Source organism: Amycolatopsis sp. lyj-346 (genome assembly GCF_046548975.1).
Taxonomy (GTDB): Bacteria; Actinomycetota; Actinomycetes; order Mycobacteriales; family Pseudonocardiaceae; genus Amycolatopsis.
This window is the reverse complement of sequence record NZ_JAJPWT010000012.1, coordinates 225,225-318,375: the sequence shown is the minus strand read 5'-3', so window position 1 is coordinate 318,375 and position 93,151 is coordinate 225,225. Positions and strand designations below refer to the sequence as shown.

At 72.1% G+C, this 93,151-nt stretch carries 90 protein-coding genes and 1 pseudogene (1 of these 91 running past the window's edge); 48 read left to right on the top strand and 43 right to left on the bottom strand.

Translation table 11 applies throughout. The annotated features are described in order from the left end of the window. Positions 1-364 precede the first annotated feature (364 nt). From ACLJQE_RS31485 to ACLJQE_RS31460, 6 genes are all read right to left on the bottom strand, one after another. Entirely contained in the window at positions 365-1,576 is a 1,212-nt protein-coding gene (locus tag ACLJQE_RS31485) for a L,D-transpeptidase (RefSeq protein WP_410643144.1), read from the bottom strand. Positions 1,577-1,679: 103 nt separating this feature from the next. After that, positions 1,680-2,549 carry a patatin-like phospholipase family protein gene (locus ACLJQE_RS31480; RefSeq protein ID WP_410643143.1) on the bottom strand — a complete coding sequence of 290 codons (870 nt, stop codon included), beginning with the start codon at positions 2,547-2,549 and terminating at the stop codon, positions 1,680-1,682. A gap of 27 nt (positions 2,550-2,576) precedes the next feature. Beyond that, positions 2,577-3,233 carry a DedA family protein gene (locus tag ACLJQE_RS31475; RefSeq protein WP_410643142.1) on the bottom strand — a complete coding sequence of 219 codons (657 nt, stop codon included), beginning with the start codon at positions 3,231-3,233 and terminating at the stop codon, positions 2,577-2,579. Between the two features lie 44 nt (positions 3,234-3,277). Beyond that, positions 3,278-4,279: a lipoyl synthase gene (gene lipA / locus ACLJQE_RS31470; protein ID WP_410643141.1), complete on the bottom strand. Its 1,002-nt coding sequence runs from the start codon at positions 4,277-4,279 to the stop codon at positions 3,278-3,280. A gap of 25 nt (positions 4,280-4,304) precedes the next feature. Then, positions 4,305-5,255, bottom strand: coding sequence for an oxidoreductase (locus ACLJQE_RS31465; protein ID WP_410643140.1), 951 nt, complete (start codon positions 5,253-5,255; stop codon positions 4,305-4,307). 18 nt (positions 5,256-5,273) lie between these two features. Further along, entirely contained in the window at positions 5,274-5,795 is a 522-nt protein-coding gene (locus tag ACLJQE_RS31460) for a hypothetical protein (RefSeq protein WP_410643139.1), read from the bottom strand. 130 nt (positions 5,796-5,925) lie between these two features. Here ACLJQE_RS31460 and ACLJQE_RS31455 point away from each other — a divergent pair, with 130 nt between their 5' ends. Beyond that, positions 5,926-6,537, top strand: coding sequence for a TetR/AcrR family transcriptional regulator (locus ACLJQE_RS31455; protein ID WP_410643138.1), 612 nt, complete (start codon positions 5,926-5,928; stop codon positions 6,535-6,537). Positions 6,538-6,542: 5 nt separating this feature from the next. Next, the gene (locus ACLJQE_RS31450) at positions 6,543-7,478 is read left to right on the top strand and encodes an LLM class F420-dependent oxidoreductase (RefSeq protein ID WP_410643137.1); all 936 of its coding nucleotides are present in this window, start codon (positions 6,543-6,545) and stop codon (positions 7,476-7,478) included. A gap of 58 nt (positions 7,479-7,536) precedes the next feature. Here ACLJQE_RS31450 and lipB read toward each other — a convergent pair whose 3' ends face one another. The 6 genes from lipB to lpdA form a co-directional block, all read right to left on the bottom strand. After that, the gene (lipB, locus tag ACLJQE_RS31445; RefSeq protein ID WP_410643136.1) at positions 7,537-8,280 is read right to left on the bottom strand and encodes a lipoyl(octanoyl) transferase LipB; all 744 of its coding nucleotides are present in this window, start codon (positions 8,278-8,280) and stop codon (positions 7,537-7,539) included. Beyond that, complete coding sequence (locus ACLJQE_RS31440; protein ID WP_410643135.1) at positions 8,277-8,900, bottom strand: phosphatase PAP2 family protein; 624 nt, start codon at positions 8,898-8,900, stop codon at positions 8,277-8,279. Before ACLJQE_RS31440 ends, lipB begins: the two co-directional genes overlap by 4 nt. Next, complete coding sequence (locus tag ACLJQE_RS31435; RefSeq protein WP_410643134.1) at positions 8,897-9,772, bottom strand: TIGR01777 family oxidoreductase; 876 nt, start codon at positions 9,770-9,772, stop codon at positions 8,897-8,899. The genes ACLJQE_RS31440 and ACLJQE_RS31435 overlap by 4 nt, the downstream gene beginning before the upstream one ends. A 17-nt stretch (positions 9,773-9,789) precedes the next feature. Then, positions 9,790-10,677, bottom strand: coding sequence for a serine hydrolase (locus ACLJQE_RS31430; protein ID WP_410643133.1), 888 nt, complete (start codon positions 10,675-10,677; stop codon positions 9,790-9,792). Positions 10,678-10,751: 74 nt separating this feature from the next. Continuing rightward, positions 10,752-12,512: a 2-oxoglutarate dehydrogenase, E2 component, dihydrolipoamide succinyltransferase gene (gene sucB, locus ACLJQE_RS31425; RefSeq protein ID WP_410643132.1), complete on the bottom strand. Its 1,761-nt coding sequence runs from the start codon at positions 12,510-12,512 to the stop codon at positions 10,752-10,754. Positions 12,513-12,567: 55 nt separating this feature from the next. Next, entirely contained in the window at positions 12,568-13,941 is a 1,374-nt protein-coding gene (lpdA, locus tag ACLJQE_RS31420; protein WP_410643131.1) for a dihydrolipoyl dehydrogenase, read from the bottom strand. A 182-nt stretch (positions 13,942-14,123) separates the two neighbouring features. Here lpdA and ACLJQE_RS31415 point away from each other — a divergent pair, with 182 nt between their 5' ends. Beyond that, on the top strand, positions 14,124-14,468 hold the full coding sequence (locus ACLJQE_RS31415; protein WP_410643130.1) for an oxidoreductase: 345 nt from the start codon (positions 14,124-14,126) through the stop codon (positions 14,466-14,468). Here ACLJQE_RS31415 and ACLJQE_RS31410 read toward each other — a convergent pair. The 5 genes from ACLJQE_RS31410 to ACLJQE_RS31390 form a co-directional block, all read right to left on the bottom strand. Next, entirely contained in the window at positions 14,465-14,917 is a 453-nt protein-coding gene (locus ACLJQE_RS31410) for a GNAT family N-acetyltransferase (protein ID WP_410643129.1), read from the bottom strand. The two genes, ACLJQE_RS31415 and ACLJQE_RS31410, sit on opposite strands and share 4 nt — an antisense overlap. Positions 14,918-14,927: 10 nt before the next feature. Next, the gene (locus tag ACLJQE_RS31405; protein WP_410643128.1) at positions 14,928-15,893 is read right to left on the bottom strand and encodes an SMI1/KNR4 family protein; all 966 of its coding nucleotides are present in this window, start codon (positions 15,891-15,893) and stop codon (positions 14,928-14,930) included. 9 nt (positions 15,894-15,902) lie between these two features. Next, complete coding sequence (locus ACLJQE_RS31400) at positions 15,903-16,877, bottom strand: TAXI family TRAP transporter solute-binding subunit (protein ID WP_410643127.1); 975 nt, start codon at positions 16,875-16,877, stop codon at positions 15,903-15,905. After that, complete coding sequence (locus tag ACLJQE_RS31395; protein WP_410643126.1) at positions 16,874-18,838, bottom strand: TRAP transporter permease; 1,965 nt, start codon at positions 18,836-18,838, stop codon at positions 16,874-16,876. Before ACLJQE_RS31395 ends, ACLJQE_RS31400 begins: the two co-directional genes overlap by 4 nt. 164 nt (positions 18,839-19,002) lie before the next feature. Next, positions 19,003-20,502, bottom strand: a complete 1,500-nt coding sequence (locus ACLJQE_RS31390; protein ID WP_410643125.1) for a leucyl aminopeptidase — start codon at positions 20,500-20,502, stop codon at positions 19,003-19,005. Between the two features lie 109 nt (positions 20,503-20,611). Here ACLJQE_RS31390 and ACLJQE_RS31385 point away from each other — a divergent pair, with 109 nt between their 5' ends. Further along, complete coding sequence (locus tag ACLJQE_RS31385) at positions 20,612-21,457, top strand: hypothetical protein (RefSeq protein WP_410643124.1); 846 nt, start codon at positions 20,612-20,614, stop codon at positions 21,455-21,457. Between the two features lie 93 nt (positions 21,458-21,550). Further along, positions 21,551-22,213, top strand: a complete 663-nt coding sequence (locus ACLJQE_RS31380) for a DUF402 domain-containing protein (protein ID WP_410643123.1) — start codon at positions 21,551-21,553, stop codon at positions 22,211-22,213. Here ACLJQE_RS31380 and ACLJQE_RS31375 read toward each other — a convergent pair. Then, positions 22,170-22,472, bottom strand: a complete 303-nt coding sequence (locus ACLJQE_RS31375) for a hypothetical protein (protein ID WP_410643122.1) — start codon at positions 22,470-22,472, stop codon at positions 22,170-22,172. The genes ACLJQE_RS31380 and ACLJQE_RS31375 overlap by 44 nt on opposite strands. A gap of 96 nt (positions 22,473-22,568) precedes the next feature. Here ACLJQE_RS31375 and ACLJQE_RS31370 point away from each other — a divergent pair, with 96 nt between their 5' ends. Next, positions 22,569-23,672 (top strand): branched-chain amino acid aminotransferase, encoded by a 1,104-nt coding sequence (locus tag ACLJQE_RS31370; RefSeq protein WP_410643121.1) that lies wholly within the window; start codon positions 22,569-22,571, stop codon positions 23,670-23,672. Between the two features lie 53 nt (positions 23,673-23,725). Here ACLJQE_RS31370 and cobT read toward each other — a convergent pair whose 3' ends face one another. Then, entirely contained in the window at positions 23,726-24,802 is a 1,077-nt protein-coding gene (cobT, locus tag ACLJQE_RS31365) for a nicotinate-nucleotide--dimethylbenzimidazole phosphoribosyltransferase (RefSeq protein WP_410643120.1), read from the bottom strand. 104 nt (positions 24,803-24,906) lie between these two features. On the opposite strand from cobT, the gene ACLJQE_RS31360 reads away from it, so the two are divergent. After that, positions 24,907-25,584 carry a 2-C-methyl-D-erythritol 4-phosphate cytidylyltransferase gene (locus ACLJQE_RS31360; RefSeq protein ID WP_410643119.1) on the top strand — a complete coding sequence of 226 codons (678 nt, stop codon included), beginning with the start codon at positions 24,907-24,909 and terminating at the stop codon, positions 25,582-25,584. Here ACLJQE_RS31360 and ACLJQE_RS31355 read toward each other — a convergent pair. Then, entirely contained in the window at positions 25,581-26,030 is a 450-nt protein-coding gene (locus ACLJQE_RS31355) for a hypothetical protein (protein WP_410643118.1), read from the bottom strand. The genes ACLJQE_RS31360 and ACLJQE_RS31355 overlap by 4 nt on opposite strands. Positions 26,031-26,168: 138 nt before the next feature. On the opposite strand from ACLJQE_RS31355, the gene ACLJQE_RS31350 reads away from it, so the two are divergent. The 3 genes from ACLJQE_RS31350 to ACLJQE_RS31340 are packed head-to-tail and all read left to right on the top strand — an operon-like array spanning position 26,169 to position 27,962. After that, positions 26,169-26,918: a GntR family transcriptional regulator gene (locus tag ACLJQE_RS31350; protein WP_410643117.1), complete on the top strand. Its 750-nt coding sequence runs from the start codon at positions 26,169-26,171 to the stop codon at positions 26,916-26,918. Beyond that, positions 26,915-27,757 (top strand): phosphoribosylaminoimidazolesuccinocarboxamide synthase, encoded by an 843-nt coding sequence (locus ACLJQE_RS31345; protein ID WP_410643116.1) that lies wholly within the window; start codon positions 26,915-26,917, stop codon positions 27,755-27,757. Before ACLJQE_RS31350 ends, ACLJQE_RS31345 begins: the two co-directional genes overlap by 4 nt. Beyond that, on the top strand, positions 27,750-27,962 hold the full coding sequence (locus ACLJQE_RS31340; RefSeq protein ID WP_410643115.1) for a hypothetical protein: 213 nt from the start codon (positions 27,750-27,752) through the stop codon (positions 27,960-27,962). The genes ACLJQE_RS31345 and ACLJQE_RS31340 overlap by 8 nt, the downstream gene beginning before the upstream one ends. 12 nt (positions 27,963-27,974) lie before the next feature. Here the strand turns inward: ACLJQE_RS31340 and ACLJQE_RS31335 are convergent, their stop codons facing one another. Together ACLJQE_RS31335 and ACLJQE_RS31330 are read right to left on the bottom strand one after the other, a co-directional pair. After that, complete coding sequence (locus tag ACLJQE_RS31335; RefSeq protein ID WP_410643114.1) at positions 27,975-28,964, bottom strand: aldo/keto reductase family protein; 990 nt, start codon at positions 28,962-28,964, stop codon at positions 27,975-27,977. Between the two features lie 170 nt (positions 28,965-29,134). Continuing rightward, a complete protein-coding gene (locus ACLJQE_RS31330) occupies positions 29,135-29,782 on the bottom strand; it encodes a DUF3043 domain-containing protein (protein WP_410643113.1) in 648 nt (215 codons plus the stop codon). 148 nt (positions 29,783-29,930) lie between these two features. On the opposite strand from ACLJQE_RS31330, the gene ACLJQE_RS31325 reads away from it, so the two are divergent. After that, on the top strand, positions 29,931-30,308 hold the full coding sequence (locus ACLJQE_RS31325; protein ID WP_004562664.1) for a HesB/IscA family protein: 378 nt from the start codon (positions 29,931-29,933) through the stop codon (positions 30,306-30,308). 85 nt (positions 30,309-30,393) lie between these two features. On the opposite strand, the gene ACLJQE_RS31320 is transcribed toward ACLJQE_RS31325, so the two are convergent. Then, a complete protein-coding gene (locus ACLJQE_RS31320; protein ID WP_410643112.1) occupies positions 30,394-30,564 on the bottom strand; it encodes a hypothetical protein in 171 nt (56 codons plus the stop codon). 147 nt (positions 30,565-30,711) lie between these two features. Here ACLJQE_RS31320 and ACLJQE_RS31315 point away from each other — a divergent pair, with 147 nt between their 5' ends. Next, positions 30,712-31,704: a carbohydrate kinase family protein gene (locus tag ACLJQE_RS31315; protein ID WP_410643111.1), complete on the top strand. Its 993-nt coding sequence runs from the start codon at positions 30,712-30,714 to the stop codon at positions 31,702-31,704. 58 nt (positions 31,705-31,762) lie between these two features. Here the strand turns inward: ACLJQE_RS31315 and asnB are convergent, their stop codons facing one another. Then, positions 31,763-33,697: an asparagine synthase (glutamine-hydrolyzing) gene (asnB, locus tag ACLJQE_RS31310; RefSeq protein ID WP_410643110.1), complete on the bottom strand. Its 1,935-nt coding sequence runs from the start codon at positions 33,695-33,697 to the stop codon at positions 31,763-31,765. 184 nt (positions 33,698-33,881) lie between these two features. Between asnB and coxB the strand changes: the two genes are divergently transcribed. Both coxB and ACLJQE_RS31300 read left to right on the top strand, forming a co-directional pair. Beyond that, positions 33,882-34,826, top strand: coding sequence for a cytochrome c oxidase subunit II (gene coxB, locus ACLJQE_RS31305; protein WP_410643109.1), 945 nt, complete (start codon positions 33,882-33,884; stop codon positions 34,824-34,826). A gap of 88 nt (positions 34,827-34,914) precedes the next feature. Next, on the top strand, positions 34,915-35,334 hold the full coding sequence (locus ACLJQE_RS31300) for a cytochrome c oxidase subunit 4 (protein WP_410643108.1): 420 nt from the start codon (positions 34,915-34,917) through the stop codon (positions 35,332-35,334). Between the two features lie 52 nt (positions 35,335-35,386). On the opposite strand, the gene ACLJQE_RS31295 is transcribed toward ACLJQE_RS31300, so the two are convergent. After that, positions 35,387-36,346 (bottom strand): GlxA family transcriptional regulator, encoded by a 960-nt coding sequence (locus tag ACLJQE_RS31295; protein WP_410643107.1) that lies wholly within the window; start codon positions 36,344-36,346, stop codon positions 35,387-35,389. An 83-nt stretch (positions 36,347-36,429) separates the two neighbouring features. On the opposite strand from ACLJQE_RS31295, the gene ACLJQE_RS31290 reads away from it, so the two are divergent. Then, on the top strand, positions 36,430-37,341 hold the full coding sequence (locus ACLJQE_RS31290) for a DMT family transporter (protein ID WP_410643106.1): 912 nt from the start codon (positions 36,430-36,432) through the stop codon (positions 37,339-37,341). Here the strand turns inward: ACLJQE_RS31290 and trpD are convergent. The 3 genes from trpD to ACLJQE_RS31275 all read right to left on the bottom strand — a co-directional run bounded on the left by trpD (position 37,334) and on the right by ACLJQE_RS31275 (position 39,262). After that, the gene (gene trpD, locus ACLJQE_RS31285) at positions 37,334-38,368 is read right to left on the bottom strand and encodes an anthranilate phosphoribosyltransferase (protein ID WP_410643105.1); all 1,035 of its coding nucleotides are present in this window, start codon (positions 38,366-38,368) and stop codon (positions 37,334-37,336) included. The genes ACLJQE_RS31290 and trpD overlap by 8 nt on opposite strands. A gap of 5 nt (positions 38,369-38,373) precedes the next feature. Next, positions 38,374-38,784, bottom strand: coding sequence for a hypothetical protein (locus ACLJQE_RS31280; RefSeq protein ID WP_410643104.1), 411 nt, complete (start codon positions 38,782-38,784; stop codon positions 38,374-38,376). Between the two features lie 64 nt (positions 38,785-38,848). After that, complete coding sequence (locus tag ACLJQE_RS31275; protein WP_410643103.1) at positions 38,849-39,262, bottom strand: hypothetical protein; 414 nt, start codon at positions 39,260-39,262, stop codon at positions 38,849-38,851. Between the two features lie 95 nt (positions 39,263-39,357). Here ACLJQE_RS31275 and ACLJQE_RS31270 point away from each other — a divergent pair, with 95 nt between their 5' ends. The 4 genes from ACLJQE_RS31270 (at position 39,358) to ACLJQE_RS31255 (ending at position 43,700) form a co-directional block, all read left to right on the top strand. Next, positions 39,358-39,981, top strand: coding sequence for a heme-copper oxidase subunit III (locus ACLJQE_RS31270; protein WP_410643102.1), 624 nt, complete (start codon positions 39,358-39,360; stop codon positions 39,979-39,981). Between the two features lie 61 nt (positions 39,982-40,042). Continuing rightward, positions 40,043-40,861 (top strand): c-type cytochrome, encoded by an 819-nt coding sequence (locus ACLJQE_RS31265; protein WP_410643101.1) that lies wholly within the window; start codon positions 40,043-40,045, stop codon positions 40,859-40,861. Next, complete coding sequence (locus tag ACLJQE_RS31260) at positions 40,858-42,024, top strand: ubiquinol-cytochrome c reductase iron-sulfur subunit (protein ID WP_410643100.1); 1,167 nt, start codon at positions 40,858-40,860, stop codon at positions 42,022-42,024. Before ACLJQE_RS31265 ends, ACLJQE_RS31260 begins: the two co-directional genes overlap by 4 nt. Next, positions 42,021-43,700 (top strand): cytochrome b, encoded by a 1,680-nt coding sequence (locus tag ACLJQE_RS31255; protein ID WP_410643099.1) that lies wholly within the window; start codon positions 42,021-42,023, stop codon positions 43,698-43,700. Before ACLJQE_RS31260 ends, ACLJQE_RS31255 begins: the two co-directional genes overlap by 4 nt. Positions 43,701-43,885: 185 nt before the next feature. Here the strand turns inward: ACLJQE_RS31255 and ACLJQE_RS31250 are convergent, their stop codons facing one another. Continuing rightward, a complete protein-coding gene (locus ACLJQE_RS31250) occupies positions 43,886-44,167 on the bottom strand; it encodes an Lrp/AsnC family transcriptional regulator (protein ID WP_410643098.1) in 282 nt (93 codons plus the stop codon). Positions 44,168-44,218: 51 nt separating this feature from the next. Next, positions 44,219-44,956 (bottom strand): maleylpyruvate isomerase family mycothiol-dependent enzyme, encoded by a 738-nt coding sequence (locus ACLJQE_RS31245; RefSeq protein WP_410643097.1) that lies wholly within the window; start codon positions 44,954-44,956, stop codon positions 44,219-44,221. A 44-nt stretch (positions 44,957-45,000) separates the two neighbouring features. On the opposite strand from ACLJQE_RS31245, the gene ACLJQE_RS31240 reads away from it, so the two are divergent. Next, entirely contained in the window at positions 45,001-45,906 is a 906-nt protein-coding gene (locus tag ACLJQE_RS31240) for a MerR family transcriptional regulator (RefSeq protein WP_410643096.1), read from the top strand. Between the two features lie 448 nt (positions 45,907-46,354). Here ACLJQE_RS31240 and ACLJQE_RS31235 read toward each other — a convergent pair whose 3' ends face one another. Then, positions 46,355-48,058, bottom strand: coding sequence for a DEDD exonuclease domain-containing protein (locus ACLJQE_RS31235; protein WP_410643095.1), 1,704 nt, complete (start codon positions 48,056-48,058; stop codon positions 46,355-46,357). A gap of 140 nt (positions 48,059-48,198) precedes the next feature. Between ACLJQE_RS31235 and ACLJQE_RS31230 the strand changes: the two genes are divergently transcribed. The 4 genes from ACLJQE_RS31230 to ACLJQE_RS31215 all read left to right on the top strand — a co-directional run bounded on the left by ACLJQE_RS31230 (position 48,199) and on the right by ACLJQE_RS31215 (position 52,659). Further along, a complete protein-coding gene (locus tag ACLJQE_RS31230; protein ID WP_410643094.1) occupies positions 48,199-49,596 on the top strand; it encodes an NYN domain-containing protein in 1,398 nt (465 codons plus the stop codon). A gap of 66 nt (positions 49,597-49,662) precedes the next feature. Further along, positions 49,663-49,920, top strand: a complete 258-nt coding sequence (locus tag ACLJQE_RS31225; protein ID WP_410643093.1) for a hypothetical protein — start codon at positions 49,663-49,665, stop codon at positions 49,918-49,920. Between the two features lie 443 nt (positions 49,921-50,363). Then, on the top strand, positions 50,364-51,419 hold the full coding sequence (locus tag ACLJQE_RS31220; protein WP_410643092.1) for a C40 family peptidase: 1,056 nt from the start codon (positions 50,364-50,366) through the stop codon (positions 51,417-51,419). Between the two features lie 82 nt (positions 51,420-51,501). Next, positions 51,502-52,659, top strand: a complete 1,158-nt coding sequence (locus ACLJQE_RS31215; protein WP_410643091.1) for a glycosyltransferase family 4 protein — start codon at positions 51,502-51,504, stop codon at positions 52,657-52,659. 2 nt (positions 52,660-52,661) lie between these two features. On the opposite strand, the pseudogene ACLJQE_RS31210 reads toward ACLJQE_RS31215, so the two are convergent. Continuing rightward, positions 52,662-53,277: pseudogene (locus ACLJQE_RS31210) on the bottom strand (uridine kinase). A 64-nt stretch (positions 53,278-53,341) separates the two neighbouring features. On the opposite strand from ACLJQE_RS31210, the gene ACLJQE_RS31205 reads away from it, so the two are divergent. The 10 genes from ACLJQE_RS31205 (at position 53,342) to ACLJQE_RS31160 (ending at position 65,481) form a co-directional block, all read left to right on the top strand. Next, complete coding sequence (locus tag ACLJQE_RS31205) at positions 53,342-53,776, top strand: SRPBCC family protein (RefSeq protein WP_410643090.1); 435 nt, start codon at positions 53,342-53,344, stop codon at positions 53,774-53,776. A 1-nt stretch (position 53,777) separates the two neighbouring features. Further along, complete coding sequence (locus tag ACLJQE_RS31200) at positions 53,778-54,989, top strand: cytochrome P450 family protein (protein WP_410643089.1); 1,212 nt, start codon at positions 53,778-53,780, stop codon at positions 54,987-54,989. Between the two features lie 98 nt (positions 54,990-55,087). Next, the gene (locus ACLJQE_RS31195) at positions 55,088-56,368 is read left to right on the top strand and encodes an adenosylmethionine--8-amino-7-oxononanoate transaminase (RefSeq protein WP_410643088.1); all 1,281 of its coding nucleotides are present in this window, start codon (positions 55,088-55,090) and stop codon (positions 56,366-56,368) included. Between the two features lie 207 nt (positions 56,369-56,575). Then, a complete protein-coding gene (locus ACLJQE_RS31190) occupies positions 56,576-58,807 on the top strand; it encodes a bifunctional SulP family inorganic anion transporter/carbonic anhydrase (RefSeq protein WP_410643087.1) in 2,232 nt (743 codons plus the stop codon). Between the two features lie 336 nt (positions 58,808-59,143). Beyond that, entirely contained in the window at positions 59,144-61,327 is a 2,184-nt protein-coding gene (locus tag ACLJQE_RS31185) for a SulP family inorganic anion transporter (protein ID WP_410643086.1), read from the top strand. Positions 61,328-61,550: 223 nt separating this feature from the next. Next, a complete protein-coding gene (gene bioD, locus ACLJQE_RS31180; RefSeq protein WP_410643155.1) occupies positions 61,551-62,270 on the top strand; it encodes a dethiobiotin synthase in 720 nt (239 codons plus the stop codon). A 165-nt stretch (positions 62,271-62,435) separates the two neighbouring features. Beyond that, on the top strand, positions 62,436-63,425 hold the full coding sequence (bioB, locus tag ACLJQE_RS31175; RefSeq protein ID WP_410643154.1) for a biotin synthase BioB: 990 nt from the start codon (positions 62,436-62,438) through the stop codon (positions 63,423-63,425). Further along, on the top strand, positions 63,412-63,618 hold the full coding sequence (locus ACLJQE_RS31170) for a hypothetical protein (protein WP_410643085.1): 207 nt from the start codon (positions 63,412-63,414) through the stop codon (positions 63,616-63,618). The genes bioB and ACLJQE_RS31170 overlap by 14 nt, the downstream gene beginning before the upstream one ends. Before the next feature lie 177 nt (positions 63,619-63,795). Further along, positions 63,796-64,392 carry a DUF2567 domain-containing protein gene (locus tag ACLJQE_RS31165; protein ID WP_410643084.1) on the top strand — a complete coding sequence of 199 codons (597 nt, stop codon included), beginning with the start codon at positions 63,796-63,798 and terminating at the stop codon, positions 64,390-64,392. A gap of 54 nt (positions 64,393-64,446) precedes the next feature. Further along, positions 64,447-65,481, top strand: a complete 1,035-nt coding sequence (locus ACLJQE_RS31160) for a M48 family metallopeptidase (RefSeq protein ID WP_410643083.1) — start codon at positions 64,447-64,449, stop codon at positions 65,479-65,481. Between the two features lie 253 nt (positions 65,482-65,734). Here the strand turns inward: ACLJQE_RS31160 and ACLJQE_RS31155 are convergent, their stop codons facing one another. Both ACLJQE_RS31155 and ACLJQE_RS31150 read right to left on the bottom strand, forming a co-directional pair. Then, complete coding sequence (locus ACLJQE_RS31155; RefSeq protein ID WP_410643082.1) at positions 65,735-66,451, bottom strand: LON peptidase substrate-binding domain-containing protein; 717 nt, start codon at positions 66,449-66,451, stop codon at positions 65,735-65,737. Between the two features lie 50 nt (positions 66,452-66,501). Continuing rightward, on the bottom strand, positions 66,502-67,134 hold the full coding sequence (locus ACLJQE_RS31150; protein WP_410643081.1) for an NUDIX hydrolase: 633 nt from the start codon (positions 67,132-67,134) through the stop codon (positions 66,502-66,504). 112 nt (positions 67,135-67,246) lie between these two features. Between ACLJQE_RS31150 and nadA the strand changes: the two genes are divergently transcribed. The 4 genes from nadA to ACLJQE_RS31130 all read left to right on the top strand — a co-directional run bounded on the left by nadA (position 67,247) and on the right by ACLJQE_RS31130 (position 72,024). After that, the gene (gene nadA, locus ACLJQE_RS31145; protein ID WP_410643080.1) at positions 67,247-68,257 is read left to right on the top strand and encodes a quinolinate synthase NadA; all 1,011 of its coding nucleotides are present in this window, start codon (positions 67,247-67,249) and stop codon (positions 68,255-68,257) included. Next, the gene (locus ACLJQE_RS31140; protein ID WP_410643079.1) at positions 68,254-69,897 is read left to right on the top strand and encodes an L-aspartate oxidase; all 1,644 of its coding nucleotides are present in this window, start codon (positions 68,254-68,256) and stop codon (positions 69,895-69,897) included. The genes nadA and ACLJQE_RS31140 overlap by 4 nt, the downstream gene beginning before the upstream one ends. Then, positions 69,894-70,787, top strand: a complete 894-nt coding sequence (gene nadC / locus ACLJQE_RS31135) for a carboxylating nicotinate-nucleotide diphosphorylase (RefSeq protein WP_410643078.1) — start codon at positions 69,894-69,896, stop codon at positions 70,785-70,787. The genes ACLJQE_RS31140 and nadC overlap by 4 nt, the downstream gene beginning before the upstream one ends. Before the next feature lie 76 nt (positions 70,788-70,863). Next, entirely contained in the window at positions 70,864-72,024 is a 1,161-nt protein-coding gene (locus ACLJQE_RS31130) for a S8 family serine peptidase (RefSeq protein WP_410643077.1), read from the top strand. 259 nt (positions 72,025-72,283) lie between these two features. Here the strand turns inward: ACLJQE_RS31130 and ACLJQE_RS31125 are convergent, their stop codons facing one another. The 6 genes from ACLJQE_RS31125 to ACLJQE_RS31100 form a co-directional block, all read right to left on the bottom strand. After that, positions 72,284-72,637, bottom strand: coding sequence for a hypothetical protein (locus tag ACLJQE_RS31125; protein WP_410643076.1), 354 nt, complete (start codon positions 72,635-72,637; stop codon positions 72,284-72,286). Beyond that, positions 72,634-73,899, bottom strand: coding sequence for an alpha/beta hydrolase (locus ACLJQE_RS31120; protein WP_410643075.1), 1,266 nt, complete (start codon positions 73,897-73,899; stop codon positions 72,634-72,636). Before ACLJQE_RS31120 ends, ACLJQE_RS31125 begins: the two co-directional genes overlap by 4 nt. A 3-nt stretch (positions 73,900-73,902) precedes the next feature. After that, the gene (locus ACLJQE_RS31115) at positions 73,903-75,213 is read right to left on the bottom strand and encodes a WXG100 family type VII secretion target (RefSeq protein WP_410643074.1); all 1,311 of its coding nucleotides are present in this window, start codon (positions 75,211-75,213) and stop codon (positions 73,903-73,905) included. Continuing rightward, entirely contained in the window at positions 75,210-75,596 is a 387-nt protein-coding gene (locus ACLJQE_RS31110; protein ID WP_410643073.1) for a hypothetical protein, read from the bottom strand. The genes ACLJQE_RS31115 and ACLJQE_RS31110 overlap by 4 nt, the downstream gene beginning before the upstream one ends. Positions 75,597-75,699: 103 nt before the next feature. Beyond that, positions 75,700-76,002 (bottom strand): hypothetical protein, encoded by a 303-nt coding sequence (locus ACLJQE_RS31105; protein WP_020644701.1) that lies wholly within the window; start codon positions 76,000-76,002, stop codon positions 75,700-75,702. An 18-nt stretch (positions 76,003-76,020) separates the two neighbouring features. After that, complete coding sequence (locus tag ACLJQE_RS31100) at positions 76,021-76,365, bottom strand: WXG100 family type VII secretion target (RefSeq protein ID WP_086856673.1); 345 nt, start codon at positions 76,363-76,365, stop codon at positions 76,021-76,023. 218 nt (positions 76,366-76,583) lie between these two features. Between ACLJQE_RS31100 and ACLJQE_RS31095 the strand changes: the two genes are divergently transcribed. Together ACLJQE_RS31095 and ACLJQE_RS31090 are read left to right on the top strand one after the other, a co-directional pair. After that, positions 76,584-77,567 carry a hypothetical protein gene (locus tag ACLJQE_RS31095; protein WP_410643072.1) on the top strand — a complete coding sequence of 328 codons (984 nt, stop codon included), beginning with the start codon at positions 76,584-76,586 and terminating at the stop codon, positions 77,565-77,567. Positions 77,568-77,598: 31 nt separating this feature from the next. Next, on the top strand, positions 77,599-79,005 hold the full coding sequence (locus tag ACLJQE_RS31090; protein WP_410643071.1) for a class I adenylate-forming enzyme family protein: 1,407 nt from the start codon (positions 77,599-77,601) through the stop codon (positions 79,003-79,005). Positions 79,006-79,056: 51 nt separating this feature from the next. Here ACLJQE_RS31090 and ACLJQE_RS31085 read toward each other — a convergent pair whose 3' ends face one another. Both ACLJQE_RS31085 and eccCa read right to left on the bottom strand, forming a co-directional pair. Then, on the bottom strand, positions 79,057-79,761 hold the full coding sequence (locus ACLJQE_RS31085) for a S1 family peptidase (protein WP_410643070.1): 705 nt from the start codon (positions 79,759-79,761) through the stop codon (positions 79,057-79,059). 146 nt (positions 79,762-79,907) lie between these two features. Beyond that, positions 79,908-83,834 carry a type VII secretion protein EccCa gene (gene eccCa / locus ACLJQE_RS31080; RefSeq protein ID WP_410643069.1) on the bottom strand — a complete coding sequence of 1,309 codons (3,927 nt, stop codon included), beginning with the start codon at positions 83,832-83,834 and terminating at the stop codon, positions 79,908-79,910. Positions 83,835-83,975: 141 nt separating this feature from the next. On the opposite strand from eccCa, the gene ACLJQE_RS31075 reads away from it, so the two are divergent. The 7 genes from ACLJQE_RS31075 to ACLJQE_RS31045 all read left to right on the top strand — a co-directional run bounded on the left by ACLJQE_RS31075 (position 83,976) and on the right by ACLJQE_RS31045 (position 90,710). Next, the gene (locus ACLJQE_RS31075; RefSeq protein ID WP_410643068.1) at positions 83,976-84,746 is read left to right on the top strand and encodes a WXG100 family type VII secretion target; all 771 of its coding nucleotides are present in this window, start codon (positions 83,976-83,978) and stop codon (positions 84,744-84,746) included. Positions 84,747-84,778: 32 nt separating this feature from the next. Then, entirely contained in the window at positions 84,779-85,807 is a 1,029-nt protein-coding gene (locus ACLJQE_RS31070) for a WXG100 family type VII secretion target (RefSeq protein ID WP_410643067.1), read from the top strand. 3 nt (positions 85,808-85,810) lie between these two features. After that, a complete protein-coding gene (locus ACLJQE_RS31065; protein ID WP_410643066.1) occupies positions 85,811-87,172 on the top strand; it encodes a WXG100 family type VII secretion target in 1,362 nt (453 codons plus the stop codon). Then, entirely contained in the window at positions 87,172-87,642 is a 471-nt protein-coding gene (locus ACLJQE_RS31060) for a hypothetical protein (RefSeq protein ID WP_410643065.1), read from the top strand. Before ACLJQE_RS31065 ends, ACLJQE_RS31060 begins: the two co-directional genes overlap by 1 nt. Further along, positions 87,639-87,959 carry a YbaB/EbfC family nucleoid-associated protein gene (locus tag ACLJQE_RS31055; RefSeq protein ID WP_410643064.1) on the top strand — a complete coding sequence of 107 codons (321 nt, stop codon included), beginning with the start codon at positions 87,639-87,641 and terminating at the stop codon, positions 87,957-87,959. The genes ACLJQE_RS31060 and ACLJQE_RS31055 overlap by 4 nt, the downstream gene beginning before the upstream one ends. After that, on the top strand, positions 87,959-89,332 hold the full coding sequence (eccD, locus tag ACLJQE_RS31050) for a type VII secretion integral membrane protein EccD (RefSeq protein WP_410643063.1): 1,374 nt from the start codon (positions 87,959-87,961) through the stop codon (positions 89,330-89,332). Before ACLJQE_RS31055 ends, eccD begins: the two co-directional genes overlap by 1 nt. Positions 89,333-89,441: 109 nt before the next feature. Beyond that, positions 89,442-90,710, top strand: a complete 1,269-nt coding sequence (locus ACLJQE_RS31045) for a glucuronoxylanase (protein WP_410643062.1) — start codon at positions 89,442-89,444, stop codon at positions 90,708-90,710. 5 nt (positions 90,711-90,715) lie between these two features. Here ACLJQE_RS31045 and ACLJQE_RS31040 read toward each other — a convergent pair whose 3' ends face one another. Next, positions 90,716-91,759 carry a type VII secretion protein EccE gene (locus tag ACLJQE_RS31040; RefSeq protein WP_410643061.1) on the bottom strand — a complete coding sequence of 348 codons (1,044 nt, stop codon included), beginning with the start codon at positions 91,757-91,759 and terminating at the stop codon, positions 90,716-90,718. A 141-nt stretch (positions 91,760-91,900) separates the two neighbouring features. Here ACLJQE_RS31040 and eccB point away from each other — a divergent pair, with 141 nt between their 5' ends. After that, positions 91,901-93,151, top strand: partial view of a type VII secretion protein EccB gene (eccB, locus tag ACLJQE_RS31035; protein ID WP_410643060.1) — the 5' portion only. The gene runs 171 nt beyond the window's last position; only the first 1,251 of its 1,422 coding nucleotides appear in the window; the start codon lies at positions 91,901-91,903; its stop codon lies off the right edge, out of view.

Sequence of the window (93,151 nt, the reverse complement as noted above, 5' to 3'; positions counted from 1 at the left end):
CTGATCTGCCTGGCCCGCCGCCGCTGCGACGTCCTCTACGCGATGCTCCGCAACGGCACCCACTACCGCCACCCCGAACCAGCTCCCGTCCCAGCCGCGGCTTGACAACCACATAGGGACACCCCCCCGCCGCCCGCCCCCGGCGTGAGCAGGCACTGAACTCACGTGATCAAACCCGGAACTCGCGTGATTGAAGACGGAACTCGCGTGTTTGAAGGGTCGACTCGCGTGATTGGAAGGTCGACTCGCGTGACTGGAGGGTCGACTCGCGTACCTGGAGGGTCGGGTGGCGTACCGGGAGGGTCGGGGGATGAAGAAGGGGGTCAGGAGCGGAGCTCCTGACCCCCCGGCGGAAGGTGGGTGGTTACTTGATGGCCGAGCCGGCCTGCCAGTCGGCCCAGGACTTGGACCAGTCGCCGTAGAGGTCCCAGACCGGGAGCTGGGGGCCGCCGGAATTGGTGACCTCCACGACGTCGCCCAGGCCCATGTTCTGGAAGAACCACTGGGCGTTCGCGTCGTTGAGGTTGATGCACCCGTGCGACACGTTCGAGCTGCCCTGCTGGCCGACGCTGTTCGGGTTCTCGTGGACGAACTCGCCGTCGTTGGAAATGCGCAACGACCACTTCTCGTTCGAGCGGTACGCCTTCGGGTCCGGCGGGCAGACGCCGTACGTGCACGAGTCCATCGTGTAATTGGCCTGCTTGTCCGAAATGACGTGCGCGCCCAAATGCGTCGGCGTGGCGTCCTTGCCCATCGAAATCGGCATCGACTTGACCATGGCGCCGTTGTGGAAGATCTGCATCTGCTCGCTGTTCCCGTCCGCCTTCGCGATCCAGGAATCGTGCACCTTGTACGTTTCCGTACGATCCTCCGCGCCGAACACCCCGCCGCCGAAATCGACGCCGTAGATGTTCGCCGTCACCTTCAGGGTCGTGCCGGCCTGCCAGTACTCCTTCGGCCGGTAGTGGACGTTCGAGTCGTCGATCCAGTACCAGCCGCCGTCCTGCTTCGGGGTCGACTCGACCGTCAACGCCTTCTCGACCGCCGCCTTGTTCTTGACGGCGACCTTGCCGAAGCTGAACACGATCGGCTGGCCGACGCCGACGCCCGTGCTCGCCACCGCGGACGGTGCCGGGATCAGGTTGGCGTTCGCCTGCTTCTTCGGCGACAGCGTCGTGATCTGGTTGTCCTGCTCGACCGGCTTCCCGTTACTGCTCTGGGCGTGCGCGACGATCTTGTACGTCGTGCCGTAGCCGAGCGGCTCGCTGGACGTCCAGCTCGACCCGTCGGCCGCGAGCCGGCCGGCGACCGTCTTCCCCTTGGCCGGGTTGGTCACCGTGACGTCGAGGAGCTTCCCGTTGGCCGCTTTGACGACGATCGGCGTCGCCGGGTTCACCGCCGTGCCACCCGCGGGCTCGAACGTCACCGCGACCGAGGTGTCGGACGGCGCGGTGGAGCCCGGTTCCGGCGTCCCGCCGGCGGGCGAACCGCCGTCGTCACCGGACGAGCACGCGGAAATCAGCAGTGCTCCGGCGAGGATTCCGGCCACCGAAAGTAAAATCTTCTTGGGGAGCATATTGTCTCTTTTTGGGAATTGGGATCGGCGGGCATTCGTCATCAAAACTACGCGATAGCGATGACGTTCTTGCCGTCGGATCGGTGCATCGGCGTGACGTGGATCACGTGATGACGAGTCCCGGTGCGCCGTAAAGCCCCGGCCCGCTCACCGAAAGCTCGCCGAGGTACTCGCACGCCGCCGCGTACGCCTGGTCCGCCAGCAGTTCCGTGTGCCCGAAATCCAGCGGGTTCACCCGTACCGGCGCGGGGCCCGGCAGGTACAGCACCGGCACCTGCGCGGCCGCCACCGGCGCCTCCAGCACGGCCTGGTTCCGCATGCTGATCATCGCGGTGAACATCATCACCTCGGCGAACGTCCGCGGCGCGCCCGGCAGCTTCCCGGGGAACGCGCAGTCCAGCACCACCAGGGACTGCGCCCCCATCGCGAGGGCCTGCCGCATCGGCACGTTCGCGACGAGCCCGCCGTCGTAGAGCAGCTGCCCGTCGTGCTCCACCGGCGGGAAGATGCCGGGGATCGCGCAGCTCGCCAGGAGCGGCTCGAGCAGGCGCCCGGAGCGGATCAGCAGCGGCTCGGCGGTGTCGACCTGCGTCGTGACGACGCCGAGCGGCAGCGCGAGGTCCTCGAAGCGGGTCTCGGCGCCGAGGTGGTCGGCGATGATGCCGGCCAGGCCGGTGTTGGGGAACAGGTGCGTCTTGCTCTGCGTCAGCGTCCGGACGCGGCTCAGCACGCCGCCGGGGAACGCCTCGGCCCGCGTCATGTGCGCCCAGATGTCGTGCAGCCGCGGGAGCGCGTCTTCCCCGGAACGGGCCAGGACGGCGGCGTTGAGCGAGCCGACCGACGTGCCGGCCACGACGTCCGGCGTGAGCCCGGCTTCGCTCAGGGCACGCAGCATGCCGACCTGCATGGCGCCGAGGCTGCCGCCACCGCCGAGCACGAAACCGACCGGCCGGGGAAGATCCGCGAGACTCATACCGCCGAATGTAGTAAACCCGGGTGGTCAGGGCACGTGTTCCGGCTCCGGCTCCGGCTTGGGCTCGGCGGCCAGTGCCTTGCGCTTCTTCAGCCGCAGCAGGAAGAACACGGCGACCCCGGCGAGCACGCCGACCACGATCAAACCGCCCGTGTTCAACGCTCCTTCGATGCGCTTCGCGGCTTCGCCCAGCGCCGCACCGATGCTGATGTGGACCAGCGACCAGCAGAACGCGCCCGCCGCGGCGGCCGGCAGGAACTTGCGGAACGGCAGCCCGGACGTCCCGGCGGCCGCCGGCGTCAACGTCCGGATCACCGGCAGGAACCGGGCGAAGAAGACCGCCCAGGCGCCCCGGCGTTCGAGGACGGCGGTGGCCTTGTCCCAGCCTTCCTGGCCGTACTTGCGGATCAGCTTCGTCTCGCGCAGGCGCGGTCCGAAGCGGCGGCCGATGCCGTAGCCGAGTGCGTCACCCGCCGTCGCGCAGAGGGTGACGACGAGCCAGAGCACCAGGAACCGGGGGACGGTGTTCGCCGTCGTCGCGGCGACGAGCAGCCCGGATTCGCCCGGGGCCACGAAACCCAGCCCGATCGTGCACTCGGCGAACACCAGGCCGCCGGTCGCGGCGACGAGCCCCGGTTCCGGCAGTCCTTGCAACCAGTTGAGGAGGTCCGAAACGAGGGCCATTCCGCCACTTTACCGATCCTTTAAGGATGGTGGGGTGACGTACGTCACCTTGCGAGGAGCGACGCGGCTTCCTGGGCTGCGGGACCTTCGGCCGTCAGGTGCTGCAGGTTCTCCGGCAAAACCTCGCCGCGGTGGGCCTTCGTCTGGGCGTAGAGGCGTCCGGCGCGGTACGACGAACGCACCAACGGCCCGGCCATCACCCCGGCGAAGCCCATCGCCTCCGCAGCCTTGGAGTGCTCGACGAACTCCTCCGGCTTCACCCACCGATCGACCGGGTGATGCCGCGCAGAAGGCCGCAGGTACTGCGTGATCGTCAGGATCTCGCACCCGGCGTCGACCAGGTCCTGCATCGCCGGAGCCACCTCGTCCGGCGTCTCGCCCATGCCCAAGATCAGGTTGGACTTCGTCACCAGACCCGCTTCGCGTGCGGCCGTGATGACTTCCAAAGACCGCGCGTAGCGGAAGCCGGGGCGGATCCGCTTGAAGATCCGTGGCACCGTCTCCACGTTGTGCGCAAGAACCTCCGGCCGCGAGCCGAACACTTCGGCCAGTTGCGCGGGGTCGGCGTTGAAGTCCGGAATCAACAGTTCGACGCCGGTACCGGGGTTGAGCGCGTGAATCTGCCGGACAGTCTCCGCATACAGCCACGCACCACCGTCGGGCAGGTCATCCCGGGCGACACCGGTCACCGTCGAATACCGCAACCCCATCGCCTGCACCGACTCCGCCACCTTCCGCGGCTCGGAAGTGTCCAACGCAGCAGGCTTACCCGTATCGATCTGACAGAAATCACACCGCCGCGTGCACTGATCCCCACCGATCAAGAACGTGGCCTCACGGTCCTCCCAGCACTCGTAAATGTTGGGACAACCGGCCTCCTCGCACACCGTGTGCAAACCCTCACGCCGCACCAAACCCTTGAGCTCCGTGAACTCCGGACCCATCCGCACCCGCGTCTTGATCCACGACGGCTTCTTCTCGATCGGCGTCTCACTGTTGCGAACCTCGAGACGCAACAGCTTCCGGCCTTCAGGCGCTGCACTCACGCCCTCAACCGTACGCCCGTCCGGGCTACGCGGGATCCGGGGTGACGCCGGTCAGCTTCGCGGTGACGTCCCACAACGCGGCCCCCAGCGACTCGCTGCGCGCGGCGGACAGGGGCCGGCCCTTGACCGGGTTGCCCCGCAGGCCACCGAGGCCGCCCGGGACGATGTAGTCGCCGCCCTGGACGCCGTCCGCCGTGGCCGCGTACAGCTGCGGCAGCGCGCCCTGGTGGACGTTCTGCGCGAACAGGACCTCGCCGATCCGGTGCCCGCCGGCGATGACCGAGCGGACGACCGGGTTGGTGTACGACCGCGCCATGCCGCTGCCCAGGCCGGTCGCGGTGTACCCGGGGTGGGCGGCGACGCTGAGGACGTCGTCGCCCGCCGCGCGCAGCCGCCGGTCGAGCTCGAGCGCGAACACCTGGTTCGCCAGCTTCGACTGCCCGTACGCGGCCGCCGGGTTGTAGCGGCGGTGCTCGGCGTTCGGGTCCTCGACGTCGATCCGGGCGCCGGTCGCGGCGACGCTCGACAGCGCGACGACCCGGGCGTGCCGCCCGCCGCGCAGGGCGGGCAGGAGCAGCCAGGTCAGCGCCGCGTGCCCGAGGTGGTTGGTGCCGAACTGCAGCTCGAACCCGTCGGCGGTGCGGCCGCGGGCGGTGGCCATCACGCCGGCGTTGTTGACCAGCACGTCCAGCGCGTCGCCGGTGCGTTCCCGCACCGACGCGGCGGCCGCGCGCACCGACGCGAGCTCGCTCAGGTCCAGCGGGACGAGCTCGGGTTCGGCGCCGGCGGCGGCCGCGCGGACCCGGTCCAGTGCCTTCGCGCCCCGTTCGGCGGACCGGCAGGCGAGGAGCACGCGGGCCCCCTCGCCCGCGAGCACTTCGGCGGTGCGCAGTCCCAGGCCGGAGTTCGCCCCGGTGACCAGGACGGTCCGGCCGCTCTGGTCGGCGATGTCGGCTTCGGTCCAGCGCTGTGTCATGCGCTTACCTAACCCCGTTTACGCGCTCGGCGCGAGCAGCCGCCGCAAGTGGCCGAGCACCGGACGGCGGCGCGCGGATTCCTCGCGGTTCGCGCGCAGCAGCGCCTCCAGCGCGTGACCCACCTTGACGATCTCGACGGCGGGCTCGCGCGGGTCGGCCAGCCCGGCCGTGACGGCGAGCATCCGCAGTTCGCCTTCGTGCATCCGGCGCAGCGACGCGTGCCGCTCGTAGGCGCCGTCGAGGACCGCGCGCAGGTCGGCGTGCTCGTCGACGGCGGCGCGCCAGGCGCGGGTGACGGCGTCGACGTGGTCGCCGAGGCCGTCGGCGTCGTCCGGGTCGATGACCTCGGAGCGCAGGCGGCCGCTCAGCGTGCGCGTCCACTGGTACTGCAGGGCGGTGAGGACGTTTTCCTCGGTGCCGAAGTGCTCTTCGGCACCGGGCACCTCCTCGAGCGGCAGCGGCTCGCCCGGGTTCCGGACGGCCAGCCGGACGGTCGCTTCGAGGATTTCCTGGCGTCGGTAGAAGTCTGTCCAGCTCATCGTGGGCTCCCCTTCCGTGGCCCGGGTCATACCGCGGGTCTGCGGCATACTCCCGGTACGGACCTGACGCGCCGAACATACCATGAGTATGGAGAGCGGTTCCGGGCGTAAAGTTGTGAAGGTGGCGACAATGAGGTCCAGACGACTCGACTACTCCGAGTCGACGCGGTCCGCGCTGGTCGACAGCGCGGTCGAACTGTTCACCCAACGCGGTTACGCGGGTACCTCGCTCGACGAGATCGCCAAACGCGCCCGGGTGACCAAGGGCGCGCTGTACCACCACTTCAGCGGCAAGCAGGCGCTGTTCGAAGCCGCGTTCGACCAGGTCGAGAGCCTCGTCTACGACCGGCTCGACAAGATCATGACCGGTGAGGGTACGCCGTGGGAACGGGCGCTGGGCGGGCTCAACGCGTTCATCCGCGCCTGCCTCGACCCCGCCTACCAGCGGATCGCCATCCACGAAGCGCCGGTCGTGATGGGCTGGGAGCGCTGGCGCGAGGCCGAGGAGCGGTGCAGCTTCGGGCTCGTGCGGTCCGGCCTGCAGTCGCTGATCGACGCGGGCGAAGTCGAGCCGGTGCCGGTCGAGGTCACCGCGCGGCTGCTGTTCGGCGCGCTGTCGAGCGCGGCGACCGAAATCGCCAGTTCGCCCGATCCGAAGAAGGTCAGCGCCGAGATCGAGGACGTCATCGTCCGCATGCTGGTACGGCTGCGGCGCACCGAGCCGGATGTCTCGATAGGCTGATCTTCGTGGACTTGAGGATCTTCACCGAGCCCCAGCAAGGGGCCAGCTACGACGACCTGCTGCGCGTCGCCAAGGCGACCGAAGCCGCCGGGTACGACGCCTTTTTCCGCAGCGACCACTACCTGAAGATGGGTTCGGCCGACGGCCTGCCCGGCCCGACCGACGCTTGGATCACCCTGGCCGGCCTGGCCAGGGAGACCAGCCGGATCCGGCTGGGCACGCTGGTCACCGCGGCGACGTTCCGCCACCCGGGGCCGCTGGCCATCTCCGTGGCGCAGGTCGACCAGATGTCCGGCGGCCGGGTCGAGTTCGGCCTCGGCGCCGGCTGGTACGACGCCGAGCACGAGGCGTACGGCCTGACGCTGCCGCCGCTGAAGGAGCGCTTCGACCGCTACGCCGAGCAGCTCGAGATCGTGACCGGGCTGTGGAAGACGCCGGCGGGCTCGACGTACTCGTTCGACGGCGAGCACTACAAGCTTTCCGAGTCGCCGGCCCTGCCGAAGCCGGCGCAGTCCCCGGCCCCGCCGGTGATCATCGGCGGCGGCGGCAAGAAGCGCACCCCGGCCCTGGCGGCCCGGTTCGCCGACGAGTTCAACCTGCCGTTCACCGACACCGAAACGGCGGCGGCCCAGTTCGCCCGCGTCGAGGCGGCGGCGGCCGAAATCGGCCGCGACCCGAAGGAGATCCTGCGTTCGGTGGCGCTGGTGATCGCGGTCGGCCGGTCCGAAGCGGAGGTCGTCCAGCGGGCATCGGTGCTCGGGCGGGACGTCGACGAGCTGCGGACCAACGGCTTGGCGGGGTCGCCGGCCGAGGTCGTGGACCGGATCGGGCAGTGGCGGGAGAAGACCGGCGTGACGCGGGTTTACCTGCAGCTGATGGACCTGTCGGACCTGGACCAGATCGACCTGGTCGCCGCCGAGGTCGCGCCGCAGCTGGACTAGCGCCCCAATGTGGCCTTCGGTGCGTTGAGCGCACCGAAGGCCACATTGGGGCGCTTGGTCAGTTCTGGAGGGCGAAGGTGACGCCCGCCGCCTTTGGGGTCTCGGGGCGGGTGAGCCAGCGGTCCTCGCTGACCGGGAGCTCGCCTTCGAGGGCGGCCAGGACCGCGTCGCGGGCCAGGGGGAGGACCGCCTCGACCGTGACGTCCCGCTGCAGCTCGTACGACAGCGACGTCACGCCCGCGTCGCGGATGCCGCACGGGACGATGGTGTCGAAGGCCGAGAGGTCCGCGTTGCAGTTCAGCTCGAAGCCGTGCATCGTCACGCCGCGCTGGACGCGGATGCCGATGGCCGCGATCTTGCGCTCGATGCCCCGCTCGTCGGCGGGGATCCAGACGCCGCTGCGGCCCTCGACGCGGCCGCTGGCCACACCGAGCTGGTCGCACACGTGGATCAGCGCCTCTTCCAGGCGCCGCACGTAGTGGACCACGTCGATCGGGTCGGCGAGCTTGACGATCGGGTAGCCGACCAGCTGCCCCGGGCCGTGCCAGGTGATCTTGCCGCCCCGGTCCACGTCGATCACCGGGGTGCCGTCGGCAGGGCGGTCGGCCGGCTCGGTGCGCTTGCCCGCCGTGTACACCGACGGGTGCTGCAGCAGGAGCATCGTGTCCGGTGCGGTCCCGTCCGCCCGGGCCGTCAGGGAACTGCGCTGGAGCTCCCAGGCTTCGGTGTAGTCGATCGTGCCGAGCTCGCGGACGTCGACGGGCTCGGTGCTGGCGCGGCAGGAAGTGCGGGAAGAACTCACCCGTCGAGGCTACGCCCGTCACCCGGGGGAAGCAGCCGCAAGGCGCAGGCTGAGAGCAGCCCGACACCGGTCACCGCCAGCACTGCGCCGATCGTGTCCGTCACCCAGTGCACGCCCAGCACGACGCGGCAGGCCGCCGACAGCACCGCCGCCACCGCGACGGCCGCCGCCACGCGCCCGAGCAACCGTGGCCACAGCCACGCGCACAGCAGGAGCAGGACGAACCCGGTGCTCGCCACCGACACCACGTGCCCGCTCGGATAACTCAGGTCCGGGTAGTCGCGGGGACGTTCCCGCAGGAAGACCGGCTTGGCCGTCAGGCTGGTCAGCCGGCACAGCACCAGCACGACGGCGAGCCGCACGCACAAGCCCGTGTGCTGCCGGTGCCGCAGCGCCAGCGCGAGCAGCGCCATGCCGAGCAGGTACGGGAGCACCGGGCCGAGGAGGGCGCTGCCGATCTCCGCCACCTGCCCGAGCGGCTGCGTGTAGACGCCGTGGAGGGCGCTCGCCACCTGCGCGTCGAGGGGCAGCGGGTGCCGGGCGACGCCGAGCCCGAGCGCCACGAACGCCGCCACCAGCGCGAAACCGGTGACGAGCCAGCGCTTGAGCGGAACCGTCATGCCGCCGCGAGCGCGCTGTCCACGGTCCGGTGCCGGAACTCGTACCCGGACCGCTCCAGCACCGCCGGCACCGCCCGCTGCCCGAACAGCGCCATCTCCTCACCGGCTTGGCCGAGTACGGCCTTGAGCGCGATCCCCGGCACCCACCACGGCGCCGGCCGGTGCAGGGCGCGGCCGACGGCCCGGGTGAACTCGGCGTTGGTCACCGGCGCCGGGCCGGTCAGGTTCACCGGCCCGGACACGTCGTCGTGCGTCAGGACGTGGACGATCGCGCCGACTTCGTCCTCCAGGGCGATCCACGGCAGGTACTGGTGGCCGTTCCCGAGCCGCCCGCCGAGGCACAGGGCGAACAGCGGGCGCAGCGTCCCGTACAACCCGCCCTTCGCCGACAGGACCAGCCCGGTCCGGATCCGCACGACCCGCGCGTCCCCGGCTCCCGCCGTCGCCGCTTCCCACCCTTCGCACAGCTCGGCGAGGAAACCCCGGCCGCGCGGCGCGGACTCGTCCACTGTGGACGAACCCGTGTGCCCGTAGTAGCCGACGGCGGACGCGTTGACGAGCACGCCGGTGCCGTGTTCGGCCACGGCTTCGGCGAGCACCTCGGTCGGCTCGACCCGGCTGTCGGTGAGCTGCTGCTTGCGCATCGCGCTCCACCGGCCGGGGAACAGCCGCTGGCCGCCCAGGTTCACGACGGCGTCGACGCCCTCGAAGGCGCCGCTCGCGATGGTGCCCGACGGCGGGTCCCAGCGGAATTCGCCGCCCTCGCGCGCTTCGCGCCGCACCAGCCGGCGGACCTCGTGGCCCTCGCGCCGCAGGCGTTCGCCCAGCGCCGACCCGATCAAGCCGCTCGCTCCGGCGATCAGTACTCGCATGGTTCGATCGTGGCCCATCAGGGTCCGGGCCGCACGCCCAGGTCCCGCCCGAAAGCCGGGAGGTCGGACAGGATCGCCAGGCCGAACGTGGCGAGCGGGACGTCCGGGAAACCCGTTCCGGTGTAGAACATCGCGATGGTCGCCCCGCCCGCGGACAGGCCGAACCCGCGGCTGCGCGGCAGCGAGCCGCCTTTGAACAGCACACTGCCGCCGAGCTTGTCCCGCGCGAGCGCGGCGGCCGGGGTGTCCGCGACGGCGAGGTGGCGGTGGAAGGCGAACAGGTCCGCGGCCGTGCCCCGGGCCGTCCCCCGTGTCCACGCCCACTCCGCCTCGCCGGAGATCGGCTCGCCCCGGACCCGGTCGAGGACGTCCCGCCGGAACGCGGGATCGGTGGTGAAGCGGGCGGTCAGGCCGGATTCGCCGGGGAAGTACGAACGGAGGGTTTCGCCGCAGAACCAGCGCAGATCCGGTTCGGGCCAGCCGCCGCTCGCCGCCGCGGCCCGCAGTGCGTCGTCGCCGAGCCGGGCCCGCAGGTAGTCGGGGGCCGCGTTGTCGCTCACGGCGATCATCGCCGTGGCGATCGCGTCGAGCGGGACGACTTGCCCGGGATCGCGGGCGACGCCGAACTCGTCGCAGTCGATGCCCAGCGCGGTCAGGGCCCGCAGGTGCGCGCCCGCGCCACGCGGACCGTCGCCTTCGAAGGGGTGCCAGGCGTCCCAGTCGCCGACCCGGACCGGCTCCGCCGGATCGAGCCCGCCGGCGACTGCGGTCGTGTAGGCGAGCAGGTGGACGACCTTGATCGTCGAGGCCAGGACGCGGGGCACGCCGGCGTTGTGCGCCAGGCGGTACCGTCCGTCGTCGGCCACGACCGAGACGTCGTCGCGGTGTTCGGCGAACCAGGTCATCGCCGCCTCCTCCCCGGATGCGCCGAAGGCCACCACCGGGCTGCCCCGGTGGTGGCCTTCAGCGGCTCAGCCGCTCAGAGACCGAGTTCGCTCTCGAAGTTGCCTTCTTCCAGGCGCTGCTTGATCGTCGTCAGGAAGCGGCCCGCGTCGGCCCCGTCCACCAGGCGGTGGTCGTAGGTCAGCGGCAGGTACGCCATCGAGCGGACGGCGATCGTGTCGTTGCCGTCGGCGTCCGCGATCACGACCGGGCGCTTGACGACCGCGCCGGTGCCGAGGATGCCCGACTGCGGCTGCACGATGATCGGCGTGTCGAACAGCGCGCCGACGCTGCCGATGTTCGTGATCGAGAAGGTGCCGCCCGACAGCTCGTCCGGCTTGATCTGCCCCGACCGCGCCCGGCTCGCCAGGTCGGCGATCCGGTGCGCGAGCCCGGCCAGGCTCAGCTCGCCCGCATCGTGGATCACGACCGAGAGCAGGCCGCGCTCGGTGTCCACCGCGATGCCCAGGTGCACGGCGCCGTGGTAGGTGATCTCCTTCGTGTCCTCGTTGTAGGACGCGTTGACGTTCGGGTGCTGCTTGAGCGCCTCGACGGTGGCCTTCGCGAAGAACGGCAGGAACGTCAGGTTGACGCCCTCGCGCTCCTTGAAGCCCGCCTTCGCCCGCTGCCGCAGCTTGGCGATCTTCGTGACGTCGACCTCCTGGACCTGCGTGAGCTGCGCGGCGATCTGCAGCGACTCGCGGGTCTTGGTGGCCGTGATCTGGCGGATCCGGCTGGCCTTCTGCACGGTGCCGCGCAGGGCGGCGAGCTCCGGCGACACCGGGGCCGCCGGACGTGCGGCGGGCGCCGCCGGGGCGGCGGCAGCGGCCGGAGCGGCAGCGGCCGGAGCCGGGGCGGCGGCGGCCTTCTGCTTCTCCTCGGCCGCGGCCAGGACGTCCTGCTTGCGGATCCGGCCGCCGACGCCGCTGCCGGTCAGCGACGCGAGGTCGATGCCGTGCTCCGACGCGAGCTTGCGGACCAGCGGCGTGACGTACGGGCCGTCCGCCGAGCCGTCCTTCGCCGCGGCGGCCGGGGCCGACTGCGTGGCGGCCGAGGCCGGGGCGGCCTGCGGCTTCGGTTCGGGCTTCGACTCCTGGACCGGCTGCGGCTTGGGCTCGGGCTTCGGTTCCGGCTTGGGTTCCGGCTTCGGCTCGGGCTTGGGCTCCGGCTTGGACGCGGCCTTCGGCGCCGCGTTCGCGTCGCCGATGACGGCCAGCACGCCGCCGACCTCGACGGTCTCGTCCTCGCCCGCGCGGATCTCCAGCACCGTGCCCGCCACCGGCGACGGCACCTCGGTGTCGACCTTGTCGGTGGAGATCTCGAGCAGCGGCTCGTCGACCTCGACCGAGTCGCCGACCGCCTTCAGCCAGCGCGTGACGGTGCCCTCGGTGACGCTTTCGCCCAGCTCGGGCAGCTTCACCTCGGTGCCTTCGCCACCCGCCGCCGGCGCGGTGTCCGGCTTGCTCGGCGCGCTCTCCTGAGCCTGCGGCTCGGGCTCGGGCTCCGGTTCGGCCTGCTGCTCTTCCTGAGCGGGGGTGGAGGATTCGGGGACGCCGCCGGACCCGTCGTCGATCACGGCGAGCTCGCCGCCGACCTCGACGGTCTCGTCCTCCTGGGCGCTGATCTTCACGACCGTGCCCGCCACCGGGGAGGGCACCTCGGTGTCGACCTTGTCGGTCGAGATCTCGAGCAACGGCTCGTCGACCTCGACGGTGTCGCCCTCCTGCTTAAGCCACCGGGTGACGGTGCCTTCGGTGACGCTCTCCCCGAGCTCCGGCAATGTGACGGAGTAGGCCATCGTTCGCTGACTCCTCTTCCAAGTTCTGCGTGGTCTGGGTTCTGCTGGTGGGACGTCAGCTGTGCACGTGCAGCGGCTTCCCCGCGAGGGCGAGGAACGCTTCACCGAGGGCCTCGGTCTGGGTGGGGTGCGCGTGGATCAGCGGGGCGACGTCTTCGGGGAAGGCCTCCCAGCTGTAGATCAGCTGCGCTTCGCCGATCAGTTCGCCGACGCGGTCGCCGACCATGTGCACGCCGACGACCGGGCCGTCCGGGGCCTTGACCAGCTTGACCCCGCCGGAGGTCTTGAGGATCTGGCTCTTGCCGTTGCCGCCGAGGTCGTAGGTGAACGTCGTGACGTCCGAGCCGTACTTGTCCTTGGCCTGCGACTCGGTCAGCCCGACCGACGCGACCTCCGGGTGCGAGTAGGTGACCCGCGGGATGCCGCTCTCGTCGATCACGCGCGGGTTCTGCCCGGCGATCTCCTCGGCGACGAAGATGCCCTGCTGGAAGCCGCGGTGCGCGAGCTGCAGGCCGGGGACGATGTCGCCGACGGCGTACACGTTCGGCAGGTTGGTGCGCAGCCGCTCGTCGGTGAGGACGAAGCCGCGCTCGATCTTGACGCCGGCCTCCTCGTAGCCGTGGCCCGCCGAGTTCGGCCCGCGGCCGACGGCGACCAGCAGCAGGTCGGCTTCGATGGTTTCGCCGGACTCCAGCGAAACGCTCACGCCGTTGTCGTCCTGCTTCGCGCCGGTGAACTTCACGCCGGTCTTGAAGGCGATCTTGCGGCGGCGGAAAGCGCGCTCGAGCTGCTTGGACGCGAACTCGTCCTCGTTCGGGACCAGCCGCGGCAGGGCCTCGACGATGGTGACGTCGACGCCGAAGGAGGCCCACACGCTGGCGAACTCGACGCCGATGACGCCGCCGCCGAGGACCACGACCTTCTTGGGGACGTAGTCGAGGGCGAGGGCCTGCTCGCTGGCGATGACGCGGCCGCCGAGCTCCAGGCCGGGCAGCGTGCGCGAGTACGAGCCGGTGGCGAGGATGACGTTCTTGCCGGTGTGGCGGGTGCCGTCCACCTCGACGGTCGTGCCGCCGACGAACGTGCCGCTGCCCTCGACGAGGTTCACCTTGTGCGCCTTGGCCAGGCCCTGCAGGCCCTTGTACAGGCGGGCGACGATCCCGTCCTTGTACTTGTTGACCCCGGCGATGTCGATGCCCTCGAAGACGGCCTTGACGCCGACCGCTTCGGCTTCACGGGTCTCGTCGGCGACCTCGGCGGCGTGCAGCAGGGCCTTGGTCGGGATGCAGCCCCGGTGGAGGCACGTCCCGCCCAGCTTGTCCTTCTCGATCAGCGTGACGGAAAGGCCCAGCTCGGCCGCGCGGAACGCCGCGGCGTAGCCGCCCGATCCGCCTCCCAGGATCACGAGGTCGGCGGAGGTGTCGGTCACTTCATTAACTCCTCGGCAAGCAGTGGGGTGATGCTCTGTCGTCGCCCGTGCCCGGTATAACCGCGCGCGCGACACCCGCCATCTTGTCACTACGCCGGACGGGGCTGCGAGCTAGCCGGGTGTGCGACGCCGACCACACGCGCGGTCCGGGATAATGAGTGGGGAAAGTCTCGTGAGGGAGGGTGGTCGAGGTGGGTCTCTTCGACTCGCTGCGCAGGCGGGCCAAGGGTGGTCAGCGGGCCGGCACGCTGCGGAAAGCCAGTTCCGAGGATACCCGTCACCTCGAGGAGTGGGCGGCGACGCGGCGGGGTGTCGAGGCGTTCGTGGAGCCGAAGACCAACGTCACGGAGACCACTGTGGTGTTGATCGCCCACGACGGCGAATGGACCCGGCGGCGCATCAGCAGCCTGGAGGCGGCCCAGCAGTTCGGCCACCGCCGGTCGATCCCGGTGTACGAGGTGGCGCGGGTCGGGTACCCGCAGCGGATGCGCGAGTACACCGAGCGGAAGAAGCGCGGCCAGGCCTAGAGCTCGATCCGGCCGACGACCTCGCCGTTGAAGGTCTGGCCGGTGGGGCGGAAGCCCAGCTTGAGGTAGAACTCCGCCGGGCCGCCGTCGGCCGGGATCCACAGCACCGTCGCGGCCCGCTGACCGCGTCGCCGGGCTTCTTCCAGGACCGTCTCGACGGCGAACCGGCCGTAGCCGCGGCCCTGGACGCCCGCGCCGACGTTGAGCCGCCAGATCCCGCAGCGGAAGAAGTCCAGCTCGGCGGCCGGGTTGAAGCCGCCCATCACGAACGCCGCCGGTTCGCCGTCGGCGAGGATCAGGCGCGGCCAGGCGATGTCCGGCTGCGTGTACGCCTCGGCGAGCGAGACGGCGACGGGTGCGACGAAGTCCCTCTGGTGCGGCTCGACGGCCAGCTGGCACGCGGCGGCGACGTTCTCCGGGGTGATCTTCTCCGCGGTGAGGATGGTCACCGGGTCCAACCTAGCCTGCCTGGGCGAGCAGGGTGGCGTGCCGGACCAGCGCCGCCCGGAAGGACGCGTGGACCGTCGTGCCCAGCACGGGGTCGACCTCCACCACGTGGCCGGCCGACAGCAGCAGCACCGCCGGCTCGGACAGGATCACGACAGCGCCCTTGGCGCGCAGGTCCGCCGTCCCGAGCAGGCGCGGGAAGACCACGTCCGCGGGCAGGCCGTCGCAGGTGCGCAGGAACTCGCGGTGGTCGACGGGCAGCTCGACGCCCAGCCGCAGCTCCGCCGAGCGGATCGCCGCGTCCGAAGCCGGGGGAGGGACCGCCGCGCCGCCGCGCAGGCGCCGGATCGCGGCGATCAGCTCCGGCCAGGTGCCCAGCGCCGGCGGGTACCGCTCGTGCAGGGCCGCGATCAGCGCGCCCGCGCAGGCCGGTGCCCAGTCGCGCAGCCCGAGCGGGTCCGCGCCGGCCACCAGCGCGGGGGCCAGTGCCCGCGTCGCCGCCACCGGCGCGACGTCGGGGTGCGGCCCGGCGAGCGAAGCCCAAAGCGCCAGGTCGCCGTCGGCCAGCGCGGTGCGGACCCGGTCCGGGCGTGCCGGCGCGACGTGCTTGACCACCTCGGCGACCGGGCCCGGCGGGAGCACGCCCTCGAGGTCGGAGACCGGACGACGCAGCGACGCCGTGTGCGCGCGCTCTTCGGCGTCGAGGTCGAGCGGCGGCAGGCCCGCCGCCCAGTCCGGACGGCCGCCCCGGGCCTCGAACAGCATCGCCCACGCGCGGGCCCGCACCGGGTCGGCGGCCAGTGCGACCACCGGCCGTTCCGTCCGGGCCTGCCACTGGGTGACCAGCCGGTCGGCCTCGTCGGCGGCGCCGGCGACCGCGAGCAGCAAGGCCGCGTACCCGATCCGGTCGTCGACGCGCGGTTCGGCCGCGGTCAGGACGTCGCGGACCGCCGCCTCGAGGTACTCACCGGCGTCCACACGTCGACCCTAGCCCAGCGCCTGCCTGGCGCCCGGGTGCAGCGGCACCGGGTCGGTCTGCGTCGCCAGCTGCCGCGAAATCTCCTTCGCCGCCGGGTGGACCTTCGCCAGCTCCGCCTGCTTGTCGAAGATCAGCTTCGTGATCGCGCACGCGTTGCCCGCCGGGAAGTCTTCGCGCACCAGCAGCAGGTTGGGCACCACGACGGTCGGCACGTCCGCGGGCTGGCCGTAGGCCGCCTTCGGGATCACGGCCTGGTCGTAGACGGGGTTGACCTGCTTCAGCGCCGGCAGCAGCGGGGTGAGGTCCAGGAACTTGACCTTGTCCTTCAACGCCGTGGTGATGTCGGTGATCTGCGCCGTCGGCAGCCCGCCGGACCAGACGAGCCCGTCGAGCGTCCCGGACTTCATGCCGTCCGCGGTCTTGGCCAGGTCCAGCCGCTGGGCCTGGACGTCGGCGTCGGGCTTGAGCCCCGCCGCCTGCAGGAGGCGGTTCGCGATCACCTCGGTGCCGGACTTCGGCGAGCCGGTCGAGATCCGCTTGCCCTTCAGGTCGGCGACGCTGTTGATCCCGGCATCCGTGCGCACCAGCACCTGCGTGGAGTTCGGGTAGATCCGGGACAGGGCCTGGATCTTCTGCGGCTTGCCCTCGAAGGAGCCCTTGCCGTTCACCGCGTCCGCCGCGGTGTCGGCCAGCGAGAACGCGACGTCGTAGTTGCCGGCGACGAGCTGCTGGATGTTCTGCACCGACGCCCCGGTTTCCGCGGCCGTCGCGCGCAGCTTCGTGCCGTTGCTGATCTGCTGGGCGAGCCCGCCGCCCAGCACGTAGTACACGCCGCCGCTGTTGCCGGTGGCGATGGTGATGCGGCCCTCGGTGGCTTCGCAGGACTGCGTCCCGCCGGGGGCGCTCTGGTCCGTCTGCTGCTTCCCGCCGCAGCCGGTGACGGCCAGTGCGAGTACCGCGGCGGCGGCGACTGCGCGTTTCATGCTGTCCTCCTCGTGAGCACGACGTGGGTGAGCAAGGCGGCGGCGCCGCACCCGGCACCGATCGCGATCGGGACCGGCTCCAGGTAGAGCAGGCACAAAGCGGCGGGCACGAACAGCAGCCGGGCCGGCAGGCCGACCGGCCCGAAGAGCCAGCCCCCGGTCACCACGGCCAGCGCGGCGACGGCGAGCGCGGACACCGCCGCCACCCACAGCACGGTGAGCGCGTCGGACTCCAGCAGCAGGGCAGCGCCGTTGTCGGTCAGCACGAAGGCGATCGGCACCAGGAACGCCGGGAGCGTGTACTTCCAGCACTGCCACATGGTCCCGAGCACCGAGCCGCCGGTGATCGCCGCCGAAGCCACCGCGGCGAGCGCGGTCGGCGGCGTGACCTCGGACAGCACGGCGTAGTAGAAGATGAACATCGCGCGCTCGGCGTCGGCGACGCCGAGCGTCTCCAGCGCGGGGCCGATCACCACCCAGGCGATGATGAAACTCGCGGTGACCGGCACGGCCAGCCCGAGCACGCCGACGGCGATCGCCGAGAGCAGCACGGTCAGGACGAGGATCAGCGTGCCGTTGTCGGTGAGCGCGCCGGCCAGTTCCACCAGCGCGTCGGCGAGTTCGAGGCCCAGCCCGGTCTTGGTGATGGTCGAGGTGATCACCCCGGCCGCCGCGCACACCGCGATCACCGGCAGCGCGCCGCGGACGCCCGCCGACAGCGCGTCGACCATGTCCTTCGCCCAGCCGCGGACGTCGTGGCGCCGGGCGAGCAGCGCGAAGAGCGCGGCCACGCCGGTCGCGTAGACGACGGCGGCGAACGGCGGGATGTCCAGGGCGAGGAAGACGACGATGATCGCCAGCGACAGGAAGTGGTAGCCGCCGCGCCGCAGCAGCTGCCACGGGTCGTCGTGCGGCACGTCGACGGCTTCGGCCTTGAAGCGCCGCGCGTCGGCCTCCATCGCGAACACGATGCCGAGGTAGTAGAGCAGCGTCGGGACGGTCGCCCAGATCAGCACCTTCAGGTACGACGTCTGCAGGTACTCGGCGATGATGAACGCCGCGGCACCCAGCGTCGGCGGCGAGAGGATGGCCCCGATGCCGGACGCGGCGAGCAGGCCGCCCGCGTTTTCCCTGGGGTAGTGGGCTTTCTTGAGAATCGGCCAGGTGATCGAGCCGAGGCTGACCGCGGTGGCCGTGCCCGAACCCGACACCGTGCCGAGCAGGAAACCGGACAGCACGGTGGTCCGGCCCGGTGCCGTGCGCGATTTCCGGAACGCGGCGAACGAGATGTCCACGAAGAACTGCCCGGCGCCGGAAGCGTTGAGCACCGCGCCGTAGAGGGTGAACAGCACGATGTAGCTCGCCGCGACGTCCAGTGGCGTGCCGTAGAACCCGCTGGCGTCGTTGAAGAGCGCGTTGACGATCTGGCTGAAGTCGATGCCCGCGTGGGCGATGCCCCAGTTCTGCGGGAGGAAGCCGCCGTAGTAGGCGTACGCGAGGAATAGCAGGCAGACGATCGGCAGCACCACCCCGGTGGTGCGGCGGGTCGCTTCGAGGATCAGCACCAGCAGCAGGGCACCGGCCACGATGTCCGGCGGGGACAGGATGCCCTGGCGGTTCAGGAAGTCGTCGTAGCCGGTGAGCACGGGGTAGAGGCCCACGGCGAGGGCGGTGACGGCGAGCGCCCAGTCCGTCCAGCCGGGATCGTCACGGCCGCGCAGCCGCGGGCGGTAGCAGAGGAAGACCAGCGGCAGCGTCACGCCGAGGAAGAGCACGAGGTAGAACTGGTTGCCCTTGGCGAAGGGGAAGAACACCTGCTTGAGCACCAGCACCGCGACGGCGAGGGCGACGAAGTAGACGACGCGGTCGGGCACCCTGGGCAGCTTCCGCGCCGGGCGTTCCTCGTCGTGCTCGGCGGCGATTTCGGCGGGGGAGTCGCGTTCCACCGGCTCGGTCGTCACCCGGACACCGTACGGTGTCCCGGATCACACCGAAAGCGGCAATTCGATCACCGGCCCCCAGCGCCCCAAGGTGGCCTTGGTTGCGTTGAACGCACCGAAGGCCACCTTGGTTGCGTTGAACGCACCGAAGGCCACATTGGGGCGCTGGAGAGCCGGGGGAGTGCTCAGCCGTTGGCGGCGATGTCCGCCAGCACCGCGGCGATCGACCGGACCGGGACGCCGGTGCCGCCCTTGCCGGTGTAGCCCCACGGCGAGCCGGTGTTGAACGACGGGCCCGCGATGTCGATGTGGACCCAGTCGAGGCCGTCGGCGACGAACTCGCGCAGGAAGATCCCGGCGGCCAGCATGCCGCCCCAGCGGTGGCCGGTCACGTTGGCCAGGTCGGCCAGCCGCGAGTCGAGGTCGGCGCGCAGTTCCTCCGGCAGCGGCATCGCCCAGCCGTTTTCGCCGGTCGCCTGCATGATCGCCGCGACGCGGTCGCGGAAGTCCTCCGAGCCCATCACGCCGGCCGTGCGGTTGCCGAGCGCGACGAGCTGGGCGCCGGTCAGCGTCGAGGTCTCGATCAGGTAGTCCGGGTTCTCCTCGGCCGCGCGCACCATGGCGTCGACCAGGACCAGCCGGCCTTCGGCGTCGGTGTTGAGCACCTCGACGGTCTTGCCGCCGTACATGGTGAGCACGTCACCCGGGCGGTACGACGTCCCGGACGGCAGGTTCTCCGCCAGCGGGATGTGCGCGACGACCTCGAGGGGGTACTTCAGCTTCGCGGCCAGGGCGACCGACGCGAGCACGCCGGCCGCGCCGGACATGTCCGAGGTCATGTGGTCCATGTTCGCGGCCGGCTTGAGCGAGATGCCGCCCGAGTCGAACGTGATGCCCTTGCCGACCAGCGCGACCTTCTTGGCGGGCTTGGCCGGCTTGTACGCCAGGCGCAGCAGCCGCGGCGGCCGCGCCGAGCCGCCGCCGACGCCGAGGATGCCGCCGAAACCCTTGCGCTTCAGCGCCTTCTCGTCCAGCACCTCGAACTCGAGGCCGTTGTCCTCGGCGAGCTGCTTGGCGCGGTCGGCGAAGGAAGCCGGGTAGAGGTCGTTCGGCGGGGTGTTGATCAGGTCGCGGGCGACGATGACGGCCTCGGCGATGCTGCCGGCCGCCTTCAGCGTCGCCTTGTGCTCGCGGGCGGTGCCGTCGGCCGGGCTCGCGAAGTCCGCCTTCGCCAGCGGGCTGTCGCCCTTCTCGGAGCGGTAGGCGGTGAAGACGTAGGAGCCGAGGACCGTGCCCTCGACGGCGGCCTGCAGGTCGAGCTCGGACAGCGTGACGAACGCGCGGTCGGTGCCGGCCAGCGCGCGGCCGGCGGCACCCGCGGCGCGGCGGACCTGCTCGGGGGTGACGGCGTCGCCCGCCTTGCCCAGGCCGACGGCGAGCACGACCCCCGCCGGGAGCTTGCCCAGCGTCGGGACCTTGACGACCTCTTCGGCCTTCCCGCTCGCCCCGAGCGTGGCCAGCAGGCCGGCGAGCCTGCCGTCGAAGGCGGCGTCCACGGCGGCGGCGCCGGTGGCGAGCACCGGACCGTCCTCGCCCTGCAGGGTGCCGATGACGACAACGTCGGCGCGCGTCTTGGCCAGTGCCTCCCCGGTGTTGTCGGACAGGGCGAGCTTAGGCACGGTCACTTCTGGCTCCTCGCGCGTTCTCGGTGGCACCGGGCACCGGCCCGGTCGGGATCGTGAGCCATGCTAATGACGACCGGACCACGGGTGAACACAGGGAGCGGGAGGCCGCGTGCGGCTGGGCGGTGGGCTGCTGGTCGCGCTGGCGGCCGGGGCGGCGGGCGCGGGCTGGTGGCTGCTCGCGGGGCTGGTGCTGGCGGCGATCGCCGCGGGCGTGGCGGCCCGGGTGCCGGAACCGGGGGAAACCGCGGCCGACCGGACCGTCGTCGCCGTCGCGCGGCTGTCCGAAGTGGCCGTCTACGCGATCGCGTTCGGCGCCTACGTGTTCCCGGCGCACCGCGAACTCGCGGCCGCGGCGTTCGCCGTGGTCGTCGCCGGGGCCGGGTTCGCCGGCCTGAAGCTCCCGGCGGTCGTCGTGCGGAGCACCGGGGGACTGCTGCTCGCCGTGGGGCTGGTGCTGGTCGCGGTGTGCCTGGCCGTGCCGCCGGTGGGGACGGCGGACGGGCTGCGGCCGCCGGACTTCGCGGGGGTGCTCGTCGCCGCCGTGCTGGTGCTGCCGTTCCTGCGGCCGTGGGGCCGCGACCGCGCCGTCCGGCGCGTGCTGCTGCTCGGTGCGCTCGCCGTCCTGGCCGCGTTCGCCGCGCTCCACCAGCTCGGCGCGGTGCGGCTCGGGCTGTCGCTCACCTCGCTGCGCGACCTGCTGTCCGCCGCCGACGCGGACGCCCTGCAGCCGCTGCTCACGGTCGTGGCCGTGGTCGCGACCGTCGTGCCCGCGCTCGCCGCCGGCGCCGAGGTCCGGGCCCGCGCCGGGGTGCCGGGCCTGGCCGGGATCGTCGTCGCCGCGGCGGCCGCGGCCCTGCTCCCGGCGCTGCCCGTGCTGGTCGTCGCGGGCCTGGCGACCGTGTTCGAACTGCTACTGGGCGTACGCGCGCGCAGGTACAGCGCCGATCTGCACTAATCCGACCACAGTCACGGCCGCATGGCTTCCTGGCAACGGTTACGTGCCGTGCGGGGGCGGCCTGCTTTTGGCCGGATTAGTACAGTGGGACCCGTGAGTGATCGACGCTGGCGGCCGGGGGAGACCGTGGTCGAACGGTTCCACCGTCCCGACGGCTCGATCGGCCAGATCCACCCGCTGCGCGTCCTCGAAGACGACGGCCGCGTCCTGCTGGCCTGGCTGCCGGCGGGCACCCCGATCGTCGGCAGCAGGCTCGCCGACGGCCGCCTGATGCGGGACGCCCCGCTGGACCAGCGGTTCCGCATCCCGCGGGTGGCGGTGCCGGACTCCTGGCACGGCGCGTCGACGCTGCGCCGGATTCCCGAAGACGAGTGGTCTTCGGTCTGGTGGTTCTTCGACCTCGAAGGCCGGTTCAAGAACTGGTACGTCAACCTGGAGATCCCGCTGGGCCGCACGGCGGGCGCGGTCGACCGGATCGACGGCGTGCTCGACGTCGTCGTCGAGCGCGACGGCAGCTGGCGCTGGGACGACGAGGACGAGGCCGAGGCCGCTCTGGAAGTCGGCCGCCTGACGCTGGAGCAGTTCGACCGGCTGCGCGCGGAGGGCGAGCGGATCGGCGCGCTGGCCGAACGCGGCGCCTACCCCTTCGACGGGACCGACACCGACTTCCGCCCGGACGAGGGCTGGCCGGCGCCGGAACTGCCGGCGGAGCTCAGCCCGCCATCAGGACGAGGATCAGCGCCAGCACCGCGTTGACGACGGCGAGGATGACGACCGACTTCGTCGGGATCACCGCCGGGAACACCTTCTTGCCGTGGATGCTCCGCCACCACACGATGGCGAACGTCCCGCCGACCAGGCCGAGGAAAAAGCCGAAGCCGCTGCTGAGCACGGCCCAGCCGACCATGCCGAGCAGACCGACACCGAAGGTCAGCAGCACCGCGGTGGCGAACGTCTTGACGTCGGCCCCGCCGGTCTTGGGCCGGGGCACCGGCTCCGTGGAGTGGTAGGTCACGGTGCCATCCTAGGGTCATCACGCTCCGGGCGCGGGAGACCCGGAACAGTGGGACATCCGACTAACGCGCGTCCGAGCAAGCGGTATCGTCTAGCCATGACGACCACGACACCGTTCGCCCATGCCCCGCACCCGAGTCCTGCGAGCGCGGACCGTGTCGCGGAGGTACTCGCCGCCCCGGGGTTCGGGCTGTACTTCACCGATCACATGGTCACCGTCAAGTGGTCGAAGGCCCGGGGCTGGCACGAGGCCCAGGTGGGGCCGTACGCCCCGTTCACCCTCGACCCGGCGACGTCCGTGCTGCACTACGGCCAGGCCATCTTCGAGGGCCTCAAGGCCTACCGCCAGCCGGACGGCTCGATCGCGTCGTTCCGCCCGGACGCCAACGCCGTCCGGTTCCGGCAGTCGGCCGAGCGGCTCGCGATGCCGCAGCTGCCCGAGGACGTCTTCATCGAGTCGCTGCGGGAGCTCGTCGCCGTCGACAACCGGTGGGTGCCCACCCGCCAGGGTGACGCGCTGTACCTGCGGCCGTTCATGATCTCGACGTCCACCGGGCTCGGCGTCAACAGCCCGGCCGCGGACTACGTGTACACGGTCATCGCTTCGCCGGCCGGGTCGTACTTCTCGGGCGGGGTGAAGCCGGTCAGCGTCTGGCTGTCCACCGAGTACGTCCGGGCGGCCCCCGGCGGTACCGGCGCGGCCAAGTGCGCCGGCAACTACGCGGCGTCGTTCGTGGCGCAGGCGCAGGCCGTCGAGAAGGGCTGCGACCAGGTGGTGTGGCTCGACGCCGTCGAGCGGCGCTGGGTCGAGGAGATGGGTGGGATGAACCTGTTCTTCGTCTTCGGCTCCGGCGAGAACGCCCGGCTGGTGACCCCGGAGCTGACGGGTTCGCTGCTGCCCGGCGTCACCCGCAAGTCGCTGCTGCAACTGGCTTCGCGGCTCGGGTACAAGATCGAGGAGCGCCGCATCTCCACCGACGAGTGGGAGAAGGCGGCGGCCTCCGGCGAGCTGACCGAGACGTTCGCCTGCGGCACCGCGGCGGTGATCACGCCGGTCGGGCACGTCAAGCACGGAGGTGGCGAGTTCACGATCGCCGACGGGCAGCCGGGCGCGCTGACGATGAAGCTGCGTGAAGAGCTGACGGGCATCCAGGAGGGCACCCGGCCCGACCCGGACCGGTGGATGGTCCGGCTCGGCTGACGCTTCCCGGAAAATCGGCCCCCGCACTCCGACGAGTGCGGGGGCCGATTCCGTCAGGAGGCGGGCGCGGCGATCAGCGGACCGGAGACGCCGGCCTGCTCGTGGGTGGCCGTCTCGGCGAGGACGCGGGCGGCCATCATCAGCAGCGGCAACGCGGTCACCGCACCGGTGCCCTCGCCGAGCCGGACGTCCAGTTCCAGCAGCGGGCCCAGGTCCAGGTGCTCCAGCGCCAGTGCGTGCGCCGGCTCGGCCGTCCGCTGGCCCGCGACCCACCAGCGCCGCGCGCCCGGGGCGAGGTCCTCGGCGACGAGCGCCGCGGCGGAGGTGACCAGGCCGTCGAGCACCACCGGCGTCCGGCGGACCGCGGCCTGGGCGAGGAACCCGGCCATTGCGGCGATGTCCGCGCCGGCCGTGGTGCGCAGCAGGTCGACCGGGTCGGCCAGCACCGCGCGGGCCCGGCGCAGGGCGTCGCGCACGGCGGTGGCCTTGCGCATCCACGCGTCGTCGTCGATGCCGGAACCGCGGCCGACGACGGCCACCGGCTCGCTGCCGGTCAGCGCCGCCACCAGCACCGACGCCGGCGTGCTGTTGCCGATCCCGAGGTCGCCGGGGATGAGCAGGTCGGCGCCGCCGTCGACCTCGGCGTCGGCGATCGCGATCCCGGCGCGGACGGCGGCCTTGGCCTCGTCGGCGGTCAGCGCGTCTTCGACGTCGATGGAGCCGGAGCCGCGGCGGACCTTGAACTCGCCGATCGAGCGGGTTGCCGGGGCTTCGGTGTCGACGGCCAGGTCGACGACCCGCACGCTCGCGCCCGCGGCGGCGGCCAGGACGTTGATCGCGGCCCCGCCGGTGAGCATGGTGCCCAGCAGCTGCGCGGTGACCTCGGCGGGATAGGCGGAGACGCCCTTGGCGGCAATGCCGTGGTCCCCGGCGAAGACGACGACCCGCGGCCGGGTGAACGGCCGCGGCGGCGACTGCCCCTGGCAGGCGGCGATCCAGACGCCCAGCTCTTCGAGCCGCCCCAGCGACCCGGCGGGCTTGACCAGCTTGCCGTGCAGCGCGATGGCGGCGGACCGGGCGTGGTCGTCGGGCGGGGTGATCTCGGGGAACTCGATGTTTTCCGGCTCCACACCAGGGCCTTCCTGTTGCACGGCAACGCTGTGGTCAACCTACCGGGCTGGGGCGGTCGTGGGGCCGGTGGGACGCGCCCCGGCGCCCAGTAGTCTCGCGGCTCGTGGAGACGACGGCGGCCGCGGTGGTGCTGGCCAGTGGCGCGGGGACCCGCGTCGGCGCGAAGCTGAACAAGGTCTACCTGCCCCTGGCCGGGCGGCGGGTGGTGGCCTGGTCGCTCGATGCCTTCCGGAACGTGCCCGGCATCGGCGTGCTCGTGCTGGTCATCCGGCCGCAGGACCGGGAACTCGCCGAAGAGGTGGCCGGCGACGGCGTCGAGATCGTGCTCGGCGGCGACACCCGCCAGGCTTCCGAGCTCAACGCGCTGCGCCACCTCGCCCCCCGGATAACAGGCGGCCGGGTCGACGCCGTGCTGCTGCACGACGCGGCCCGGCCGCTGGTCCACCCCGAACTGGTCGGTGCGGTGCTGGCCCGGACACGCGAGGACGGGGGGGCTGTGCCGGGCCTGGCCGCGGACGACGTCGTCGAGGTGGATGCCGGGCACCTGGTCGCCCAGGTGCCCGGCGCGATCCGCGTCCAGACGCCTCAGGGCTTCCGGGCCGGACCGCTGCTCGAGGCCTACGAGAAGGCCGAGCGTGAAGGCTTCGTCGGGACGGACACTTCTTCTTGCATGGAGCGGTTCTCCTCCCTGCCGATCCGCTGGGTTCCGGGGGCTCCCGAGAACCTCAAGATCACCTATCCCCACGACCTCGTCGTCGCGGAGCGGCTGCTGGCCCGCTAGGCGCACGCGGGCGGGCCGCCACCGTCGTCTCCCTCCGCGTGCGTTCCGGTCGGCCGGATCGTGACGTCGTGGCGCAGGTCGGGCGGGATCCGGCAGTCCGGCTGTGGCCGGAGTGCCTGCAGCGGTGCGCCGGGGGTGCCGGGCTCCGCCAGGGTGAGCACCGCCCGCAGTGTCCACACCGGGGTGGCGTGGTACTGCCAGGTGACGACCCGCGGGTTGAACACGTCCGTGCCGGGGAAGGTCGGCACGCGGTAGGCACTGGCCCGGTGTTCGTCGCGGAGGATGATGACGTCCGCGCAGGTCGGCCACCGGTGCACGGCCGCGTAGATCTCCGGGGCCTCGCGGCCGCCGAACAGGTGCAGCACCCATTTGCGGCGCCGGAGTTCCTCGAGGAGTTCCTCGAGGCCCTGGCCGCTGGATCCGGAGTGCGGTGTGGGCGGGGACACACTTCCGAGGGTAACTTGCGTACTAGAGCACAGTCCAGAGCGTGTACTAGTACACCTGGGTGGTTCTGAACAGGCCTTTGTGGGACACCCCCCGGCGTGCTAGAACACTTGTGCGCGTTGTCCCTGTGAGGAGCCGCCTTGCCCACCCTCGACCGCCCTGAGCCGCCGTACCTGCAGATCGCGGGCCGGATCCGTGACGACATCCTGTCCGGCCGGTTGCAGGAGGGCGACGCAGTGCCGTCCGCCCGCGAGATAGCGCGTACCTGGACCGTCGCCATGGCGACGGCCACCAAGGTGCTGGCCACGCTCCGCTCCCAGGGGCTCGTGCGGCCCGTCCGCGGCGTCGGCACGGTCGTCGACCGCGGCGGCCTGCACCGCACGGCCCGCGACCGCACTGCCGCCTCGGTGCGGACGGGCCGGATCTACCCGCCGGGCCACTACGCGGTGATCCGCTCGGCCGGCCTCGAGCCGGCTTCCGAACGTGCCGCGGCCGCACTCGGCCTGGCGGAGGGCGCCCCGGTGATCCGGCGGCGGCGCACCACCTACGGTCCCGACTCGGGGCCGCTGTCGACGTCGACCTCGTGGTTCGACGGCGCGCTGTCGGCGAAGGCGCCGGCGCTGCTGGTGGCGGAGCGGATCGTCGAAGGCACCGCGGCCCACGTGGCCGCCCGGCTCGGCACGAAGATCGCGACGACGCAGGAACGGCACGCGGCGGGTCGCGCCGCCGAGGAGGAGGCGGCCGAGCTGGGGCTGCCCGCCGGGTCGCCGGTGCTGCTCGGCCGGAGCACCTTCCTGGCGGCCGACGGGACGGTCCTCGAGTACGGTGAGTCCGCCGCCCTGCCCGACCACTGGGTTTTCTACGAGTACACGACTGAGGACGGCGAATGAAGCACATCCACGCGGGCAAGGTCCGTGACCTGTACGAGCTCGACGGCGGGGACATCCTGCTCGTCGCCTCCGACCGCGTCTCGGTCTACGACGTCTCGCTGCCGACGCCGATCCCGGACAAGGGCAAGCTGCTCAACCAGCTGTCGGCCTGGTGGTTCGACCGGATGGCCGGCGTCGTCCCGAACCACGTCGTGTCGACCACCGACGTGCCCGGGGAGTTCGCCGGACGCGCGATGCGCTGCAAGCCGCTGAAGATGGTCCAGGTCGAGTGCATCGCGCGCGGTTACCTGGCCGGCCTCGGCCTGCGCGAGTACCGGCGCGACGGCAAGATCTCCGGCGTCGCGCTGCCGCCGGGCCTGGTCGAGGGCGACAAGCTCCCGGAGCCGATCTTCACGCCGACGACGAAGATCTCCGACACCGGCCACGACGAGTTCATGACCTTCGACGAGGTGCTGAACGAGATCGGCGAAGACACCGCGAAGCGGCTTCGCGAGCTGACGCTGGAGATCTACACGAAGGGCGCCGAACACGCGGCCGCCCAGGGCGTCATCATCGCGGACACGAAGCTGGAGTTCGGCTTCGACGCCGACGGCACGCTGACCCTGGGCGACGAGGTCCTGACGTCGGACTCGTCGCGGTTCTGGCCGGCCGACGCGTGGGAGCCGGGCCGTCCGCAGCACGCGTTCGACAAGCAGTTCGTCCGCGACTGGTCGCGTTCGACGGGCTGGGACCAGACCCCGCCCGGACCGGAGATCCCCGCGGAGATCGTGGAGCAGACGCGGCAGCGCTACACCGAGGTCTACGAGCGGATCACGGGGAAGACCTGGGTCCGTGGGTGAATACGACCCGTACCGGCTGATCGACGACGTCGAAAGCCTGCTCGTCGCGCACGGCCTCAAACCCTCGCGCGTGCCCGGGCGCGGCGGCGACCGCCTGGCCGGGGCCGGCCGCCTCCTGCGCGGGTTCGGCCTGGAGCCCCGGATGGCCCCCGAGGACGCGTTCGACCTCGGGGTGCCGTTCCAGGGACGGATCAACCAGGACTGAGCCACTCAGGGACTAGGGGCTCTTGGTCAGGCTCGCGTCGCGCTCGACGACGTCGCCGAGGACCTCGTCGATGGCGGTCAGCAGGTCGGCGTCGAGCTTCTGGCCGGCGGCCTTGACGTTCTCGTGCACCTGCTCCGGCCGCGAAGCGCCGATGATCGCGGAGGCGACGTTCGGGTTCTGCAGCACCCACGCGACGGCCAGCTGAGCGAGGCTCAGACCGGCCTGCTCGGCGAGGGGCTCCAGCTCGGCGACACGCTTGAGGACGTCCTCGTCGAGGAAGCGGGCGACCATGTCGGCGCCGCCCTTTTCGTCGGTGGCGCGCGAGCCTTCCGGGTAGGCCTGGCCCGGCTTGTACTTGCCGGTGAGCACGCCCTGCGCGATCGGCGACCAGACGATCTGGCTCAGGCCTTCGCGCTCGGAAGCGGGGATGACCTGCTCTTCGATGACGCGCCAGAGCATGTTGTACTGCGGCTGGTTCGACACGAGCGGGATGTTGAGCTCGCGGGCGAGGGCGGCGCCGCGGGAGATCTGCTCGGCGGTCCATTCGGAGACGCCGACGTAGAGCACCTTGCCCTGGCGGACGAGGTCGGCGAAGGCGACCATCGTCTCTTCGAGCGGGGTGTGCCGGTCGAACCGGTGCGCCTGGTAGAGGTCGACGTAGTCGGTGCCGAGCCGCTTCAGGCTGGCGTGCGCCGACTCCATGACGTGCTTGCGGGACAGGCCCTTGTCGTTGGGCCCCTTGGGCCCGGTGGGCCAGAAGACCTTGGTGAAGATCTCCAGGCTTTCACGCCGCCGGCCCTTGAGGCCGCGCCCGAGCACGGACTCGGCGGCGGTGTTGGCGTAGACGTCGGCGGTGTCGAAGGTGGTGATGCCGACGTCGAGTGCGGCCTGGATGCAGGCGCGAGCCTGGTCCTCCTCGACCTGGGAACCGTGGGTGAGCCAGTTCCCGTACGAGATCTCACTGACGTTGAGGCCGCTGCGGCCGAGACGACGAAACTCCATGCCGCCGAGCTTAGGCGGTAATCGTTTGCTTTGCTAACGATCCTGGAGTGACTCCAGCCTCGCTTCCGGCGCCGCTCCGGCGGGCGGGCGCACCCGGTCGTGAACAGCAAGAAGCCGGGTGGAGGCTCGCTCCACCCGGCTTCTCGCAAACAGCTCGGTTCGTGAACCGCTCAGTTCGGGATCGGGTCCCCCGGCTTCAGGCGCGGTTTCGGCATCCGCAACCGCCGGATCTGGGACGCCCGGACGAACGCGTACCAGCCGATCGACCGGCCGTTCACCGGCTCCTTCGGGAACTTCTCCCGGACCAGCCGCGCGATCTTCCGGCCGTTCACGAAGCCCTCGATCGCCATCACCAGCAGCATCGCCGTGCACAGCAGGGTGATGTACGACTGCACCTGGGGCAGCGGCACCAGCAGCGCCAGGAACACCACGATGGCCAGCGGCATGAACAGGCCGAGCAGGTTGCGCCGGCTGTCGACCAGGTCGCGGACGTACCGCTTGACCGGCCCGCGGTCGCGCGGGAGCAGGGCCTTGTCGTCGCCGCGCATCATCGCGTCGCGGCGGGCCTTCGCCGCCGCGCGGCGCTCTTCCTTGTTCTGGGGGTTCGCCTTGCGCAGCTCCTTGTTGCGCTTCATCGCCTCACGCATCGTCGTGGGCGGCGGCGCCACGGGGCCGCGGCGCTTCGCCTCCGCCTCGCGGCGCTTGGGCGTAGCCTTGCCCTTACCGGGCGTGTACGCCTTGCCGGCGACGTCGACGGCTTCGGCCGCCTCCGGCTCTTCGGCGGCGGTGTCTGTGGTGCTTCGGCGCAGGAACCTCACCTCACCAGGGTATTGCAGGCGTCACGCCGCCGGTAACCAGGGCGATCCATGTGCGACCATGGTGGGGGAACAGATCGGACGCTTCCGGTGTTGAGCACGTCAGCACGAGGAGTATCCGCAGCGAGTTCGACTTTGATGAGGGAGTGCCATGACGACCGCTGAGCACGCCGGCGCGACGCAGGCCGAGACCGCCGAGGAGACCCACGGCGTCACGTTGACCGACGCCGCGGCTTCCAAGGCGAAGGCCCTGCTCGAGCAGGAGGGCCGCGACGACATGCACCTGCGCATCGCCGTCCAGCCCGGTGGCTGTGCGGGCCTGCGTTACCAGTTGTTCTTCGACGAGCGCACGCTCGACGGCGACCTGTTCCGCGACTTCGACGGCCTCAAGGTCGCCGTCGACCGGATGAGCGCCCCGTACGTGTCGGAAGCCGTCATCGACTTCGTGGACACGATCGAGAAGCAGGGCTTCACGATCGACAACCCGAACGCGACCGGCTCCTGCGCCTGCGGCGACTCGTTCCACTGAGGCAACGTTCCACTGAGGCAACACAGCACGGAAGAAGGCCCCGTCTCCCGGGAGGGAGGCGGGGCCTTCTTCGTTGCTGCGGATCTCAGACGTAGGCGTCGAGTTCGGCCACCTGGGCGTGGCACGCCTCGTCGACCTGCCACGGTTCGGCCGTGACGGGGGACATCGGGAGGCTTTCGGCCTGGAGCGTCGCCGGGATGAAAGCGCAGTCGGCGATCAGCTCGGACAGGGTCTCGGGTTCGGTGACGGCGTTCACGATTCGTAACGCTATTGATCCGCTCTCGACTGGAGAAGGAGTACCAGCCGGTAGTGTCGGCTGGGCACGCGCGAACTACCCGGATGGGTCATGACCCGGTGGTAACTTCGCGCTTTTTGCCGTGAGGTCGAAACGAAGGAGCAGCCGGTGGCAGACAGGGCCAGGATCGCGGTGTCCGGCAGTATCGCGACCGACCACCTCATGCATTTCCCGGGCAGGTTCGCCGAACAGCTGGTGGCCGAGCAGCTGCACCGGGTCTCGCTGAGCTTCCTCGCCGACGACCTGGTGGTCCGGCGCGGCGGCATCGGCGCGAACATCGCCTTCGGTCTCGGGGTGCTCGGCGTCCAGCCGGTCCTCGTGGGCGCGGTCGGCGCCGACTTCGCCGACTACCGCTCCTGGCTGGAGCGGCACGGGGTGGACACCTCGGGCGTGCACGTGTCCGAGGTCGCGCACACCGCGCGGTTCGTCTGCACCACGGACGAGGACCTCTGCCAGATCGCGACGTTCTACGCCGGCGCGATGGCCGAGTCCCGCAACATCGAGCTGCAGCCGATCGCCGAGCGCGCCGGCGCGCTGGCCCTGGTGCTGATCAGCCCGGACGACCCCGAGGGCATGATCCGCCACGCCGCGGAGTGCCGTCAGCGCGGGTACGCCTTCGCCGTCGACCCGTCGCAGCAGCTGGCCCGGATGACCGGTGAGCAGGCGCGCGAGTTCGTCGCCGGCGCGAAGTACCTGTTCAGCAACGACTACGAGTGGGAACTGCTGCTCCAGAAGACCGGCTGGACCGAGGCGGACGTCCTCGACCAGGTCGGCCTGCGGATCACGACGCTGGGGGAGAAGGGCGTCGAGATCGTCGGCAAGGACGGCGTCGCCCTGCAGATCGGCGCGGTCCCCGAGCGGCTGAAGGCCGACCCGACCGGCGTCGGCGACGGCTTCCGCGCGGGCTTCCTGGCCGGCCTCGACGGCGGTCTCGGCGTCGAGCGCGCCGCCCAGCTCGGCTCGCTCATCGCGGTGCTGGTCCTGGAGACGGTCGGCACGCAGGAGTGGACGTTCGACCGCGCGGAGGCACTGGCCCGCATCGGCGAGGCCTTCGGCCCGGACGCGGCGGAGGAGATCTCGGTGGTCCTGCCCGCCGCCTGACCCCGGCACGGAAAAGGCCCCGCACCGAGCCGGTGCCGGGGCCTTTTCCGTGCGAGCGTCAGAGCTTGACCGGGTACACCGGCTCCGGGATTTCGGGCTTGATCCGGTGCTCGACGAAGATGCCGTGCCACAGCATGAACACGATCAGCGCCCACAGCTGGCGGCTCCGGTCCAGCTGGCCGGCCTTGTGCTCCTCCAGCAGCGCCAGGATCGCCTTCTTGTCCAGCAGCTCCTCGGTCTTCGAGTCCGAGATGATCCCGCGGGCCCAGTCGTACATCTCGTTGCGCAGCCACAGCCGGATCGGGACCGGGAAGCCGAGCTTGCGGCGGTTGAGCACGTGCGCCGGGATGATCTTGGCCAGTGCCTGGCGCAGCGCGTACTTCGTCGTCCCGTGGGCGAGCTTCTGGTCCAGCGGGATCGACGCCGCGACCTTGAACACCTCGGCGTCGAGGAACGGCACCCGCAGCTCCAGCGAGTTCGCCATCGTCACCTTGTCGGCCTTGACCAGGATGTCGCCGCGCAGCCACGTGTAGAGGTCGACGTGCTGCATGCGGGCCACCGGGTCCCAGCCGCGCGAGACGTCGTACCAGGGCGCCGTGACGTCCTTGAAGCCCACGCCTTCCTGGTACGTGCGCAGGACGTTGCGCAGCTGGTCGTCGCGGAAGTTGCGGGCGTTGCCGTAGTAGCGGTCCTCCAGCGGCAGTGCGCCGCGGCGGAGCAGGTCCTTGCCGCGGGTGCCCTCGGGGATCTTCGTCGACACCTTGCCGATGAGCTTCCGCATGCCGCCGGGCATCTTCTCGAACGGCGCCAGCGAGATCGGCTCGTTGTAGATCGTGTAGCCGCCGAACAGCTCGTCGGCGCCTTCGCCGGACAGCACCGCCTTGACGTGCTTGCGGGCCTCGCGGGCGATGAACCACAGCGGGACGAGCGCCGGGTCGGCCACCGGGTCGTCGAGGTACCAGACGATGAGCGGCAGCGCCTCCATCATCTCGTCCGCCGACACCGTGCGGACCACGTGCTTGACGCCGATCGCGGCGGCCGATTCGGCGGCGACGTCGACCTCGGAGTAACCCTCGCGCTCGAACCCGGTGGTGAACGCGATCAGGTTCGGGTTGTGCTCCTTGGCCAGCGTCGCGGTGGCCGTGGAGTCGATGCCGCCCGAGAGGAACGCGCCGACGGTGACGTCCGGGTCGGAGATCATGTGCTTGCCGACCGAGTCGCGCATCACGTCGGCGATGCGCTGGTGCAGTTCCTCGGCCTCGGCCTGCGTGTTCACCGGCTTCGCGCTGAACTGCGGGTGGAAGTAGCGGGTGAACTGCACCTCGCCGCCGGGCACCACCTCGAACGAGGTGCCGGACTCGACGCGCCGGATCGCCGTGTGCAGCGACTCGGGCTCGGGCACGTACTGCAGCACCAGGTAGTGCTGCAGGGCCGTCCGGTCCAGCTCCTGCGCGACGCCGAGGACGTCCGACAGCTCCAGCAGGCTCTTCTTCTCGCTGGAGAACGCCACGCCGCCGGGGCCGGCCGAGTAGAACAGGGGCTTGATCCCGAACGGGTCGCGCGCGCCGAAGACCCGCTTCTCCTGCGAGTCCCAGATCATGAAGGCGAACATGCCGCGCAGGCGCTTCACCCAGTCCGCGCCGAGGTAGTGGAAGCCGGCGACGATGGCCTCGCCGTCACCCTCGGTCTCGAACTTCGCGCCGTGCTTCTCGGCGAGCTCCGCCCGCAGCTCCAGGTAGTTGTAGATCTCCCCGTTGAAGTTCACGGTGTAGCGGCCCGGCGCCTCGGGCGGGCCCCAGACCAGCGGCTGGTGCGCGTGCTCGACGTCGATGAAGGCGAGCCGGTTGAAGCCGTAGACGACCTCGGCGTCGGCCCAGGTGTCCTGCTCGTCGGGGCCGCGGTGGCGCTGGCAGCGCATGGCCGCGCCGACGGCGTCACGCGCGTTCGCCGCGCCGGTCTCGGTCGCGCAGATCAGTCCAAGCAGGCCGCACACGGGGACTCACACACCTTCAGGGTCTTCGCCGGGCTGGGGAAGGCCCCAGTATGCCGGGACCCACGTGGCGAGTAACACGGACGTCGATGGTTACCCCTTGGTCAGCAGGACGGGCCAACTCGGCTAGAGTCCGGCTGTCACAAAGATCGGTCGTAGGAGGCTCTGGGTGAAAGGGCGAGGCGCAGTGGGACAACCCGAGCGCACCCTGGGGAAGCGGACCGTGCGCGTCGCCGCGCTGGCGGTACTGGTCGCGCTGACCGCGACGGGCTGCTCCGGCGATGAGATCCTGCGGTTCGGCTGGCCCGTCGGTGTCACGCAGCAGGCCACCGAGATGCGGAACCTCTGGACCTGGACGGTGGTCGCGGCGCTGGTCGTCGGCGTCATCGTGTGGGCCCTGATCTTCTGGACCGCGACGTTCCACCGCAAGAAGAAGACGGTCGACGGCGAGCCGGAGGAGCTGCCCCGGCAGTTCCAGTACAACATCCCGCTCGAGCTGTTCACGGTCGTCGTCCCGACGATCATGGTCTGCGTCCTGTTCTTCTTCACCGCGACGACGGAGTCGAAGGTCCTGGACAAGATCCCGAACCCGGACGTCAAGGTCCAGGTCGTGGCCTTCCAGTGGAACTGGGAGTTCAAGTACGAGGACGCCAACGCGGCGAAGCCGGACGGCAGCGGCCAGGTCAGCACGGTCGGTTCGTCGGGCGAGATCCCGCTGCTGGTGCTCCCGGTCGGCAAGACCATCCAGTACGACCTGGTCTCCACCGATGTTATCCACTCGTTCTGGGTGCCGGAGTTCCACTTCAAGCGGGACGTCATGCCGAACCCGGAGAAGAACAACCAGGACAGCTCCTTCCAGAACAAGATCGACCGCGAAGGCTCCTTCGTCGGCCGGTGCGCGGAGCTGTGCGGCACCTACCACTCGGTGATGAACTTCGAGGTCCGCGCGCTGTCGGCGGACAAGTACGACCAGTACATCGAGTTGCGCAAGCAGGTGAACCCGGCCACGGGCCAGACGTTCACCGCGTCCGAAGCGCTGGCGAAGATGAACTGCGGCGAGCTGTGCACCCCGCACGCGGTGACCACCCAGCCGTTCAACACCGACCGCACGGCGCGGACCGCGTCCAACTGACGCGCAGTGACAACCGGGGCTCCGCCCCGGGCCGGGGGCTCCGCCACCCGGACCCCCCAAAGCGGATAAACAGGAGTAGGACAGACCCATGAAGGTCGAAGCCCGCATCTTCTTCATCGTGGCGATCTTCGCCGTGTTCATGGCGGCCGTGTACTGGGTGTGGACCGCGCTGGCCGCGACCCACGGTGCCGAGCCGGTCGGCATCGTCTCGCTGTTCCTGACCGGCGGCCTGGCGTTCCTCGCGGGCAGCTACCTGCAGTTCGTCGCCCGGCGCATCGAACCGCGCCCGGAAGACCGCGAGGACGCCGAGATCAGCGACGGCGCGGGCGAGCTGGGCTTCTTCAGCCCGGGCAGCTACTGGCCGATCGGCATGGCGGCCACCGCGGCGCTCGCTGCCGTGGCGCTGGCGTTCTTCCACGTCTGGCTGCTGGTCATCGCGCTGGTCGCGCTGCTCATCACGATCGGCGGGCTGGTGTTCGAGTACCACACGGGCCCGTCGCACGACTGAATCTCGGCAAACCGGCCGTCACGCTTTTGAGCGTGGCGGCCGGTTTCGTTTTTCAGCCGCGGAACGCCGTCCGGTAGGACGACGGGCTCGTTCCGCGCAGCCGGCTGAACTGGTGCCGCAGTGCGGCCGCCGACGCGTAACCGCACGCCGCCGCGATGTCCTCCACCGACAGACCGCCCTCCTCCAGCAGGGCCTGCGCGCGGTCCAGGCGCCGCTCGGTCAGCCAGCGGTGCGGGGTGGTGCCGGTCGCGGCCGAGAAGCGGCGGAGGAACGTGCGCTCGCCCAGGCCGCTGCGGCGGGCCAGCTCCGCCACCGTGAACGGCTGGTCCAGCCGCCGCTCGACCCACTCCAGTGCCTCCGCGACCACGGCGTCGTCACCCGCCGCCGTCGCCGGGACCGGCGCCTGCACGAACTGCGCTTGGCCGCCCGCGCGGTGCGGGGCCGCCACCATCCGCCGGGCCAGCGTCGTGGCCGCCGCGACGCCGCGCAGCCGGCGGACCAGGTGCAGGCACAGGTCGACCGCCGCGACCGTGCCCGCGCTGGTCAGGATGCCGCCGTCGTCGGCGTACAACGCCTGGGGATCCACCGAAGCGGCCGGGAACCGCTGCCGGAACTCCGCCTCGTACACCCAGTGGACCGTGCAGCGACGGCCGTCGAGCAGCCCCGCGTAGCCCAGTGAGAACACGCCCGCGCAGAACCCCGCCACCCACGCACCCCGCCCGGCCGCGTCACGCAGGACGTCCAGCACCGGTTCGGGCGGCGGCGCGGTTCGCGGCGCGCACGTCGGCACGATCAGCAGGTCGGCCGACGCCGCGAAGTCCATGTCCCGCAGGCGGGACAGCTCGAAGCCGGACCAGCTCCCGACCGGGGCCCCGCCCGGCGAGCAGACGGCGAAGTCCCAGCCCTCGATGCCGTCGGCGCTGCGGTCGGTGCCGAACACCTCGCACGCGACCCCCAGCTCGAACGGCGAAACGCGGTCGGCGAGCACCACGGCGACCCGGTTGACGTCCATGACGGCCAGTCTGTCACAAGTTTTGCGGCCATTGTCATCTCTGACACTGGTTGCCGGGCGCGCACCGGACGAACCTGGTCGGCATGACGAACTCGGAAACCCGACCGCTGCTGCAGTGGTCCGCGGCGATGGCGATGTCCGGCACGATCGGTGCCGTCGTGCTCGAGAGCGGCGCGGCCGCCCCCGCCGTGGCCTTCGCGCGCTGCTTCGTCGGCGGCGCGCTGCTCGTGCTCTGGTGCTTCTCGCGCGGCTGGCTGCCGTCCTGGCGGCCGTCCCGCCGCGACCTCGGCCTCGCCGTGCTGGGTGGCCTCTTCCTGGTCGGCAACTGGGTGCTGCTGTTCGCGTCGTACGCGCTGTCGTCGATCTCGGTCAGCACGGTCGTCTACCACACCCAGCCGCTGATCCTGGTCGGCCTGGCGGCGGCGTTCCTCGGCGAGAAGGTCGCCAAGAGCCACCTGGCCCGCGCCGGGATCGCGTTCGGCGGCGTGGCGTTGATCTCGCTGTCCGCGCACGGCGAGGACGGCAAGCCGGTGCAGCCGGCGGGCATCGCGCTGGCCCTCGGCGCGGCCGTGCTCTACGCGGGCGCGTCCTTCGTCGCGAAGCAGCTGAAGCACATCCGCCCGCACCTGCTGGCCGCCGTGCAGACGACGGTGGGCGCGCTCGTGCTGGCGCCGTTGCTGCTGATCACGCCGCTGCCGTCGACGCCTTCGGGCCTGCTCTGGCTGGTGCTGCTGGGCACCGTCCACACGGCCCTGATGTACGTGCTGATGTACGCCAGTATCGGCAAGCTGCCGACCACGACGGTGGCGCTGCTGTCCTACCTGTACCCGGTGGTGGCCGTGCTGGTCGACATCGTGTTCTACGGTCACCGCCCGAGCTGGCCGGAGGCCCTGGGCATGCTCGCGGTCCTGGCCGCCGCACTGGCCCCGCAACGCGGCCGCCGGCCCGCTGCTGCCGCCGGAACCGCGGGGCAGCAGCGGGAACGGGTCAGCTGAAGGCGATCCAGCGGTCCAGCAGCGTGGCCGCGGCGCCCGAATCGATGGCCTCGGCCGCCCGGGCCAGCCCGGCGCGCAGATCGTCCTCGAGGGACTCCGAGAAGCCCGTGAAGGCCGCCAGCGCCGCCGCCGCGTTGAGCAGGACGGCGTCGCGGACCGGGCCCGGCTTGCCGCCCACCAGCTCGCGGACCACCTCCGCGTTCGCGGCCGCGTCGCCGCCGCGCAGGTCTTCCGCCGCCGCGCGGGCGATGCCCACGGACGCCGGATCGAAGCTGCGCTCGGTGACCGTGCCGTCCGAGACCACCCACACGGTGGACGTCGTCGTGGTGGTGATCTCGTCGAGGCCGTCGTCGCCGCGGACCACCAGGGCGCGGGTGCCGCGGCGGGCGAACGTCTCCGCCAGCACCCGCGTCTTGTCGGCGTACGCGCAGCCGATCAGCGCGGCGCCCGGCTGGGCCGGGTTGGTCAGCGGGCCGAGCAGGTTGAACGTCGTCGGGATGCCGAGCTCGCTGCGGACCGGGCCGGCGTGCCGCAGCGCCGGGTGGAACGCCGAGGCCAGGAAGAACCCGATGCCGACCTCGGCGAGGCTGCGCTGGACGTCCTCCGGCGGCAGGCTGATCCGCACGCCGAGGGCTTCGAGGACGTCCGCCGCACCGGACTTCGACGACGCGCTGCGGTTGCCGTGCTTGGCCACCGGCGCGCCGGCCGCCGCCGTGACGATCGTCGCCATCGTCGAGATGTTCACCGAGTTGGAGCCGTCGCCGCCGGTGCCGACGATGTCGACGGCCGGGCGGTCCAGCTCGACCCGCCGGGCGTGCGCCAGCATCGTGGCCGCCATGCCGGCGATCTCCTCGGGCGTCTCGCCCTTGGCGCGCAGCGCCACCGCGAACCCGGCGATCCGGGCCGGGCTCGCGGCACCGCTCATGATCTGGTCCATCGCCCACGCCGTGTCCTCCGCGGCGAGGTCGGCGCCCGCGACGAGCTGCTTGAGCAGGGGTGGCCAGGTGCGGGGGACCGGGGTGGTCACCGGGCTCAGCCGTTCACGACGGGGACCCGTCGCGCGCGCAGCACGTCGGCGACGGTCTCCGCGGCGGTCAGCGGGTCCAGCGGGTGCACCAGCACGGCGTCCGCCTGCGACCAGGTGGCCAGCCACCGGTCGTCCCTGCGCCGGACGGCCACCACGATCGGCGGACATTCGGCGATTTCACTCTTGAGCTGGCGGCAGAGGCCGATGCCGCCGGTCGGCTGCGCCTCGCCGTCGAGGATCGCCAGGTCGACGTTGCCCGCGTCCACCTCGGACAGCACGTCGGCGATGCCGTCCGCCTCGACGTAGTCCACGCGCGCCAGGTCGGCGGCGGGCCGCCGGCCGACCGCGTTCACGATCGCCTCGCGCACCTCCGCCTTGTGGCTGAACACCAGGACCCGCATCGACTGCTCGGCCATTTGAGCACGCCTCCGTCTCGACACACCGCACGACTTCTCTCGATCGTATCGGCCGAGACCGACATCACGCGGGCGCCTCCGGCTGGAGTGCGTCCCAGCCGAGCGCATCGCCGCCGAGCCGCTGCGCCAGACCCGCCATCCGGGACCGTTCCTGGGCGCAGTGCAGCGCGTCGAGCACCTGGACGCGGACCGCGTGCACCCGCGCCAAGTCACCCGAAAGATCCTGTTTTCGCAGCTCATACCCGTCCTGGGCGAGGATCGACGCCGCCTCGGCGAGCCGGTCCGGCGGCAGCAGCAGGTGGTGCCGCAGGACGGCCGGTGCCGGGGCGGCCCAGGCGGGTGAACCGGCGAGCACCGCGGAGTCCGCGACGACCGGGTCGAAGGCCTCCGCGACGATCTTCAGCCCCGGCGTCTCAGCGGTCAGACCGGGCGTTTCCCGCTTCTTGACCAGGTCAAGCAGGCGGTCGAGTAAACCCATGAGTAGCTCTCACCTTCCCGGGCATCCGGTGTGATCGGTTACGCAGACGACCCGCCGTGGACCCACCCGGCGGAGCGGTGGTGCGAGAGGACATAATGCGACGCGTGACAACGGCAGCTCCCACCATCAGTCAGCGGGTCCACTCGCTGAACCGGCCGAACATGGTCAGTGTCGGCACCATCGTGTGGCTTTCCAGCGAGCTGATGTTCTTCGCCGGACTGTTCGCGATGTTCTTCACCGTCAAGGCGCAGAACTCGTCCGGCCAGTGGCCGCCGCCGCTGCACGGCGAGGACTTCCACCTCAACGTGACGTACGCGATCCCGTTCACGGTGATCCTCGTGCTGTCCTCGCTGACCTGCCAGTTCGGCGTGTTCGCCGCCGAGCGCGGCGACGTCTACGGGCTGCGCCGCTGGTACATCGTCACGTTGATCATGGGCGCGATCTTCGTCGGCGGCCAGGCCAACGAGTACGTCAATCTGGTCCACGAGGGGCTGACGATCCCGTCCGGCCCGTTCGGCACGGTCTTCTACCTCGCGACCGGGTTCCACGGCCTGCACGTCATCGGCGGGCTCGTCGCCTTCGTGTACCTGCTCATCCGCACGAAGTTGAGCAAGTTCACGCCCGCCCAGGCCACGTCGGCGATCGTCGTGTCCTACTACTGGCACTTCGTCGACATCGTGTGGGTCGGCCTCTTCGGTGTGATCTACCTCCTTCCGTAGGTCCACCCAGCCGCCACCACCTTCACCATCGGCCTGAACTGACAGCAAGGGTTGCCGCAAGATGACCACCAGCACCAAGTCCTCGGAGCGCCGCTACCGCGCGCGGTCGAAGCTGCGGAGGCGGTTCGCCGGCCTGCTCGCGCTCGGTATCGCGCTGGTGGGCGCCGGCGCCCTGTACGCCGTGTTCGCCCCCGAGCCGCAGACCGCACAGGCCCAGGGCACGCCGGCGCAGCTGCGCCTCGGCGAGCAGGTCTACAACAACACCTGCATCGCCTGCCACGGCGCGAACCTCGAGGGCGTGCAGGACCGCGGGCCGAGCCTGATCGGCATCGGCGACGCCGCGGTGTACTTCCAGACTTCTTCGGGCCGCATGCCGGCCGCGCGCCAGGAGGCCCAGGCCGCGCGGAAGCCGCCGAAGCTGACCGAGGCCGAGATCGACGCGGTCGGCGCCTACATCCAGGCGCACGGCGGCGGCGTCCAGCGCCCCGCCGAGAAGGGCGAGGCCCTGCGCGGCGACGACCCGGCCCGCGGTGGCGAGCTGTTCCGCCTCAACTGCGCGTCGTGCCACAACTTCACCGGCCGCGGCGGTGCGCTGTCGGCGGGCAAGTACGCGCCGAACCTGGACCCGGCCAACGAAGAGCAGATCTACACGGCCATGCTCACCGGCCCGCAGAACATGCCGAAGTTCTCCGACCGGCAGCTGTCGCCGGAGGAGAAGAAGGACATCGTCGCCTACGTGAAGTCGGTGTCGCACGGCAACAATGACCCGGGTGGTAGCGGCCTCGGCGGGGTCGGCCCCGCTTCGGAGGGCGTCATCGCCTTTATCGTCGGGATCGCCGCGCTGATCGGCGTGACGTTGTGGATTGGATCGAAGGCATGAGTGCCGAGGGGCCGAAGCCGCCGACGGAGGCGGAGCTGGCTGAGATGGACCGGGACCAGCTGGTCAAGCTGGGCGGGCAGCTCGACGGGGTCGAACTCGTCGAGTACCCGACCCCGTGGCCCGTGGAGGGCACCCGCGCGGAGAAGCGGGCCGAGCGCCTGGTCGCGTTCTGGTTCGGGCTGTCCGCGCTGGCCGGGATCGGGTTCGTCGTTTCGCTGATCTGGTGGCCGTGGAAGTACGAAGCGCCGGACAACGAGAGCGGCCACTTCTGGTACAGCCTCTACACCCCGATGCTCGGCATCACGCTCGGCCTGGCCATCCTCGGCCTGGGCATCGGCGTGATCCTGTACACGAAGAAGTTCGTGCCCGCCGAGGTCGCGGTCCAGGAGCGGCACGACGGCGAGGGCAACGGCTCGTCCGAGGTCGACCGCCAGACGATCCTGGCGCACCTCGCCGACGCCGGGACCCGCAGCACCATCGCCCGCCGGTCGCTGGTCAAGCGCTCGGCGATCGCCGGTGCGGGCGCGCTCGGCCTCGCGGCCGCGGCGCTGCCGGTCGCGTCCTTCATCAAGGACCCGTGGAAGGACACCGAGAACCGCGAGTCGCTGTGGCACACCGGCTGGCAGCCGAACTTCCCCGGCGAAAAGGTCTACCTGCGCCGCAACACCGGCAAGCCGGTCGAGGTGGAGCACGGCAAGGAAACCGAGATCTCGCTGGTCAAGGCCGAGGACCTCGACGCGGGCGCGATGGAGACGGTGTTCCCGTTCCGCGAGTCCGAACGGAACAACGCGGAGGCGCTGGCCGCCGCGCTGATGCGCGTCGACAACCCGGTCATGCTGATCCGCCTGCGCCCGACCGACGCCGCCAAGGTCGTCAAGCGGGCCGGCCAGGAAGACTTCAACTTCGGCGACTACTACGCGTACACGAAGATCTGCAGCCACGTCGGGTGCCCGACCTCCCTGTACGAGCAGCGGACCAACCGCATCCTGTGCCCGTGCCACCAGTCGCAGTTCGACGCCCTCCACTACGCGAAGCCGATTTTCGGCCCGGCGACCCGTCCGCTGGCCCAGCTACCGATCACGGTGGACGAAGAGGGATACTTGATCGCGCGAGGCGACTTCATCGAGGCCATCGGTCCGGCCTTTTGGGAGCGTAAGTCATGAGTTCACTCACCACGCCGACCAAGGGCTCGAGCGCTGTCGAGCGGCACGTGGGCGAAGCCGCGAACAACGCCGACCAGCGGTACCACCTGGCCAAGGGCCTGCGGCACCAGATGAACAAGGTGTTCCCGACCCACTGGTCGTTCCTGCTGGGCGAGATCGCGCTCTACAGCTTCATCATCCTGCTGCTCACCGGCGTGTACCTGACGCTGTTCTTCGACCCCTCCATGCAGGAGGTCGTCTACCACGGCAGCTTCAAGAACATGCAGGGCCTGGAGATGTCGCAGGCGTTCCGCACGACGCTGGACCTCTCGTTCGACGTCCGCGGCGGCCTGTTCATGCGGCAGCTGCACCACTGGGCCGCGCTGATCTTCGTCGCCTCGATGGCCGTGCACATGCTGCGCATCTTCTTCACCGGCGCGTTCCGGCGCCCGCGTGAGGCGAACTGGGTGATCGGCGGCCTGCTGCTGATCCTCGGCTGCTTCGAAGGCTTCTTCGGCTACTCGCTGCCGGACGACCTGCTCTCCGGTACCGGTATCCGCGCGACGCTGTCGGGCATCGTGCTCTCGGTGCCGGTGGCCGGCACCTGGATCCACTGGGCGCTGTTCGGCGGGGAGTTCCCCGGCGACGTCATCATCCCGCGCCTGTACACGCTGCACATCCTGCTGCTGCCGGGCATCATGCTCGCGCTGGTCGGCGTGCACCTCGCGCTGGTCTGGTACCAGAAGCACACGCAGTTCCCGGGCGTGCGCCGCAAGGAGACCAACGTCGTCGGCGTGCGGATCATGCCGTACTTCGCGCTCAAGGGCGGGGCGTTCTTCACCCTGGTCATCGGCGTGCTGGCGTTGATGTCGGGCCTGTTCCAGATCAACCCGGTGTGGAACTTCGGCCCGTACAACCCGGCGCAGGTCTCGGCGGGCTCCCAGCCCGACTGGTACATGGCCTGGGCCGACGGCATGCTCCGGATCTGGCCGGCGTGGGAGGTCTACCTCGGGAACTACACGATCCCGGCGGTGTTCTTCCCCGGCGCGATCGGGATGCCGATCCTGTTCGGCCTGCTGCTGGGCTACCCGTTCATCGAGCGGAAGCTGTCCAAGGACACCGCGCACCACAACCTGCTCCAGCGGCCCCGGGACGCCCCGGTCCGCACGGCGCTGGGCGCGATGGCGCTGGGCTTCTTCATGGTCATCGAGCTGTCCGGCTTCAACGACATCATCGCCGACAGCTTCGACATCTCCCTGAACGCGACGACGTGGGCGGGCCGCATCGGCGTGCTGATCGTGCCGCCGCTGGCCTACTACTTCACCTACCGCATCTGCCTGGGCCTGCAGCGGGCCGACCGCGAGGTGCTGGAACACGGCGTCGAGACGGGCATCATCAAGCGGCTGCCGCACGGTGAGTTCATCGAGATCCACCAGCCGCTCGGCGGCGTGGACAGCCACGGTCACGCGCTCCCGCTCGAGTACCAGGGCGCGTCGGTGCCGAAGAAGATGAACAAGCTGGGCTCGGCCGGTCAGGCCGTCCCGGGCACGTTCTGGTCGCCGGATCCGGCCGAGGAGACCGCGGCGCTGCAGCGGGCCAACGGCCACGGCAACGGCCACTCCGCCGCCGAGCCCGGCCAGCACGGCGAGTTCGACTCCGCCGAGGCGGCGTCGGCCGCGAAGCAGACGGACCACTAGTTCCACCCACGACGAAGGCCACCTCCGCCCGGAGGTGGCCTTCGTCGTTTCCAGCTCTTGTCTCGGCCCTTCCGGGGGAGCCGGGCGATGGCGGGCCCCCAGCGCCCCAATGTGGCCTTCGGTGCGTTGGACGCACCCAATGTGGCCTTCGGTGCGTTGAGCGCACCCAAGGCCACATTGGGGCGCTAGTCCTCCACGCCGATCGAGAAGGCCGATTCGGTGTCCGTGCTGCTGTAGGACCGGAACGCGATGTGCGTGACGGTGTTCAGCACGCCCGGCACCTTCCCGATCCGGCCGGGGATCAGGTCGGCCAGCTCCTCGTGCGTGGACACCTGCACCCTGGCGATGAGGTCGACGTCCCCGGCGCACGAGTAGACCTCGCCGACGCCGTCGATGTCGGCGATCGCCTGCGCCGCGTCCGGGATCGCGTCCGCCTCTGCCTGGATCAACACGATCGCGGTGATCACCTGGGTCCTCCAAGACTCGTCTGCGGGTTCCGCCCGCGATCCTAGTGAGCCCTACGCCGCGGTGTGGGCCAGCCAGTGCCCGGCCAATGCTTCGTCACCGGTGACGGTGACGCGGTCCGCGGGCAGGCGCCGGGTCAGCACGAGCAGGAGGTCTTCCACGGGACCGGCCAGTGTCACGTCCGCGGGGCCGGTGGTGCGGGTCCACCGGGCCCCGCCGCCGGTGCGGGTGATCAGCCAGCCCGGGCCGTCCTCCGGGGTCAGCTGCAGGGTCTGGCCGGTGCCGCGCAGCTCGGCGAAGTCCGGTTTGAGGCTCGCCGTGACCGGGTCGCACAGCAGTTCCAGCCACTCGCTGACGGCGTCGGCCGCGAGGTCCGGCCCCACGGTGAACTTCCCGCCGGTGGCCAGGGCCGCGTCGGCGTGGTGGACGGTGGTGTCGTGGAGCATCCGCCGCAGCCAGAACCGGGCCGGTTGCGGGCCGAAGAACGTCCACACCGGAGTGTCACCGGCGGCCTTGACGGCGTCTTCGAGGTCCGTGGCGCCCTCGCGGAGCCAGCCGGACCAGTCCTCGGGGGACCCGGGGTCGGCGTCGAACGGGTCGGGGACCGGCGACGGCCCGGACCGGACGATGCTCGCGGCCCAGCGGTGGGCCTGGCCGATGTGGCCGGTCAGCACCCGCAGCGGCCACTCCGGGCAGGTGGGCACCCGGGCGTCCGGGTCGGCGCCCTCGACCGCACTGGCGAAGCCGGCGGTGTGCTCGTGGAGTCCTTCGGCCAATCTGGTGTCGTCCATGGCCGTACCGTAGGAATTCCACCCGGCTGGAGGTTCGACGGAAAGTGACCGGAGACACATTCGGGATCGGTGAGCTGGCGCGCCGGACCGGCGTGCCCGTCCGCACGATCCGGTTCTACTGCGACGAGGGTGTACTGGAGCCGGTACGCAGCGCCGGCGGGCATCGGCGCTTCGACGGCGCGGCGATCGAGCGGCTCACCCTGGTGCGCCGGCTGCGCGGGCTCGGGCTGGGCCTGCGCCCGATCACCGACGTCCTCGCCGGCCGGTGTTCCCTGGACGACGCCGTGGCCACCGAGCGGACGGCCCTCGACCGCGAGCTGGCGACGTTGAACTGGCGGCGTTCGGTGCTCCGCGCGGTCGCGGAGGCGGCGCCCGCCGACCGCGCGGCGCGGCTGGAGCTGCTGGCCGCGGTCCAGGACGGCTGGTCGGCGCACGAGGCGCTGGTCCGCCTGTGGCACCCGATGACGACGGGCCCGATACCCCCGGACACGGCTCGCATGTTCCTGGACATCAGCGCCCCGCAGCCCCCGGACCACCCGACGACGGCCCAGGTGGTGGCGTACGCGGAGCTGGTCCTGCTCGCGGCCGACACCCGGCTGGCGACCGACCTGAAGGCGAGCACGCTGGCCGGCCACGAGCGCATCGCGGACCTGGGTGCCCTGCACGCGGAGGTGGGCGAGGCATGCGTCCTGGCGGGGACGCGAATGGCAGCGGGAGCACGGCCGGCCCCGGGCCCGGAGCTGGACCGTTTCGTGGCAGCCCACGCAACCGCACTGGGCGCGGCGGACAGCCCCTCGTTCCGCCGGGCGCTGAACCACCGGACGGCCCCGGACCGCAACCCGCGCCTGCGCCGCTACTGGCGTTTGACGGGGGAGATCACGGGGGAAGCGGCACCGATGGGGCTGGCCCACACATGGCTGCTGGACGCCCTGAACACCACAGCCGCCTGACCGCCCACTCACCTCCCGCACCCCGCGTACCCGAGCGGTCGGCCCGCGTACCTACACGGTCGGCCCGCGTACCTACACGGTCGGCCCGCGTACCCACACGGTCGGCCCGCGTACCCGAGCGGTCGGCCACGAGCCGCCCCTCCCGCTACTTGGGCCGACCCTCCAGGCAAGCGAGCCGACCCTCTGGGTACGCGGGCCGACCTTCTCGCTGCGCGGACCGGCTCTCCGGGTGCATCGGCCGACCCCTTGGTACACGTGGGCCGACCTTCTGAGTACGCGGACCGACCCTCTGGGTGCGTGGGCCGACTCTCCGGGTACGCGAGCCGACCCTCTGGGTGCGCGAGCCGACTCTCCGGGTACGCGGGCCGACCTTTTGGGTGCGTGGGGTGACCTTCTCGCTGTGCGGGCCGGGTGCGGTCGGCGGTGGTGGCGAGCGGGTGGGACGCGGTCAGTGGACGTGTTCCAGCGAGTGCGCGTTCGCGACCAGGTCCAGCCAGCCTCGCCAGCCCGCCACCGCCGCCGGTTCCGCCCAGGGGCGGGTGGTGCGGACCAGGCGGACGCCCGGACGGGCCAGCCAGCGCAGCAGCACCCCGACCTCCTCCGGGGGCGCTCCGTGCAGCGGCCCCGGCTCCGGGAGCACCGTCTCCGCCGATGCCACCAGTGCCTCCACCACCGGCATCGGCGGCACCCCGCGCCGCGCTACGCCCGCCGACGCCAGGCGGCCGTAGCGGATCACCGACAGCTCCCAGCCGCCCTCGCCGTCCGGGGCTGCCGCGATCAGCTCGCCGATCGAGGCCAGGGAGGCCTGCCTGTGTGCCCGGCCCAGCGCGCGGATCAGCCCCGCCAGCTCGTCGCGGTGGCGGGCCGCCTGCTCGTAGTGCCGTCCCGCCGCCAGGCGCTCCACGTGCTCGGCCGCCGTGTGCAGCGGGCGGCCGTCGCGCCCCGCGATCAGGCCCGAGACCGACTCGACCGCCGGGCTGTACGCCGCCACGCTCTGCCGTCCCGTGCACGGTGCCCCGCAGCGCCCCAGTTCCGCCAGCACGCACGGGGTCCCGTTCGCCGAACGCGGCGAGATCCGCTGGGTGCACGTCCGCAGGCCGGACGCGCCGGCCAGGGTGTCCGCCGTCGTGCGTGCGTCCGCCTGGTTGCGGAACGGGCCCAGCACCCCCGGCCGTGGCAGGCGGACCACCGACAGCCGCGGGAACGCCTCGTCCGTCAGGCCGATCCACCAGCCCTGGTGCCGGTTCTTCGACCGCCGGTTGTACGCGGGCCGGTGCGCCGCGATCAGCCGCAGCTCGCGCACCTCGGCCTCCAGCGCGTGCGCGCACACCACGTGGTCGACGCGCTCGGCCAGCGCGACCATCTCCCGGATCCGGCTGCGGTTCTCCGAACCCGTGAAGTACGTCCGCACCCGCCGCCGCAGGTCCTTCGCCGTGCCGACGTACAGGACCTCGTCCTTCGGCCCCTTGAACAGGTAGACGCCCGGCGCCGCGGGCAGGTCCGCCGCCAGGTGCCGTTTCGCCCGCTGGGCGACGGTCACCTCCGGCAGGTACCCCATCAGCTCCTCGAGCGAGTGCACGCCCAGGTTCCCGACCCGCTCCAGCAGGCCGTGCAGGACGTCCACCGTCGCCCGCGCGTCGTCCAGCGCGCGGTGCGTCGGCCGCGTCCGCGCCCCGAACAGCAACGCCAGCGCCGTCAGGTTGTACCGCCCGACCTCGTCGCGCGGCACCACCCGCCGCGCCAGCCGGACCGTGCACACGACCGTCAGCTTCGGCCACACGTACCCGTGCCCCTCGCACGCCGCCCGCATGTGCGAGGTGTCGAAGCCGGAGTTGTGCGCCACCAGCACCGCGCCCCCGACGAACTCCAGGAACGCCGGCAGCACCTCCTCGATCGGCGGCGCGTCGTAGACCATGGCCTGCGTGATCCCGGTCAGTGAGACGATCTGCGGCGGGATCGGCGAGCCCGGGTTCACCAGCGTCGCGAACTCGCCGAGCACCTCGCCCCCGCGCACTTTCACCGCCCCGATCTCGGTGATCCCGGACGGCCCCGGCGGCGCCCCGGTCGTTTCGAGGTCGAACACGACGAAAGTGGTGTCCCGCAAGGGGGTTCCGAGCTCGTCGAAGGCGAGCTGAGCCTGGACCGAACGCATGGGCGGGACTCTAGGGGCGACCCCCGACAGTTTTTGACGGCAGTGATCGGCGCAGTGATCGGCGCGGGTGGTTCCGCCGGCGGGGCGCGGTCCGTGTGGCGCGCGGGGCGGGATGCGGGGGCGGGGCCTACCCTGGACCAATGCACCCGCAGCCGCTCGTGCCGGAGCCGCCCGGGGACCCCGTCGGTCCCTCGGGTGTCGCGTCGCGCCCCGAGCAGGCCGAGGAGCTCGCCGACCAGGCCGGACACCCCGAACCCGCCACCTGGCCGGCGCTGCCCGAGCCGGTGCGCGACCGGATCGCCGAGCTCGCCGCGGCCGCCGTCGCCAAGCTGTCTGCCACCGACGTGCCCCGCCAGCTGCGGCCCGTCGCCAAGTTCGCCCCGGCCAAGCGCGCCAAGCTCGGCGGCGCCGCCCTGCTCGCGGCCCTCGGCGACTCGTCGCAGTTCCGGACCGCCGTCATCGAGTGGCTGCGCGAGCACCGCACCGACGCGCTCGACCCCAACGCCACCGACTCCGTCGCCGCCGCGGCCGCCGCGGTCCTGCTCGGAGAGTCGGGCGCCGTCGGGCGCGTCCGGCTGGTCGCCAGGAACGCGGAGGAAAACGCCCTGCGCGCCGAGCGCGACGCCGCGCTCGCCCGCACCCAGCGGCTCGAAGCCGAGCTCGCCCAGGTCCGCGCCGAACTCGCCGAGGCGAAGCAAGCCGCCGAGAACGCCCGGGGCGAGCGCGAGGGCGAAGTCGAGAAGCTCCTGAAGCGCCTTCGCGAACAAGGCGTCCAGCTGCGCCAGGCCCGTGACGCGGCCGTGGCGGCGTCCGCCGAGGCCGAACGCGGTTCCGCCGCCCACCACGACGAGCTCGCCGCCCTGGCCACCCAGCTCGAGCGCGAACGCCAGCGCGTCGCCGGGGAACGCGCCCGGGCCGAACGCGCGGCCGCCGACGCCGAGATCGCCCGCCAGTCCGCGCGCGAGGCCCGGCAGGCCGACGAGGTGCGGCTGGCCCTGCTCATCGACACCATCGACGGCGCCGTCACCGGCCTCCGCCGCGAGCTCGCCCTCGGCGCGCGGGGCGCCCGCCCGGCGGACATGGTCCGCGGTGCCAGTTCCGGCACCGGCCAGGGCGGCAAGATCGCCGACGTGTCCACGCTGGACCGCTACCTGGCGCTGCCCAACGTGCACCTGATCGTCGACGGCTACAACGTCACCAAGACCGGCTACCCCGAGCTCGCCCTCGCCGACCAGCGCGACCGGCTGATCCACCAGCTGTCCGCGCTGGCCGCGCGCACGTCCGCCGAGGTCACCGTCGTGTTCGACGGTGCCGGCGTGCTCTCCGTGCCCGCCTCGGTGCCCCGCGGGGTGCGGGTGCTGTTCTCCGACCGCGGGGTGCTGGCCGACGACGTCATCCGCAACCTCGTCGCGGCCGAGCCCGCCGGGCGGCCCATGGTCGTCGCGACGTCCGACCGCGCGGTCGCGGACTCCGTGCGCGGCCGCGGCGCCCACCCGGCGCCGTCATCGGTGCTGGTCAGCCGCCTGTCAAGGGTCTGACCCCCAAAATTGTCGGTGGTGTCGCCTACCGTCCTCCCCAGTCAGTTCCGACGTGAGGAGGACCACGTGGCCGACAACCCCGAGCTGTCCGAAGTGGATGTCTCGCACATCGCCGTTTCGGACATCGAGAACCTGGTGGTCGATTGCGACCGCTGCGCCGTGCGCGGCATCTCGTGCCACGACTGCGTGGTGAGCGTGCTGCTCGGCGCGCCACCCGCCGTGGTGTGGGACGCCGACGAGCGGCGCGCGGTGGACGCGCTGGCCGACGCCGGGATGGTGCCGCGGCTGCGGATGGTCGAAGAACCGATCCGGCGCACCGCCTGATTTCCACCGTTTCGTGGCGGCGCGCCGAATGGTCGATTGAATCGGTGAACGGTCGGTAGTCGAAATGCGCGCCGGAGAAACCCCAGCGTGTAACGCCCATCACATGTCCTCTCCCTCCCTGGTCCGATGGTGTTCAGCGGCGTCACGCAGAGTTTTTGGCCGAGAGGTGGTGGACGTGGTGGCGGTCTTTTCGTAACCTGTCCGAGATCTCGTGGCCCCCGGCCGTCGATGAGGCGGCGACGCGGGATCGCCGCCGGACGCAGCTTTGTCGGGAAGCTGGGAACCGGAACCACCACCGCGTGCTTCACCTGTTGCGGCTCGTGCATGTCAAAAGCACACGGCCCGGGCGCGTGGTGGCGGGACAGCGGTGAAGAGGAATTCCCCGGCCTCTTCGTGCCCCGGTCCCCGTCGGCGGCCGAGACGCAAAGGAGACCCGCGCGACCGTGCAGTCGCATTCCCTCAGGCGCGTGGTTTCAGGTGCCCTCGCCGCGGCCTCGGTGATCACGCTCGTCACCGTGACCCAGCCGACGGCCACCGCCGCCCCCGTCCCCGTTCTCCAAGTCCCGCCCACCGGCTCCGACGCCCTCGCCAAGTACCGCGATCTCGCGGCCCAGGCCGAGAAGCTCAACGAAGACCTGCTTTCGGCTCAGGACGACCTGAAGAAGAAGCAGGCCGACCTCGACAAGGCCACCAACGACGTCAACGCGGCGAAGGGCCAGGCCACCCAGGCCTCCGAGAGCCAGAAGAAGTACCAGACCGAGGTCGACAAGTTCGCCGGTGCCTCGTTCACCAGCGGTGTCCAGCTGAACAAGCTGTCGGCGCTGCTGGCGGGCACGTCCACCCAGGACTTCCTCGACCGCTCCTCGGCGCTCGAGGTCCTCGCGACCGGCAAGAACGCCGCGATGGACAACCTCACCGGCGCCGTCCGGCAGGCCACCGACGCCGCGGCCAAGGCCAGTGACGCCGCGAAGCGCGCGCAAGACGCGCGGGACGCCGCGGCCAAGCTGACTGAGGACATCAAGGCCAAGCAGAAGACGCTGAACGACCAGATCGAACAGCTCGAAGCGGCCAACAAGAACCTCAGCACCTCGGACAAGGCGGCCCAGAAGGACCGTGGCGGGGCCGCGCCCACCAACATCCAGGCCCCGACCGCGGCCGCCCAGGAAGCGGTCGAAGCCGCGCTGAGCAAGCTCGGCAGCACGTACGTGTACGGCTCCACCGGTCCGAACACCTTCGACTGCTCGGGCCTGACGTCGTGGGCGTACAAGCAGGCCGGGCTGACCATCCCGCGGACCAGCCGCGAGCAGTCCACCTTCGGCGCCGCGGTGCCGCGGGACCAGCTCCAGCCGGGCGACCTCGTGTTCTTCTACTCGCCCGTTTCGCACGTCGGCATGTACATCGGCGACGGCAAGATGGTGCACGCGCCCGACACCGGTGACGTCGTGAAGATCTCGCCGCTGCAAAGCCAGTACTCGGGAGCACGCCGCCCGACCTCGTGACCTCCGGCAGCAGCGCCAGGGGCGGTACCGCACACGCGGTGCCGCCCCTTCGCCGTGTGCGGCCCCCGCTAGCCTCTGTGGCGTGCTCAAGACCCTGCTCGTGACCAACGACTTCCCGCCGCGGCCCGGGGGGATCCAGAACTACCTGAACTCCCTCGCCACCCGGCTGCCGGCGGACGACCTGGTCGTCTACGCGCCGTCGTGGGAGTCGCGGACGGGGTCGCACGAGGAGTTCGACGCCGAGGCGCCGTTCGAGGTCGTCCGGCACCCGACGTCGCTGATGCTGCCGACGCCGGACGTGCTTCGCCGGGCGAAGCAGATCATGCGGGCGCGGGACTGCGAAGCCGTCTGGTTCGGTGCCGCGGCGCCGCTCGCGCTGCTGGGGCACCCGCTGCGGCGGGCCGGGGCGCGCCGTGTCGTGGCGTCGACGCACGGCCACGAGGTCGGCTGGTCGATGCTGCCGGGCTCGCGGCAGGCGCTGCGGCGCATCGGCGACACCGCCGACGTCGTCACCTACGTCAGCCGGTACACCCGCGGCCGCTTCGCCGCGGCGTTCGGCGCGATGGCCGGGCTCGAGCTGCTGCCGTCCGGGGTCGACACCGAGGTGTTCCGGCCGGATCCGGCCGCCCGCGCGGAGATCCGCGCCCGGCACGGCCTCGGCGACCGGCCGACGGTCGTCTGCGTGTCCCGGCTGGTCCCGCGCAAGGGCCAGGACCAGCTGATCCGCGCGCTGCCGTCGATCCGTGAGCGCGTCCCGGACGCGGCGCTGCTGCTCGTCGGCGGCGGCCCGTACCGCAAGACGCTCACCGAACTGGTCACCGGACTGGGCCTGGAGCGCGACGTCGTGCTGACCGGGTCGGTGCCGTGGGCCGAGCTGCCCGCGCACTACACCGCCGGTGACGTCTTCGCGATGCCCGCGCGCACCCGGGGCAAGGGCCTCGACGTCGAAGGGCTCGGCATCGTCTACCTGGAGGCCTCGGCGACCGGGCTGCCGGTCGTCGCCGGCAACTCCGGCGGGGCGCCCGAGGCGGTGCTCGACGAGGTCACCGGGCACGTGGTCGAGGGCCGGGACGTCGTCCAGCTGAGCGAGACCCTGGTCAGCCTGCTGGCCGACCCGGTGCGCGCGCGCCGGATGGGCGAGGCCGGGCGGGAGTGGGTGACGGCGAACTGGCGCTGGGACGTCATGGCCCGGCGGCTGTCCGGCCTGCTGGACGGCGACCCGGTGGCCGTCGCCCGCTGAGCTCACGGCGTGTAGAGCGCCGGGTGCCGGGGATCGTCGACGCGCACCACGACGTCGGCGAGCGAGCCGGGGTCCACCTCTTCCTCGTAGCGTTCGTACGCCGGGACCGCCCAGGCGTCCGGCACGCGGCGGCGCAGGGCGGCGGGGGAGAGCCACAGGTGCACGGCCAGGTCGACGGCCAAGCCGGCGCCGAGCAGCAGTTCGCCGTCGAGGAGCACGACCCCGCCTTCGGGCAGCGCCACCCGTTCGGCGCGGGTCGCGCGGTCGCGCTCGGCGTCCCACAGCGACGGCAGCACTTCGCCGGATCCCTTCAGCGGGTCCAGGACTTCGCGGCGGAGGGCGCCGAGGTCGAGCCAGTCGGTGTAGCGGGCGTCGGGGTTCGTGCGACCGTGCTCGAAGCGCAGTGACGCGGGGCGCAGGAAGTCGCGGGCCGACACGCGCAGGGTCGCGCGGCCGCGCAGGCGCAGGGGGTCGACCAGGGCGTCGGCGAGTTCCGCGGTCCCGGTCGCGCCCGCGGCGCCGTCGACGGCCACCGCGAGCCGCGGCCCGGCGAGCGCGTCGATGCGGTCGGTGAGTTCTCCGGCGAGGACGGCGGGGGGAGATCGGGCGGTAGCGCACGGGTTCCCATCCTCCACCCGGGCCGGTTGCCGTTTTTGTCGTACCCCGGTGCGAGGATGCGGACATGACTTCTTCAGTGGGGAAGACGGCCGATGTCGGGTGGAACATCGGCGTTTCGCGGACCTTGCCGTACCCGGCCGGTGCGGTGTGGGACTTCCTGGTCAGCCGGGACGGCGTCGCGATCTGGCTCGGCCCCGGTGTCGAGCTGCCCCGGGAAGCGGGCGTGGAGTACGAAACGGCGAACGGCACGGTCGGCGAGCTCCGCAGCTTCGTCGACGGCGACCGGGTGCGGCTCACCTGGCGGCCGAGCGACTGGGACCACGACTCGACCGTGCAGGTGCGGCTGAACGGTTCGGGGGCGAAGACGACGCTGCGGTTCCACCAGGAATGGCTTGCGGGCGCGGAAGAGCGCGAGGAACAGCGGGCATACTGGCAGGACGTGACCGAGCGCGTCGTGGCGGCACTCGCCGAACGCGGCCGCGGTGAGTTGGGGGGCTGACGTGACGAGCGACGAAATCGTCGAGGCGGCGGAGGACTTCGCCCAGGACGCGCACCTGTTCTCGGAGATGCTGCGCGGGGGCGGGCCGGTGCGCCGGGTGCGGCTGCCACCGCGGGGGTTGCCGTGCTACGTCGTCACCGGGTTCGCGGAGGGGCGGGCGCTGCTGGCCGACCCGCGGCTGCGGAAGAGCAGCCAGGGCATCCGCGAGCTGTTCGAGGCGAAGCTGCCGGCGGAGGCCCTGCAGGGCGGTCTGGGGCAGGACCTGAGCTGGCACATGCTGAACTCGGACCCGCCGGACCACACGCGGCTGCGGAAGCTGGTCAACAAGGCGTTCACCGCGCGGACGGTGGCCCGGCTGCGGCCGCGGGTCCAGGAGATCACCGCGGAGCTGCTCGACGCACTGGCCGGGCGGGAGCGGGCCGACCTGGTGGCGTCGTTCGCCGCGCCGCTGCCGATCACGGTGATCTGCGAGCTGCTCGGCGTGCGCGAGGAGGACCGGACGGACTTCGCCGACTGGTCCAAGACGTTGCTGAGCGCCGCGGCGCGCCCGGAGGAGATGCAGGCCGCGGCGGGGAACATGTTCGCCTACCTGACGGAGCTGATCGCCCAGAAGCGCGCCGAGCCGGCCGAGGACCTGCTGTCGGACCTGGTGCACGCGAGCGACGACGGGGATTCGCTGTCGGAGCCCGAGCTGGTGTCGATGGCGTTCCTGTTGCTGGTGGCGGGACACGAGACCACGGTCAACCTGATCGCCAACGGCGTGCTGGCGCTGCTGCGCGAGCCGGAGCAGCTGGCCCGGCTGCGCGCGGAGCCGGAGCTGCTGCCGGGCGCGGTGGAGGAGTTCCTGCGCTTCGACGGCCCGATCCACCTGGCGACGCTGCGCTTCACGGCCGAGCCGGTGGACGTGGGCGGTGTGACGATCCCGGAGGGCGAGTTCGTCCTGGTGTCGCTGCTGGGCGCCAACCGCGACGCGGAGCGCTACCCGGAGCCGGACAAGCTCGACATCACGCGCGCGGCCGGCGGGCACCTGGCGTTCGGGCACGGGATCCATTACTGCGTGGGGGCCCCGCTGGCCCGGCTGGAGGCGGAGATCGCGCTCGGCGGATTGCTGGAGCGGTTCCCGGAGCTTGCGCTGGACGGGAAGCCGGACGAGCTGGTTTACCGGACGAGCTCGCTCGTGCACGGATTGGAGTCGCTGCCGGTTCGGTTGTGAGGTGGGGGCCGGGGCGGCCGGTTCGCCGGGTGACCGGTGCCCGGGCGGGGACGGTCGGCTGCGGCAACCGGGTCCGGGCCGTGTCGTAGGGTCGGCGAATGGACTCCGCCGACCTGCTCGCCCTCGATGCCCGGCACGTCTGGCACCCGTACGCCCCCATGCCGGCGAAGGTGCCGTCCCTGCTGGTCACCGAAGCGAGCGGCGTCCGGCTGAAGCTGGCCGATGGGCGCGAGCTCGTCGACGGGATGTCCTCGTGGTGGTCCGCCATCCACGGTTACCGGCACCCCGTGCTCGATGCCGCGCTCGCCGAGCAGGCTGGGCGGATGAGCCATGTCATGTTCGGGGGCCTCACCCACGAACCCGCCATCACGCTCGCCAAGACCCTGGTCGATCTCAGCCCCGGCGGCCTCGAGCACGTCTTTCTCTGCGACTCCGGTTCGGTCTCCGTCGAGGTCGCCGTCAAGATGTGCCTGCAGTACCAGCGTTCTCGGGGGCGGACCGGGAAACAGAAGCTGCTCACCTGGCGCGGTGGCTACCACGGGGACACCTTCACCCCGATGAGCGTCTGCGATCCCGGGGGCGGCATGCATTCGCTCTGGCGCGGTGTCCTGCCCGAACAGATCTTCGTGCCCGCGCCGCCGTCCGGTTTCGGCACCCCGCCCGATCAGTCCTATGTGGACGTACTGGCCGCGGAAATCGAACAGCACCGGGACGAACTCGCCGCGGTGATCGTCGAACCCGTCGTGCAGGGTGCCGGCGGGATGCGGTTCCACCACCCCGCCTACCTGCGTGCTCTGCGGGAACTCACCGAAGCGCACGACGTGCTGCTGATCTTCGACGAGATCGCGACCGGCTTCGGGCGCACCGGTGCGCTGTTCGCCGCCGGGCACGCCGGTGTCACGCCCGACGTCCTGTGCGTCGGCAAGGCGCTCACCGGTGGCTACCTGAGCATGGCCGCCGCCTTGTGCACGCCGGAAGTCGCCGCCGGGATCGCGCGGGGCGAGCTGCCCGTTCTCGCGCACGGGCCGACCTTCATGGGCAACCCGCTGGCTTCCGCCGTGGCCAACGCTTCGCTCGGCCTGCTCGCCGGTGGCGGCTGGCGCCGCGATGTCACCCGGATCGAGAAGGCCCTGCTCGACGGCCTGGCCCCGGCGCGCGACCTGCCCGCGGTCACCGACGTGCGGGTGCTGGGCGGGATCGGCGTGCTGCAGCTGGACCACCCCGTGGACATGGCCGTCGCCACCGACGTCGTCACGGCGAACGGCGCTTGGCTGCGGCCGTTCCGGGACCTCGTGTACGCCATGCCGCCGTACGTTTCGACTGACGACGACCTCGCCGTGATCACCCGGGCGATGCTCGCGGTCGCCGAGAAGGCGTGATTTCAGCACATCGGGTGTGACCACCGGCACACCGAGACCCGAAGGTCTCTCATCGTCGCGCTGCGTGGCAAGCCAAGGTCGAAACCACGCGAACGGCGGAGGCGGTAAGTGTGAAGGGTCCGCCGGACCGGTCCGTCCTGTGCCCGGCCGAACGCGAGAAATGCTTGCGTAGCGGACTTTTCCCGTGGTTTCGGCGATCCTGCCCCCATGATCGAGATCGTTCGTGGCGAGCACGACACCGGACCCCCGAAGCCCTCCGAGCACCTGGAGAACCTCAAGCACGATTTCCTCGCGTCGATCGTCGTCTTCCTCGTCGCCGTCCCCCTCTCCCTCGGCGTGGCGTTCGCCGCCGGGGCGCCGCTGCTCTCCGGGCTCATCTCCGCCGTCGTCGGCGGGCTGGTCGCGAGCATCTTCGGCGGATCACCGCTGCAGGTCAGCGGCCCGTCCGCCGCCCTCACCGTGGTGCTGGCCGACACGATCGCCACCCACGGCTGGCCCGTCACCTGCGCGATCACCGTCGCCGCGGGCCTGCTCCAGATCCTCTTCGGCCTCACCCGGGCCGCCCGCGCCGCGCTCGCCGTGTCGCCGGCGATCGTGCACGGCCTGCTCGCCGGCATCGGCGCCACGCTCGTGCTCGGCCAGCTGCACGTCGTCCTCGGCGGTTCCGCGCAGGGCTCGGCCCTCGCCAACGTCCTGGCGCTGCCGGGGCAGATCGCGGCGCACCACGACCAGGCCGTGCTGATCGGCGTCGTCACCCTCGGCGTCCTGCTGGTCTGGCCGCGGCTGCCGAAGGCCGTCCGCCGGGTGCCCGCGCCACTGGCCGCCGTCACGCTGGCCACCGGCCTGTCCGTCGCGGCCGGGATGGCCCTGTCGCGCGTCGACCTCCCGGCCGGGCTGCCCGACTTGCACCTCGTGCCGCGGCTGCCGGACGGCGGCTGGGGCGGCTTCGCCGTCGCCGCCGTCACCATCGCGCTCATCGCCGGGCTGGAGAGCCTGCTGTCCGCCGTCTCGGTGGACAAGCTCCGCGGCGGCCCGCGCACCGACCTCGACCGCGAACTCATCGGGCAGGGCGCGGCGAACGTCGCCACCGGTGCGCTCGGCGGGTTCCCCGTCACCGGCGTCATCGTGCGCAGCATGACCAACGTGCAGGCCGGCGCGCGCACCCGGGCGTCGGCGATCCTGCACTGCGCCTGGATCCTCGCAGCCTGCCTGCTGCTCACCGGCGTGCTGCGGCTGATCCCGCTGGCGGCGCTGGCCGCGTTGCTGGTGTACGTCGGGACGAAGCTGGTCAACCTCCCGGCGCTGAAGGAAGTCCGGCGCCACGGCGACCTGCCGGTGTACGCCGTCACCCTGGCCGGCGCCGTGGCCGTGAACCTGCTCACCGGCGTCGCGGCGGGAGTCCTGCTCGCGCTCGCGCTGATGCTGCGGCGGATGATCTTCTCGGGGATCCACGTGGAGACCGGCGGCGGCCGCCACCGCGTCGTCATCGAAGGCGCGCTGACGTTCCTGTCCGTGCCGCGGCTGACCCGCGTGCTCGCCGAGGTGCCCCCGCACGTCGATGTGACCCTCGAGCTCCACGTCGACTTCCTCGACCACGCCGCGTTCGACTGCCTGCGCGGCTGGCAGCAGGCGCACGCCGGGTGCGTCACGGTCGACGAGATCGGGCACCCGTGGTTCGCCCGCGGCCGCTCGGGGAAGCCGACCGTGCGCCGCAGCGTCGCCTCGCGCGTCGTGCCGCGGTGGCTCGCGCCGTGGTCGCAGTGGCAGGCCGAGCACGTCGGGCTGCCCGCCCAGCGCACCGCCAGCTCGCTGCTGTGCCGCGGCGCTTCGGAGTTCCAGCGCCGCACCGCGCCGCTGCTGCGCGAAACGTGGGACGGGCTGGCGCACGGCCAGCAGCCGCACACGCTGTTCATCACCTGCGGCGACGCGCGGATCGTGCCGAACCTGATCACCACCAGCGGGCCGGGTGACCTGTTCACCGTGCGCAACATCGGCAACCTCGTGCCGCCGGCCGGCGGCACCGACTCGTCGGTGGGCGCGGCGATCGAGTACGCCGTCGGGGTGCTCGGCGTCGCCGAGATCGTGGTGTGCGGGCACTCCGGCTGCGGCGCGATGAAGGCGCTGCTCGGCCGGGCCCCGGCCGGGCTGGACCAGCTCGGCAGCTGGCTGCGCCACGGCGAAGCGACGCTCCGGCGCCGCAGCCGCGAGGCACCGCTGCTGCTCGGCGGCGAGCGGCCGGCCGCCGAGGCCGACCAGCTCGCGCTGCAGAACGTGGTGCAGCAGCTGGAAGCCCTGCGTGGTTACCCGGTGGTAGCGGCTGCCCTGGAGCGGGGCGCGCTGCGGCTCACCGGGATGTACTTCGACGTCGGCGCCGCGCAGGTGTCCCTCTTGGATGAGGCCGCGCGCCGGTTCGTCGCCGCGGGGGCGCTGGAGCACTGATCGCCCCGCCGAAGGCCGCCTCCGGGGACGCCGTGCCCGGAGGCGGCCCCTCGCCGTGCTCGGGGAAGCGCTTTCCCTCGGACGAGAGTCAGATCACGCTCCGCGTCCGGTCGGCTACGCACGACACTTGCCGGGACGCCGCTCGTCTTCGCCGGCCGTGCCGGAAACCCTTATGTAGTCCCATCTTTATCTATCAAGTGACAGGGCATTTCGTGTGTTACAGCCGTGTTAACCGCATGTCTGATTTATGACAAAAGAGTGAAATATGGGCGGTGTTTCACTCGAATGGGTCGAACGTAGCGGACATTTCACTCGATTTCCGGTTGCATGTAGATCATGAGACCCCTCGCCGTGCTTCGACACGACCTGCCGGCCTCACTGGTCGTCTTCCTCGTAGCTGTTCCCCTGTCCCTGGGCATCGCCCTCGCATCGGGCGCCCCGGTGGCCGCCGGGTTGGTGGCCGCCGTCGTCGGCGGCATCGTCGCCGGCGCCCTCGGTGGCTCCGCCCTCCAAGTGAGCGGGCCCGCCGCCGGTCTGACCGTGGTCATGTACGAGACCATCCAGACCTTCGGGTGGGCCGTCACCTGCGCGATCACCGTCCTCGCCGGCGCGTGCCAGATCCTGCTGGGGCTGAGCCGTATCGCACGCGCCGCGCTGGCCATCTCGCCGGCGATCGTGCACGGCATGCTGGCCGGCATCGGCGTCACGATCGTGCTCGGCCAGCTGCACGTCATCCTCGGCGGCAAGGCCCAGAGCTCGGCCGTCGAGAACATCGCCGAGCTGCCCGCCCAGATCGTCGCCCACCACGACGCCGCCACCATCGTCGGCCTGACCACCATCGCCATCCTGCTGATCTGGCCGAAGCTGCCGGAAGCCGTCCGCAAGGTGCCGGGGCCGCTCGCCGCGATCGCGGTGGCCACGGCGGTGTCGATCGTGTTCGGGATGACGCTCCCGCGCGTCGAACTGCCCGGCGACCTGCTGAACATCCACCTCGTCCCGCAGCTGCCCGACGGCGGCTGGGGCGGGTTCGCCCTCGCCGTGGTCACGATCGCGCTGATCGCCAGCGTGGAGAGCCTGCTCTCGGCGGTCGCGGTGGACCGGATGCACACCGGGCCGCGGGCCAACCTCGACCGCGAGCTGGTCGGCCAGGGCGCGGCCAACATGATTTCCGGTGCGTTCGGCGGCCTGCCCGTCACCGGCGTCATCGTCCGCAGCTCCACCAACGTCACCGCCGGGGCGAAGTCCCGGGCGTCGGCGGTGCTGCACGGCGTCTGGGTGCTGCTGTTCGTCGTCCTGCTCGCCGGCCTGATCCAGAGCATTCCCCTGGCCGCGCTGGCCGGGCTGCTGGTGCACGTCGGCGCGAAGCTGGTCAACCCCGGGCACATGAAGACGGTGCTGGCCCACGGCGATCTGCCGGTGTACCTGCTCACCCTCGGCGGCGTCGTCGTGTTCGACCTGCTCACCGGCGTGCTGGCGGGCATCGGGCTGGCCGTGGTGCTCATGCTGCGCCGCACGGTCTGGTCGGGCATCCACGTCGAACGGGAAGGTGACGACTGGCGCGTCGTCGTCGAAGGCGTCCTGACGTTCCTGTCGGTGCCGCGGCTGTCGAAGGTGCTCGCGGGCATCCCGGGCGGCGTCACCGTGCGGCTGGAGCTGGTCGTCGACTACCTCGACCACGCCTCGTTCGAAAGCCTGCACACGTGGCAGCAGGCGCACGAGCGCGCCGGCGGCACGGTGGAGGTCGACGAGGTCGGCCACCCGTGGTTCGGCGAGGGCAAGGCGGGCCGCCCGACGCGGTCCCGGATCGCCGCGAGCCGGGCGGTACCGCGCTGGCTGGCACCGTGGTCGGAGTGGCAGGCCGCGGAGGTCGACATCCCGGCCCAGCAGACCCGCCGCGGCGCCACGGAGTTCCACCGCCGGGCCGCGCCGCTGCTGCGCGACACGCTGTCGGGCCTGGCCGACGGCCAGCGCCCCCGCACGCTGTTCATCACCTGCGGCGACTCGCGGATCGTGCCGAACCTGATCACGACGAGCGGGCCGGGTGACCTGTTCACCATCCGCAACATCGGCAACCTGGTCCCGCCGGGACAGGCCGACCCGTCGATGAACGCGTCCATCGAGTACGCGGTGGGTGTCCTCGGCGTCGAGGAGATCGTGGTGTGCGGTCACTCGAGCTGCGGCGCCATGGCGGCACTGGCCGACGGCCCGCCGCCGGGCCCGCTGGCGGCTTGGCTCCGCCACGCGGAACCGAGCGCGCACCGCCTGGGCTCGGCCACCCTGGAAGGCGCGGTCCCGGACCGCGAGGGCGACCGGCTGGCGCTGCACAACGTGCTCCAGCAGCTGGACCACCTGCGCGAGTACCCCGCGGTGGCGGCGGCCGAATCGGCCGGAAACCTGCAGCTGACGGGCATGTACTTCCACGTCGGCGACGCCCAGGTGCACCTGTTCGACGCGTCGGAGCGAACGTTCCGGCCGGCCGGGGCATCGGCTGGGGCATCGATGGGGGTATCGAGGGCCTGACCGGCCGGTCGTAGTACCCGAGGTTCGAGCCGGGCCCGCATCCGTGCGGGCCCGGCTCGCTCTGTGTGCTGCCGGGATGGCTGGTGCCGGCAGTTGCTGTCGTGGCGCGCCGGTCGTGCTGCCTGAGGTTCGAGCCGGGGCCGGTTTCGGGGGTCGGCGCGACTCTGACCACGGCCCGCGTGCGCGGCCGGGCCCGGAGTCACTAAGTTGATGGCCCGTGACCATGCTGGTGATGACGGGGACCGGGACCGGGGTCGGCAAGACGATCACCACGGCGGCGATCGCGGCCCTCGCGGTGGCCGGCGGGCAGCGGGTGGCCGTGCTGAAGCCGGCCCAGACCGGTGTGCGGCCCGATGAGCCCGGTGATCTGCAAGACGTCCTGCGCCTCGCCGGGCCGGACGTCACCACGCGCGAACTGCGGCGCTACCCCGATCCGCTCTCCCCGGAGGCCGCCGCCCGGCGCAGCGGGCTGCCCACGCTCGATCCCGGGGAAATCGCCCAGGCCGCGTCCGACCTCGACACCGCGCACGACCTGACCCTCATCGAGGGCGCCGGGGGACTCCTGGTGCGCTTCGACGGCACCGGCGCGAGCCTCGCCGACGTCGCCTGGTCGCTCGGCTCGCTCGTGATCATCGTGGCCGAGGCCGGCCTCGGGACGCTCAACGCCACCGCGCTCACCGCCGAGGTCGCCACCAAGCGCGGGCTGACCGTCGCCGGCGTGATCATCGGAGCCTGGCCTGCCGAACCGGACCTCGCGGCGCTGTCCAACCTCGAAGACCTGCCGGTCGCGGCCGGTGCGCCCCTCCTCGGCGTGCTCCCCGCGGACATCGGCCAGGCCTCCCGCGAGGACTTCCTGACCGCGGCGCGGGCCGGGCTCTCGCCGTGGTTCGGCGGCGAATTCGACCCGGAACTTTTCGCCGGTTGCGCTTCCGCCGGGAAGTGACCTGCATCGCTGTCCCCTCGACGCGCCTTCGTGCACGATGAGGGACGCTTGCCGCACCACCTCGATCAAGGAGCCGCCGTGACCGCAGTCCCGGACACCGATGTCAGTGACAACCGGGGCTCCACCCCGGGCCGGGGGCTCCGCCACCCGGAGCCCCCGGAAAGCGTGCTCGCCCTCGCGCGCGAGCAGGTCCTCGAAAACGGCGTCGGCCTCGGGCAGCAACAGGTCCTCGACGTGCTCCGGCTGCCCGACGACCGGCTGCCCGACCTCCTCGCACTGGCGCACGAGGTGCGGATGCGCTGGTGCGGGCCCGAGGTCGAGGTCGAGGGCATCATCAGCCTGAAGACCGGCGGCTGCCCCGAGGACTGCCACTTCTGCTCCCAGTCCGGCCGCTTCCCGACGCCGGTGCGCTCGGCGTGGCTCGACATCCCGAACCTGGTCAAGGCCGCCCGGCAGACCGCTGAAACCGGCGCGACGGAGTTCTGCATCGTCGCCGCCGTCCGCGGCCCGGACAAGCGGCTGCTCTCGCAGGTCCGCGAAGGCGTGAAGGCCATCCGCGAGGACGGCAACGACATCCAGATCGCCTGCTCGCTGGGCATGCTGACGCAGGAGCAGGTCGACGAGCTCGTCGACATGGGTGTCCACCGCTACAACCACAACCTCGAGACGGCCCGCTCGCACTTCCCGTCGGTGGTCACGACGCACACGTGGGAAGAGCGCTGGGACACCCTGCGCATGGTGGCCGACGCGGGCATGGAGGTCTGCTGCGGCGGCATCATCGGCATGGGGGAGACGGTCGAGCAGCGCGCGGAGTTCGCCGTGCAGCTGGCCGAGCTGAACCCGCACGAGGTGCCGATGAACTTCCTTATCCCGCAGCCGGGCACGCCGTACGAGCACTACGAAATCGTCGAGGGCAAGGACGCCCTGCGGACGGTCGCGGCGTTCCGGCTCGCGATGCCGCGCACGATGCTGCGCTTCGCCGGCGGCCGCGAGCTGACCCTCGGCGACCTCGGCGCGGAGCAGGGCATGCTCGGCGGGATCAACGCGATCATCGTCGGCAACTACCTGACCAACCTGGGCCGCCCGGCTTCGGCGGACCTGGAGATGCTGGACGAGCTCAAGATGCCCATCAAGGCCCTCAGTGACAGCCTCTGACGCACCCGCCTTCTGTGTCCACTGTGGACAGCCGACGTCGGGTGGGACGGACCACCCGGCGTGCCACAACCCCCGGACGGCGCTGGAGCCGCCGCGGTACTGCACGTTCTGCGCGCGCCGCTTGGTGGTCCAGGTCAGCCCGCTCGGCTGGACGGCCCGCTGCAGCCGGCACGGCGAGACGGCGAGCCGCTGAAGCTTTGACGAACCGGATCGTTCATTACGGCTGCCGCCGCTGCCCGGCGACGAGGGCCGAGGGTAACGAACCAGATCGTCCACAACGGCCCGCGAGGCCGACACGGCGAGCGCCTCACCGCGCCGCCGCACCGACCGGTTACCCTCGGTGGCAACGCGCAGCAGGAGGGAGTCCGGGGTGAGTGAGTCGTCGGGGCCCGCGCACCGGCCGTCGGCCGTCGCCGGCCCGTGGTCCGTGCCCGTGCTGTTCCGGGAGCGGCGGCCGCGTGTCGTCGTGAAGGCCGACCTGCTGCCCGCCGTCAGCGTCCTCGGCATCCTCACCGTGCTGAGCTTCCCGCTCGCCTTCGCGTGGTCGCGGCTCGCGCCCCCGGAGCGGGTGCGCATCGTCGCCGCCGACGGCGCCCAGGGCGCACTGGAGCTGGAGAGCTGGCACCGCTTCGACGACCTGGCCGTCTTCGGGTTCCTCACGCTGGGGCTGGGGATCGTCGTCGGTGTCGTCGTCTGGCTGCTGCGCGAACGGCGCGGGCCGGTGGTGTTCCTCGCCGCGGTGCTCGGCGTCGCGCTCGCCGGTGCGCTCGCCATGCTGCTCGGGCCCACCTGGGCGAACAGCCACTACGCCATCTCCACCCCGCCCGCGCTGGGCGCGGTGATCGAGCTGGCACCGCGCCTGGAGTCGTGGTGGGTGCTGCTGACCGGCCCGCTCGGCGTGTCGATCGCCTACAGCCTGCTGGCGACCTGGAACGGGCGCGACGACCTCGGTCGCCGTCTCGGCTGAGGCTGAGGCGATTTCCCCTAGGCTGGCGACCTCGACTACAGGGGGGTTCCAGCAGTGACCGAGGACATCGAGGCTTCGCGGCACAACGCCGTTCGCTTTCCCGGCATCAGCCCGCGCGCGTACGAGCACCCGGTGGACCGCGGCGCGCTCGCCACGCTGCGCGCGGTGCCCGGCTTCGCCCAGGTCGTCAAGGCCGTTTCGGGCTTCTACAACGAGCGCGGCGAGCGGCTGATGGCGCTGGCGTCGTCGATCCGCGTCGGGCCGAAGCAGTACCCGGAGCTCGACCGGCTGCGCCACGAATGTGCCGAGACGCTGGACCTGCCTGCGGTGCCGAACCTGTTCGTCTTCCAGGATCCGGGGATCCGGGCGGAGGCGGTCGGCATGGACGAGCCGTTCATCCGCATCAGCACCGGGCTCGTCGAGCTGATGAGCCAGGAGTCCCTGCGGTTCGTGCTCGGCCACGAGATGGGGCACGTGCTGTCCGGGCACGCGGTCCACCGCACGATCATGGTGCGCCTGATCGGCCTGCAGCCGGCGATGTCGTGGACGCCGGTCAGCGCGCTCGGCATCCGGGCGGTCATCGCGGCGCTGCGCGAGTGGTTCCGCAAGGCCGAGCTGTCGTGCGACCGCGCCGGCCTGCTGTGCAGCCAGGACCCGACGGCCGCGCTGCGCGCCCAGATCCAGGTGGCGGGCGGCATCGACCCGGCCCGCATCGACGTCCCGTCGTTCCTGCAGCAGGCGGCGGAGTACGAGTCGGTCGAGGACATCCGCGACAGCTTCCTCAAGCTCAAGTCGGTCGAGACGGAGTCGCACCCGTTCGCGGTGGTCCGCGCGGCCCAGCTGCAGAAGTGGGCGGCATCGGCGGAGTACCGCGCGATCCTGGCCGGCGACTACGCGCGCCGGGAGTCCGGCACCCCGGGATCGGACTGGAAGGACGACCTGAAGTCGGCGGCGCAGTCGTACAAGGAATCGTGGAACTCGTCGACGGACCCGCTGACGAAGGTGTTCAGCGACGTCGGCGAGGCGGTTTCGGGCGCGGCGGGCAAGGTGTGGAACAAGTTCGGCACCGGGAACGGCGCGGACGCCTGATCGTCCACAAGTGTTCCCGGCTGTGGACAACTTCGCCGGATTGCCGCTTGGTCCCCGGTTTCGTCGGGGTGGGCCGATAGACTGGACCGGGGTCAGCCCCCAGGGATGGGTGGGGCTTGTTCTGTGGGGCTGGGGTCGGTTTCGAACTGGCCGGCACGCTGAGGGCTCGGGGTGTTGCGGGCGGTGTGGCTGTGGCGGCTGCCGCTGGTGATTTGCCGCCAGGCCAAAAGACTCCTGCCGGGGAAGGCTGGGGTCAGTTCAGGCTGGCCGGCCGGCTCAGGTCGGTCAGCTCGCCCGGTGGCAGGGGCACCGCGCCCAGCGTGTTCAGGAAGCCCGCCTCGCGCGTCAGCAGGCGGCAGGCGATGCGCAGCCGCCGCAGGGGGTGGCGTTCCTCCAGGAGCCGCTGGCGGTCCTCCAGGGGGAGGAGGCAGTCCGCCGCGAGCACGTAGGCCAGCTCGGCGATCGTCGTGTCCGGGTCCGGGGTGTTCCAGTCGTCGCTGCGCCAGGCCGTTTCGCAGTACTTGCGGTGCGCGGTGCGGGCGACCGTGGCCAGGCGCTCGGCCATGTCGCCCGCCGGGGCCGCCGGGTCGTCGTCGACCCACTCCACCGAGGCGATCAGGTACGGGGCCGAAACGCAGTCGAGCTCGCGCAGGCGGAAGCGGCGCTGAGCCTGGGTCACCACGTCGAACCGGCCGTCCGGCAGGCGTTTGGCCTCGCGCAGGATCGTGCTGCAGCCGATCTCGTACAACTGGTCCAGACCACGGACTTCGCGGGTCAGTGACGACCGCAGCGCGACGACGCCGAACTCGCGGCCCGGCACCGTGCCGCCCACCAGGTCCGCCGTCAGCTGCCGGTACCGCGGCTCGAAGATGTGCAGCGGGAGCTTGGTGCCGGGCAGCAGCACGGTTTGAAGCGGGAACAACGGCAGGATCGTCGTCGTCGCGTCACTTTCCGATTCCGGCTCGGTCACGCGTCCACCGTACGGGTAGAACGCCGCCACCGCGCGGTGACGACCGGCGGTCACCGGCTGGGCGGCTTGAACACCGCGAACGGATCGGTGATCTGCATGCCCTTGCCGGCGAAGGAGAACAGCGCCGCCGGACGTCCGCCCGAGCGGCCCGGTGCGGCCGTGTCGCCGGTGGGCACCAGCAGTCCGCGCCGGGACAGCACCCGCTGCAGGTTGGTCGCCGAAACGCGGTAGCCCAGCGCCGCCGAATACAGGCCGCGCAGCGCGGAAATCGTGAACCGGTCGGGCGCCAGCGCGAACCCGAGGTTGGTGTACGAAAGCTTCGACCGCAGCCGGTCGCGGGCGCGCAGCACGATCGCCTCGTGGTCGAACGCCGTGCGCGGGAGCTGCGCGACCGCGTGCCACTCGGTGTCCTCGGGCACCTCGGGGTCGACATCGGACGGGACCAGGCCGAGGAACGCCGTCGCCACCACGCGCGGCCCCGGCACCCGGTCCGGGGCGCTGAACACGGCGAGCTGCTCGACGTGCTTGAGCTGGCGGACGTCGACCTTCTCGGCGAGCTGGCGCCGGATCGACGCCTCGACGTCCTCGTCGGGCCGCAGCCGCCCGCCCGGGAGCGACCAGCGGCCGAGGTGCGGGTCGAGCGCGCGCCGCCACAGCAGCACCCGCAGTGTGTCCGAGCGCACTTGAAGGACCGCGCCCAAAACCTCGTGGGCCAGGGGGGCCTGGGTGTTAAGATGACTTCGCACGGTTTTCGATTATAAGGCGAAAACCGGAGACAGGTCCAGGAGGGCCAGCATGACTTCGACGCTCGAACAGGACCTCACCCCCTACGGCGGGGTCGAGGCGAACGCGGCTTGGGCCGAGGAGGTGCGGCGCCTGGCGAAGCAGCGCGACGCGGTCCTGCTCGCGCACAACTACCAGGTCCCGGAGATCCAGGACATCGCCGACCACACCGGCGACTCCCTCGCGCTCAGCCGCATCGCGGCGAGCAGCGACGCGTCCACCATCGTCTTCTGCGGCGTCCACTTCATGGCCGAGACCGCGAAGATCCTTTCGCCGGAGAAGACCGTCCTGATCCCGGACGCGCGCGCCGGCTGCTCGCTGGCCGACTCGATCACCGGCGCCGAGCTGCGCGCCTGGAAGGCCGAGCACCCGGGCGCGGTGGTCGTCTCCTACGTCAACACCACGGCCGAGGTGAAGGCCGAAACCGACATCTGCTGCACGTCCTCGAACGCCGTCGACGTCGTCGCCTCCATCCCCGCCGACCAGGAGGTTCTCTTCCTGCCGGACCAGTTCCTCGGCGCGCACGTCAAGCGCGTCACCGGCCGGGAGAACATGCACATCTGGGCCGGGGAGTGCCACGTCCACGCGGGCATCAACGGCGCCGAGCTGGCCGAGCGCGCGGCCGAGGAGCCGGACGCCGACCTGTTCATCCACCCCGAATGCGGCTGCGCGACCTCGGCGCTCTACCTGGCGGGCGAGGGTGCCGTGGCGCCGGACCGGGTCAAGATCCTCTCCACCGGCGACATGGTCCACGAGGCCCGCGACACCAAGGCCAAGACCGTGCTGGTGGCCACCGAGATCGGCATGATCCACCAGCTCCGCAAGGCCGCGCCGGGCATCGACTTCCGCGCGGTGAACGACCGCGCGTCCTGCCGGTACATGAAGATGATCACGCCCGCGGCGCTGCTGCGCTGCCTGCGTGACGGGCTCGACGAGGTGCACGTCGATCTCGACGTTGCCGTGGCCGCCCGCGCTTCGGTGCAGCGGATGATCGAGATCGGGCAGCCCGGCGGCGGCGAATGACACCGCCGGTTAGTGACCCACGGGCGAAAACCCCGGTCTGGGAGGCCCGCGCCGACCTGGTCGTGATCGGCAGCGGCGTCGCGGGGCTGACCGCGGCGCTGCGGGCCCAGGCCCTCGGGCTGCACGTGCTGGTGGTCACCAAGGCCGCGGTCGCGGACGGCAACACGCGCTGGGCGCAGGGCGGCGTCGCCGTGGTCCTGGAGAACGAGCACGACCTCGACGACTCGGTCGACCGGCACGCGGAGGACACGTTCACCGCGGGCGCCGGCCTGTGCGACGAGGTCGCGGCGCGGTCGATCCTCGACGGCGGGCCGGCCGCGGTCGCCCGGCTGCGGGCCGACGGCGCGCGGTTCGACGCCGCGGCCACCGGGTTGCTCGCGCGGACCCGCGAGGGCGGGCACAGCGCGTTCCGCGTGATCCACGCGGGTGGCGACGCGACCGGCGCCGAGGTCGAACGCGCCCTGGTCGCGCAGGCCGGGCAGGCGGGGGTGCCGGTGCTGGAGCACCACATCGCCGTCGACGCGCTGCGCACGCCCGGCGGGCGGGTCGCCGGCGTCACGGTGCTGGACCGCCACGGCGTGCCCGGCGTCGTCCGCGCTTCGGCCGTGCTGGTGGCCAGCGGCGGGATCGGGCAGCTCTACCAGGCGACGTCGAACCCGGAGATCGCCACCGGCGACGGGCTCGCCCTCGCGCTGCGGGCCGGGGCGACCGTGGCGGACATCGAATTCGTGCAGTTCCACCCGACCGTGCTCTACACCCCGGGCGCGCGTGGCCGCTGCCCGCTGGTCACCGAAGCGGTGCGCGGCGAGGGCGCGACGCTGGTCGACGGCGCCGGCCTGCCGGTGATGCGGGGCGTGCACCCGCTCGGCGACCTCGCCCCGCGTGACGTCGTCTCGGCGGCGATCACCCGCCGGATGGCGACGGCTCCGGGCGGCGTCGACGACCACGTCTTCCTCGACGCGACGTCGATCGCGGGGTTCGCGCAGCGGTTCCCGACGGTGTTCGCGGCGTGTGCGGCGCTGGGCCTCGACCCCGCCGTGGACCCGATCCCGGTCACCCCGGCGGCGCACTTCTCGTGCGGCGGCGTCGTGACCACTGTGGACGGACGATCGTCGGTGGCCGGGCTGTATGCGGCAGGCGAGGTCGCGCGGACCGGGCTGCACGGCGCGAACCGGCTGGCGTCCAACAGCCTGCTCGAAGGCCTGGTCGTCGGGCAGCGCGTCGCCGAGGCCGTCGCGGCGGACCTCGCGGCCGGGCTGCTGGCCGATCCCGCGCGGGGACGCCTGCCGTCGTGGACCACCGCGCCGGCGGCGGACCGCGACTCCCTGCAGCGCGTGATGAGCCGGTACGCGGCCATCGGCCGCGACGCCGACGGGCTGGCGGCGGCCGGTTCGGTACTGGATCTGTCGCTTTCGGACACTCCGTTGTGGACGCACGCGGCGGTCGAGGACGCGGCGCTGACCGTGGTGGCGCAGGCGTTGCTCACCGCGGCCGTCCGGCGCACCGAGTCGCGGGGCTGCCACGTGCGGTCCGACTTCCCGGGGCGCGACGACGGCTGGCGGCGCAGCCAGCACATCCGGCTCAGCCCGTCCGGCCAGCCCGTGCTGGCCGACCCGATTCCCCTGGAGGGCGTGGCATGACCTTCCCGATCTCCGAAGGCGTCCGTCGGCTGATCGCGGCTTCCGGGCTCGACGTCGACGACGTCGAGCGTGTGGTGGCCACGGCGCTGGGCGAGGACCTGCGGTACGGGCCGGACGCGACGACGGCGTCGACCGTGCCCGCCGCGGCGGTGTCGGTCGCCGAGCTGACCCCGCGCGTCGACGGCGTGGTCGCCGGGCTGCCGGTGGCGCTCGCGGTGTTCGACATGGTGCTGGGCGCGGACTACGAGGTCCTCGCCCGGCGCGAGGACGGGGAGCGGCTGGTCGCGGGGGAGCCCGCGCTGGTGCTGGCCGGGCCGGTCCGCGGGCTGCTCACCGCCGAGCGCACGGCACTGAACCTGCTGTGCCACCTTTCCGGCGTCGCCACCGCGACCGCCGCCTGGGTGTCCGAAGTGGACGGCACCGGGTGTGCGATCCGCGACTCCCGCAAGACGTTGCCGGGGCTGCGGCTGCTGCAGAAGTACGCCGTCCGCTGCGGTGGCGGGGTCAACCACCGGCTGGGCCTCGGCGACGCGGTGCTGATCAAGGACAACCACGTCGTCGCCGCGGGGTCCGTGACGGCCGCGCTGGCCGCGGCCCGGGCGCACGCGCCGGAACTGGCCTGCGAGGTCGAGGTCGACACGCCGGCGCAGCTGGAGGAAGCGCTGGCCGCGGGGGCGGACGAGGTGCTGCTGGACAACTTCACGCCGGAGGAGTGCCGCCGGGCGGTGGCCCGCCGCGACGAAGTCTCCCCGAAGACGCGGCTGGAATCCTCTGGTGGGCTCACCCTCGACCGTGGTAGGGCCTACGCGGAGTCCGGTGTGGACTATCTGTCGGTGGGCGGGCTGACCCATTCCTCGCCGGCGTTGGATCTGGGCATGGACCTTCGCTGAAGGGTCGTTCCGGGCTAGACTGGCGGTGGCGGAATTCCTTTTCCGCCACCGTCTTTCGGCTTCGGGGGTGCGGGGGATGCGGGTGCGGTTACCGGCGGTGCTTGCGGTGGCGGGCCTCGTGGCGGCCTCGGGTCTCTTCTTCGGCGCGCCGGCCGCTTCGGCACAGGGGTGCGCGAACCCGTCCGGCACCTACGCCGGTGAAGTCCCGTGGGGCCAGCGCCTGGTCGACCCGGCGCGGCTGTGGCCGCTGACGCGGGGCGACGGCCAGCTGGTGGCCGTGATCGGCACCGGCGTCGACGGGCAGAACTCGCAGTTCGGCCCCGCTCAGCTCGAAGGCGGCGCCGGCACCGAGCGCACCGACTGCGACGGCCGCGGCACCATCGCGGCCGGGATCGTGGGCGCACAGCCGGACCCGGCGACGTCGTTCGCCGGCGTCGCGCCCGGCGTGCGGCTGCTGCCGATCCGGTACACCACCGGCGACGGCGGTGACCCGGGCGAGCTGGCCGAGGCGATCGACCGGGCCGTGGACCGGCGGGCGGGCGTCATCCTGGTCGCCGTGCCCGCGGTGGCCGACAGCCCGGCGCTGTCGGGGGCGGTCGCGCGGGCGCGCTCGGCGGGGGCGGTGGTCGTCTCGGCGGCCTCGGCGACCCAGCAGGGCGCGCGGACGTACCCGACGGCGACGTCCGGGGTCTTGGCCGTCGGGTCGGTGAACACCGCGGGCGAGCCGGTGCAGACGGAGGCGGGCGACCACGTCGGCGTCGCGGCGCCCGGCGCGGACCTGGTGAGCACGTCGGCGGGGGCGGGCGGCGCGGTGGCGCACCGCTGGCCGGTGACCGACCCGAGCCTCGCGGCGGCGTACGTCGCCGGCGTCGCGGCTCTCGTGCGGGCGTACCACCCGGAGCTGTCCGGGGACCAGGTCGTCACGCGCTTGACGCTGACGGCCCACCGGCCGCCGTCCGGCGGCCACGACCCGCGGCTGGGCTGGGGCGTCCTGGACGCCTACGCGGCGGTGTCGTCGACCCTGCCTGCCGACGTCGCACCGCCCGGCGCGGTTCCGCCGGCGGCCTCGGCTCCCGTCGTGGTCCCGGCCGCGGCCCCGGCACCCCACCGGCCGGACGTCACGGCGGGCACGATCGCCCTGGCGGGCGTGGCACTGGCCGCGGCCGCCGGTGTGACGGTGGCGGCCGTCCGCCGCGCCCGCGGCCGAGGCTGGCGCCCCGCCCGCTTCACCCCGTAACCGACCCTCCGGGTGCGCGAGTTCCGGCCTCGATCACGCGAGTTCCGGGCCGAATCACGCGAGTTCCGCCTCCGGACACGCAGGATTCGGGTACCGGAACGGCGAACTCGCGTACCTGGACGGTCGACTCGCGTACCTGGAGGGTCGACTCGCGTACCTGGAGGGTCGGTTGGCGTGACTGGGGACGGATCTCGCGTGATTGGGGGCGGGATTCGTGTGATTGGAGGCGGAACTCGTGTGATTGGGGGGTCGACTCGGGTCAGGCGGGGACCGGGCGGGTTGAGCCGATGATCGTCACTGCCTGGGCGACGTGGACGGTGAAGTCTGCGCCGTCTCGGGTGAAGCGGGTGATCTGTTCGCGGGGGGTGCTGCGGTCGTGGGACTGCCAGCCGTCGCGGTGCAACGCCGGGAGGAGCGCGGCCAGGCGGCTTTCCGGCGCGGCCGGGTGGTCCACGCGGACGCCGTACTGCCAGCACAGCAGGTGCCCCGGCCGGGTCGGGTCGCAGTCGAGCTCGCCGTCCAGGGTCCGGTCCGCCGGCGCGCCGAAGGCCGCCGCGACGTCGTCGATCACCGTGGTCAGCTCGGCCGCCAGGCGGCGGAGTTCGGGGGTCACAGCTGCTCACCGCCGGTGAGGACGCGGTAGATGTTCGTCCAGGAATCGGAACCCGGCTTCAGGACGTCGTTGTGCGACGACACGCCCCACAACGGTGAGCCGTCGGCGTCGTCGCCGGTGCCCAGTTCGGTGACGCCGGGGAAGACGTCCGGGTCCGCGCCGTGGCCGATGCCGGTCCACTCCAGGCCCCACGCGTTGCCCTGGGCGAGCACGATCGGGTCGAGCGGTGCCGTCATCGAGAACCGCTGGACGCCCGCCTGGCTCGGCGGCAGGTCGGCCGGGGACCACACGCCGTGGCCCATGCCGGCCGACTCGACGTGCAGGACGCGGTCGACGTCGAGGCCGTGCGTCTCGGCCAGCCCGACGGTCGCCCCGCCGTAGCTGTGCCCGATCGCGGTCAGCGTGACGCCGGGACCCGCGTGGCTCGCGATCTCCCCGCGCAGGTCGTCGGCGAAGTGCTTGAGGTCCGGTGCCATCGTCTGCGCGTACCCCGCGTCCGGCCCCTGCACCACCGGGTTCTGCGGGAACACCCCATCGGCCCAGACGACGACCGCGGTCCGCCCGGCCGGGTCCGCGGCCACCAGGCTGCGCCCGAGACCGGCGTAGGCGTCGAAGTTCGACATCTGCGTGTTGACGCCGGGCACGAACAGCCCGACGTTCCGCGTCCCCGGCTCGATGTGCCCGACGAGCTCGACGATCCGGCCGTTGCCGGACGCGTCGAACTTCAGGATCTGCCGGTCGTTCGCGAGGATGTCCTCGTACAGCTTGATCCGCGCCTGCGACCGCGCGATTTCCCCGGCGTCGGTCAGCGCGGCCAGCCGCGAACGCTCGGCGGTCAGCGCGTCGGCGACCCTGCCGCGGTTGTCCGCGATCGCGTGCGCCCACGCCCCGGTGTCGGCCGCGCCGCCGATGCCGGCGGGATTCCCCGCGCGGGGCAACGGATCATCCGGCAGCAGCGCCCGGTACATCGCCGCGACCTGCGCGTCCGCCCGCCGGTACCCCGCGGCCGACGCGGTGAGTCCACTTTGGATCGTCCGCAGCCGGGTCACCTGCGAGCCGAGCTTCCCGCCCAGCTCCGTCATGGTCTTCTCGAACGTCCCGGCCGCGGCGGCGGACGCGCTCACCCGGCCGAACGCGGTGGCGGGCACCTTCTCGCCCGCCACCGCCGACTGCGCCGCCGAAAGCGCCTCGGCGCGGGAACCGGACTCGCCGGCCACCACGTCGAGGCGGGCCGGGGCCACGCGATATCCCGCCGCCGTCACGGGTCAGTACGCTTCCGGGTCTTCGCCGATGACCGGCGGCGCGACCGGCGCCGCCTGGCCCCAGACGTTCTCCGTTTCCACCAGCCACGCCGGGATCCGCCGCCCGGAGCCCATGTCCCCGCCGCCGCCCATGCCCATCGGCATCATGGGCATCATCGGCATCGCGCCCTTGGCGGCCGCCGCGCCCGCCGCCCCGGCCGCGCCGCCGGCGAGCCCGCTCAGCGCGTTGCCCGCGCCGCCGTCGCCGGCCAGGCCGGAGTGCGCCGACGGCACCTCGCCGGGGCCGGTGAGCCCGCCGCCGCCGATCGGGACACCGGCGCCGCCCCCGCCGAGCGAAGGCGCGTCACCGCCGCCGATCGGGATGCCGCCCCCGGTGCCGCCTTCGACGCCGGCGCCGCCCCCGCCCAGCTTCGTGCCCGGCGGTTCTTCCTTCTTGTCCTTGGGATCCTTGCCGGTCGCCCACGACGGCACCCTCGGCATGATCGAGCCGAACCGGCCGAACGCGGCGGCCGAAGCCGCGGCGAGCCCGGCCGTGAACATGTCGCCGAACAGCGGGTTCGACGTCGGTACGGTCGTCCCCGGCTGCGGTGTGGTCCCGCCGCCGGGCAGCGGGTGCCCGTCGGTGGGGGTGACGACGACGCCGGGACCGGTCATGCCGTTGCCGACGAGCCCCGGCGAACCGGCGCTGCCGGCTCCACCACCGGCAGGCGGGGCCGGGGGCGGCGGCACGGCGTTCGGCGAGGCCGGGATCGACTCCTCCGCGGCGGTGTACTCGCCGGCGAGCTGGGTCATCACGACGATCGCCCGGCCGTGCGCGGACCCGGCGGCGTTCGCGGCGGCCTGCTGCGCTTCGACGTTCGCGATGGCCTGCTGACGCTGCTGCGCCGCGGCCTGCACGACGGCGGGCGAGGCGTCCGGCGGCAGCAGCGGCGGGTTCACCGCGAGCGCGACGTCGGCGGGGGCGACGTCCGGCACCGAAACCGGCGGCGGCATCTCCTTCTTGGCCTTCACCAGCGCGTCGGCGGCGTCGCCGAGCGTCACGTTCATCGCCTCCGCGGTCTGCGCCACCTTCGAGATGCCGTTCGCGAGGTCGATGATCATCCGCTGGTACTGGTCGGCCGCGCCGCCGGTCCAGTGGTCCTTGAACTCGGTCAGCTCCGAGTTGAGGTTGTGGGCCTGCTCGTGCAGGTGCAGCGCGGCGGACTTCCACTTGTCGGCGGCGTGCCGCGCGCTGTTCGGGTCGCCGGCCTGCAGCATCGCGTAGAGCTGCTGGTGGCTGAACGCGGCGAAGTTCGTGTGCGCGGTGTTCGTCATCCCTTGCGGCTCCCGTCCGTGTCTCCGCCGCCCAGCAGACCCAGGACCGGGTCGAGCAGGCCGGTGACGGCGCCCGAGGCGTGCAGGTCCCCGGCCACCGACTGGTCGGCGTGCTGGTAACCGTCGGCGACCGTGGTGGTGACGTCCTGGGCGAACCCGATCGCGCTGCGGACCTGGTCGAGCAGGCCCTGCATCTCCGAGACGGCGGCGCGGTGGGCGTCGGCCAGCGACCCGGCTTCGCCGAACTCGCCGAACAGAAGCGGCTCTTCGCCCAGGGTGAGCAGGAAGTCGTTCGGTTTGGCCATCGCGTGGATCTGGGTTTCCAGCTCCCGCACGAAGTCCTTCAGCGATTCCAGGTGGACGTAGTACGACTGGTCGTGCATCGGGTCCCGGCTCTCTTGTCGCACGGACGCGGAAGGGGAAAGCCGGTCGGCCGGTGCGAGCGGGGGGTTTCCCGCACCGGCCGACCGACGTCTGGGGCGCGGCTCAGCCCGCGAACAGTCCCTGGTTGCGGTTCTCCAGCGACTGCTGGAGGTCGTGCGCCTCGCCGACCTTCCCGCCGAACTGCGCGATGATCGCGACGATGTCCGCGGTGGCCTGGCGCAGGCGCGTCTCCGACTGGCGGGCCGCGTCACCGGCGGAGCTGCCGGAGGCGTACCAGGTCGCGGTGATCGGCTGCAGGTTCTGGTGCAGCTGCTCCAGCTGCGAGGTGAGCGCCTTGGCCTTGGCGGCCAGGGATGCCGAGCTGTGCTGCAGCGCGGCGAAGTTGATTTCGACGACGTCGGCCATGGTGGGCGTCCTCTCGGGTCAGGGGTTGAGGCGGGGGATCACGCCCGAGCCCTCGAGGGAGTTGCCGACCCCCTGGAAGCTCTGGTGGACGTCGGCGTCGCCGCGACCGTAGTTCTGGTGGCTGGTGTGGACGAGCTGCGACATGGTGTCGAGCTCTTTCACGGCCACGGTCATCTTCTCCTGGAGCCGCCGCTGCAGGTCCCAGAACGCCACGGCCTGGTCACCCTTGTAGTTGCGCAGCGCCTCGGTCAGCTCGGACTCCAAGCTGGCCATCGTGGACTTGGCGTTCGTCGCGGTTTCCTCGAAACCCTGGACGGCGCGCGTCATGGCAGCGGAATCTGCCTGGAATCCCGGACTGGACATGGACGGGCCACCTCCTTCCTGAAGCGAATTCCCCTGGCGCGGGTGGTCCGCGCGGTGTGAAAGTCACGCTAGAAAAGAGGCCTGTGTGGTCAAACGGCACAACTGCCGGTCGCGCTGACGGCACTATTACCCACGCGGCCTGAGGTAGGGCGTTCCCCACCCCGGTCCGGTGGTGCGCTCCAGTGCTGCCGCGCCGCCCCCGAGCCAGGCTTGAGGCCATGGCAGACAACGGAAATCCGCTGGTCACGCTGCGGTCGTGGCATCGCCCGCTGGTGGTGCTCGCCGGGGCGATGGGGGTGCTGTGCGCGGTCTCGCTGCTGGGGCTCCTCTTCGATGATCGCACGCTGGTCAACGCCCCGATCTGGCTCAAGCCGGTCAAGTTCGCCGGTTCGATCGGGTTGTACGCGCTGACGCTGGCGTGGCTGCTGACCCACGTGCGCCGCGGCCGTCGCGCCGGTTGGTGGTTCGGCACGGTGTTCGCCGCGGGCATGGGCCTGGACGTCGCGCTGCTGGTGTGGCAGATCGCCGTCCGCGGCCGCACGCTGCACTTCAACAAGGCGACGCCGGCGGACGTCATGATCAACGACCTCGTCGCCGGCGGCGCGTACGCGGCGTGGCTGATGGCCGCCGCCGTCGCCGTCCTGCTGCTGTTCCAGCGCATCCCGGACCGGGCCCTGCGTTCGGCCCTGCGCTGGGGCGCCGCCCTCGCCGTGGTGGGGATGTACGTCGCGACGCTGATGTTTTCGCCGTCGCCGGCCCAGCAGGCGGTGCTCGACGCGAACGGCAGGCCCTCGACGTTCGGCGCGCACTCGGTCGGCGTCGAGGACGGCGGGCCCGGGCTGCCGGTGGTCGGCTGGAGCACGGTCGGCGGGGACCTGCGGATCCCGCACTTCGTGGGCATCCACGCCCTGCAGGTGCTGCCGCTGGTCGCGTTCGGACTGCTCGTGGCGGCCCGCCGGCACCGGGTGCTCGAATCCGACGTCGTCCGACGGCGGCTGGTCCGGACCGCGGGCGCGGGTCACCTGGGGCTGATCGCGCTGCTCACCTGGCAGGCCGAGCGCGGCCAGTCCGTCGTGCACCCGGACTTCCGGACGCTCGCCGCCGCCACCGCCCTGATCGCGGCGGTCGCCGTCGCCGCCACGCTGTCCCTGCGCGGACAGCCCCGCGCCGGTTCTGCCGAAATTCTGAGATCCGCGCGGTAGACCGGGACGCCCCGGCGAAAGGTGAGTCGCGATGGTCCACCCGCAGGCACTGCTGGACGAGCTGGAACGCGCTCCGGAGGTCCCCGCGTTCGAACACGGCTCACGGGTGACCACCCGCGGGGAGCTGCGGGAGCTGATCGGCCGGTGCACCGCGGGCCTGCGGGCGGCCGGGCTGGGACCGGGCGACGGCGTCGGGCTCGCCACCGCCGTCACGCCGGAGGGGTTCGCCGCGCTGATCGCCGTGCACGTGCTCGGTGCCCGCGCGGTGGCGGTGCGGGCCGGGCTGCCGGAGGCGCAGCGGCGGCACGTCCTCGGTGACGTCGCGGCGCTCGTCGCCGACGAACCGGGGGAAGCCGGGGTGCCGGTGCTGCCGGTGCCGCGGCTGCTGTCGGCGGGGTACGCCGAACCGGTGCCGCAGGGACGCCCCGACGACATCGCGACGGTCGTGTTCACCAGCGGCAGCACCGGCGTCCCGAAGGGCGTGGCCTACCGCTACCGCGCGCTGACCGAGGGCCGCGTCTGGCGGCCGCCGGTGCCGGGTTCGGCCCACGAGCGGCTGGGCGCGGGGTTCGGGCGGTACCTGCTGTTCGGGTCGCTGGCCAGCGCGGTGATGGTCGAGCAGCTGGGGGTGTGCCTGTTCGCGGGCGGCACGGCGGTGATCCCCGAGGGCCCGCCGGACTTCCCGGGAGTGCTGCCGCGGCTGGGGATCACGGCGGCGCTGACCACGGTGCCGCGGCTGCACGGGATCCTCGACGTGCTGCGCGGCTCGGACGTCGACCTGAGCGCGCTGCGGAGGCTGATCGTGGCCGGTTCGCCGGTGCCGCCGCACAAGCTCGCCGAGGCGGCCGAGCGGATCGGGCCCGCGATGCACCACGCGTACGGCCAGACCGAGACGGGGATGCTGACGATCTGCCGGGCCGGCGAAGGTTTGGGCTCGGTCGGGAAGGCCTGCGACACAGTGGAAATCTCAGAACGCGACGGCGAGATCTGGGTGCGCACGCCGTCGGCGTTCGCGGGCTACTGGCGTGACGAGGCGGCGACGGCCGAGGTGCTGCGCGACGGCTGGGTGCGCACGCAGGACCTCGGTTTCGTGGACGCCGAGGGCTACCTGCACCTGTCCGGCCGCGCGCGCGACGTGGTGATCGTGAACGCGATCATCCACTACACCGGCCCGATCGAACGGGCGATCGCGGCGCACCCGGACGTCGACCAGGCGTACGTCGTGGCTGTCCCGGACGAGCGAACCGGCGAGGCGGCGCACGCGTTCCTGGTCGCGGCGCCGGGCCGCGAACCCGACCTCGGCGAGGTGCGCAAGGCCGTGGCGGCCGAGCTGGGGGAGGCCGCGGTCCCGGCTCGGTTCAGCTTCGTGGCGTCGGTTCCGGTGGCGCCGTCGGGGAAACCGGACAAGGCGGCGCTGCGAGCGTCCCTTGTGGACTGACCACGTGCCGCGTGCCGGCCGCCGTGGCGGCCGGCACGCGGTGGTGGTTCGTCAGACGCCGGCCGTGGTGCGGATCCAGCTGCGGCTCGACGCGATGCTCGCGTAGTTCTGCGTGCCCTGCGGGTTCGAACCGGAGTTGCTGCCCGTCGAGCACACCCCGACCTGGACGCCGTTGGAGAGCTGCGGGCCCCCCGAATCGCCGTGCCACGCCGAGCCGTTGACACCCCGGCTGGCGATCGCCGTGCCGCCGTAGGCGTCCGAGCTCAGGCCCGTCACGCGCACGTTGGCGGTCTTGAGGGTGCTCGACGGCGGGCTGGTGCCCTGCGTGCGGCCCCAGCCGTAGATCTGGTTGGTCGAGCCGGTCGGCGGGTTGCCGGTGCCGAGCTTCATGTACGTCGTGTTCACCGCCGTCGTCAGGTGCAGCAGGGCGATGTCGCCGTTCGGCGACGCCTTCTGCTGGTCGACGTCGGCGCTCGTGCCCTGCTGGAGCGCCACGTTGCCGACCTTGACGTTCATGCCCGGGGAGTTCAGGCAGTGCCGGGCGGTAAGCACCCACTGCGGGGCGATGATCGTCCCCGAGCACGCGAAACCGCCGTACGTCGTCACGTTGTCCCAGTAGATCTGGGCGCCCCACGGCGCGGAGGAGACCGTGCTCCCGCCGATGATGTCCTGCTGGGCGTTCGCCACCCCCGCGGAGACCAGACTCAGCGCCGCGGCGGCCGCTCCGACCGCGGCCACAGCCCTCGACATTCGCATGAAAATGCCCTTCGGCCCAGGTGATCCGGATATCCGTCCCAAACGGGACGACCGGGTTCAAAGTAAGAGCCGTGAAGGATTTTCGGAACCTACCGAAGTCGGTAACCCGTCCCCGGGGAGACCGGGGACGACCCGCTGGGCGAAGGCTAGGACTCCACCGGTTTCGTCCACGCCACCTGGACCAGCCCGGTCCCGTGCCGCCGCGACACCAGCGTTCCTCGCCCCGGCGGCTGGGGTGACGGCTTCACGTCCGCCAGCAGTGCCCCTTCGTCCTTCGTGCCCGACATGATCAACCCCGGCGAGCCCAGCTCGCGCAGCCGCTGCAGCACCGGCTCGAACAATGCCCGGCCCGCGCCACCCGAGCCGCGGACGATGACCAGGTGCAGGCCGATGTCCCGGGCCTGGGGCAGGAACTCCAGCAGCGGCTGCAACGGGTTGCGTCCCACCGTGGCCACCAGCTCGTAGTCGTCCACCAGCACGAACAGCTCCGGGCCGCGCCACCACGAGCGGTTCCGCAGCTGCTCCGGTGTCACCGACGGCCCGGGCAGGCGGTTGCGCATCGCCTGCGCGCACTCCGCGATCAGGTCCGTCAGCTTGCCCTCGGCGCCCGCGTACCCCAGCAGGTGCGGCTCCGACACCGCGCCGAGCAGGCCGCGGCGGTAGTCCGCCACGATGATCGCCGCTTCCTCCGGGGTGTACGCCGACGTGATGCCCTGAGCCAGCGCACGCAGCAGCGAACTCTTGCCGGACTCGACGTCGCCGAAGGCCACGAAGTGCGGGTCCGCCGCGAAGTCCAGGTACACCGGGCGCAACGTCGACTCCGCGATGCCCAACGTCACCTGCCGCGAAGGGGCGGGCGCCAGCGTGTCCAAGGGCACCTCCGGCGGCAGCAGCCGGACCTGCGGGGCCCGCGGCCCCCGCCACGCCTCCGAAATCCGCCGCACCAGGTCGACGCCGCCCGCGCCGACCGTCTCCGGGCGCTGGTCGGTGTCGATGCGGGGCAACGCCGCCAGGAAGTGCAGCTTCTCCGCGGTGATGCCGCGGCCCGGGCGGTCGGCCGGGACGTTGGCCGCCACCTTGCGGTCGATCGACGAATCCATCGGGTCGCCCAGGCGCAGCTCGAACCGCGTGCCGATCGCGTCGCGCAGCTGGGCGCGGACGCCGATCCACTGGTTGAGCGAGACGATCACGTGGATGCCGAAGCCGAGCCCGCGCGCGGCCAGCCCGGTGATCTGCTCCTCCAGCTGCTCGTACTCCTGGCGGATCGTGGTCCAGTTGTCCACGAACAGGAACACGTCGCCGAACTCGCGGTCGTCGGTGCTCTCGGTGAACTCCGCACGGCGGGCGCGGAACGCCGCCATCGACTCGATCCCCTGCGCGGCGAAGAACTCCTCGCGCTGCTCCAGCAACGTCGTCAGCTCGGCGACGACCCGGCGGCAGCGCTGCGCGTCACGGCGGGTCGCGTACCCGGACACGTGCGGCAGCCCCGCGATCGGCGCCAGCGCGCCGCCACCCATGTCCAGCACGAACAGCTGGACCTCGGCCGGCGTGTGCGTCAGCGCCAGCATGCCCGCGATGTCCTTCATCAGCGTCGACTTCCCGCTCTGCGGCGCGCCGACGATCAGCGCGTGCCCGGCCGCGCCGGAGAAGTCGGCCCACAGCAGGTCGCGGCGCTGCTCGAACGGCTTGTCCACCAGCGCCACCGGGATCGTCAGCTTGCCGTTGCCACCCCAGCCGAGCGGGCACAGGCCGCGTGCCGCGTCCTCGCCGAGCGGGGGCAGCAGCTGGTCCAGCGTCGGCGGTTCGGCCAGCGGCGGCAGCCAGATCTGGTGCGCGGCCGGGCCGCGGCCCTCCAGGCGCGACAGCATCGCGCCGATGATCGTCTCGCCGGTGCCCTCCTCCGAAGGGGCCGCGGACACCTCGGTCGTCACCGGGATTTCCACCGGGGCCAGGGAAAACGGCAGTACGCCCAGCTCCTGGCCGTCCTCGCGCACGATCGTGCTCCGCGGCGGCAGTTCCCCGGAGACGTAGGCCGCCTTGAGCCGGATCAGCGTTTCGGTGTCGGACTTGAGGTACGCCGAACCCGGCACCGGCGGCAGGTGGTAGGCGTCCGCGACCCCGAGCACGGCCCGGCTTTCCGCCGCGGAGAACGTCCGCAGCCCGATCCGGTACGACAGGTGGGAATCGAGCCCGCGCAGCCGGCCCTCCTCCAGCCGCTGCGAGGCCAGCAGCAGGTGGATGCCGAGCGACCGGCCGAGCCGTCCGATCGCGACGAACAGGTCGATGAACTCCGGGCGCGAGGACAGCAGCTCGCTGAACTCGTCGATGATCACCAGCAGCGACGGCAGCGGCTCGAGCGGCGCGCCGTCCGCGCGGGCCTTCTCGTAGTCGCGCACCGACGCGTAGTTCCCGGCCGCGTGCAGCAGTTCCTGCCGCCGCAGCAGCTCGCCGTTGAGGGCGTCGGCCATGCGGTCGACCAGCGCGAGGTCGTCGGACAGGTTGGTGATGACGGCACACGTGTGCGGCAGCCCGGTCATCCCGGCGAAGGTCGCGCCGCCCTTGAAGTCGATGAGCGCGAGGTTGAGCGTCTCCGACGAGTGCATGACGGCCAGCGCCGTCACCAGCGTCCGCAGCAGCTCGCTCTTGCCGGACCCGGTCGCGCCGATGACCAGGCCGTGCGGGCCCATCCCGCCTTCGGCCGACTCCTTGAGGTCGAGCTCGACCGGACGGCCTTCCGGGTTGACCCCCAGCGGGATCCGCAGCCGGTCGCGGGCCGCGCGCGGTGCCCACGTCACCGTCGTGTCGGTGTCACGCGGGTCGCCGATGCCGAGCAGCCCGGCCAGCCCGAACGTCGCGGACATCGGCTTGTCGCCGACGACCGCGGCGGGCGTGTGCAGCGGCGTCAGCATCCTCGCCAGTGCTTCCGCGGCGCCGCGGTCGAGGACGTCCGGGCGGCCGAGGAAGCCGAGCCGCTGCTCGCCGCCCTCACCGACGACCATGCCGAGCGACTCCGGCGCGGTGTGCAGGCTCAGCAGCTTCTCGGTCGACGACGCCCGCGGGTGGTCCTGGCCGACCTCGAGCACCGTGACGCCGAGCCTGCCGTCCTGGCCGACCAGCCGGGGCTCGCCGTGGGCGTTGCCGCCGTCGACGACGACCACGAGGTGGGGCAGGTCGAGCTCGGCGGCCGCGCGGCGGCTGAACGCGGGCCGTTCGCCGAGGTCGGCGCCCAGCAGCTCGGCCAGCGCGGCCGCGGTGTCGGCGGCCAGCCGCCGCGAGCCGACGGCGTCGGCCGCGCCGGCCGCGGTCGCGTGCGGCAGCCACTTCGCCCATTCCCAGTCGTGCTGCCGGTCCGGTGACACGCACACCGCGATCCGCAGGTCCGCGGGGGAGTGGAAGGTGACGAGCTGGCACAGCAGCGCCCGCACCAGGCCCAGCACGTCCGGCCGCCGTCCGGCCACGGTGACCGCGGCGAACGACCGCAGCGACAGCGCGACCGGCAGGCCGTCGACCGTCGAGTAGGTGCGGATGAAGTGCTTGAGGCTGGTGGAGGACACCGGGTCGAGGTCCTCCAGCGGCACGGTCTGCGGCGCCTTCAGCGGAGTCGCGAGCCGCTGCGGCCCGGTGCCCGCGCGCACCTGCGCGAACTGCGGCTCGGTGCGCCGCCGGTCCCACAGGTTCCCGGACTCGACGTAGGCCCACAGGTCGGCCGGGTCGGGCTGGACGGCGATCATCGCCGCGCGCTGGCCGTCGGCGATGTCGCGGACCTGGGCACGCAGCCCGGAGAGGTACCGCTGGTAGTCCCGGCGTTCCTCGTTGATCTGCGCCTTCTTCGCCATGCCGCCGCGACCCAGGGACATCACGACCATGCCGCCCATGGCACAGATGAAGAGCGCGCCGAAGATGTACGTCATCACGCCGCCGTCGCGTCCGATGTAGACGAACGACATCGCGCCCATGCCGAGCATCATCGGCAGGAACATCATCAGCTGCATCATCCCGCCGGACGAGCTCTTCGGGAGCATCGGCGGCGACTGCAGCACGATCTCGGCGGGGCGCTCGGGCGAGAGGCTCATGTAGCAATGCTCCAGCGGATCGGAGTGGCTCTGACCGGTATTTTGGCCACTTGCCGCCACGCCGCGGTGGGTACTTTTGCCGTCCGCCCGCTTCCGGGGCCGAACTTACGCTCGGCTCAGCAGCCACCCGGAAGGAGACCCATGGCCGGCGAGTACCGGGCTGAGCCCGAGGCGATGCGCTCCGCCGTGGGCAACGTCGGGGGCATCATCGCCCACGGCATCAACGCCGTGGGCGACCTCGAGCGGCTCGTCGTCCAGCCGATGTCGTTCGCGACGTTCGGCAGCGCGGTCGCCGCCGCGAACGCGGCCCTGCACTCCGGCCAGATCACCGCCGTCCGCACGCTGCTGCAGCTGTTGCAGCAGATCAACGGGCTCGTCAAGGCCAGTGCCGACGCCTACCAGGCCGCCGACCGGGACGCGGCCGCCGGCTACGGGGGCGGGCACGCCCCGACGAGCCCCGCGTCGTCGATCTGGGGCAGCTCGCACGCTTCCGAGCTCGCCACCCTGGCCATCAACGACAGCGCGGGCGCTCACGGCGAGCCGTCGTCGGTCGGGAACGTGCTGCGCTACCTGGGGGACGCGCGGCTGGGCAGGCTCGGCGACCACCCGATCACCGACGCCCGCTTCCACGGCGTCGCCGACTTCAACGACTGGCTCGCCGGCGACGCCGACAACCAGGCGCGCGTCGGGCTGATCGAGGTCTACGCGGGCACCGCGCGCACGTTCTCCGACGTGCCCGGCGGGGTGCACAGCGGCGACGTCGTGGTCGTGGAGCCGCTGCTGTTCTCCGACCGCCAGCCGGTCATCGGCGTCGCCGGCGACGGCGGCCGCCTCTACAACCACGGGCTGCTCGACGCCCGCACCGGCGGGCTGGCCAAGGTCAGCGTCTACCGGCCCGCCTCCGTCGTCTGATCGTCCGCCCCTCGAAATTGATGTGAGGACCGATGCTGACTTTCCCGAACTCCAGCGCGATGGACGTGACCGCGTCTTCGGGCGGGCCGATCACCATCCTGCCGCAGATCGTCACCGGCCAGCCGGAGCAGATCGCGAAGCACGTGGTGGACCTGGTCCGCAAGGCCGAGCAGTTCATCAGCATGTACAACGAGCTGACGAAGGCCGCCGACCAGCTGGGCAAGATCTGGTCGGGAGCGGCGAGCGAATCGGCGCTGAAGAAGATCAGCGACTCCCTCGACCAGCTGACGAAGATCATCAACGTCGTCCAGAAGGGTGCCGAGCTCCTCGGCGTCTCCGGCACGCTGATCAAGACCGCGCAGGAGGCCTACCGCGCGGTGGTCTCCGCGGTGAACCCCACGGTCGCCGCGCTGATGTCGAACTGGTGGACCTACGGGGCCGCGGTCGCTTTGTCGACCGCGACCAGTGCGTCGCTGCGGGCGTTCATCACCGCGATCGGCGCGCTGCTCAAGGCGCTCGGCGCGGTGGACCTGGCCCAGCAGGTCACCACGCTCGCGCAGGTCATCGGCGAGATCGAAAAGCTCTTTCACCACGGTTCCGGCAGCTCGGGTGCCACGACGCCGTCGATCGGGAGCACCCCGGTCACCGCGCCGCAGACCCCGCCGCCGGTGGCGAGCCCGTCGGGGCAGCAGGCGGTGGCGGGCGGGAGCGGCGGGGGGATCCCGCAGCAGCCCTCGTTCACTGACTACACCCCGCCCGCGCTCGCCACCGGCGGCGGTTCCAGCGGCACGGCGGCGAACGGGACGGCGAACCCGGCGAACAGCTGGATCCCCGTCGACCACCCGGTGACCGCGCCTTCGGTGCCCGCACCGGCACCCGCACCTTCCGTGCCCGCGCCTTCGGCCGGGCACGCCGACGAGGTCGTCATCCACACCAACCTGACCACCGGTGAGTCCAGGGTGGAGGCTCCGGGCGGCCAGGACTTCGACCTCGACATCGATCTGGACTACAACGGCAAGCACTTCAGCCAGCACGTCGGCTACGACGCGGCCGGGAACTAGCCGGTGGCGGGCTCGGGGGTGGTCGACGCGTCCGGGGTGGTCAGCTCCGTGCTGTCCGGGTACCGGCGTGTCCTCGTCGAGTGCCGCCGGCGCGTCACCGGGGATCCCGGGGCACTCGGCGCCGCCTCGCAGCGGGTCGCCACCCGGGCGTCGGCGGTTTCAAGCCGGGCACGGGAAATCGACGAGTCCGCCAAGACCCTGCACGCGGACTGGGACGGCGACGCCTACACGGCGTTCGCGACGGCCGCGGGCGAACTCGGCGCGGAACTCGCCGACGTGGCCGCGAAGCTCGGTGACCAGGCGAACCGGCTCGGTGCCGCGGCCCGGCTCGTGCAGTCCGCGGAAGCCGCCGTCGGCTCGGTGCTCGCGCAGTTCGACTCCTACGCCGCCCAGCTGACCGCCCAGGCCCGCGCGGTGAACTCCGCTTCGGTCGGCGCGTTCATCCAGGCCGCCCGGCAGCTCGGCGAACAGAGCGTCGCCGCGGCCCGCCAGGTCGTCGACGAGTTCTCCGACGCCCTCGCCGAGCTGTTCCCGCCCGAAGGCGTCGGACGGCTCGAACACGAGCTCGGCAAGTGGGCTCGGGGGCCGCTGCGCTGGCTCAACGGCGAGCCACTGGACGGGCGGAAGCGGCCGCGGACCGTGCCGTCGTGGTTCGGCAACCCGGGCTGGAAGAAGCTCACCTGGGACGGCCTCGAAGGCACGCGCGCGCCGAAGAAGGCGGACACGCCGTTCGGGCAGCCGGAAGCTTCGGGGCTGAGGGAGCAGGTCGGCCGCAACACCGAGATCACCTACTACAAGTTCCAGCACGAGCAGGACGGCTTTGCCCCGGGCTACGACGGGAAGATCACGTCGAAGGGCTGGGACGCCTCCGCGTCCGGGCACGCGGAACTCGCGGCGCTGCACGGCGAGGCCGAAGCCAAGAAGGCGTGGGGCGTCGCCGAAGCCCACGCCAAGGGCACCGTGTTCGCCGGCGGCGAGGTGAGCGCGTCCGGCACGATCGGCGCCCACGGCGTCGGCGCGCACGCAGGAGCTTTCGTCGGCGGGAAGGTCGAGGGCGAGGTCGCCGCGGACGTCGCCGGAATCGGCGTCGGCGCGAACGGCACGCTGCAGTACGGCCTCGGCGCGCAGCTCGACGCCCAGGCCGTCTACGACGCCGGGCACCTCAAGGTGAGCTTCAAGGCGGGGGCGGCGCTCGGGCTCGGCCTCGGTGTCGGCGCGAAGATCGACATCGACCTGCCGAAGCTCGGCCACACGATCGGCGAGTACGGCGGCGCGGCGGCCGACGCCGTCAGCCAGGCGGCCGGTGACGCCGCCGACGCCGTCGGCTCCGCGTGGGACGACGCGGTCGCGTACGTGGGGCTGTGATGACGCTTCCCCTCGACTTCGTCATCCCGGACGGCTGGACCGCCGTCGACCCCGGCGGCTCCGGCGCGGTGTTCGGCGCCGTGCACCCGGTGCCGGGCGAGGAGTTCACGCCGAACATCACGGTCGGCGTCCAGCAGCGGCCGGACGACGCCACGATCGACGCCGTCGCCGCCGAAGCCGTCGAGCGGCTTTCGCGGACGCTGGCCGGGCTCGACGTGCTGAGCCGCCGCGACGTCGGCGACGCGGCCGCGCCCGCCGTCATGCAGCTGCTGCGGCTGCGCACCGGCGAAGGCACCGAGCTGATCCAGACCCAGGTGCACCTGACGGTCCCCGGCGCCGGCCCGGAAGACCGCCTGGTGCTCGAGCTCGCCTGCACGGCCGCACCCGCGGCCGCCCGGCGGCTCGCACCCGGTTTCCAGCGGTTCGTGGCGAGCGTCCACGTCCGCCAGCACGAAGGGAAAGCACAGTGACCGATCCGTACGCGGTGCCCGACATGGACGAACTGCTGGCGCAGGTGCGCAAGCAGACCGAAGAGGTCCAGCGGATCCAGCGCACGGTCGAGGCGATGGAGATCAAGGCGCACTCGCGGCAGAACGAGGTCACCGTCACCCTCCGCGGCGACGGCCGCTTCACCTCGATCGACATCGACCCCCGCGCGATCCGCGAGTACGACGCCCGCAACCTCTCGGAGATCGTGCTGGAGGCGGTGAACGCCGGGCTCCAGAAGCTCGCCGAAGCTTCGAGCGCCAAGTTCGCGCCGGTCATCGCGTCCGCGAAAGACGTGTGATGACCGCTGCTTCGTTGACCGGGACGACGCGGCGGGTCACCGTCGTGACCCCCCGGGCTCGCGTCGACGTCGCCCTGCCGCAGCAGTCGACGTTCGCCGAGCTGGTGCCGCAGCTCGTGCGGCTCGCCGGAGCGTCCGGGCAGGCGTCGGCCGAGCACCCGGGCTGGGTGCTGTCCCGGCTCGGCGGTGCACCACTCGCCTTGGGACTCAGCGTTGCGGCAGCCCAGATCCGGGACGGCGAAGTGCTGCACCTGACCCCGCGGGAGCGCCCGCGGGGTCCGCTGCTGTTCGACGACGTCGTCGACTCGATCGCCAGCGTCGCCGACGCCGACGGCGGCTGGGGCCCGTCGGTGGCGCGACGCTCCGGGTTGGTCGCCGCGGTCGTGCTGCTCCTGGCCGGTGGCCTGCTGGTGCAGGCGGCGGCCTCGGGCAGCGTCCTGGCCCCGATCGGGACGGGGTTGCTGGCCCTGGTGCTGCTGCTCGGCGGCGGCGCGTTGAGCCGCGCCTACGGCGACGCGGAGGCGGGCGCGGCCGGGTCGCTGGCCGGCGTCGGCGTGGCCCTGCTGGCGGGGATGTCGGTGCTGCCACCGCATCCGCTGTTCTCGCTGTCGGCGGGCCCGCTCGCCGCGGGGTTCGCGGCGGTGACGGTGTACGGCGTGCTGGCGGCGGTCTCGGTGGCGGATCGCCTGCCGTGGTTCGTGGCGATCACGGGCGCGGCCGGCTTCGGCGCGCTGACCTGCGGAGTCGTGCTGCTGGCCGGCGTGTCCCCGTGGTCGGCGGCGGCGGTGGCCGCGGTGCTGGGCACGGCGCTGGCGGCGGTGGCGCCGATGCTGGCGTTGCGCCTGGCCCGCCTGCCACTGCCGCGGGTGCCGGACGACATGGCGGCGTTCCGCGCGGACGAGCAGCCGTCGCTGGGCACGGAGATGATCGGCCGGACGTCCCACGCGCAGGCGGTGCTGACCGGGGTGCTGGTGGCACTGGGCACGGTGGTGCTGGCCGGTTCCGTCGTGCTTTCGTCGGGCGGGCCGTGGGAAGCGGGCCTGGCCGGCCTGCTGGGCCTGGCGTGGATCCTGCGGTCGCGGTCGTACGCGGGCCGGGCACAGCGGCTGGTCCTGATCGGGTTCGGCGTCCCGGCGCTGGTGTGCGCCGGAGTGTGGCTGGTGGCATCGGGCAACCGGACGGCGGTCTTCGCGGCGGGCTGCGCGGTCGTCCTGGCGGCGGTGGTGTGCCTGGTGTACGCGACGCGGGTGGCGCGCGGGCTGCGTTCGCCGTACTGGTCACGGCTGCTGGACGTGACGGAGTTCCTGGTGCTGCTGTCGCTGGTGCCGGTGGTGGCGATGATCGCGGGGGTGTACGAAGCCGTCCGCGGCTGAGCGTCGACATATTCGACGATCAGGTGGCTTGACCGCGCTGCGCGGACCCTGTTAAGACTGTTTTGGGAGCGCTCCCAGGGATGATCGCAGTCGACTCCGGGGAGATGCCGTGTCAGCACGTCGAGACCAGTCCGAAATCGCGGGTTCGCCGCTGGTGCGCCGGCGGACGTTGCTGGTGGCGGGCGCCGCACTGCCGGTGCTGGCGGCCGGGACACCGGCCGTGGCGGCCACCGCCGTGGTCGTCGAGCCGTCGAACGTGCAGCAGACCATCCTGGGCTTCGGCGGGATGAACCACACCGTCTGGATCAGCGATCTCACCGCCGCTCAGCGCGAGACGGCGTTCGGCAACGGGACGGGGCAGCTGGGGTTCACCGTGCTGCGCATCCCCGTCCACGAGGACCGCGCCAACTGGAGCCGCGAGGTCGCCACGGCACGGCGGGCGAGTGAGCTCGGGGCCAAGGTCATCGCCTCGCCGTGGAACCCGCCCGCCTCGATGACCGAAAGCTTCTCCGGCGGCAAGCGGCTGCGGTACAACGCCTACGGCGCCTATGCGCAGCACCTGAACGACTTCACCGCGTTCATGGCGAACAACGGGGTGAACCTGTACGGGATTTCGGTCCAGAACGAGCCGGACTACGCACAGGAATGGACGGCGTGGACCGCCGGCGAAATCGTCCGGTTCCTGCGCGAGAACGCGGGCACGATCCGCACCCGGGTCATCGCGCCCGAGTCGTTCCAGTACCGCAAGAACCTCTCCGATCCCATCCTCAACGACGCCGCCGCGCTGGCGAACGTGGACATCATCGGCGCGCACCTCTACGGCACCCGGCCCGCGGACCTGCCCTACCCGCTCTTCCAGCAGAAGGGCGGCGGAAAAGAGCTGTGGATGACCGAGGTCTACCACCCCAACAGCACCGACTCGGCCGACCTGTGGCCGCAGGCGCTCGACGTCGGCGAGCACATCCACCGCGCGCTGGTGGACGGCCGGTTCCAGACCTACGTGTGGTGGTACATCCGCCGCTCGTACGGTCCGATGCGCGAGGACGGGCAGATCAGCAAGCGCGGTGCCGCCATGGCGCACTTCTCGAAGTGGGTCCGCCCCGGCTACTCGCGGATCACCGCGACCGCGAACCCGCAGGCGAACGTCTACGTCTCGGCGTTCAAGAGCGGAGCCAGGATCGTCATCGTCGCCGTCAACAAGAACACCTCGGCGGCCGACCTGGCGTTCACCATCCGGGACACCGGTTCCGCGACCGCGCCGACCTGGGTGACGACCCAAAGCGCGACCCTCGCGCGCTACAACGACGTCACCCTGTCGAACGGGGCGTTCAACGCGCAGCTGCCTGCCCGCAGCATCAGGACGTTCGTGGTGAACTGAGCCGGTCAGCCGTCCAGCGCGAGCGGGAGGGTGCGGCGCACCCCGTCGCCGTGGCGGCCGTGCAGCGGGACCACCGGCAGGCCGGGCGCGGGAACTCCAGCGCCCGGCCGCGCGCCCACGCGGATCGTCACTTCCGCTTTCTCCCGGCCACCCGCCGTCCGGGTCAGCGTGTACGACGTCGCAGTGAACGCCGCGCCCGGGACCGCCGTGTCCAGCACCCGCGGGGACCGCGTGGTGAAGCACATCTGCGTGGAATCGCCCCACACCCACGACTTCCACCGGTCGGGTGGTCCGGACGCCGCCCCCTGGACGCCCAGTGCCACCCGAAGTTCCTTCGCCAGCTCCCCGGCTTCCAGCACCGTGCTCTGGTACCCGGCCTCCGCCAACGTGCCCATCAAGCTCAACGCCGCCGACGCCGTGCTCCGCAACGCCCCGAGATCGCCGCCACCGCGAGCCAAGGCCGCGATCGGTGCCAGGTCCGGCCGGTACCGCACGGCCAGCCAGCGCACCCGCAGCACCTGGTCACCACGCGGGATCGCCCACGTCAGCAGCTGGGCCGACGCCAGCGGGATGTCCGCACGCGCGTACGCCGAGCGCAGCGCCTCGACCAACGGCCCCGGCGCGCCCGGGCCGGGTGTCAGCCGCACCAGTGCGCTCCAGCCGCCGTCGATCTCCGCGACGCCGAACCGGTTGCCCGCGCGGTCGACGTGCTGGCGGACCTGCACCGGCCCGGCCACGCGCAGCAGCGGATCGGGGCCGTCGCGGCGGGTGTCGTGGCGGCGCAACCGGAACGCCGTCCACGTCAGCGCCCAGCCCGCCGGGTGCCGCCCCGCGAAGCGCACCGACGTCAGCAGCACGAGCAAGCCCGCGATCACGCTGACGCCGATCCGCACCGGCTGCGTGACGCCGTCGACCAGCCACGCGAGCAGCACGGCGATCGCGGCGATCTCCCACAGCGCCGCCTGCAGCGGCCGGATCGGCAGCAGCCACGGCAGCGGCGTGGCTGCGGGCCGCGACGGTGCCGGGCGAACGGCGGTATCGACGGACACGGGCTCCCCTTTCCCCGGAACCCGACGCTACTGCCTCCCCGGATACCGCGTGGGCGTAAAAATTACCCTCGCTGCCCCTCGGTGCGGTGCCTAGCATCGAGCACTCGGAGGGTCGACGCACACAGCCGGGGGAACAGCAGCGTGTGGACGCAGCGGGACCAGATCCAGGCGTACCAGTTCCTTCGCCGCAGGCTGGTCTCCGCGCTCGTCGCCGCCGACGCCAACCACCCCGTCTCGCCCAGCCGGCGGCTCGTGCTGGGCACCGTGCTCGGGGTCGTGGCCGCCCTGCTGGTCACCGCCGTCTTCGCCATCATCGGCCTGCTGAACCCCTCCGGCGGCAAGGACTGGCTGGCCGGCGGCAAGGTGATCGTCGAGGAGGGCACCGGCGCGCGGTTCGTGCTCGGGGCCGACGGCGTGCTGCACCCGGTGCTCAACTACGCCTCCGCGCGGCTGCTGGCCGGTGGCAACGGCGACGCGACCGTGTCGGTGTCGCCGGAGAACCTCGGCAAAGCGGGCCGGGGCAACCAGATCGGCATCCCGGGCGCGCCCGATTCGCTGCCCGCCACGGGCGCGCTCGTGACCACGCCGTGGACGAGCTGCAGCCGCACCACCCAGGACGCCCCCGCGTCGGCCGAGCCGCGCACCGCCGTCCTGCTGGCCGCGCCCGCGTCCGGCGTCGAGCTGCCGCGGGACCAGGGCGTGATCGTGCGGCTGCCGCAGGGGGAGCGCTTTCTCTTGGCCGGCGGACGGCGCTACAAGCTGAGCGACGAGGCCGCGACCGCACTGCAGTTCGACAGCTACCCGACGATCGCGGTGTCCTCGCGGTGGATCGACACCGTCCCGGCGGGCCGCGACCTCACCGCGCTGCCGGTCGACGGCGCCGGCGACCCGGGGCCCGCGGTGGGGGGCCGCGCCACCCGCGTCGGCGAAGTCCTCGCTGTCGTCGACGCGATGGCCGCGCCCGGCTCCGCCACGTCGTACTACCTGGTTCGCGCCGGCGGTCTCGAGCCGGTGGGGCAGACCGAGGCGAGCCTGCTGGTGACGACGGAGGCCAACGCCACCGCCTACTCCGGGCCGCCCGCGCCGGTGGAGGTCCGCGCGGCCGACGTCGCCGCGGTCGCGAAGGTCGCCGCGCCGCGTGGCGGCGGGGCCGACCCGGCCGGCTACCCCGACCGCATCCCGGGCAAGGCGCCGATCACCGGCGGCTCGGTGGCGTTGTGCGTTCAGGGCAGCCGGTTGCTCGTTTCGGCCGAATTTCCGCTTCCCGTTGGCGCCAAAGCCATCCAGGTCGCCACCCGGACCGAAGCAAGGGTGGCGGACGAGGTGTTCGTGCCTCCCTCGGGGGGAGCCGTCGTCGTCGAAGCCGGTTCGGTCACCGCGTACCTGGTGACC

Bases quoted from the DNA above. Each gene is read 5' to 3' on its own strand.
- ACLJQE_RS31485 (WP_410643144.1), bottom strand. From the start codon at position 1,576: ATGCTCCCCAAGAAGATTTTACTTTCGGTGGCCGGAATCCTCGCCGGA.
- ACLJQE_RS31480 (WP_410643143.1), bottom strand. From the start codon at position 2,549: ATGAGTCTCGCGGATCTTCCCCGGCCGGTCGGTTTCGTGCTCGGCGGT.
- ACLJQE_RS31475 (WP_410643142.1), bottom strand. From the start codon at position 3,233: ATGGCCCTCGTTTCGGACCTCCTCAACTGGTTGCAAGGACTGCCGGAA.
- ACLJQE_RS31465 (WP_410643140.1), bottom strand. From the start codon at position 5,255: ATGACACAGCGCTGGACCGAAGCCGACATCGCCGACCAGAGCGGCCGG.
- ACLJQE_RS31460 (WP_410643139.1), bottom strand. From the start codon at position 5,795: ATGAGCTGGACAGACTTCTACCGACGCCAGGAAATCCTCGAAGCGACC.
- ACLJQE_RS31455 (WP_410643138.1), top strand. From the start codon at position 5,926: ATGAGGTCCAGACGACTCGACTACTCCGAGTCGACGCGGTCCGCGCTG.
- ACLJQE_RS31440 (WP_410643135.1), bottom strand. From the start codon at position 8,900: ATGACGGTTCCGCTCAAGCGCTGGCTCGTCACCGGTTTCGCGCTGGTG.
- ACLJQE_RS31435 (WP_410643134.1), bottom strand. From the start codon at position 9,772: ATGCGAGTACTGATCGCCGGAGCGAGCGGCTTGATCGGGTCGGCGCTG.
- ACLJQE_RS31430 (WP_410643133.1), bottom strand. From the start codon at position 10,677: ATGACCTGGTTCGCCGAACACCGCGACGACGTCTCGGTCGTGGCCGAC.
- sucB (WP_410643132.1), bottom strand. From the start codon at position 12,512: ATGGCCTACTCCGTCACATTGCCGGAGCTCGGGGAGAGCGTCACCGAA.
- ACLJQE_RS31400 (WP_410643127.1), bottom strand. From the start codon at position 16,877: ATGAAACGCGCAGTCGCCGCCGCCGCGGTACTCGCACTGGCCGTCACC.
- ACLJQE_RS31370 (WP_410643121.1), top strand. From the start codon at position 22,569: ATGACGACCACGACACCGTTCGCCCATGCCCCGCACCCGAGTCCTGCG.
- ACLJQE_RS31345 (WP_410643116.1), top strand. From the start codon at position 26,915: ATGAAGCACATCCACGCGGGCAAGGTCCGTGACCTGTACGAGCTCGAC.
- ACLJQE_RS31335 (WP_410643114.1), bottom strand. From the start codon at position 28,964: ATGGAGTTTCGTCGTCTCGGCCGCAGCGGCCTCAACGTCAGTGAGATC.
- ACLJQE_RS31325 (WP_004562664.1), top strand. From the start codon at position 29,931: ATGACGACCGCTGAGCACGCCGGCGCGACGCAGGCCGAGACCGCCGAG.
- ACLJQE_RS31300 (WP_410643108.1), top strand. From the start codon at position 34,915: ATGAAGGTCGAAGCCCGCATCTTCTTCATCGTGGCGATCTTCGCCGTG.
- ACLJQE_RS31295 (WP_410643107.1), bottom strand. From the start codon at position 36,346: ATGGACGTCAACCGGGTCGCCGTGGTGCTCGCCGACCGCGTTTCGCCG.
- ACLJQE_RS31290 (WP_410643106.1), top strand. From the start codon at position 36,430: ATGACGAACTCGGAAACCCGACCGCTGCTGCAGTGGTCCGCGGCGATG.
- ACLJQE_RS31280 (WP_410643104.1), bottom strand. From the start codon at position 38,784: ATGGCCGAGCAGTCGATGCGGGTCCTGGTGTTCAGCCACAAGGCGGAG.
- ACLJQE_RS31275 (WP_410643103.1), bottom strand. From the start codon at position 39,262: ATGGGTTTACTCGACCGCCTGCTTGACCTGGTCAAGAAGCGGGAAACG.
- ACLJQE_RS31270 (WP_410643102.1), top strand. From the start codon at position 39,358: ATGCGACGCGTGACAACGGCAGCTCCCACCATCAGTCAGCGGGTCCAC.
- ACLJQE_RS31265 (WP_410643101.1), top strand. From the start codon at position 40,043: ATGACCACCAGCACCAAGTCCTCGGAGCGCCGCTACCGCGCGCGGTCG.
- ACLJQE_RS31260 (WP_410643100.1), top strand. From the start codon at position 40,858: ATGAGTGCCGAGGGGCCGAAGCCGCCGACGGAGGCGGAGCTGGCTGAG.
- ACLJQE_RS31255 (WP_410643099.1), top strand. From the start codon at position 42,021: ATGAGTTCACTCACCACGCCGACCAAGGGCTCGAGCGCTGTCGAGCGG.
- ACLJQE_RS31245 (WP_410643097.1), bottom strand. From the start codon at position 44,956: ATGGACGACACCAGATTGGCCGAAGGACTCCACGAGCACACCGCCGGC.
- ACLJQE_RS31235 (WP_410643095.1), bottom strand. From the start codon at position 48,058: ATGCGTTCGGTCCAGGCTCAGCTCGCCTTCGACGAGCTCGGAACCCCC.
- ACLJQE_RS31230 (WP_410643094.1), top strand. From the start codon at position 48,199: ATGCACCCGCAGCCGCTCGTGCCGGAGCCGCCCGGGGACCCCGTCGGT.
- ACLJQE_RS31205 (WP_410643090.1), top strand. From the start codon at position 53,342: ATGACTTCTTCAGTGGGGAAGACGGCCGATGTCGGGTGGAACATCGGC.
- ACLJQE_RS31195 (WP_410643088.1), top strand. From the start codon at position 55,088: ATGGACTCCGCCGACCTGCTCGCCCTCGATGCCCGGCACGTCTGGCAC.
- ACLJQE_RS31190 (WP_410643087.1), top strand. From the start codon at position 56,576: ATGATCGAGATCGTTCGTGGCGAGCACGACACCGGACCCCCGAAGCCC.
- ACLJQE_RS31185 (WP_410643086.1), top strand. From the start codon at position 59,144: ATGAGACCCCTCGCCGTGCTTCGACACGACCTGCCGGCCTCACTGGTC.
- bioD (WP_410643155.1), top strand. From the start codon at position 61,551: ATGCTGGTGATGACGGGGACCGGGACCGGGGTCGGCAAGACGATCACC.
- nadA (WP_410643080.1), top strand. From the start codon at position 67,247: ATGACTTCGACGCTCGAACAGGACCTCACCCCCTACGGCGGGGTCGAG.
- ACLJQE_RS31140 (WP_410643079.1), top strand. From the start codon at position 68,254: ATGACACCGCCGGTTAGTGACCCACGGGCGAAAACCCCGGTCTGGGAG.
- nadC (WP_410643078.1), top strand. From the start codon at position 69,894: ATGACCTTCCCGATCTCCGAAGGCGTCCGTCGGCTGATCGCGGCTTCC.
- ACLJQE_RS31130 (WP_410643077.1), top strand. From the start codon at position 70,864: ATGCGGGTGCGGTTACCGGCGGTGCTTGCGGTGGCGGGCCTCGTGGCG.
- ACLJQE_RS31115 (WP_410643074.1), bottom strand. From the start codon at position 75,213: ATGACGAACACCGCGCACACGAACTTCGCCGCGTTCAGCCACCAGCAG.
- ACLJQE_RS31110 (WP_410643073.1), bottom strand. From the start codon at position 75,596: ATGCACGACCAGTCGTACTACGTCCACCTGGAATCGCTGAAGGACTTC.
- ACLJQE_RS31105 (WP_020644701.1), bottom strand. From the start codon at position 76,002: ATGGCCGACGTCGTCGAAATCAACTTCGCCGCGCTGCAGCACAGCTCG.
- ACLJQE_RS31100 (WP_086856673.1), bottom strand. From the start codon at position 76,365: ATGTCCAGTCCGGGATTCCAGGCAGATTCCGCTGCCATGACGCGCGCC.
- ACLJQE_RS31095 (WP_410643072.1), top strand. From the start codon at position 76,584: ATGGCAGACAACGGAAATCCGCTGGTCACGCTGCGGTCGTGGCATCGC.
- ACLJQE_RS31090 (WP_410643071.1), top strand. From the start codon at position 77,599: ATGGTCCACCCGCAGGCACTGCTGGACGAGCTGGAACGCGCTCCGGAG.
- ACLJQE_RS31085 (WP_410643070.1), bottom strand. From the start codon at position 79,761: ATGCGAATGTCGAGGGCTGTGGCCGCGGTCGGAGCGGCCGCCGCGGCG.
- eccCa (WP_410643069.1), bottom strand. From the start codon at position 83,834: ATGAGCCTCTCGCCCGAGCGCCCCGCCGAGATCGTGCTGCAGTCGCCG.
- ACLJQE_RS31075 (WP_410643068.1), top strand. From the start codon at position 83,976: ATGGCCGGCGAGTACCGGGCTGAGCCCGAGGCGATGCGCTCCGCCGTG.
- ACLJQE_RS31070 (WP_410643067.1), top strand. From the start codon at position 84,779: ATGCTGACTTTCCCGAACTCCAGCGCGATGGACGTGACCGCGTCTTCG.
- ACLJQE_RS31060 (WP_410643065.1), top strand. From the start codon at position 87,172: ATGACGCTTCCCCTCGACTTCGTCATCCCGGACGGCTGGACCGCCGTC.
- eccD (WP_410643063.1), top strand. From the start codon at position 87,959: ATGACCGCTGCTTCGTTGACCGGGACGACGCGGCGGGTCACCGTCGTG.